Origin of the sequence: Mobilicoccus sp., from assembly GCF_032060985.1 — a bacterium.
Taxonomy (GTDB): Bacteria; Actinomycetota; Actinomycetes; order Actinomycetales; family Dermatophilaceae; genus Mobilicoccus.
Window position 1 is genome coordinate 25,125 of record NZ_DAMBGD010000013.1, and the last position, 89,842, is coordinate 114,966.

Sequence of the window (89,842 nt, forward strand, 5' to 3'; positions counted from 1 at the left end):
GGGTCATGGTCGAGGTGAGCAAGGACCTCGCGACGATCGAGGTCCGCACCGGCGGTCCCGACGGACGCGGCGGTCACGGCCACGGGCCGGGGATGCGGCACCGGCACACCGAGGTGACCGGTGAGGAGTTGAGCAAGGTGGAGGAGGCGGTGTCGAAGAAGGACTCGGCCGTGACGATCGAGAGGGTGATGAAGGACCCGGACGGGTCCTACGACGTCATGGGCACGAAGTCCGGTGCGCGGGTCATGGTCGAGGTGAGCAAGGACCTCGCGACGATCGAGGTCCGCACCGGCGGCCCCGGCGGCCCCGGCATGGGCGACCGGCGCGGGCCGGACGCGTCGCAGGGGACGCCGCAGCAGGGTTCGCCGCAGCAGGGAACGCCTGGGCAGGGCACAGCCACGCCGGACGACGGGACCCCCACCACGGTCCCCTCCACGGGCACGAGCCCGACCGACATCCCGACCACCGACACCACCCGGGCCGCCTGACCCGTCTCGCCGCCCCGGAGCGACCGGCGGCCGGTCCCCTCGAGGGACCGGCCGTCGTGTCCGCTCGCCGCCGTGCCGTCGTGGCCTCTCCCGTGGCGATGCGACCTCACGGGCCTCCTCGGGGCCGTCGTCCTCCTGCGTGCCACCGACTCATCGGAGTGCCAGGGCGATTCGTCCGGTCGGTCAGGCCGGCACTTGGTCTTGCGTCTCAGTCACCCGACTAGATGATGCATCACTGGCATAATCGGTCCATGACCGATTCGCCGTGGTTGGACGATCGTCGCCAGAGCGTATGGCGCAGCTGGCTCGCCGTGACCGGCGCGCTGCCCGGAACGATGGGCGCGCAGTTGCAGGAGGACTCCCGGCTGTCGATCGCGGACTTCGCCGTCCTCGTGCAGCTCAGCGAGGCCGAGGGGGAGCGGGATCGCATCGCCGAACTCGCCGACGCCCTGCAGTGGGAACGCAGTCGCCTCTCCCACCAACTCACCCGCATGGAGCATCGTGGCCTCGTGCGCCGCGAGGAGTGCCCCGAGGACGGTCGCGGCGCATTCGCCGTGCTCACCGACGAGGGCCGCGAGCGGCTCGTCCAGGCGGCGCCGGGACACTCCCGGCTCGTCAAGGGGATCTTCTTCGACGACTTGCCCGACGAGGACCTCGAGGCCCTCGAACGCATCCTTGGCAGGCTCGGGGATCGGATCGAGGCCGCAGGACGCACTCGCCGCTGAGGTGCCGGCCCGTCGCGTCGACGCGCACGATCCCACGGGTGCCCGTCGTCCCGCGGAGGCTGCGGCGAACCCCGGCCGGTGGAGCTCGGGCGCGTAGGGGCGAGAGAGGCCCTCACCGACCGGGACCCTCCCCACCGCACCCCGTGCCCGGAGGCTCGGCGTCGCGAATCTGATCGCCGGCGGTGCCCGTGGGGCCGCTCGCGATTCCCGGGTGCCGACGTCGACGCCGGGTCGGGTGCCGATCATCCCTTTCGCCGAGCGGGCCAGACCGGCCCTGCGGTTCCGGGTCTCGCGGTGTCGAGGTGGGCGGTGATGAGACCGTCCGCCGTCGATCTCCGGGCGGGCAAGGGCAGCTCGACGGGTTGTCGGTGCCGGGATCTACGCTTCGGGACGACCCCACGACGCAGCGGGCCGAAGGCCGAACTCGCGTGCGACGGTGGGAGGGTCGGGGCTCCGCCCGGGCCCGGTTCGCGCACGAGGAGGGCGAGATGGCACTGCACCTGCACCGCGGTACCGACACCGCGGCGCTCGCGGCCGGCCTCGCGCGCCTGCTCGCCGACCCGTTGCCCGACCCCCTTGTGCAGGAGGTCGTCGTCGTCCCGGCCAAGGGCATCGAACGGTGGCTCACCCAGCAGCTCTCCCACCGGCTCGGCACCACGGGCGCCACGGTCTTCGGCGCCGACGGGGTGTGCGCGGGAGTCCGGTTCGTCTCCCCGGCCTCGCTCGTCGGCATGCTCACCGGTCGCCGCTCGACGTTCTCGGGCAGCGGTGCCGACGACCCCTGGTCCCTCGACCGCCTCACGTGGGCGGTGCTCGACGTCCTCGACGCGCACCTCGAGGAGCCGTGGCTGCGCACCGTGGCCCGTCATCTCGGGCACGGTCTCGATGGTCTCGAGGCCGAGGTGAGGCTCGGTCGTCGGTACGCCGTCGCCCGCCACCTCGCCGCGCTGTTCGCGGACTACGCCCTCCAGCGGCCCGCGTTGCTCACCGCCTGGAGGCGCGGCGAGGACGACACCGAGACGATCGGTGATCTCTCGTGGCAGGCGACGTTGTGGCGGCGCGTCGTCGACCACATCGCCGGCCCACAGGGGGCTCTCGAGGTCGGCCCCGAGGTGCTGGGGGGTGAGCTCGATCCGCGGCTGCCGCCCGACCTGCGGCAGGCAGCGGTCGTCGGCGCGTTGCGGTCGGGGTCGGTCGACCCCGACCTCCCCCCGCGGCTGTCGATGTTCGGCCACACCCGCCTCGCCGGCACCGAGGTCGAACTGCTCGCCGCCCTTGCCGCGCACCGTGAGGTGCACCTGTGGTTGCCGCAGGCCTCGCCGGTCGCGTGGGAACGTCTGGCCGACGTCGTGGCGCACGGGCCGGTGCGGCGGGCGCAGGACACGTCCGTCCGCCTCGTCCGGCACCCTCTCCTCGCCTCCCTCGGGCGGGATGCCCGGGAACTGCAGCGCAGCCTGGCCGGCGTCGGGGCGATCGACGAGGGACCGGTGTCCGGCGACCCGGACGACCTCGGTGACCAGCGCGGACCCGGTGCACTCGTCCGGCCGGGCTCGTCGCCGGGGGGCACGATGCTCGGGTGGCTGCAGCAGGACCTCGCCGACGACCGTCCGGCCGACGCCGAGCGTCGCCTCGGTCGGGTGTTCGACCCCCGGGACGACTCGATCGGGGTGCACGCCTGTCACGGCCCGGCCCGGCAGGTGGAGGTGCTGCGCGACGTCCTCACCGGGCTCCTCGAGGACGACCCCACGCTGGAGCCCCGCGACATCCTCGTCATGGTCCCCGACATCGAGGACTACGCGCCTCTGTTCGGCGCCGCGTTCGGTCTGGGCGACGAGGCCGGTGAGTTCGCCCACCCCGCCCACGGGCTGCGCGTCCGTCTCGCCGACCGTGCCCTCGTCGCCACCAACCCGTTGTTCGCCGTCACCCTCGCCCTGCTCGACCTCGCCGCGGGCCGGGTCACCGTGTCGCAGATGCTCGACCTCGCCACTCACCCCGCCGTCTCCCGGAGGTTCCGGTTCGACGAGGACGCGCTGGAGAAGATCGAGGCCTGGATCGCCGAGTCCGGCATCCGCTGGGGCCTCGACGCCGCGCACCGCGACACCTACCGGCTCGCCGCGTTCGAGCAGAACACGTGGCGCACCGGGCTCGACCGACTGCTCCTGGGCGTCGCGATGGCCGATGCCGTGTCGAGGTCGGGGTCGGGCGGTGCGGGCGCGGCGGGCGATGGTGTCGCCGGTGACGTCGGCCCGGTCGACCGCAATCACCTCGGCCCCGTGCTGCCCGTCGACGACGTCGGCTCGGGGGACATCGATCTCGTCGGTCGGTTCTCGGAGTTCGCCGACCGGGTCACCGCCGTGCTCGACGCGATCCGCCTCGCCGACGGGGTGGGCGAGTGGATGGGCGCTCTCCGCGCCGGGGTCGCCGCCCTCACCGCGGTCGCCGTCGTCGACGAGTGGCAGCAGGTGCAGCTCGACCACGAACTCGAATCCGTCGCGCACTCCGCCCGCACCGACACCCACATGCGTCTCGCCGACGTGCGGCGTCTCCTCGAACGTCGACTCGGGGGGCGGCCCACGCGCGCGAACTTCCGAACCGGCACCCTCACCGTGTGCACGATGGTGCCGATGCGGTCGGTGCCGCACCGGGTCGTCGCCCTTGTCGCCCTCGACGACGGGGCGTTCCCCCGCTCGGAGACGCTCGACGGTGACGACGTCCTCCTCCGCGACCCCCTCACCGGCGAACGCGACCGGCGCAGCGAGGACCGGCAGCTCCTCCTCGACGCCGTCATGGCGGCGCGGGAGCACCTCGTCCTCACCTACAGCGGAGCGAGCGACGTGGACGGCTCGACCCGTCCGCCCTCGGTGCCGGTCGGCGAACTCCTCGATGCCGTCGCCGGCCTCGCCGAGGGCGCCACCGACGAGAAGGGCACGCCACGCGTCCTGCACACCCACCCGCTGCAGCCGTTCGACCCGTCGCTGCTGCGCGCCGAGGCGCCGGCCACGTTCGATCGGGCCGCCTACGAGGGTGCCCGCGCGCTCGCCGGAGGACGCACTCCGGCGCGCCCCTTCCTCGAGGGCCCCCTCCCCCCTGCGCCGGACGCCGGGGGTGACGTCGCCCTCGACGACCTGCAGGCCTTCTTCGCCAACCCCGTCCGGGCCTTCCTCCGCGGCCGCCTCGACGTGCAGACCCTTCGCGACGAGGAGTCCGAGCTCGACGCGATCCCCGTCGAGCTCGACGGCCTCGGCACCTGGGGCGTGGGCGACCGCATCCTCCGGGACGCGCTCGCCGGGGTGCACCCCGACAACGCCGTCCGCGCCGAGTCCGCCCGCGGGCTCGTCCCACCGGCCCGGTTGGGGGAGCGCACGGTCACCGACGTCGTCGGGGTGGTCCACGCCCTCATGGCGGCCGCCGGGCCCGTGCGGGTCGGCCCGGCCCGATCCGTCGACCTCACGGCCTCCCTCCCCGGTGGACGACGAGTGACGGGCACCGTCACCGGCGTGCACGGCACGGACGTCGTCACCCTCACGTACTCGTCGCTGTCGGCGAGGTCTCGCATGAAGGCCTGGATCGACCTCCTCGCCCTCACCGTCGCCCACCCCGACGAGCCCTGGACGGCACACGTCGTCGCACGTCAGCGGGGGGGAGCGGTGCATCGCGCGTGGGGGCCGCTGCCTCCGCAGGCCGCGGCGCGGTGGCTTGCCGAGCTGGTCGACGTCCGTGACCGGGGCCTGTGCGAGCCCATCCCGCTGCCGCCCAAGTCCTCGCTCGCCTACGCGGAGGCCGCCTCACGACGACGCGACGTCGAGGCCGACGAGCCGGGCGCCGGGCGTGACGTCACCGCACCCGTCGACGCCGCCCGCAGCAGGTGGGAGACCGGCAGAGCGGCGAACGCGTTCCCGGGCGAACACGCCGATCCGGCGTTCACGCACGTTCACGGCGAGAACGCCCCCCTCGAGGTGTTGTTCACGGGTGCCCTGCCCGACGAGACGTGGAACGGCGAACCCACCCGCTTCGGGCGGTACGCCATGCGGGTCTGGGAACCGGAGCTGAGCAACGGGAGGCGGGTGTGATGAGCGATCGCGGCCCCGCGGCGGCGACGGGTGCGGCCGAGACGTTGTCGGAGGCGCCGCCCACGGTGTCCCCGGCGCAACCACGGACGTTCGACATCACGGCACCGCTGCCCACCGGCACCGTGCTCCTCGAGGCGAGCGCCGGCACGGGCAAGACGTGGACGATCGGAGCCCTCGTCACCCGGTACGTCGCCGAGGGCGAGGCCTCGCTGGAGGACATGCTCGTCGTCACGTTCGGCCGAGCGGCGAGTCAGGAGCTGCGAGCCCGGGTGCGTGATCACCTCGTCGAGGCCGTCCGCGCCCTCACCGACCCGCCCCCGCCGCACCGACGCGACCCGCTCGTGCGTCTCCTGCTCGACGCACCCGCCGAGGACATCGCCGTGCGCCGCGCCCGCCTCGTCGACGCCCTCGCCGGGTTCGACTCGGCGACGATCGCGACCACGCACGGGTTCTGTCAGACGGTGCTCCGTTCCCTCGGTGTCGCGGGCGACACCGACCGTGACGCCCGGCTCGTCGAGGACGTGAGCGATCTGCTGCGGGAGGTCGTCGACGACCTCTACCTGCGCGGATTCGCCCACGATGAGGCCTCGCCCACCTTCTCGCTCGCGGAGGCCCGGGACATCGCCGCCGACGTCGTCGGCAAGCCGCAAGCCCGCATCGAACCCGCCGACGCGCCCCCGGCGTCTCCGGCAGGTCGCCGCGTCGGGTTCGCCCGCGCCGTGCGTGAGGAGATGGCGTTGCGGATGCGCCGCGGGGGTCTCCTCGGGTACGACGACCTGCTCAGCCGTCTGGCCGACGAGCTCGTCGACCGTGACGGTGAGCCCTCCGCGGCGGCGCAACGCATGCGAGACCGGTGGAAGGTCGTCCTCGTCGACGAGTTCCAGGACACCGACCCGGTGCAGTGGGCCGTGCTCCGGCGCGCCTTCGCGGGGCACGCGACCCTCGTCCTCATCGGCGACCCCAAACAGGCGATCTACGCCTTCCGAGGCGGCGACATCGTCGCCTATCTCGACGCCGCGGCCGCCGCGGGCGAACAGCGCACCCTCGGGTGCAACCACCGCACCGACGGCACGCTCCTCGCTCCGCTCCAGGTCGTCCTCGAGGGCGCCCAGCTCGGCGAGGAGGGCATCGTCGTCCGCCCGGTCTCCGCGGCGCATCCCGGGCCGCGGCTCGTGGGGGCGCCGTCGGAGGCGCCGTTCCGGCTTCGCGTCCTCGACCGGTCGACGATCGGGTGGCGTGCGGAGCGGCTGCCGTCGGTCGCCACGATGCGGCCCCTGGTGGCCGAGGACGTCGCGGGCGAGATCGGCGCCCTCCTCGCCTCCGGTGCGACGTTCGGCGAGGGGGCGGACCGCCGCCCGGTGCGGGCCGGTGACGTCGCCGTCCTCGCCCACACCTCCCGCCAGCTCCAGGCGGTCCGCGACGCCTTGGCCGCGGCCGGGATCCCCGCTGTCCTCGCCGGGACCGGCAGCGTGCTCGAAACGCCCGCGGCGGCGGACTGGCTCGCGCTGCTCGTGGCGATGGACTCCCCGCACCGCACGGGTCTCGTGCGGGCGGCGGCCCTCACCGATCTGCTCGGGTATTCCGCCGCCGACCTCGACGCCGGAGGCGACCGCCTCACCGATTCCCTCGCCGCGCGGATGCGCCGATACGCCGACCTGTTCGCCACGCGGGGTCTCGCCGCGGTGATGGCGATGCTCGACGCGGAAGGCCTCTCGGCGAGGATCCTCGCGCGCTTCGGTGGCGAGCGCGATCTCACCGATCTGCGCCACCTCGCCGAGATCCTCCACGAGGAGGCGCACCGCGGACGGCTCGGTCTGCCCGCGCTCATCGCCCGTCTCGTCGACCTGCGGGACGACGCGCGACGCGCCGGTGGCTCCACGAGACGTCGCCGCCTCGACAGCGATGCGGCGGCCATCCAGCTCGTCACGATCCACGGCAGCAAGGGGCTGCAGTACGACGTGTGCTTCGTGCCGTACCTGTGGGACCGGTACGTCCCCGAGCCGGCGCGCCCCACCTATCACCTGCCGCCCGACGCCGACGGTCACCGGGCGGGCGCGCTCGACGTCGGAGGTCGCCACCCCGGGCGGCGCGCAGCCCTGTCGGCCCATGCCACCGAGGAGGCGGGCGAGTCCCTCCGGCTCGCCTACGTCGCGCTCACCCGTGCCCGCGCCCAGGTCGTCACGTGGTGGGCCCCCACGGCGAACACCGTCGGTGCGCCGTTGCACCGGCTCCTCCTCGGCCGGGCGCCCGGCGAGGGGCGCGTGCCCGACCAGGTGCCGGTCGGCGGGGACGCCGAGACCGTGGCCACCCTGCGCCGGTGGGAGTCCGTCGGTGGGCCCGTGGTCGAGCAGGCGATCCGGCGGCAGAGCGTCGAACCGTCCATCACCGCACCGTCACACGCCCTCGGGGTGCGCCACTTCACCCGCACGGTCGACCTCGACTGGCGTCGCACGAGCTACAGCGCCCTCACCCGCGACGCCGGCGTGCACGCCCTCGGCGCCGTCGTCACGAGCGAACCGGAGGTCATCGGCCTCGAGGACGAGGCGGCCCTGCCCGTCACGGAACCCCCGCCGTTGCCGGGCGACCTGCCCTCACCGATGGCCGATCTGCCACTCGGTACCCGGTTCGGTTCCCTCGTCCACGCCGTCCTCGAGGAGGCCGACCCCCAGGCCTCCGACCTGCGGACGGAGTTCCTGCATCACATCGGTGAGCAGCAGGTGCGCTGGCCCGTCGAGCTCGACGACGAGAGGCTCGCCGATGCCCTCGTCGCCGTCTGCGACTCCCCGCTCGGCCCCCTCGCGCCCGGTGTCACCCTGCGCGACATCGGGCGGCACGATCGGCTGTGCGAGGTCGATTTCGAGCTGCCGCTCGGCGGTGGTGATGACGCGCGAGGCGTCCCTGGGGCTCGTCGTGGACGGGACGCTCGTGCCGAGGACGGCCGCGGGGGAGGTCCGTCCGAGGCCCACCACGCCGATCTCGCCGACGTCCGGCTGGGACGGATCGCGGCGCTGTTGCGGACCCACCTGCCCGAGGGCGACCCGATCCGGCCGTACGCGGCCGAACTCGGCCGGCCGGAGCTCGGTGGACAGCTCCTGCGCGGCTACCTCACGGGATCGCTCGACGTCGTCATGCGGGTCGACGGGCGTTACCTCGTCGCCGACTACAAGACCAACTGGCTCGGGCCCTTCGAGGCGCCTCTCACCGCGGCGGCCTACGTTCCCGCGCACCTCGACGCGGCGATGGGGCACTCGGACTATCCGCTCCAGGCGTTGCTCTACGCCGTCGTGCTCCACCGGTACCTGCGGTGGCGGCTGCCCGGGTACGACCCGGGGAGGCATCTCGGTGGCGTGCTCTACCTCTACGTTCGCGGCATGTGCGGACCCGACACCCCGATGGTCGAGGGCCGTCCGTGCGGCGTCTTCTCGTGGCAGCCGCCGGCCGCGCTCATCGAAGAGATCTCGGATCTGCTCGACGGAGGAGCCCGATGACCGGCCCCACCCGAAGGACATCCCCCGCACCGCAGCCGTCGGCCGCGTCGACGGGCCTCTCCTCGGCGCCCCCCGGTTCGCCCCCTCCCTCGATGCCGGGTTCGGTCGCGCCCGCCCCCCTCGCGCCATCCGTGGCCGCGTCGCCCGCGGCCCTCTCCCCGGGAGTGCCCACCGTCGCGCCGGGACGGGCGGTCGAAGCGCGGCTCGCGCTGCGGGCGCCTGAGCCGCTCGCGGCGTTCAACGCGGCGGGGTACCTCCGCGCCGCCGACGTCCACGTCGCCACCCGGCTCTCCGCCCTCGCGGGGGAGGGCGACCCCGACGTGTGGCTCGCCCTCGCCCTCCTCGTCCGCGTCGTGCGGGACGGCTCCACCTGCCTTCGCCTCGCGGAGGCGCACACGCTCGCGCCGGAGGTGGTCGACGAGGGCGTCGACGAGGCCGTCGACACGCTCGCGGTCGAAGGATCCATGACCCCCACCCGCACCGTGATCGAGGGCGAGCAGGCTCGCAGTCGCCCCGACCACGCGGCCGGCGCCGACCTGTCGGAGGAACTGGGCGGAGCCGGGCCCGGGGGCGTGGCTCCGCATGTCCTGCCGTGGCCCGACCCGGGGCGGTGGGAGGCGGGGGTGGCCGCGAGTCCGCTGGTCAAGGCCGGGGTGCTGCACCTCGAGGGTGGTCTGCTGTACCTCGACCGCTACTGGGCCGAGGAGCGCAGCGTCTGCACGGACCTCCTCCTGCGGCGCGATGTCGCTGTCCCACGGATCGACGCGGCACGACTCCGTGCACGGCTCGACGACGTGTTCCCCGACCCGGGCTACGCGGAGCAGCGCGAGGCCGCGGCGCGTCTCGTCCACGCCGGTACCGGCGTGCTCACCGGGGGACCGGGCAGCGGCAAGACGACGACGATCGCCGGCTTCCTCGCCGTGCTCGTCGACCAGCTCGAGGACACGACCGACTCCCCGCCGCGCATCGCCCTCACCGCCCCCACCGGCAAGGCCGCGGCCCGCCTGCAGGAGGCGGTCGCCGACGCCGCCGCGGGTTTCCCGCCCCACGCGCGAGCCCGGCTCGACGGGCTCGAGGCGTCGACGCTCCACCGACTCCTCGGCTGGCGCCCCGGCTCCCGCACCCGGTTCCGGCACGACCGCACCAACACGTTGCCGCATGACGTCGTCGTCGTCGACGAGTCCTCGATGCTCTCCCTCACGCTCACCGCGCGGCTGCTCGAGGCGTTGCGCCCGACCACTCGTCTCGTCCTCGTCGGCGACGCCGACCAGCTCGCCTCCGTGGACGCCGGCGCCGTACTCGGTGACCTCGTGGGTGGCCTCGGGGGCGCGCGCGACCTCACGAGCGTCCAGGCGGGACAGGAACCGCCCCCGACGAGTGGGGCTCACGACGACCGAGACGGGCGCGGCGCGGAGGAGCGGGGCGCCCGGGTGGCGACGATCGTCCGGCTCACGGGCTCGCACCGGTACTCCGGTGCGATCGGTGAGCTCGCCCGCGGGGTCCGCGAGGGAGACGTCGAGGCGGTGCTCGCCGTGCTCCGTGACGGGGAGGGGATGCGGCTCGTCGACGCCGAGGACCCGGCTCCGGCGATCAGGCCGCGACTGGTCGAGCACGCGGCGTCGGTCCGTGAGGCCGCCCGGGCCGGGGATGCTGCGCGGGCGCTCGAGGCCCTCGGTCGTCACCGGGTGCTGTGTGCCCACCGGTCGGGGCCCCACGGCGTGCGCACGTGGAACAGGCGTGTCGAGTCGTGGCTCACCGAGGAGACGGCAGACCCGCTCTACGACGTCATGTACGTCGGCCGCCCGCTGCTCGTCACGACGAACGACCACACCCTCGGGTTGTACAACGGCGACACCGGGGTGGTCCTCGCCCCCGAGGAGGTCGGTGCGCCACCGCGGGCGGTCCTCGCCGCGGCGGGCGGACCGATGATCCTCGCGGCCACGCGTCTTTCGGACGTCGACACGATGCACGCGATGACCGTCCACAAGGCCCAGGGCAGCGAGGCCGACGACATCACCGTCATCCTCCCGCCCGGCGACTCACCGCTGCTCACACGGGAGCTGCTCTATACCGCGGTGACGCGTGCCAGGCGGTCCGTGACCCTCGTCGGCGACGAGGACACCATCCGCGCGGCCCTCCACCGCCGAGCGCGGCGGGCGAGCGGCCTCGCGGCCAGGCTCGCCGCCGGGGTCTGACGTCCACCCTGTCCACCCGGTCCACCAAGAACGGTGGCGGTGCGGGGTGCGGGTCGGGGGCCTCTGCACCGGGGTGAGGCCCGGGGCAGGCGTGTGACCGGGGCGGGGTCGTCATCGCCGTCGGACGGCAAGGCCGCGCGCGGTCGCCCGCGAGGGCCCTGCCATCCAGCGGCTCAGACGGCGCGGCCCTTGGGGGAGCGGGCGGCGGTCTGGCCGGGGTCGCGCTGGACGACGTCGCCGAGGGCCTCGTCGATGCGGCGCATGATCTCGTCGTCGAGCCGGACGCCGACGGCCTTGACGTTCTCCTCGAGCTGCTCGGGACGGGAGGCGCCGACGAGTGCCGCGGCGACGTTGTCGTTCTGCAGGACCCAGGCGATCGCGAGGGTCGCCATCGACAGGCCCGCGTCGTCGGCGACGGGCGCGAGCTTCTGGACGGCGGCGAGGACGTCGTCCTTCATGAAGTCGCCCATGGCGCCCCCGGCCTCGGCGTGGGCGGCGCGGGTGCCCTCGGTGGGCTGCTGCCCTGGCGCGTACTTGCCCGAGAGCACGCCCTGCGCCATGGGGCTCCACACGATCTGGGAGATGCCGAGCTCACGGCAGGTGGGCACGACCTCCTCGTCGATGACGCGCCACAGCATCGAGTACTGCGGCTGGCTGCTGATGAGCTGGATCCCGAGGTCCTTCGCCATGGCGTGGCCGGCGCGGATCTGGTCGGCGGTCCACTCGCTCACGCCGATGTAGAGGGCCTTGCCGGCGCGCACGACGTCGGCGAACGCCTGCATCGTCTCCTCGAGCGGGGTCTCCACGTCGTAGCGGTGCGCCTGGTAGAGGTCGACGTAGTCGGTCTGCAGGCGGGTGAGCGATCCGTCGATCGACTCCATGATGTGCTTGCGCGAGAGGCCGGTGTCGTTGTGACCGCGGGGGCCGGTGGGCCAGTAGACCTTCGTGAAGATCTCCAGGGACTCGCGTCGCTCGCCCTGGAGCGCCTCGCCGAGGACGGTCTCGGCGGCGGTGTTCGCGTAGACGTCGGCGGTGTCGAACGTCGAGATGCCCAGGTCGAGGGCCTTGCGGACGCACCGGCGCGCCTGCTCGTTCTCGATCTGGCTGCCGTGGGTGAGCCAGTTGCCGTAGGTGATCTCGCTGATCTTGAGCCCGCTGTCGCCGAGGTATCGGAATTCCATGCTCGTCAGGCTATTCCGCCGCTTCGGGTCGGCCTACGGCGCGGGGGGTGTCGGCTGACCTACGCTGCGGCCATGACGACTGCCTCGGGGGCCCCGACGATCGACGACGCGCGCACGCACCGAACGCCGGACCCGCGCTGCGATGCGGGTGGACGCCGACGGGCGATGACGCCGATCGCCGTCGCCGCCGCACTGCTGCTCGCCGGATGCGGGGGCGCGGACGACGGGCAGGAGGCGAACCTCCCGGAGGGCTCGCACGTCGTCACCCCCGCCGCGGCGGCCTCGGCGCCGTCGACCCCGGGATCACCCGACGGAGCGGCGTCGACCCCGGCGAACCCCGACGCCATCACCCTCGCGTTCGCCGGTGACGTCCACTTCGAACGCCAGGTCGCCGCGCTGCTCCAGGACTCGGACGAGACGTGGGGCGGTCGCCTCCCCGAACTCGCGTCGGCCGACTTCTCCATGGTCAACCTCGAGACGGCGATCACCGAGCGTGGCCAGGCGGCCGCCAAGTCGTACACCTTCCGCGCTCCGGCGAAGGCGCTCGACAAGCTCGCCGCCGGTGGGGTCGATGCGGTGACGATGGCGAACAACCACGCCGCCGACTACGGCCGCCAGGGTGTGGAGGACACCCTGGCGGCCATCCGCACGAGCCCCATCCCGGTCGTCGGGTTCGGGGCGAACGAGAAGGAGGCGTACGAACCCCTCACGGCGATGGTGAAGGGGGTGCGGGTCGGGGTGATCTCCTCGATGGAGGTCCCCGAGGAGACCTACGCCAACTGGTCGGCGGGCCCCGATTCTCCCGGCGTCGCCCAGAACATCCGCCGTGAGCGGTTCACCCAGGCGGCCAAGGAGACGGTGGCGACGCACGACGTCGTCGTGGCGTTCCTGCACTGGGGCACCGAGGGGTCGAACTGCCCCAACGAACGCCAGGTGGAGTCCGCGCGGATCCTCGAGGAGGCCGGGGTCGACGTCATCGTCGGTACCCACGCCCACCGACCGCAGGGCTCGGGCTGGAAGGGCCGGGCCTTCGTCGGGTACGGCACCGGCAACTTCGTCTGGTACAACACGAGCCTCGCGTCGAAGTCCTCGGGTGTGCTCACGGTGACCGTCGATGCGAATCGTGCACGGGAACGAGGCCGCGCGCAGGAGCCGGACCGCTCCTCGGGGCCCTCCCTCGTCACGGCGTACACGTGGTCGCCCAAGCTCATCTCCAATGCGGGGGTGCCGCAGAAGGCCGTCGACTCCCGGCCCCGCCTCGACCGCCTCAACGAGCAGGCGATCCAGTGCTCCGGGCTGTCGCAGAGCCCGAAGTAGGAGGCCGGGCGCGCGTCGATCCGCGAACGCTCGCTCGTCGACTGAAGGGGCCGCCGCCCTGACCGTGCCCGGCCTCGACCCGAGAGCGCGCCGCCGGGGCCCAGGCTCGTCCCGGTGGGGCCCGGGTGCCGTGACGGTCGACCAGCGGAGCGGATGAGGACAACCTCCGGCGATCGCCCAGGTGAGGCACAGGTCGGAAGCGCATCCTCGCGTCCGTCGAACGGAGCGCCATGTTGAGCATCACCAGCAGCGGTTTCGTCATCCTCGTGAGGGTGGCGCTGTTCGTCGCCTTCGTGTGGATCGTCGTGCGGTGGAACGCCGCCGGCCGCAACACCGTCCTCGGCGTCCTTCGTCGCGTCGTCGGGCTGCTCGTCGTCATGGTTCTCGCGGTTCTCAACGTCCTCGTGCCGATCAACGCCCAGTACGGGTGGTACGGGTCGTGGTCGGACGTGTGGAGCGACCTCGTCGGGCAGGAGGTCGTGCCGGCGCAGGCCACTCGGGGAGCCGCGGCGGCGCAGGCCGCGCGGACGCCCACGGGGCCGAGCCCGCTCGCAGCGCTCTCCACGAGTGGCCGAGGCCACCTGCCCCTGCAGCTCACGAAGACGAGTTACGGCGGCTATCAGACGATCTCCGTTCCCGGCCGGTCCAGCGGCGTCACCGGGCAGGTCACCGTGTGGTTCCCCCCGGCCTACGACCAGCAGCCGGCGGCCCAGTTCCCGGTGATCGAGATCTCGCACGGCTACCTGCCGGCGCCGCTCGCGACGTTCACCGTGTTCCACATGGACGCTGTGCTCCACCGCCTCCACGAGCGGGGCAGGATCGCCCTCCCGCTTCTCGTCATCCCGCACTGGGCGCCGGATCGCCTCGACACCGAGTGCGTCGACGGCGGACGTCCCGGCGACCCGGCCATCGAGACCTGGATGACGACCGACGTCCCCGCCTGGGTGTACGAGAACTTCCGCGTCGGCTCGAACCGGGAGTCGTGGGCCTCGATGGGGTACAGCGCCGGGGGTTGGTGCGCCCTGATGTCGACGATGCTGCACCCGCACACCTACAGCGCGGCGATCTCCCTCGGTGGGTACGCCTACCCCGCTCTCGATCCGCCGTACATCCCGTTCACCCCCGACAGCCCGGCCGGTCGCCGGTACGACCTCGTCGCCCTCGCTCGGAGCGCCCCGCCGGCGGTGGCCCTGTGGACGCTGACGTCGACCGTCGACAAGCTCTCCGGACGCACGAGCCAGGCCCTCGCCGCGGCCGCCCGGCCGCCGATGTCCCTCACCCCGACCGTGCTGTCCTCCGGCGCCCACCGGGCCGAGGTCTGGGAGCCCTACATCGCGCCCTCGCTCGAATGGTTGGGGCGCACGAGCCCCGGTTTCGCCGTCTGAGCCTCGTCTAGGGTTCCTCGGGTCGGCGAGACCGGCCCGCGAGCGGTGGGTCGGGCGCCCGAGGATCCAGGAGTCCCGATGTCCCTCACCGCCGCTGCCGCCCTCGCCCCGGTCACCTCCCTCGTCACCGGCGCCGTTGATCCGCTTCTGCCCGACCTGTTCGTCATGGACGTGTCCGTGGCGGAGAAGATCGTGCGCACCGTGCTCGTGTATCTCGGCATCGCCGTCCTCATCCGCGTTGCCGGGAAGCGATTGATGGCGCAGATGAACAACCTCGACCTCGTCGTCGTGCTGTTGCTCTCCAACGTCGTGCAGAACGCGATCATCGGCAACGACGTCACCCTCACCGGCGGTCTCATCGGTGCGACCGTGCTCGTCCTCGTCAACGCCGTGCTGGACCGCTGGGCGGACCGCAGCCCGCGCGTGCGGTGGCTCCTGGAGGGCACGCCGACGTCGTTGGTGAGGGACGGGGCCGTCATCGACGCGGATCTGCGCCGCCTGGGCATCACCCGCACGGAGTTGCGGGAGGCGCTGCGCCAGCAGGGCGCGGAGGACGTCTCGGAGGTCGCGTTCGCCGAGATCGAGCCCGGCGGGTCCATCCACGTCGACCTGCGCCCGGAGGACCGAGGCGTCAGTTGGGCGGAGTTCGAGGCGGCCGTGGAGCGGCTGTCGGCGTTGATCACGGCGGAGCGCCGCTGAGGCGCCGTCCACACCCCTGATCGCGCCGCGCCGGTCGTCCACAGCGCGTCGCCGATGGGTTCACGGCCCGACGTGTCGCGGTGGACTGGTGTCCCGACGACGACACGGGGGGCAGACATGAGCAGCAACGACATCGCGGGCGGGGACGCCGCGTTCGCGGCGGACACCGACGACCTGCGTGCGACCGCACGCACGTTGACCGAGGTCGCGCACGCGGCGGGCGCCACGCGCACCCGTCCACTCCAGGGCGTCGGGGTCGACGCCCGCGCGGTGGAGGACGCCGCGGCCCGGTTCCGGAGTACGTGGGAGACCTCGCTGTCGCGCTGGTCGATGTCGTTGTCGAGCCTCGCGACGTCGGTGAGCGCCGCCTCCGGGGCGATCGAGGGCGCGGACGCCTCCTCGGCGTCGATGTGGAACGGCGTGAGGGGCGTGCGGCCGTGGTGAGGACGGCGACGGCTGGGGTGGGCCGCGAGTCGTCGTCACCGCCGGGCGCACGGCCCGCCCGACGCGAATCCGCCGGCCCGAACGGGGGCCCCGGTGCGGTGTTCCACGTCCCGACCGGTGCCGGCGCGCCGATCAGCACCGTCGCGCCGTTTCCTCGGGAGCGGTTCACGATCGAGGTGCGGCCCGAGGTGATGCGCGCCGCCGCGCGCACCTCTCGCACCCTGGCCGAGCAGGCACGGGAGTGGGACGGCAGGCTCGTGGGTGCCGCCGCGGCGAGTTGGTCGGGCTCGGAGGCCGAGGCCTACCGGCGCTCCCGCACGGCGTACCGCCCGATGCTCGCCTCGGCGCACGAGGCGTTCTCCGGTCTGGAGCGTGAACTCGACCGTTGCGCCACCACGATCGAGTACGCGATGCGCCGCATGGACCTCGTCCGCGCCACCGCCGAGCGGGCGTGGCAGCGGCTGCAGGAGCGCACCGCGCTGGCCGTGTCGGCGGCCGACGAGCTGAATCTGGCCACCCCCACGCCCTGGCCCAGGTATCAAGCCGGCAACGACCCGCAGGTCCAGGCGCTACGCCACGAGTTCGACGTCCTCCTCCAGGAGGCGACCTCGCTGAAGGAGAAGGTCTCGGAGGCCACCGCCGGGGCGGCGACGGCCATCGGACGACTCGCTCCGCCCGGGGCGATCCCTCGGCCGGGCGCCGATGCGTACGGACCGGTCGTGGTCGGTCGGGACGTCTACGGAGCCACGGCCACGGGACAGTTCGAGATCGTCAAGGGCGGTGTGACCTACCGGGTGGAGCAGTCCCAGCTCTCCGACGGACGATGGGCCACGCGTCTCACGGCCACCGGGTCCGCGGGGGTCGTCGTGGAACCCCCGATCGCGGAACTCCAGGTCGGCGCAGGCAAGGACGCCCTGGAGATGCTCCCGAGCGCGTCGGCAGAGCTCGGCGTCGCCGTCGGCTCGGACCTGCTCTGGTACTCAGCGACCAGGGCCGAGGCGGAGCGCACGGCGCTGGCGTTCGGCGTGGCCCTGGCCACCCGAGGTCCGGGTGCGCTGAGAAAGATGAGACCCGACGTGGTCGGCATCACCGGGGAGGCGCGGCTCGCGGCGTCGGCGGTGGCCCACGGCGGGCCTGCGCCGACGGTCAAGACCGGCAACGAGGTCGGCGCCCTGGGGATCGAGGGGAGCGTCCTCGCGCGGACCCGGTCGCAGTGGGGCAGGGATGGGAGCCGGGAGTCGGCGCTCACCCTCGCCGGTCGGTGGGAGGCCGGGCACCCCGCCTTCGACAAGGGCACGGTCCACCAGAAGACCTACGGGTCGGTGGGTGAGGTGGAGGCGCGGGTGCGTCACGCCGCCGACGGCCAGAGTGTCCTCGTGCTCACGAGCCGTTCGACCCCGACCGAGGGGTCGAACCGGTACGAGAAGCGGTGGGCGCGCCTGCTCACACCGGCGGAGGCGCGCCGGTTCGAGATGGGCCTCGCCCAGGCCTCCCGCGGAGCCGGGCTGCTCGACGAGAAATCCCCGGCGCAACGCTCGCTGAATCTCGTCACCGAGACGTGGGGCGCCGGCCCGGACTCAGCCGAGGTCCGGAACGGCACCGTCGACTACGCCGAGTTCACCTACGAGGTCGACGAGGTCGCGCATCCGTCGATCGAGGGGAAACTCGCCGGCGTCGGCATGGGTGGCGAGATCGAGGTCACCCGCGAACGACTGGTCGAGGAACGACGCCGTGGATGACGGACACCTGACCCGCGAGCAGCGCACGGCGCGGTTGCAGCCCCGGCCCCGAACTCCTGCGGCCCCGCCCGGGATCTGACCCCGGTGATGTCGAGGCGCAGGTGGCGGTGCGTCTGACAGGATGGCGCGCATGGCGCGCATGGACGAGTTCGGGCAGCCCGTCGGGCGGCCCGTGTCGTGGTCACCCCCCACGGCGCTCACCCCCCTCACGACGACGGGCCGTGACGTCGCCGTCGCACCGCTGCTGCCCGAGCACGCTGCCGGCTTGTGGGAGGCCCTCGGCCCCGACCGGGCCCAGTGGACCTACCTCGGCCCCGAGCCGCCGACCTCCGTCGACAACATGCGCGCGATCGTCGAGGGCTACCTCTCGTCCCCCGGTTGGTCGCCCCACGTCATCACGGACCCGGAGGGCGTCGTCCTGGGCATGGCGAGCTATCTGCGCGTTCGACCGGCGCTCGGATCGGTCGAGATCGGCGCGATCAGCTACGGCACCCGGCTGCGGCGCAGCCCCGCAGCCACCGAGGCCATGACCCTGTTCACCCGGCACGTCTTCGCCTCCGGGTTCCGGCGGTACGAGTGGAAGTGCGACGACCTCAACGCCCCGTCGCGGTCGGCGGCCCTGCGCCTCGGATTCCGGTACGAGGGCACCTGGCGCAACGCCCTCGTCTACAAGGGTCGCAACCGCGACACCGCCTGGTACGCGATGACCGACGACGACTGGCGCCGCCTCGAACCGATCCACACGGCCTGGCTCGCAGGCACCGGCGACGGACGTCAGGCGTTCGCCCTCTCCGAGGCGACGGCCGCACTGTGGAACGACGAGGAACGGCGATGAGTCCCACGCCGATGCAGGAGTCACCGATGAATCAGAGCCCGGAGACCCTCCGCGCGCAGATGGCCGCCGGCGTGGGTGCGCCCTCCGCCGACGTGTCCACCGCGGACGGCGGTGCGGACCCCACGACTGCGCTCGCCGCGGGGTCCGCCGTCGAATCCGTGGCGGGGCTCGCCGCCTCCGAGGCCACACCCCTGGCCGGGGTGCGGGTCGTCACCGTCGCGCTGAACGTCCCCGGGCCGGTGGCCGCCCGGCGTCTGCAGGAACTCGGGGCGCACGTCACGACCGTCTTGCCGCCGTCCGGCGACCCCCTGGCGCAGTACTCCGACACGTGGTTCGAGGCGCTGCACGAAGGCCAGGACCTGTGCACCCTCGACCTCAAACAGGACGAGCCGCGGGACCGTCTCGGCGCCTTGCTCGCCGAGACCGACGTGCTGCTCACCTCCTCCCGCCCCTCCGCCCTGCGACGACTCGGCATCGACTTCGACACCCTCCACGCCCGGTACCCGCGTCTCGTCCAGGTCGACATCGTCGGACACCCCGGCGCCGACGCCGAGATCGCCGGGCACGACCTCACCTACGAAGCGGTCGAGGGTCTCCTCCGTCCGCCCGCCCTTCCCGCCACGCTCATCGCCGACCTCGGCGGCGCCGAACGTGCCGTCTCCGAGGCGCTCGTCGCGCTCCGGCTCCGGGATGCGACGGGGACCGGATGCCGCCGTGAGGTCGCCCTCTCCGACGCCGCTCACGACTTCGCCGCGGCCTCCCGCCATGGCCTCACCGCCCCCGGCGGGTTCCTCGGCGGCGGCTACCCCGCGTACGCCGTCTACGCCGCCGCCGACGGCTTCGTCGCGCTCGCCGCCCTCGAACCCCACTTCCTCCGGCGCACCCTCGCCGCGCTCGACGTCGACGGCTCCGCGGAGGACTTCACGGCCGCGTTCGCCACCCGTCCGGCCGCCGAGTGGGAGCGCTGGGCCACCGAGCACGACATCCCGCTCGTCGCCGTGCCGTCGAGCCCTCCGCCGGTGGGGGGCTGATCGGCCCGATGCCGCTGCGGGCTCACCTCGCCGACACCCGCCCCCTGAAGAACCCGTACTTCCGGCGGTTGTGGACGGCCAACATCGCCACGGTCATCGGGGCCCAACTGACGATCGTCGCGGTGCCCGCACAGATCTACGTCATCACCGGCTCGTCCGCGTACGTCGGACTCACCGGCCTCTTCGGGCTCGTCCCGCTCGTCGTGTTCGGGCTGTACGGCGGCGCACTCGCCGACGCGATGGACCGCCGCCGCCTGCTCACCGTCACGACATGGGGTCTCATCCTCACGACCGCCGCGTTCTTCGCCCAGGCGATCGCCGGCAACCGCAACGTGTGGCTGCTGTTGTCGCTGTTCGCCGTCCAGCAGGCGTTCTTCGCCGTCAACCAGCCCACCCGCAGCGCCGTCCTGCCCAAGATCCTCGACGCCGACCTGCTGCCGGCGGCGAACTCCCTCTCGATGACGCTGTTCGGCGCCGGCGCCATCGTCGGGCCCCTCCTCGGGGGTGTCCTCATCCCCGTCATCGGGTTGTCCTGGCTCTACCTCATCGACACGATCACGTTGTTCGCGACCCTGTGGGCCGTCACGTCGCTGCCGCCGCTCCCGGTCGAGGGGGCGGTCGGACGGCCGGGCCTGCAGTCGGTCGTCGACGGGTTCCGCTACCTCAGCGGCCATCCCGTCCTGCGGATGTCGTTCGTCGTGGACCTCATCGCGATGTTCTTCGGGATGCCGCGGGCCCTCTTCCCCGAGGTGGCCCACGTCTCCTTCGGCGGCCCACCCGGTGGCGGCCTCGCCTACGCCGTGCTCTTCGCCGCGATGCCCGTCGGCGTCGTCCTCGGCGGGGTCGTCTCGGGCTGGGTGTCACGGGTGCGGCGGCAGGGCCTCGCGGTCGTCGTCTCGATCGTCGTCTGGGGTGGGGCCGTGACCCTGCTGGGGGTCGCCGTCCTCCTCGCCGACGGCCCCTCCGCCGGTCTGCTCGCCCTCGCCGCGGTCGGGCTCGCGATCGGCGGCGCCGCGGACATGGCCTCGGCGGCGTTCCGGCAGAGCATGCTCCAGGCCTCGGCCTCCGACGCGGTCCGGGGCCGCCTCCAGGGCGTGTTCATCGTCGTCGTCGCCGGCGGACCGCGGCTCGCTGACGTGGCACACGGCGCCGCGGCCCCCGTGATCGGGGCGGGCTGGACGATCGTCGGCGGCGGGATCCTCACCGTCGTCGGGGTCGTCCTCGCGGCGGCCCTCGCCCCGGCGTTCGTGCGCTACCGCACCTGAGGCCCCGCCACCGCACCCGGCTCTCGCACGTGGGACCTCCGGCGCTCCCGATCACCGGGCCCCGGGAGAGCAGGCCTCCGCACCGCACCCACCTGCCTACCCGCAGACGACGAAACCGGGCGCCCCGTCGAGGGGGTCGCCCGGCTCTGTCGGAAATGCGGGAGTCCGCGTGCTCAGCGCTCTTCGCGCGGCACCCAGTGCTGGTCGGTGGGGCCGACGTAGACCTGGCGCGGACGGTAGATCCGACCCTTGGGGTCGTCGTGGATCTCCTTCCAGTTCGCGATCCAGCCCGGCATACGACCGATGGCGAACATCACCGTGAACATGTTGAGCGGGACGCCCATGGCGCGCAGGATCATGCCCGAGTAGAAGTCGACGTTCGGGTAGAGCTTGCGCTCGATGAAGTAGTCGTCCGAGAGCGCCGCGTCGGCGAGCTCGCGCGCGATGTCGAGCAGCGGGTCGTGGATGTCGAGCTCATCGAACATCTCGTCCGCCGCCGTGCGGAGGATCTTGGAGCGCGGGTCGAAGTTGCGGTAGACGCGATGACCGAAGCCCATGAGCTTGATCCCGTCTTCCTTGTTCTTGACCTTCTTCACGTACTCCTTGACGTCCATGTCGGAGGCGCGGATCTGCTCGAGCATCTCGATGACGGCCTGGTTGGCGCCACCGTGACGCGGACCCCAGAGGGCGTTGACGCCCGCGGAACACGACGCGTAGATGTTCGCCTGGCTGGAGGCGACCATGCGCACCGTGGAGGTGGAGCAGTTCTGCTCGTGGTCGGCGTGCAGGAGGAGGAACAGGTTGAGCGCGTGCGACACGGCCGGAGTCGGCTCGTACGGCAGGTACGGCTTCGTGAACATCATGTGCAGGAAGTTCTCGGCGTACCGCAGGTCGTAACGGGGGTACACGATCGGTTCGCCGATGGAGGCCTTGTAGGCCGCGGCGGCGATGGTGCGCACCTTGCTCATGAGCTTGGCGGCGGCCTGCTCGAACTCCTCCTCGGAGTTGATGATCGTGTCCTCGGGCTCGTAACCGCTGACGAGGTTGACCATCGCCGAGGTGATCGCCATGGGGTGGGTCTGCTGCGGGAACGCGTCGAAGTGCTTCTTCATGCTCTCGTCGATCATCGCGTTCTCCGTGAGGAGGCCCGCGAAGCGGTCACGCTCCTCGATGGTGGGCAGGTGCCCGAAGATGACGAGGTAGGCGGACTCGATGAAGGTGCTCTTCTCGGCGAGTTGCTCGATCGGGATACCGCGGTAATGCAGGATGCCCTGGTCGCCGTCGATGTAGGTGATCGCGGACTTGCAGGATCCGGTGTTCCCGTATCCGTCGTCGAGGGTGATGTACCCGGTGTCGGCCCGGAGCTTGCTGATGTCGATGGCCAGTTCGTGCTCGGTGCCCTCGACCACAGGGTATTCGTACGACGTGCCATCGAGTTCGATGCGGGCCGTGCGGCTCATGTTGCCTCCTGATGTCGTGGTGTCGCTGTCACTCTAAGTCCGCGGTGGGACTTCGGTCCCATCGGGGCGGGGCCTCCCGGCGTGCGGTGGGCCACGACGGCGGACGGTGCGCGGGGGTCGGCGGACGGTCGGTGGACGGTCGATGAGCAGTCAGCACGTGATCCGGGTGGAGGTGACCTCCTCCACCGCGTCGAGGTCGACGTCCGCGCCGCTCCCGGGGCCGGTCGGAGGCACGAGGCAGGAGTCGACGAGCTCGAAGGACTGGGTGATGTCCTGCGCGAAGTAGCGCGACGTCGCCGAGATGTCGCCGGGGAGCGTGAAGTTCGGAAGTCCCGCCAGAGCGAGGTTCATCGCCCGCCCGACGCCGGTCTCGAGCATCCCGCCGCAGAAGCAGGGGATGCCGTGCGCGGCGGCGAGGTCATGGATCGACCGGGCGGTGAGGTAGCCGCCGACCCGAGCGGGCTTGATGTTGATCGCGTCGGTGGCGCGAAGGGCGATGGCCGCCGCCGCCGACCCGAGTGAGGTGATCGATTCGTCGAGGCAGACGGGGGTGCGCAGGTCGGCGGCCAGCCGGGCGTGGGCGAGCAGGTCGTCCGCGGGGAACGGCTGCTCGATGAGCAGCAGGCCGAACCTCTCGAACGTGAGCAGGTGGGGGATGTCGCTCGTCCGGTAGGCCTGGTTGGCGTCGACCTGCAGGGGCAGGGCGTCGCCGAACGCCTCGCGCACCGCGCGGACGGGCTCGACGTCCCACCCGGGTCTCACCTTGAGTTTGACGCGGTGGTAGCCGTCCTCGAGGTACCCGCCGACCCAGTCGAGGAGGTCGTCGATCGAATCGGCGATGCCGACGGAGACGCCGACGGGGATCCGGTCGCGGTGTCCGCCGAGATAGGTCGACAGGGGCATGCCGGCGGCGCGGAGTTCGGCGTCGAGGGCGGCGCTCTCTAGCGCGGCCTTGGCGAGCGGCATGCCGGGGACGTCGTCGAGGGCCGTGCGCAGCCGGGGCAGGAACGGGCCGTCCGCGGCGGCGACCTCCCTCGCCATCGGGACGAGGACGTCGACGAGTGCCCGGGTCACCGTGTCGATGTACTCGGGGTAGTACGTCGGTTCAGGGTCGGCGCCGCATTCGGCCCAGCCGCTCACCGGGCCGTGCGGGCCCTCGGTCCGCCACTGCAGCAGGAGGACGTGCTTGTCGGTCTCCGCCCCGCGCGAGGTTCGGAACGGACGGACGAGCCTCAGGGCGGCGCGGCGGAGTTCGACCTCGAACGGGCGCATCTCAGCGGGGTCCTTCCTGTCCGGTGGCGTGCGGGGCGGCGTCGGGGGTGGTGGGGACCTGGGCGGTCCCGACGGATTCGGGGGCGTGGGCAGCAGGGGCGGCGACGTCCCGGACGTCCGGTGCGGCGAGGGCGAGCACGTAGGCCCCGGAGCGCGTGAAGCCGACGACGCGACGCCCCTGCGCGCACGCGTCGAGGAAGACCTCCCGCATCGCGAACCGCCAGTCGAGGGAGGCGGCACGGTCGGCGGAGCGGAGGGACTCGACGTCTCTCGGCGTGCCCACCAGCCACAATCCCTGCCCGGGAGCGCCGTGGCGCAGCGGTCCTCCGTCGTCACCCTCCTCGAGCACGAGCGTCGCCCCGCCGGCGAGGAGGTCGTCCGCCTCCGCGGGGGTGCGGGGCGCGGCGTCGCGCACGTCCCATCGGGCGAGGAGGCGGTCGGTGGGATCGCCGTCGTTGATGCCGTCGGGGATCGGCGGGTAGTGCTCGACGTGGTAGCTCGTGATGTCGGCACCGAGCCGCACGAGGTTGAAATGGGCGTTGCGCCGGACGAGGGGGTCGTAGGTCCACTCGATCGCGGTGACGCCTCGCGCGGCCGCCCACTCGCGTTGTGCCGTCTTGAGCGCGCGGCCGACGCCGAGACCCTTGGCGTGCGGCAGGACCCCGGCGATGAGCGAGGCGAGCGTCGCGGAGTTCGGCGCCGCGGCGATCCCCACGGTCGCGCCGACGAGCTCGCCGTCGACGTACGCGCCGAGCAGGCATCCGCCCCAGGTGGCGACCGAGGCGACGACGTCACCGGGGATCGGCGCCGACTCGTAGGGCGTTCCCCAGACCGCCGCGAGGAGGTGGGTCACGGCCTCCGCGGCCTCCCGCCCGGCGAGTTCCCGCACCTCGATCTCGGGCGGGCCACCCCGGGGCACCTCGCCGACGCCGGTACCGACGCCGCGCGCCTCGTCGTCCCTGGGGTCCATGCGGTCCAGCATGCCGGGCGCCCGGGAGCCTCGGTGCGGGTACCGACAGGTGGGATCAATCGTTCGATGGAGGCCGGACCCATCCGGCGGGCGATGTGGCGGGGGAGGTCCCCGCACGAGGCTGGAGGCATGTTGTCATCAGCCATCGTCCTCATCACCCTCGCGCTCGTCTTCTACACGGTCGGGGTGTGGGCCGAGCGCCGCCACGGCACCCTCACCTGGCTGCACGCGGTGTTCTTCGCCCTCGGCCTCACCTTCGACGTCGCGGGCACGACGATCATGAGCCGCATCGCCGCGGCGGGCGGGCTCGACACCACCGGCACGGCGGGCATGCTCAACCAGATCATGGCGGTCACCGGGGCCGCCGCGCTGCTCATCATGGCCGTCCACCTCGTCTGGGCCGTCGTCGTCCTCGTGCGTGACCGGGAGAACGAGCGCGACGCGTTCCACAAGTTCTCCGTCGGGGTGTGGGCGTTCTGGCTCATCCCGTACTTCACCGGGATGATCGGCTCGATGGCCTCCTGAGCCTCGAGCCCGATCGAGTGCTCGCCGTCGCCGCCTGAGGCGACGGCGGCGACGGCACCGACGCGGCGCGTACCGTGACCGGGTGAGTTCCTCCCCGGTGCGGCTCGTGGTCCGCGGCCTCAGCAAGTCCTACGCCGGCCGGCGCATCCTCCACGACGTGGAACTGGAGGCGCGGGCCGGCGAGATCGTCGCCCTCGTCGGGGGGAACGGCGCGGGCAAGACGACTCTCCTGCGGTGCCTCGTCGGTACCGAGACCCCCGACGACGGCGAGGTCCTCCTCGACGGGAGGCCCTACGACGAACGCGATCCCGCGGTCCGCCGCCGGGTCGCGACCGTGCTGGACGACCTCGCCTGGTTCCCCGACCTCACCGCCTGGGAGCACCTCGACCTCCTCGCCCGCGCGCACGGCGACGACACGAACGACACGATCGTCGACGACGCCCTCACCGCGCTCCGCCTCGACCACGTCGGCGACCAGGTCCCCGGCACCCTCAGCTCCGGGCAACGCCGCCGCCTCGGCCTCGCGACCACGCTCGTGCGTCCGTTCGACCTCGTGGTCCTCGACGAACCCGAGCAACGCCTCGACGAGGCCGGTCGCGCGTGGCTCGCCGGCTACCTCGCCGAGGCCGCCGCCCGCGGCGCCACCGTCGTCATGGCGAGTCACGACGCGACGCTCGTGCAGGCATGCGGCGGACGCATCGTGCCGATCGAGGCGCCCGACGAGAACGCACCCCGCGATGACGCCGCGGGTGGTGCGGCCGGTGGCGACCGTCTGGGCCGACCGGACGCGGCGGCCGGCGAGGGCGTTCCGGGCCGCTCGGGCGCAGGATCGTGAGCCCCGCCGACGGCGCCGCGCCACCGCCCTCCCCCTCGCCCGCGTCGCCCACCACGCCGTCCGACGACCTGACTGAGCTCCCCGACCTGCGGGAACGCCGGGCGTGGACCCTCGACGCCCTCGATGCCCTCGCCGAGGCCCGGGGCAGCCACGCACGGGCGAGGGGCGACTCCCGCTTCGGCACGATCTACAGCATCGTCATCGGCGTCGTCATCGTGCTCGCGATGAGCGGCTCGCTCGTCGCGAAGGTGTTCGCCGTGGGGTGCCACGGGCCGGGCTGTGCGCAGACGCCGCAGGGTGCCGCGGCGGTCGTCGTCGCGTCGGCCGTCGCCCTCGCGGCCGGCGGCGGGCTCGCGCTCGCCGCCCGCGCGGTCGGCCCGATGGGCCTCTCCGGGGCGCGACGGTCGTGGTTCGGCGCCGCCCCCGGCGATCGGGCGCTCGCCGTCCGGGGTCCCCTCGCGGCGGTCACCGGCGTGAGCGCCTTCGTCGGCGGCCTCGCCGGTGCCCTGTCGATGGCCGCCCTCGGCTCGGGGCGGCCCGCCCCGCTCCTCCTGCTCGCCGGCACCCTCGCGGGACTCACGCTCGGGGCCGCGATCGTCGTCCTCGCCGCGCTCGCCCAGACCCCCCGAGTCGACGGGGGCAGGTCCGTGCGGCGCGCGGTGGTGGTCGGTCGGTGCGGGCTGTCTGATCACCCTCGGGGTCGCGGCCCTCGTCGCCGTCCTCGGGCCGTGGTCCGCGGTCCTCCTCGCCGCCCTGCCCGGCGTGGCGGGTGCGGGTACCGGCAGGCACGGCGACACCGTCGCGGGGACCCTCCTCGGCGTCGCCGCCGGCGCGGCCCTGCTCACCGTCGTCGGGTGGCTCGGAGTCCCCGCCCGGGCGCGACGACTGTCGATGACGGAACTGCAGCGCGGCGGGGACGCCGCCCAGGCGCTCACCTCCAGCCTGCTCATGCTCGAGGGCGGGGCGATCGCGGAGCTCGGAGCCGTGCGCACCCTCGCCAGGCGCGGACGCTTCGGTTCCCGGCGCCTGCGAGGCCACGGGCTCCGACCCGTCGTCGCCGCCGATCTGCGGCGCCTGCGACGGGCCCGCACCCCGGTGCTCGCGGCGGTCGCCGCCGTGCCGGTGCCGGTCGTCACCGGTGCGCTGTTCGGCCGGACCGCCGCACTGATCGTCACCGCGGTCCTCGCCGTCGTCCTCGCCGGCGGCGCGGCGAGCGGGCTGCGATGGTGGACACGTTCGAGCGCGCTGCACCGACTGCTCCCGGCCCGCGACCCCCTCGTCCGGGCCGCCTACCTCGTGGCCCCGGCGTTGGTGGCGAGCACATGGCTCGCGGTCGTCGGCGCCCTCCTCGGGCTGTCGGTGGCGACGACGGCGGCGCTCGTCATCGGCACGTGCGCCGGCGTGCTGCGCAGCGCCCCGCAGGGTTCCGCCGGACTGGCTGCCGGTGAGGTGGCGATGACGCCGATGGGGGCGATCCCGGTCGGACTCGTCCGGGTCCTGCTTCGCGGCCCCGACGTCACGCTCGCCGTCGTGTTCCTCGCCGTCGTCGGCGTCCCGGAATCGGCGCTCGCACTCGCGGTCGCCCTGCTGTTCGCCTTCCTCACCCGATCCGGCGACTCCCGCCCCTGAGGTCCGCACCGCCTCCCGGCCGCACTGGGCCGCGGTCCGCCGGGCGCGGCCGCGTCTGGCGCGTCGGGCCGTCGCCCGCACCCGGTCCGACCCGACGCGGGGGCCCGACGCGAGGGACCCGACCCCAGGTGGCCGGCTGACACGATGCGGGAGCCCCCGCTCGCGTCGGCTCACGCCCCCGCCGCCGACGGCGCAGATCGCGCGCCCGCGGCCGCGGTGACAACGGGCCGGTGCGGCCGGTGACCCTCCCGCTTCGTGCCGGTGGCCGGTGACGAGGCGTCCCGGCCGCCCCACCCGCTCCTCGGCGTCGGCGTTGCGTCCCCGGCCCGGGCCGGGGAGGATCGTGACGTGGGTAACGAACGAGGGGTCAGGACGCCATCTGCGACGGCTCGGCGTGTGGTCACGCGGGCGAGCGCCGTGGCGGGGCTGGGAGTCGCGCTCGCAGTCGGGGGGTTCGCCGGGGGTGCCTGGGCCGAGCCGCCCTCCGCGGTGCGGGGACCGATCGCCGACACCGCAGGGGTGCTGGGCGGCGACACCGGCAAGGTGCAACAGAGCATCGACGAGTTGAAGAGCGAGGACGGTCTCGATCTCCACGTCGTGTTCGTCAAGTCCTTCGACGGGCTCAGCCCCGACGCCTGGGCGAAGCAGGCCTTCGAGAAGTCCGGCTTCGGCGGCAACGACGTGTTGTATGCGATCGCCACGGAGGATCGTCTCTACAGTCCGTGGACGACGGAGGCCTCCGGCCTCACCCGGCGTGATCTCGACCGGGTCAACCGCGAGGACGTGGAACCCGCCCTGAGCCGGGCCGCGAACGGCCAGGGGTCGTGGGCCGACGCGGTGATCGCCGCGGCCGATGGGCTCGGGTCGGCCAAGGGTGGGGGCGGCAGCGGTGGCGGGGGCGGAGTGGGCACGACCGTCGCCGTCGGCGGTGGTGCGCTCGCGGTCGCCCTCGGTGGGGCGGCGCTGTTGGGGTCTCGACGCCGTCGCAAGCATGCGCAGGAGAACCAGGGGCAGGAGGGGCTGGCGGGCACCCCGCAGGATCGGAGGATCGGGCCGGTCATCGGCGGCCCGGGGGGACCGGCCGGCTCGGCGAGCCCGGCCGAGCTCGCCCAGCGGTCGGCGGCGGCACTCGTCGCGCTCGATGACGAGATCCGCTCCTCCGGTGAGGAGCTCGCGTTCGCCGAGGCCCAGTTCGGCACCCAGGCCACCGTGAGGTTCCGGGAGGCGCTCGAGAAGGCCAAGGCCGGATCGGTCGAGGCGTTCCGCATCCAGCACCAGATCGACGACGGTGAGATCGCCGAGCCGCAGCGCCCGGGCGCCTGGCAGCGCATCATCGACCTCGCGACCGAGGCCGACGAAGCCCTCGAGGAGCACGCCGAGGAGTTCCGGCAGATGCGCAATCTGCAGTCCAAGGTGCCGCAGATGCTCGGCGACCTCGAGACCCGCATCGGCGAGGTGACCTCACGAATCCCGGCCGCCACCCAGCAGCTCCAGGCTCTACGGGCGACGTACTCCGAGCAGGCCCTGCGTACCGTGCGCGCCAACGTCGACCACGCCGGCGCCCTCGTCAAGGCGGCGCGGGGCCTCATCTCCTCGGGGCGTGAGCACCTCTCCGACAACGACCGGCCCGCCGCGGTGGTGTCCGCCCGCGGGGCCGAGGACGCGCTGGGGCAGGCCACCTCCCTTCTCGACGCGGTGGACCGTGCCCACCTCGAGTTGCCGCGCGCGGCCGAGGAGCTCGACCGTCGGCTCGCCTCGATCAGCTCCGACGTCGCCGACGCGGAACGCCTCGGCGCCGACGACCAGTTCACCCGCGACGCGCTCGCCGCCGCGTCCACGGCCATCGAGCAGGGCCGCGCGGCGCGTTCCGGCGGCGACCCCCTCGGCGCGCTCGCCGCGCTCGACGCCGCGGAGAACGACCTCGACAACGCCCTCCAGCGCTACCGCGACGCCGAGGTGGCGGGCCGGCGCACCAGGGCCGACCTCGAGGAACGGTTCGACCGCGCCCGCGCCCGACTCATGTCCATCGACGAGACGATCCGCGTGCACCGCGGCGCGGTCGGCACCGACGCCCGCACGCGGATCTCCGAGGCCCTGCGGGTCTACAACGAGGCCACCGGTCTCGCCGCGAGCGACCCCGAGCGGGCGCTCTCGCTCCTCGCCCGGGCGCAGCAGCTGGGTGAGGAGGCTCTCCGGCTCGCCGACGAGGACCAGAACGGCTGGGGCGGTGGCGGCGGAGGTTCCTGGGGAGGGGGCCCCTGGGGCGGCGGCTATCGCGGACGGGGCCGCAGTGGCGGTATCGACCTCGGCTCCCTCGTCCTCGGCGGGATCCTCGCCGGCGGACTCGGCGGCGGTGGCCACGACAGCGGCTGGGGCGGTGGCGGCGGCTTCGGCGGCGGAGGTGGGGGCTTCGGCGGTGGAGGCGGTTTCGGCGGCGGTGGCGGCTTCGGTGGCGGGGGTGGTTTCGGCGGCGGCGGAGGATTCTGACCACCGCTGTTCCGCTGCAGCACCAGCACACCGTCGCGACCAGCCCGATGATCGCCACCGGCGCGACGAACACGACCGACACGACACGACCGACACGACGCCGACGACCGGGACGGCACGCACGACCAGACAGATCGACACGAACCACTCGACGCATGACGAAGGGACCCACCGTGGCTCAGAAGCAGACCATCCTCGGCCGAGTCGCCCAGCTCGCGAAGGCCAACATCAACTCGCTCCTCGACCGTGCCGAGGACCCCGAGAAGATGCTCGACCAGCTCGTGCGCGACTACACGAACTCCATCGCGGAGGCCGAGGAGGCCGTGGCGCAGACCATCGCCCAGGTCCGCATGATCGAGGCCGATCACCGCGAGGACGTCGACGCCGCCGCGGAGTGGGGCCGCAAGGCCGCCGCCGCGTCGCAGAAGGCCGAGCAGCTGCGCGGCTCCGGTGACACCGCGGGCGCGGACAAGTTCGACAACCTCGCCAAGATCGCGATCGGTCGGCAGATCCAGCACGAGAAGGAGGCCCGGGAGGCCGAGCCGGTCATCGCGCAGCAGAACGCGACCGTGGACCAGCTCAAGTCCGGTCTCACGCAGATGAAGACCAAGTTGGAGGACCTCAAGGGTCGCCGCTCCGCGCTCGTCGCCCGCTCTCGCACGGTCGAGGCGCAGAACAAGGTGCAGCAGGCGATGGGGTCGATCAACGTCCTCGACCCCACGAGTGAGCTCTCCCGCTTCGAGGACCGGATCAAGCAGCAGGAGGCCCTCGTCGCCGGTCGGCAGGAGGCGGCGGCGACCTCGATCGAGGATCAGTTCGCCGAGCTCGAGGACTACGGGCAGGATGCCGAGATCGAGGCCCGTCTCGCCTCCCTCAAGGTCCAGGATCGCCCCGCCCTCGGGAACTGAGTCCGCTCGCACGCACGGCGCCGACCCTGCCGAGTCCGGTGGGGTCGGCGCCGTCGTCCTCCGGGGACCCGGGACGCGATGTGACGCGTCTCGGCGGTGCGACTTCGCGTTTCGGGCGTTCTTCCCTACCCTCGCGTATCGTGAGACGCCCCGTGCCCGATTCGTGCTGCGACCTGGGCATGTCGGTTCCGGCGAATGGAGGAGACACGAGATGACCGAGGCGAATCGCCTCGCGGTCGAGTTCGCGGAACTCGCCGAGCGGCTGCAGGCGTCGGACTTCGACATGACCCTCGCGGAGGTACTCCGCGCAGCGATCGCCGCTGTCGACGCCGACCTCGGCGGCATCATGCTCGTGCGCAAGGGCCGGGTCGAGTCGGCCGCGGTGAGCTCCGAGACCGTCGTCCGCGCCGACGAACTCCAGCTCGAGGCGGGCGACGGCCCGTGCCTCGAGGCCATCGCCGAACGCGACCGGTTCATCATCGACGACACCGAGGTCGAGGACCGATGGCCGGTGTGGTGCGGGCGGGTCAAGGATCTCGGGGTCCGCAGCGTTCTCTCGGTCCGGTTGCAGACGGCCGCGGGCACCCTCGGTGCCCTCAATCTCTACGCGACGACGACCGAACGGTTCAGCGAGAACGACGCCGTCGTCGGCACGATCCTCGCCACCCACGCCTCCGTCGCCCTCGCGGCCGACAAGGAACGCGAGGAACTGCGTGGCGCGATCGACAGCCGCCACATGATCGGCATGGCACAGGGCATCCTCATGGAGCGCTTCAAGCTCGACCGCGATCAGGCCTTCTCGGTGTTGCGCCGATACTCCCAGGACCGCAACGTCAAGCTCCGCGAGGTCGCGGCGCAGCTCGTCGATTCGCGCGCGTTGCCGGAGTGAGCCGCCCGGTGTTCACGCCGACGGCCCGGTCGTGCGGGTGACGGGGTCGCCCTCACCCCACCACGGCAGCACCGCCACGTCGGCGATGAGCTCGCCCCACTGCCGGTAACCTCGCGCGGAGGGGTGGAAGCCGTCGTCGGCGAGGTCGGCACGGTCCTCCATCGCAGGGGTGCGGACGTGGACGATGTCGACGTGTTCATCCGCGAGGTGGGCGAGGACGTCGTCGAGGACGCGTCCGTGCAGCCCCATGACGGTGCGCAGGGGTTGGGGGAGGGCCGGGAAGTGCGCGAGCTGCGGCACCCCGGCGAGGACGACGAGGCCGCCGTCCCGCAGCCCGCCGCGAAGTGTGCGCACCAGCGACTCGACCTCGCGCCGCCAGCGCCGGGCGGACGTGAGTCCGAGGGTGTCGTTGACGCCGAGCACGACGACGGCGCAGTCGAATTCGCCGGAAGCGGCGGGGAGTCGGCGCTGCGGGGTCGCACGGAGTCGCGCCCCGTTGCGGCCGATGACCGACCACCGCACGCACTCCCCGGTCGTCTCGTGCCACCGCCGCGCGACGGCCGCGGCCAGCCCCTCCTCGTGGGTGTCGACCCCGACGCCCACGGCGGTCGACTCCCCGATGACGAGGAGGTCGAGCGCCCCGCCGACGTCGTCGCCGACGACCCCGTGCCGGGGCCCGCCCGCCTCGGGCAGTCGGGGTACGCGGGCGAGGGTGCGCGCACCCTGGACGGCGAGGATCGGCCCGAGCGAGAACGCGGCACCGCGGGGGAGCTCGGTGACGGCGGCGCCGGCGAGGCGTCGCACCCCCGCGCCTCGACCCCTCGGGTCGCCGATCGAGAGGATCATCGGTCGGACATGCATACCGCGAGCATGCCGTGTGCGTGAGGCACGCGCATCCGACCTCCGTAGGCTGCTCGCGTGACCGATGTCGACAGCGCCGCCCTCCCCTCCGACCAGACCGTCCTCATGCCGGCCGACCTGCGCCGCCTGGCCCACGAGGCGCGGGGGTTCATGCCGGTCGACGAGGGCGATCTGCTCTACGCCGAGGCCGTCGCCGCCGCCGACGCGGGGCCGCTGCTCGAGGTCGGCACGTGGTGCGGCAAGTCCGCCGTGTACCTCGGCGCGGCGGTGCGCCGCACCTGGGAGCTCGGTGCGCCCGACGCCGTCGCCTTCACAGTCGACCACCACCGCGGCAGTGAGGAGAACCAGCCGGGGTGGGAGTACCACGACCCGAGCCTCGTCGACGCGCACGCCGGCCGCATCGACACGCTCCCGTTCTTCCGGCGCACGATGGTCGACGCGGGGTTGGAGGACGAGGTCGTCGCCGTGATCGGCCGGGCTTTGCTCGTCGCGAGGTACTGGCGCACGCCGCTCGCGTTGCTGTTCATCGACGGCGGACACACCGACGAGCACGTGACGAACGACTACCTCGGTTTCGGCCGGTGGGTCGCCGCAGGCGGCACGCTCGTGTTCCACGACGTCTTCGAACACCCGGAGGACGGTGGTCAGGCGCCGTGGCGCTGCTACCGCCGCGCGGTCGAGTCCGGTCACTGGGAGGAGACCCGGCACCTGGGGTCGATGCGTGTGCTGCGCCGGGTCGTCGGTGGGGCCGGTGACCGGCTCGACACACCCGACTGACCCCGGCGCCGGACCGGCGGCGCCGGGTCGAATCCTGAAGCGGGACGGCGCCAACGCCCCGCGCCGAACCCCTCCTGGGTCACGATGGGCTCCGACGTCACCGCCGACGCCACTCGCCCACGGGAAACGGAGTCGACGTGATCGCGCTGCACACGACGATCGCCATCGTCGCGATCGTCCTCCTCATCGTCCGGGGCAGGGTCGACCCGATCATCGCCCTCGTCCTCGGCTGTCTCTACCTCGGCCTCGCGAGCGGGATCGGGTTCGAGAAGACCGTTGAGGCGATCACGAGCGGCTTCGGCGACATCATGGCGAAGATCGGTCTCCTCATCGGTTTCGGCGTGCTCATCGGCTCGTTGCTGCACGTCACAGGCACGTTCTCCCGGCTCGTCGGCCGGCTGCTCGACCTGGTGGGCACGAGACGGATCCCGTATGCGCTCGCCGTGGCGCTCTCGACGATCTTCCCCTCCATCTACGTCGATGTGCAGGTCGTGCTCGGTGCACCGGTCGCGCGATCCTCCGCCAGGCACATGGAGGGACACGGGCTCGCGCTCATGGCGGGGGCACTCGGGACCGGCATCTTCTGCGGCTACGTGTTCGTCGTTCCGGGTCTCTCCGCGGTGTCGATCGCCGGGCTCCTCAAGGTGCCGCTCGGGGAGTATCTCCTCTACGGCATCGTGCTCGGCCCGCTCACGGCGGTGGCGACGACGTGGGTCTTCTCCCGCATGCTGCGCATGGGCTGGTGGCGCCCCGAGACCGACGAGGAGACGAGCGAGTCCCTCCTCGACACCGACGAGAACGAGCCGGGAGGCGCCGAAGGCCTGCCCGAGGGGCACCACGTGCCGATGCTCGGCGTCGCGCTCCTGCCCATCTTCGTGCCCCTCGTCCTCATCGCGACGGGGGCGTTCGCGAACCTTGCCGGGATGGAGAACGAGGTCGTCTCGTTCCTCGGCGACGCGAACGTCGCGATGTTCCTCGGTCTTCTCATCGCGTACGTCCTCGCCCGCCGCGCCGGGGGTCTGGACCGTACGGGTGAGGCCTTCTCCGACGGCCTCCACACCGCGGGTGAGATCCTGCTCGTCACCGGTATCGGTGGGTCGCTCGGTGCCGTCATCAAGGCGACGGGTCTGGCCGACGTGCTCGCGGGCCTCTTCGGCGCCGATGCGGGGGCGCCCGTGCTCCTCAGCGTCCTGCTCGCCTGGTTCATCGCGGCCGTCCTTCACCTCGCGATCGGGTCGGTGTCGGTCGCGGCGATCACCGCGGCCGGGATCATCGCGCCGATCCTCGGCTCCGTCGACGTCGCCCCCATCGTCATGGGCCTCGCCATCGCCTCAGGGTCCCTGTTCGCGCTGCAGGTCAACAGCAACTTCTTCTGGATGTTCAAGGCCCTCCTCGGCCTCACGACCCAGGGCAGCCTCAAGACGATGACGACGGTGACCTCGATCGCGTCACTCGTCTCGCTGCCGATCGTGCTCGTCCTCGCGCTCGTGGTCTGACGCACCCGCGCTCCGACGCGCACCGCCCGTCAGCAGGGACACGACGAGGCCCCCCGCTCCCGTGGGAGCAAGGGCCTCGGGTGGGGTGCCCCGGACTTCGTGAGCTCAGAGGCGCGCGTGCTCCCGGGTCGTGCGTGCGGCAGTGGTGGACACGTCGGTGTCGTCGGTCTGCGTGACGGGGGTGGGGGTGCGGTCCTCGTCGAGGCTGACGGGCGGCGCGGCGAGGACGTCGCGGTCGAGCAGGCCCTCACGCGCTGCGACGAGCGTCGTCATCGCGGACTGACCGGCGACGTTGGTGGCGGTGCGCATCATGTCGACGATCGGGTCGATCGCGAGCAGCAGACCGGCGCCGGCGAGCGGGAGGCCCAGGGTGCTGAGGGTGAGGGTGAGCATGACGATCGCTCCGGTGAGACCGGCGGTCGCGGCCGAACCGACGACCGAGACGAACGCGATGAGCGCGTAGTCGAGGAACGACAGGTCGATGCCGAAGATCTGGGCGACGAAGATCGCGGCGAGCGCCGGATAGACCGCGGCACAGCCGTCCATCTTCGAGGTCGCCCCGAACGGGATGGCGAACGAGGCGTACTCAGGAGCGACGCCGATGCGTTCGGTCGTCACGCGCTGGGTGAGGGGCATCGTGCCCACGGAGCTGCGGGAGACGAACCCGAGCTGGATCGCGGGCCAGGCCCCGGCGTAGAAGCGGCGCGGGCTGACCTTGCCGAACACCGCGAGGAGCAGCGGGTAGACGACGAGCAGGACGATGGCGCAGCCGACGTAGACGTCGACCGTGAACGTCGCGAGCGGGCGCAGGAGGTCCCAGCCGTACCCGTCCACGGCGTGACCGATGAGGCCGAGCGTGCCGAGCGGCGCGAGACGGATGACCCACCACAGGGCCTTCTGGGTGACCTCGAGGACGGCCTCCGAGAGACGTACGACCGGCTCGGCCTTGGCGCCGACCTTGACGGCGGCGACGCCGACGACGAGCGCGAGGAAGACGATCTGGAGGACGTTGCCCTCGACGAACGCGCCGACCGGGTTGGTGGGGACGATGCCGGTGAGGAAGTCGGTCCAGGACCCCGTGCGTTCGGGGGCCTGCGCCGCTCCGAGGTCGAGGGTGACGCCGCGGCCCGGGTTCGTGGCGAGCCCGAGACCGATGCCGACGAGCACGGCGAGGAACCCGCTGACGGCGAACCACAGGAGGGTCTGCCCGACGAGGCGGGCGGCGTTCTCGACGTGGCGGAGGTTGGCGACGCTCACGACGATCGCGGTGAACACCAGCGGCGGCACCGCGAGTTTGAGCAACTGGACGAAGAGCGACCCGACGCCCTCGAGGGTGGCCGACAGCCACCCCACCTGGAACTCTCGCGCCGCCCAGCCGAGGGCGAGCCCGAGAACGAGGGCCAGGAGGATCTGCATCCCGAAGGACGGGCGAAGACCCCGGTGCCGGCGGCGCGTCGTGGACGCCCCCGCTTCCGTGGTCGATGAGGGCGAGGACATGGGAACTCCCTGCGGCGAGACGGTGGTTCGGGTCCGGGATCGCCGGACCACCGCCACAACCTACGCGTGGAGTTATGTATTCCCAAACATGCGGGCATGGTTCGAGGCTCCCACGAGCACGGCCCGATCCGCCAGCACCTGGGTGGCGAGGATGACGGCCGCCGCCGTCCACGTCGAGCGCTCGATGGGCCAGCGGGCGTCGTCGGGATACACGTACCCGGTCCAGTACGAGCCGTCCTCATCGCGCAGGTGCTGCATGTCGGCGACGAGGCGGGCCGCCTCCTCGCGGCGGTCGAGGGCGGTGAGGGCGAGGGCGAGTTCGCAGGTCTCGGCGCCGGTGACCCACGGGTGGTCGTCGACGCAGTGGATGCCGAGGCCGGGGACGACGAACTCCTCCCAGCGTGCCTCGATGCGGTCGTGGGCGGCCGGGCCGCGCAAGGCGCCGCCGAGCACGGGGTAGTACCACTCCATCGAGTACCGCGGCTTGGGGTCGAAGACCCTCGGGTCGTCCGGGCGTACGGCCACGACGGCGGCGATGCGGCCGGCCGCCCGGCGCCAGTCGGGGCGGGGGTCCCCGACGACGTCGCCGAGCACGGCGCCGCACCGGAGCGCGAGGTGCAGGCACGAGGTGCCCGCGAGCAGGCCGTGGGCGGCGGGGCCGTACTCCCCGGTGGCCCAGGCGACCGCCCCGCTCGGCAGCTGGAGCGCGACGACGGCGTCGAGCGCCGCCCGCACCATCGGCCACCACGCCTTGACGGCGTGCACCTCGCCGCGGGTGCGCCAGTGGTGCCAGATCCCCACGGCGACGTACCCGGTGAGGTTCGTGTCGAAGCCGGCGTCGACGACCCACGGGGTGCCGTCCTCGCCGAGGCGCCATTCGACCGGCCACGAGCCGTCGGCGCGTTGGGTGCGCGCGAGGAAGTCGTAGGCGGCGGCGGCCTCGTCGTCGAACCCCGTCGCGAGCAGCCCCATCGCGGCCTCGACGTGGTCCCAGGGGTCGACCTTGCCGGCGGTGTCGCCGGCGACGTCCCAGGGGATCGCCCCGCACGCGGCCTGGGTCGCGGCGATCGTCGCGCCCGTACGCCGGAGCTCGGACTCGCTCGGCAGGCGACTCATGCAGGTTTGCGGGCGTAGAGCACGACCGACTTGCCGAGGACCGGGTTGAGCAGGTGCTCCGCGGTCCGGGTGAGGGCGGGCTTCTTCATGAGGTCCCACACGAGCAGGCGGTGGTAGCCCTTGACCATCGGGTTCGCGTCGTCGTCGACGCCGACGGCGCACTTGAGCCACCAGTACGGCGCGTGCAACGCGTGCGCGTGGTCGCGCCCGGTGACCTCGAGCCCGGCCTGGGTGAGCTGACCGGCGAGCCCGTCGGCGCGGTAGATCCGCACGTGCCCACCCTCGACCTCGTGATAGGCGTCCGACAGGGCCCAGCAGAGGCGCTCGGGCCAGTACCGGGGCACGGTGACGGCGATCGTGCCGCCGGGCCGCAGGACACGCACGAGCTCGGTGATGGCGCGGGTGTCGTTCGGGATGTGCTCGAGCACCTCGGCGGCGACGACGCGGTCGAACGAGGCATCTGCGAACGGCAGGTGGAGGGCGTCGCCCTCGACGGCACGGGCCCCGTCGGCCGCGCCCTGACCCTCCTGCGCCATCGCACCGAACATCTCGGCGACGCCCGCGAGCTCGTCGGCGTCCTGGTCGAACGCGGTGACGTCGGCGCCCCGACGGTACATCTCGAAGGCGTGCCGGCCGGCGCCGCAGCCGAGGTCGAGCACGCGGTCGCCGGGGTGGAGGCCGAGGCGGTCGAAGTCAACGGTGAGCACGAGGGGCTCCTTGGGGTCGGGTGAGGCGCAGGGCCAGGGGGGTCGCGAGGGTCGCCACCGCGCCGAGGAGACCGACCCGGCGAGGCCCGGCCAGGGCGCCGGACGTCTCCACGGCGGGGGTCTGCCTGTCCGGCGTCTCCGAGGACGACGGGGTACGGGGTGGGCCCGCGTCGGGACGGGCGGACCGGAACGCGCCGATCGCCTCGTCGTAGACGGCGGCGGTGCGGGCGGCGACGGTGGGCCAGGAGTACTCGGTGAGCGCGCGCAGCCGACCGCCGCGCCCGAGGCGCGCGGCCAACTCCGGATCGTCAAGGACCCGGTCGAGAGCCGCGGCGAGGGCGTCCACGTCGCCCGGCGGCACGACGAGCGCGCCCGGCGCGGAACCCTCGACGTGGCCGACGACCTCTCCGATCGCCCCGGCGTCGCTGACGACGAGGGGGGTGCCGCAGGCCATGGCCTCGACCGTGGGCAGCGAGAAGCCCTCGTACCGGGAGGGGACGCAGGCGACCTCGGCGGAGGCGACGAGCGCGGCGAGTTCGGCGTCGGTGAGGCCGTTGCGGACGGTGACGACGTCGGCGAGCCCGAGTCGCTGCACGAGCTTCTCGGTGCGGCCGCCGGGGGTCGGACGGCTCACGAGGACGAGTTCGAGCGGCGCGTCGGGATGGGCGGCCCGGCGGCGTGCGAGGGCGCGCAGGAGCACGTCGACGCCCTTGAGCGGGACGTCGGCGCTCGCCATCGTCACGACCCGTCCCGGCACCCGCGGGCCGGCGTGGGCCTCGGGGGAGAACACGTCGGTCTCCACGCCGAGCGGGACGACGTCGATGCGCGCGGGGTCCACGCCGAAGTCCTCGGCGATGTCGCGGGCCGAGGAGGAGGACACCGTGAGGATGCGCCGTTGCGCGCGGGCCACGCGCTTCTGCATCGTGAGGAACGAGTACCAGCGGCGCAGCGTGAGCCGCCGCCACCCGGTCGCGCTCTCGAGGTCGGTGACCCGGTCGCGGGTGATCGGGTGGTGGGTCGTCGTGACGAGTGGGGTGTGCCGGGCGATGTCGAGCAGCCCGTACCCGAGGCACTGGTTGTCGTGGACGACGTCGAACCGCCCGGCGCGGCGGCGCATCTCGCGCGCGGCGCGGAGGGAGAACGTGAGCGGCTCCGGGAACGCCGCGGTGAGCATGCCCCCGACCTCCAGCACGTCGACGAGGTCACGGAACTCGCGCGGCCGCGGCATCCGGAACGGGTCGGGTTCGCGGTAGAGGTCGAGGCTCGGCACCTTCACCAACCCCACGCCCTCGTCGAGGTCGGGGTAGGGCTGACCGGAGAACACGGTCACCTCGTGCCCGGCCTGTGCCAGCGCCCGCGTGAGGTGCCGCACGTACACGCCCTGACCCCCGACGTGCGGCTTGCTGCGGTAGGAGAGCACTGCGACGCGCATCCGCCCTCCCCTCCAGACCTCGTCGTGTGTACCCGCCGGTAGGCGGCACGGCCAAGAGTACTGGTCAGCTCGGTGCACGTCCCAGGGAGAACGTCGTCGCCACCCGTGAGCGGCGATCCCCGACCCCCGGGCCATGGCGTTCTCGGCGCTGGTCACGCGTGTGGTGAGGCCACGGTGCACCGCCGAGGGGGCCGGACACCGCGTCTCCCGTCCTTGCACCACCCGCCGGAGGTGCCGCGCCGGAACTCGCGGTGCCTCCGACGTCTTCGCGGTGCGGCCCCGACCCCCGGGACGCCCCACCGGCACACCCACCCTCGACGGCGGGTGTCCGCTCGTCGCCGGGGAATCACCACTGGGCGACGGGGGGCGCGGCACCTCCCGTCGTGGGGCTGGGAGGCGTGCCAGGGTGTCGCCATCATGGAACCGGAACTCGCCGAGGTCAGAGACTTCTTCGCCGCCCACGAGCCGTTCTCCCAACTGCCGGCGGCGGTGCTCGACGCCCTGCCCGCGCGGTGCACCATGCGATATCACCGGCGCGGCACCACCGTCCTCGACCCCGACGGCGCCGTCGAGGCGCTCTACGTCGTCCGCTCGGGCGCGGTCGACGTGTACGACCGCGTCGGCGGTCTCGTCGAACGGGTCGACGTGGGCGGCAGTGTCGGCGTCACCGGCTTGCTCGAGGCCCCGCCGTACGGATTCCTCGTCACCGCGGTCGAGGACACCCTCATGCTCGCGGTGCCGCGGGCCGCGTTCGAGGAGCTCCTCGATCACGGCCCGGTGGCCTCGTACTTCCTTCTCCAGCAGGCTCACCGCCTCCGCGCCGCCGTCGAGACGGTGAGCGTGGCCGACCACGGCGGCGCCGTGCTCCGCACCAAGGTCTCCGACATGGTGAGCGGGCGGATCATCACCGTCGACCCCCGCCGCACGGTGCAGGAGGCCGCCGCCCTCATGCGCGAGGAGAACATCTCCTCCCTCCTCGTCCTCGACGACGAGGGTCATCTCGCCGGCATCCTCACCGACTCCGACCTGCGCGCCCGCGTCGTCGCGACGGCGCTGCCGGTCACGAGCACCGTCGCCGAGGTGATGACCCCCGAGCCCCTCACGCTGCCCTCCGACGCCCTCGCGTTCGAGGCGTTGCTCGAGATGCTCGGGCGGGACATCCACCACCTGCCCGTCATCGACCCCGACGGCCGCCCCCTCGGCCTCGTGACGAACACCGATCTCGTGCGCCTCGAACGCTCCTCGCCGCTGTACCTCGTGCAGGACGTCGGCCGTCAGCGCACGACCGCGGGACTCGCGAACGTCGCGGCGCGGATCCCGTCCATCGTCGACCTTCTCGTCACCCAGGACGCCTCCGCGGGGGACATCTCCCGGGTGATCTCGGCGCTCGCCGATGCGATCCACCGCCGCCTCATCGCCCTCGCGGAGGCGCAGTTCGGTCCGGCGCCCGCCCCCTACTGCTGGGTGGTGCTCGGCTCGCAGGCCCGGTACGAGTCCGGGCTGGGCGGCGACCAGGACACGGCGATCATCCTCGAGGACTCGGTGACGCCCGAGCAGGCCGACTGGTTCGCGGACTTCGCCGGGTTCGTCACCGACGGCCTCGTCGAGTGCGGGTTCCCGCGCTGTCCTGGCGATGTCATGGCGACGAATCCCCGGTGGCGGCAGACGGAGTCGGCGTGGCGTGGCATCTTCGCCGAATGGCTGGACCGGCCGACGCCGGACGCCCTCATCGGGGCCGCGATCTTCTTCGACATGCGTCCGCTCACGGGTGATCCGGAGTTGTGCGAACGCCTGCGCCGCTACGTCCTCTCCCGCACCCCCGAGGCGCGGCCGTTCCTCGCCCATCTCACCAAGCAGGCGGTCGCCCACCAGCCGCCCATCGGGCTGTTCCGGGGGCTCGTCGTCGAGAAGTCCGGACCCGAGAAGAGCACCCTGGACATCAAGCACCGCGGCGTCGGGCCCGTCTGCGAGATCGCCCGGGTCCTGGCCCTGTCGATCGGGAGTCCCGCGGTGGACACCCGCAGCCGACTGCAGGCCGCGAGCGCCGCCGGTGCGATGGGGTCGTCGGCCGCCGAGGACCTCCTCGACGCGTTCGAGTTCATCTCCTACGTGCGCCTGCGGCACCAGGCGCAGCGCGTCCGCGAGGGGGCGCCCCCGGACAACAACGTCGCCCCCGACACCCTCGGTCACTTCGAGAAGCGGACGCTCAAGGATGCGTTCGGCGTCGTCCGCTCCGCGCAGGGCGTCCTCGGGGGTCGACAGCCCCTCGGGTACATGTCATGAGGAATCCGTCGTGAGGAACCCGCCGTGATCCTCGGGAGGGAGCGACGCCGGCGGGAGCGGGCGCGCAGGGCGGCGGGGGAGGACACCCCGCTCGTCCGGTTCCTCGACGTGCCCGCACCGCGACGCTCCACCCGGCTCGCGGACGTGCCCTTCCTCGCGATCGACCTCGAGACGACCGGGCTGGACCCCAGGACCGACCGCATCCTCTCGGTGGGATTCGTCCCTGTCGACGGCGATGTGATCCGCCTCGGCGGCGCCCGTCAGCTCATCGTCCGCGCCGACGGGGAGGTCGGCCAGAGCGCGACGGTGCACGGCCTCACCGACGACGTCCTCGCCGCGGGTCTCGATCTCGAGGACGTCCTCACGCAGGTGCTCGACGCCCTCGCCGGCCGCGTGCTGCTCGCGCACTACGCCGTCATCGAGGAGGAGTTCCTCTCGGCCGCGTGTCGGCGCGTCTTCTCCGCGCCGCTGCCGGTCCGGATCGTCGACACCCTCGACCTCCAGCGCCGCCTCGCGGCCGGACCCTACGACCACCCCCGAGCCGGCACCCTTCGGCTTGGGCAGGCGCGCCGGTACCACGGCCTGCCGACCTATCGCGCGCACGCGGCGCTCACCGACGCCCTCGCGTGCGCCGAGCTGTACCTCGCCCAACGGGTGGCCTTCTCGGATCGTGGGACGACCACGCTCAAGGGGGTCCTCAGGTAGGACCCTGTCCGATACGGATTTCCTGTCGGGGGCAGGTATTCGCACCGGGGTGCTCGGCTGGGCGCAACCGCTGCCGATTGTGCTTCCAGTCCTGCCACGACGACGTGGGCCACCCTGACCCGCCTCGTCACTCGCCCGAAAGCCGTGTCCGCCATGTGCCGTCTGCTCGCGTTCGCCTCCACGTCAGCCTCGACCTTCTCCGATGTCCTCGGGATCGAGGAGGCCGCCGCCTTCCAGCACCTCGCCCGCGTGCACGACGACGGTTGGGGCGCGATGTGGACGACGCAGGACGGTGGGCTGGAGCGGCGACGCCGCACCGGTGGTGGGATGCGCGACGCGGCGCTGACGAACACGCTCAAGGGGGTCCGTTCCCGCGCGGCCGTCGCCCACCTCCGCCTCGCCACCGGCGGGCTGCCGGTGAGGTCGGTGAACACCCACCCCTTTCGGGCGATGACGCGCCTCGGCCCGGTCGGCCTCGCCCACAACGGATCGATCATGCCGATCGCCGATCTCCGCGCCCTCGTCTCGCCGGCGTTCCTCCGCGACTGTGCGGGCACCACCGACAGCGAGCTCTACTTCGCCCTCGTCCGCGAACGCATCGCGGAGGGTGCGGGACTCGCGGAAGCGGTCGCCGACACGATCACGACGATCCGCGCGCACTTCCCCGTGGCCGGGCTCAACGCGATGGTCCTCGGTGTCGACCAACTCGTCGTCGTGCGCGCGAGCACCCACGCCGCCGTGCCCACCGCCCACTTCGCCGAACGCGGACTCGACGACGCGAGCCTGCCGCCCGCCCACGACGAGGCGTACTACGACCTGCGCGTGCGGCGTACTCCCGACGGAGGTCTCGCGTTCGCCTCGAGTGGCCTCGACACCACGGGGTGGGAGGACGTCCCGCTGGACTCGCTCACCGTCGTCGACCTCGTGTCCATGCGGATGAGCACCCACGCCCTGGCCACGGCGGACGCGCCCGCCCGCGTCTGAGACGGTCGGGCGGACCGCCTCCCGCGGCGCGGACGGCGCGGACGGCCCGGACGGCCTCCGGTGGTCCGAGCGACGCGATCACTCGGCGGGCTTGGTCCCGTGTTCCTCGATGAACGGTCCGACCCGGTCGAACGGGCGCCCGATGATCGCGACGTCCTCGGCGATGAGGACGGGCCGTTGCATGAGCCGGGGGTTGTCGGCGAGGACCGCCGCGACCTTCTCCGGGGAGTCGACGTCGCTCTCGGCGAGGTCGAGCTGTTCGAACGTCGCGTCACGGCGCACGAGGTCGCCGGGTGAGTCCTCGAGGATCTCGAGGAGGTCGAGCACCGCGCGCTCGCTCAGCGGTGAGTCGAGATAGCGGACGACGTCGACCTCGGCCCCGGCCGCCTCGATCGCCTCGAGGGCCTTGCGGGAGGTCGAACAGCGGGGGTTGTGCAGGATCGCGAGGGTCATGCCCACTCCCTACCGGCCGGGCGCGGGCGGGTCAACACCTTTCGCCCTCCGGGGGGCGCCTCCGGTGGAGGGGGAAGAGCGGGTGCGGTTGACTGGGGGCACGTCCAGACGACCTAGAAGGAATGATCGCCATGACGATTCGTCGCCGCCACCTCGCCGCCGTTCTCGCCGCCGGACTGCTCCTCACCGGGTGCGGCCAGGGGGGAGAGGGCACGACCGCCGACCCGGCCGCGACGACCCCGGCCGCCTCGCCCGCGACGACGGCTGCCGTCACCACGTCCCCGGAGCCCACGACCCCCGCCACGGAGTCCCCCACGGTCACGGCGCCCCCGACCTCCGCCGGCCCCGAGCACGACCAGCAGGACGTGTCGTTCGCGTCGATGATGGTGCCGCATCACCAGCAGGCCGTCGAGATGTCCGACATCGTGCTCGGCAAGCAGGGCGTCGACCCGCAGGTGACGCAACTCGCCCAGCAGATCCGCAGCGCGCAGGCCCCCGAGATCGACGCGATGAACTCATGGCTGCAGGGGTGGGGTGTCACCCCGCCGCCCATGGACCACTCGGGTCACATGGACGGGATGCTCGACGAGAAGCAGATGGATGCGCTGCGACAGGCCGACGGGCCCGAGGCCGGTCGCCTGTTCCTCGAGGGCATGATCGAGCACCACCAGGGCGCGGTCGACATGGCGCGTGCCGAGCTCGAGAAGGGTCAGAACCCGCAGGCCAAGGCGCTGGCGGAGCAGATCATCGCCTCCCAGGAGGCCGAGATCGCTCAGATGCGTTCGATGCTCGGGCAGTGACCGGCGCTCGCCACCGCCGCGCACACGCGTGAGAAGGCGCCGGACCGGCCGCCTCGGGGGAGTCCTGAGGCGACCGGTTCGGCCGCGGAGATGCCGTGCGACCTCGCGCCGGCCGCGGGCTGTGGAGCCCCGCGGCTCGTGCGCGGGCTCGCGCTCAGAGCAGCCGGAGCTTGCCCGCCTCCTCGGTGAGCTGGTCGCGGAAGTCGGGGTGGGCGATGCCGATGAGCGCCTTCGCGCGGGCGTGGGCGCTCTTGCCGCGCAGCCGGGCGACGCCGAACTCCGTGACGACGTAGTCGATGTCGTTCTTGCTCGTCGAGACGTGGGTGCCCGGCGTGAGCGTCGGCACGATGCGGGTGATCGTGTCTCCCTTGGCCGTCGAGGGCAGGACGATGAACGCCTTGCCGTCTCGGGAACGGTTGGAGGCGCGCACGAAGTCGCTCTGCCCGCCCGTGCCCGAATACGGCTTCGTGCCGAGGGATTCGGAGCCGCACTGGCCGATGAGGTCGATCTGCATCGTGCCGTTGATCGAGTGGAGTCGATCGACGAGACCGGCCCGACAGGGGTCGTTCGTCACGTCGACGGGGTGCATCTCCAGGGCCGGGTTGCGGTCCATGAAGTCGTAGAGGCGCCGAGAGCCCAACGCGAACGTCGCGAGCATCCGCCCCCGGTCGACGTTCTTCTCGAGGTTGGTCACGGCTCCCGCCTCGACGAGGGAGAGGATGCCGTCGCCGATCATCTCGGTGTGGATGCCGAGGTCGCGCTTCTCGAGGAGCTGCATGACGACGGCGTCGGGGATGCCGCCGTACCCGATCTGAAGGGTCGCCCCGTTCGGGATGAGGTCGGCGACGTGCCCGGCGATCGCCTTCTGCACCGGCCCGATCTCGGGCAGCCCGACCTCGAGGAGGGGCCGTTCGTCCTCGACGATCGCGTCGACCCGGTCGATGTGGATGTGGCAGTGGCCGAAGGCGTACGGGACGTTCGGGTTGACCTCGAGGATCACCGTGCGCGCCTTCTCGAGGGCCGCCATCGTGTAGTCCGGGGCGAGACCGAGGGAGAAGTAGCCGTGGGCGTCCATCGGTGAGGCCATGGCGACGACGACGTCGGCGGGCAGCAGCCCCTCACGGAACAGCGCCGGCATCTCGCTGAAGTAGGAGGGGTAGAAGTCGACCCACCCCGCCTGGGCGCCGGCGCGGGTGGGGCCGCCGACGAAGTAGGCACAGTGGCGCACGTGCTCGACGGTCTCGGGGTCGAGGTACCCGTAGGGGCGCAGCGGGAGGATCTGGCTCACCGTCACGCCACGGAACTCGGTGCGGCGCTCGGAGAGGGCCTCGAGGATCGTCGGCGGCTCGCCCACCCCGGTCGGGACGACGACGTGTGAGCCGTCCTCGATGAGCCCGACGGCCTCACCGGCCTCGCGGCGTTTGGCGGCGTACTGATCCTGCGCGGTCATCCTCTGCCTCCTGGAACGACGTCGTTCTCGTCGGCTCCGACCCTAGACGCCGGGCGACCCTGCAGCGGGGACATGCGCGTGGGCGTGAGCAACGCCGCGTCGTCCGTCGTCGCCGGTGGACGCGGCCCGGCATCCCGTTGCGGGTGGCGGTGCGCACAGCCCTCGCCACGGGGCGTCGTGAGCGGGTGCCCGACCCGAGGGGGAGGCCGAGATGGTGACGGTCTCCTCCCTCCTGACTAGCGTGGTCCTCATGACCTCCCCGACCCCCATCGACGCCGGACCCACGTGCGTCTCCCGACAGATCGTCGTCGACGCCACCCCCGAGGAGGTCTTCGACCTCCTCGCCAACCCGCACCGGCATCACGAGATCGACGGGAGCGGAACCGTCAAGCCGCAGGTCATCGGGCCTCGGCGGCTGGAGTACGGCGACCGGTTCCGGGTGTCGATGGCGATGAAGGGCATCCCGTACGCGATCACGAGCACGGTCACCCGCATCGAGCCCGGCCGCATCGTCGAGTGGCGCCACCCCGGGGGCCACCGGTGGCGCTGGGAGTTCGAGCCCGCCGAGGACGGTCGCACCCGCGTCACCGAGACCTTCGACTTCGGCGACTCCCCGAGCCTGCTCATGAAGCTCGTCAAGGCCCCCGAGCGCAACGCCGAGGGCATCGAGGCGTCCCTGCGGAAACTCCAGCGGTACTTCGCCGGGAGCTGACGCCGGCCCGTCGCGTCGTCGGCGCCGGCACCGCCCACACGGGCCCGGCGCCGTGCGTCGCCCACGCGTTCCTCGCACCCACGTGCGCGGCGGTGGGGGCAGGGCGCAGGATGGGCCCATGTCCGACACGCACCTGCCCCCGCCCCCCATCGCGCTCACCATCGCCGGCTCCGAGGCGACCGGTGGTGCGGGCGCCCAGGCCGACCTCAAGACGTTCCAGGCCAGAGGCGTCTTCGGCATCGCCGCGCTCACATGCATCGTCGCGTTCGACCCCAAGAGCGACTGGGGCCACCGGTTCACCCCGGTCGACCCGCAGGTCATCGCCGACCAGCTCGAGGCGGAGTTCGCCTGTTACGACCTGCAGACGGTGAAGATCGGCATGCTCGGCACGCCCGCGACGATCGACGTCGTCGCGCAGGCCCTCACCGAGTACCGGCCGGAGCGGCTGCTGCTCGACCCCGTGCTCATCTGCAAGGGGCAGGAGCCCGGCGCCGCGCTCGACACCGACACCGCGCTCACGGAGAAGATCCTGCCGCTCGCGACGTACGTGACGCCCAACCATTTCGAGGCGATGTCCCTCGCAGGCATGGACGCGATCGACACCGTCGAGGACCTCGAGACCGCCGCCCGCCGCATCCACGAGGCCTGCGGAGCCGCCGTGCTCGCGAAGGGCGGCGTGCGCCTGGCCGGTGAGGACGCCGTCGACGTCTACCACGATGGCACGACGACGGAGATCCTCTCCGCGCCCAAGATCGGCGAGGTCGCGGTGAGCGGGGCGGGATGCTCCCTCGCGGCCGCGATCACCGCCGAACTCGCCAAGGGTCTCGATCCGCTCGCCGCCGCGCGAGCCGCGAAGGCGTTCGTCACCGAGGGCATCAAGGCCCGCGTCGCCTCGAACGCGCCGTTCGACGCGGTGTGGCAGGGGGCGTGAGCGGCGCGTTCGGCGCGATCTCGCGACCGACGCGGCGGGAGTGCCCGTGCGGCGGGTATCCGAGTGCCGGCGCGACGTACGGCGACTGCTGCGGCCGCCTCCACGAGGGGGTGGCCGCAGCGAGCGCCGAGGCCCTCATGCGCTCGCGGTACGCGGCGTTCGCCCTCGGCGACGTCGCCTACCTGCTGCGGTCGTGGCATGCGCGCACCCGGCCGGCATCACTGACTCTCGACGCCGACGACACGTGGACGGGCCTCGAGGTCCTCGACACGACCGCAGGGGGCCCGGCCGACGACGAGGGCACCGTCACCTACCGTGCCTGCCGCCAGGACGCCTCCGGAGCAACCCACACGATGCGCGAGACGGCCCGCTTCATCCGCCGCGCCGGCCGCTGGGTCTACCTCGACGGAGACGTGGGCTGAGCCGTTCGGGAACGAGGCCCACCGCGGCGGCCGCTCGTCGTGCGTGTCGAGCCGCTCGCCGCAGAAGGGCTGCCGCTCAACGAGGTTCGACGCCATCTCGTGTTGTCCGAGTCACATCGCCGTGAGCGGATGGGGCCTTCCGACGAGACGAACGGAGTGGCGACGTGACTCACGAACTCCACCCAGATCCTCACGATTCCCACGGCCGTCCGCACGCGCCCCACGGCGACCGGCAGGCTCGCCGGGCGTTGGGTCGGCGCGGATTCCTGCTCGGGACGGCCGGTGCCGTGGGTGCCACGGCCCTGGCGGCGCCCACCCTCGCCCGGGCGGGTGTCGTGCCGGCGACCGCCGCGGCGGCAGGCGAGGCCCCTGCCGCGCGAGCTGCCATCCCGACGGCGGATCTCGACTCCCTCGACCTGTTGACACGGATGCTCGCGTTCGACACCCAGAACCACGGCAAGGGCGGACGTACCCGCGAACACGCGGACATGCTCAAGGCAGTGTGGGATCGTGCCGGTGTCACGACGGAGATCATCCCCACGCCGGTCCCCGACAACGTCCACCTCATCGCGCGGATCAGGGGCACGAACCCTGCGAACAAGCCGATCCTCGTCCTCGGTCACAGCGATGTGGTGCCGGTCGAGAGGAAGAACTGGTCCGTCGACCCGTTCGCGGGCACCGTCAAGGGCGGCGAGATCTACGGGCGCGGTGCGCTCGACATGAAGGGGGCGAACGCGGCGTTCATCTCCGCGCTGTTGCGTCATCTCTCCGAGGGTCACACCTTCGACCGCGACATCATCGTGCTCACCGACGCCGACGAGGAGGCCGGCGACTACGGGTCCTCCTGGCTCGCCGAGAACCACTGGGACAAGATCGACGCCGGCGCGGTCCTCACCGAGGGAGGCTGGTTCCTCGCCCAGCGTGACGGGACGACGCCGATGCTCGTCACCGTCACGCGTCAGGACAAGGTGTACTTCAACCTGGACCTGACCTCGACCGGAACGGCGACGCACTCCTCCAAGCCGATGCCCGACTCGGCCATCGTGGCGCTCTCACGGGCGGTCTCGGAGCTCGGCTCCTACCAGGCCCCGGTCCGGCTGACTCCGGTGACGCGGGCGTACTACTCGGCGCTCGCCAAGGCCACCGACGACCGCCGGTTCGCCCGCGCGATCGGCATGCTGCTCGACGCGTCGGACCAGCGCACCCGCGAGCGGGCGGCACGACTCGTCATCGCGCGGTCCACCTACCCCTACCTGCACTCGGCCCTGCTGCGGACCACCGCCGCGTACGTCATCGAGGAGGCGGGATACAAGGAGAACGTCATCCCCTCGGAGGCCACGTGCCGGGTCAACTGCCGCGCCGTGCCGGGTGGGCAGAAGCCGCGTGAGTTCCTCGCGACGGTGCGCACGATCCTGCGGGACAGGGACGTCGAGGTCACGCTCGTCACCCCGCCCGGGGTGAGCGAGGAGGAACAGCTCGCGACCCTCGACGCGACATGGGCCACACCGGCCGCGGGTATCGACAACCCGCTCTTCGGGGCCATCAGCGCCTCGGCGCGCGCCACCTACCCCGGCGCGGTGTTCACCCCGGCGTTGTTCGAGGCGGGCACCTCGCTCAAGCCGTGGCGCGCGAAGGGGATCCCCGGCTACGGGGTCTACCCCTACGTCATCACCAACGATCAGCTCATCGGCATGCACGGCAACGACGAACGAATCTGGGTCGACGCACTCGCCACCGGTACGGAGTTCATGTACCGGGTGTTCGACCGGTTCCGATCCCGCTGAGCCCCCGGGGAGAGCCCGGCCGATGTCGACCGGGTGGGACGACGCTGTTGGACGGGCGTCCTAGACTGCGCGCGTCGGCGATCTGGGGGAGGACGGATGAGCGCGGAACAGGCGGGGCACCAGCGGGGGGCGGCGATGGCCGAGCGGATCCGGGACGCCCTCGAGGACGCCTTCGAGAAGGAGGTGCGTGACGGCCTCAGGGACGGACGAACCCTGCCCGGCGACCGGCTGCACGACTACCTCACGGGCGTCGCGGACCGCCACGAGCCACGCGTGCGGCTGCTCTTCGAGTTGCTCGCGGACGGGACGTTCGATCACGCCGCCTTCACCGAGGTTCCGGCGACGTGCTTCTTCCTCGCCGATTGCGCCCGATACGAGGTGGCGCTCGCCGACTGGGTGCCCGTGCTCGGGCCCTCCCGCCCGTACCTGGCGACGGTGGCGGGCGGTGACGCCGCGGGCCCGGGGGGCGGCGGCTCGGCGCTCGAGCTGTGGAGCGCGGGCGACCTGCTCTGGCGGGCGGACCGCGCCCAGGCCGAGGCCTCCCGGGACTATCTGGCGCTCCTGCTCGACCGGGCGGTCGGGCTGTGGCGCGCCCGCCTCGACCCCCGCGACCTCCTCGTGCTCGCCGTCGACGAGCGGCGGGGACGGGGAGCGCATCGGGTCGCGGTCGAGTCCGGTCGTCTCGCCGCGGAGCAGGTGCTCGACGGTGACCCCGTCCCGCTCCACCGCCCCCTCGTCCCCCGCCCGAGGATCGGCGCCGGGGGGTGAGGTGAACGGTGAGCGGCACGTCCGGGTGGACGTCGACCCGATCGCCGGGCCGGGGGGCGGCCTGAGCCGGGCGGGGAGCCGTGAGCCGTGAGCCGTGAGCCGTGAGCCGTGAGCCGTGAGCCGTGAGGCGAACGGCGTGGAGCCGGGCGGGTGGCTCGTCGAGGTGAGGGTCGGAGGAGCCGAGTCTCCGTCCAGTCGCGTCACATGCCCTCGGGCCTCGTCCACACCACGGTGAGTCCGGTCGACTCGTCCACAGGTGACCGCGCGGCAGCCACGGGCGTGGGCGGTCGGCGACACAGTGGCGGAACCGGTGCCCATCCGGGGCGCCCCGCTCCGAGGAGCCCCGCCGTGCTCGTGCGTCTCTCGACCCCTGACCCGCCCACGGCGGGCCCACGCACTCCACCCCGCCGCGCCCGCGCCTCGCGCCGGGTGTCGGTCGGCACCGCCGATGCGGAGGTCAGGCCGCCTCGTGCCGGCCCCACCGGTGGTCCGTCGGCCGGGCCCGAGTTCATGGAGACGGTGGTCGGGCCGGACGGGATCCGCAGACCGGCCTGGGCGAGCCGTGGCGACCTCGTGCGCACGTACTTCGACACGGAATGGGGCAGGCCCGTGCGCACCGAATCGGGTCTGCTCGAACTCGTCGTCCTCCTCACGTTCGCGGGTGGGCTCACCTGGGCCGGAGTCCTCCGTCGCCGTGAGGGGCTGCGGGAGGCCTTCGCCGGGTACGACGCCGACGTCGTGGCCGCCTACGACGACACGGTCGTCCAGTCCCTGTGTCACGACGCCCGTCTCATTCGCAATGGACACAAGATCCGCGCGGCGGTCGACAACGCGCGAGCCACGCGTGACCTTCGCGCCTCCGGGGGTCTGCCCGGTCTCGTGTGGGCGACGGTCGAGGGCGAACCGCCCGTGCCGGCAATGAGACTCACGGCGATCCCGAGATTCGACGCACGGTCGACGACGCTGGCCGCCGCCCTGCGCGAGGCCGGTTTCGTCCGGATCGGTCCGGTCAGCGCGCAGGCGTTGCTCCTCGCGAGCGGAGCCCTGCCGGTGCGTCGGAACGAGGCCGGCTGAGGTCGACCCCCGAATCGTCGATAGGAAGGGGGACAGGAGGAAGGCACGACGGCAAGGACGGTAGCGGATGCGCTGGTCGACGTGAGAGAATCGGTCGAGTGTCCGGCTCGATCCGGACGGGTCTCGGGGGAGACGATCCGCAGCCGAACGCGTCGATGGCCCACGCATCCCGCCTCAGGGGCGCGAGGGACGACGCCGAAGGCTGCCGCAAGGTGAGACGTGAGGCCACAGTGAAGACTGCTGGGGGTGGGCGAGGACTGATCGCCGCCATCATCGGTGTCGTCGGAGTGAGCGTTCCCGCGGTCGCGTCGGCCGCGCCGGCCGCCCCGGAGGTGACCACCGCGACCACCGCGACCACCGTGACGGCCGCGCCGTCGGCGAGCGTCGCCGTCACCGACACCCGGGTACTCGTGCGCGGGTCGGCCTCCGGCGGAGCACGCGAGGTCCGCCTCGAGCGCCTCGTCGGCCGCACCTGGCGCACGATCGACACCGCCGTCGCCTCCGCGGACGGCTCGTTCGCGCTGACCCTGCCCACCGGCACGCCCGGTGTGAGTCGCTACCGGGTCCACGCGCCCGCGAGCGGCACCGACGGGGCCGGCACGAGTCGTGCCTTCACCGTCGGCGTCGGTGACGGCGATCCCCGCGCCGTCTCCTACCTCACCACCCCCGCGGTCCGGTGGGATCCGTGCACGCCGATCGGCTACCGCGTCAACCTCTCCGGTGCCCCCGACGGCGCACTCGACGACGTGCGTCGCGCCGTGTCGCAGGTCTCCGTCGCCACCGGCGTGAATTTCCGCTACCTCGGGACGACGACGGTCGTCCCCGGCTCCACCTCCACCGACGTGCCCGACGCCTACCCCGCCGACACACGACTCGTCGTCGCCTACACGACGCCCGCGAAATCGAAGTACTTCGGGCGGGGGACGGACCTTCTCGGCGTCGGCGGCGTCTTCTACGACCTCACGCCGGTCAAGGTCGGCCGCAGTTCGTGGCACCGCGCCCTCCAGGGGTACGTCGTCCTCGACTCGGGACGCGACCTGCCCGGGGGGTTCGGCGCGGGCTCTCCCGAGGGACTGCTCGGCACCTGGGGTCAGGTGCTCCTGCACGAACTCGGCCACTCCGTCGGCCTCGACCACCCGCCGACCGCCGACAAGGCCCAGATCATGTACCCCGAGACGACGTACAAGCAGGCCCGGTGGGGCGCCGGAGACCTCGTCGGTCTTCGTCGTCTCGGCGCCGCCTCCGGGTGTTTCCCCGCGGCCAAGGACGCCCAGGGCTCCGCCGCCCGCAACCGGGTGGACCCGTCCCTGGCGCTCCCCGCTCACCCCAGCGGTACCGTCGCCCGCACCCGCGTCACCGAGAAGCCACGCGGTCGCTGACCGTCGTCTCTCCCGGAATCCGCCCCCGCCGCGCGCACGACGTGTCGGATGGCGTGCGGTTCGCCGAGTCATGACGACGCGGCCCTGCCACCTCGAGCGGATGCCGTCGATCGATCTCAGGACGTCGGCGGCAGTGCCCCCTGGGCAGCGGGCTCGGCCTGGTCGTCACGCAGCAGCGAGAGGGCCCCGGCGAGGCTGAGGACGAGGCCGAGGACGACGGCCCACCACATGCCCCGGCGAGGGAACTCGTGCATGAGTAGCAGGCCGAAGGCGGCCGGCACGATCGTGCTCGTCACGTAGTTCGCACCCAGGACGCCGACGGCGTGCGAGGCCGCGAGCCCGCGGGTGAGGTGCACCTGGCCGAGCACCAGGCCGCCGACGAGGAGGAACCCGGCGGCCCACAACGTCCACGGCCACTCCCAGAACCGCCAGATGTCCGGACCGACCTGCGCGACGACGAGCCGTGCGGAGATCGCGCTGATCGCGAACCCCAGGCCGGAGAGCACCCCGCAGACCCCCGGGTGCAGGCGCACCCCGACGGCGAGGAGGCAGACCAGGACCCCCGCGCCGAGCGCGGTGACGTGGATCGGGGCGATGGGGTCGGCCGGACCGGGCACCGTCGTCGCCGCGAGCAGCGCGATCCCGGCGACGACGACGCCGATCGCGAGAGCGTCCCTGCCCTTGAGGGCCCGGGTTCCGGCGAGGTGGTGGATGATCGCGGTGATCGCGAGCCCCCCGACGACCGCGGCCTGGACGATGAGCAGCGGCAGGTGGCTGCGGGCGAGGAACGTGAAGACGAATCCGGCGCCCTGCAGCGCCGTTCCCATCCACCACGCCGGTGACTTCAGCGGGTGTCCCTCGCTCTGGGCGCCGTCGGAGAGGCGCGCCCCTCCCCAGCCGTAGGCGAGGACCCCGAGGACGAGGGCGACGACGCTGAGGATCATGCGTGCGGGTGAAGGGGTGACGGGCGCACGGGGGCTCCTCGGGTGACGCGGCGGACGGGTCGTGCGGGGCTCAACCTACCGCCACCGCGCCGGACACCCCTCACCGCCGACGGGTCCACGGGGTCGACGGGGGACAGGGTGGCCGAGGGCTGCGGGCGAACCCGTGCACCGGCCGCGGCGACGACCGTCGACGTGTCAGTCCTCCCGCACCGAGATCGTCGCGGTCATCGTGTGGGACTCCCCGGCGTCGAGCGACACGCGGCCGGCGAGGGCGTTCGCGGTCTCGACACAGAGCATCGTGCGCCATTCCTCGTCGCCGAGGTCCTCGAGTTCGGCCGCCTTGCGCTCCCACGGGTTCCACACGACGGTGCTGTTCGAACCCGCCTTGGCGACGACGAGGCGGCGGTCGCCGTCGACGACCGTGACGGTCTCGCTCGAGGCGTAGACCCGGTCGGTCTCGCGGAGCAGGGTGACGTCACCCGACTGCGCGTTGACGGCCCTCCCGCCGGGGGCCCGGTCGGCGTAGCGCGCGCCGTCGAGGCCCTCGAGGCGGACGGTCGTCACGTCGGAGACCCGCAGGTAGGTGTGCAACGCCTCCTCGAGCTCGAACGGCTCCGAGGGCGAGGTGATCGTCAGCGCCATGCGCAGCTGCGCGCCCATCGTCACGGTGTACGTCGCGGTGAGGTCGGCGGGCACGCCGGTGACTCCGGGCACGTCGGCGATCCGGGTCAACGGCGGCAGCTCAAGGACGACGGTGACGTCGTCGTCGTCGCGCCTGGCCTCGGTGAGGGACCAGCGGACGGTGCGGAAGAACCCGTGCCGGGGACTACGGTCCTTCGTCCGGCCGGTCGCGAACCACGGCGCACACAGCGGCACGCCGCCACGGATGGCCACCCCCTCCCCGTAGCGCGACCGGTCGCTGAGGAACAGGACCTCGTCGGCACCGGCGGGTGCCCACCGGGTCACGCAGGCGCCGTCGAGATGGATCTCCCCGCGCCCGGCGGGGGTGTCGACGACGAGGCTCGGGGCGTCCCCGTCGTGCCGGGTGAGGCCGTCGGGCAGGGCGGAGTCGCGGGTGCTCATGTCTCCATCGTCCATGTCGGGCAGGCTCCCGTCACTCTTCGTGGGATCGAAACGCCGTGCAGGTCAGGCGTTCCCGTGATGGTCGCTGGGTGCGACAGCGTCGGACGCGTCCGCGGCCGCGGGCGTCCCGGAGTCGGCGCTGAGGAACATGTCGCTCACCTCGTACCCGGCGATGAGGTCGAGCCATCCGAGCCGGGGTCCCTCCGCGAGGGCGACGGGAAGGGCGAGCAGGCGGGTGAGGAGGGTGTCGGTCTCGGCGATGGCGAGGGAGTTGCCGGGGCAGCGGTGGGCACCGTCTCCGAACGACATGCCCTCCGGACGCACACCGGCCCCCGGCTCGCGCCCCGGACAGAGCCCGAGGGGGTCGTCGCCGACGTGCTCGGGGTCGGTGTTGGCGCTGCTGATCGACAGGTCGAGCACCGCCCCCACGGGCACGATGTGCGTCGTCTCGCCGTCGACGAGGGTGAGGGGCGCGACGGCGCGACGGTAGAGGTGGCCGACGACGGGCTCGAGTCGGAGGACCTCGTGGAGCAGCGCGTACCGTTCCTCGACATCACCAGCGAGGTAGCGACGGCGCAGGTCGGCGTCGCCGAGGAGGTGCCACGCGACGACGCACAGGTACTCCCTCGTCGTCACCATGCCGGCGGCGCCGTAGGTGACGCACTCGGTCGTGATCTCGGCGTTGCTGTACCCCTGCTCGACGAGGTGGGAGATGACGTCCTCCTGCGGATTCGCCCGGCGGGCCCGGATGGCCGGTCGGACGTCCCGCGCGTAGAACAGCCCGACCGCGCCCGCCGACCGCAGCGACATGGCCGCCCCGACGAGGGCGGCGAACCGACCCACGAGACCGCCACGCGGCCGCTCCTCGGCGTCGTCGGAGGTACCGGCCATGTCGGACCCGGTCGCGTCATCGCCGTCCACGCGTGATCGGGGCGGCTGCCACGGGATGCCGAAGAGCCGTTCGAGGCGCCGCGCCATCCCGTCGGTGTCGGACTCGGTGAGCCCGATGACCGCGGCGGCGACGGCGACCGAGTACTCCAGCGCGATCGCCGAGAGCTCGACACGGCGTCCGGCCTCGAGCTCGCGTCGCACGTGGGCGATGATCGCGTCGGCTCGCTCGGTCATGAGATCCCCGTATCGGCGGTTGACGGTGGCCGGAGCGAAGTACCGGGCGATCATGCTCCGCTGCCGCCGGTGCTCGGGGCCGTCCATGAAGAGGATGGGGTCGCGCATCGCGCGTCGTCCCCCTCGCGGGTTGCCCGCGCCGTCACGCACGAGGTCGACGTTGAACCCGGCCTGCACGGTCGTCGTCGTCGACCGCAGGACCTCCTTGACCAGGGGGAGCGAGCGGACGTGCCAGACCCCTTCGATCACCTCGACCGCCGGTGCGTCGGGAAGGCCGACCTCACCGGGTCGTGCCGTCTTGCGTCGGGAGTGCCCCTGGTGTGGGCAGGACGTGGGCATGGGGGTCCTCTCGTGCATGTGCGGGTCGGCCGGTGGGTCGGTCCCGAGGAACGTCCGCTCCCGAACGGTCGCAGGGGCGACGCGTGGTTCGCGTCGCCCCTGCGATGGACCTGGGCCTGTGACCGCTCCGGGTGCCTGGACGGTGGGTGGTGGAGCCCCCGCCACCACTCCCTTCGGCAGGTCACTCGCCCGTCCGAGTCATTCGGGACGATCGCCCGTCATTGTTTGGGCATCGATCGGGTCAAGGGCTGGTCAAGTCACCACGAGATGCCGGGAGGGGCCGATGCGGACGCCCGTCGTGGTCGTGCCAGGCTTGACCCATGGTCGGCAGACGCGTGCTCATGCGCCCGCCGGAGCCCGGTCTGGGAGAGGCCGTCGTCTCGCTCATCGACCGGGAGCCGGTCGTGCTGGACCGCGCCGTCGCCCAGTGGGAGAGCCTGCGGGCGATCCTCGAGCGGGCCGGGTGGGAGGTCGTCGTCGTGCCCCCCGGTGACGCCGACCAGCCTTGTCCCGATGGGGCGTTCGTCGGCGACGCCGTGCGTTCGGTCCGGGGACGGGTGTTCCTCGCACGCTCCTCGGTGGAGTCCCGACGCCCTGAGCGGGTGGCGCTTCGGCGCACCCTCGCCTCCCAGCACGTCCGAGCCGTTTCCATCCGGCGCCCGGGCACCCTCGAGGGCGGTGACCTCGTCCTCGTCGAGGACACCCTGTACGTCGGCGTCGGGTCCAGGACCAACCGCGCCGGGTACGCGCAGGTGGTGCGGCGCCTCGCAGGGTCGGGTCTGCGGATCGTGCCGGTACCGCTGCACAAGTCGGTCCAGCTGGACTCCGGCGTGAGCGCCCTGCCGTGCGGCACGGTGCTCGGTCATCCACCGCTCGTCGACGACCCCTCGGTGTTCGCCGAGTTCGTCCCCGTGCCGGACCGCACCGGCGCGCAGGTGTTCGCGCTCGGCGACGGACGCGTGCTCGTCTCGGCGTCGGCACCCGGCTCGGCCGAGACCATCGCGTCGCTCGGCTACGAACCCGTCCCCGTCGACATCGGGGAGTTCGAGAAGCGTGAGGGCACGATCCCCTGCCTCCTCGCACCGTTCTGAGTTCGGCGCGGATCCCGGCGCCGGGTGACGGGGTTCGGCGAGACCTCGACGGGGGAGGGCGTCACCCGCGGTAGAGGTGGGCGACCTCCGGGGCGATGCGGTCCCAGGCCTCCTGCGAGGAGGCGGCGAGCAGGCCGATGCGTCCGCGGTCGGCACCGACGTCGTAGGGGGTGCCGTCGAGATGGGCGACGACCCCGCCGAGTTCGCGGACCATGAGCGAACCGGGGCAGTGGTCCCACGGCAGCCCTCGCGTGTAGAGCAGACCGTGGACGCGCCCTTCGAGGAGCCAGGGGTAGTCGATGCCGCAGCTCCACGCCGTGGGGCCGAGATCGAGGGAGCCGTGGGTGCCCTCGAGGCGCGGACTGGAGGTGACGACCGTGAGGTGGTGCGGCGTCGTCGTCGGCGGGAGGGCTCGCCCGTCGCGCTCGACACCCGCGCCTCGCTCCGCGATGTAGAACGCCTCGTGCGCGGGGTGCAGGATCCATGCCCGCACGACCTCGCCGTGGTGCAGCTCGGAGAGCATGACCGCGAAGTCGGGAGACCCGTGGACGAAGTTCTTGGTGCCGTCGACGGGGTCGACCGTGAACGCCCGCTCCGCGTGCGGGAGCCGACCGGGGAGGCCGGCGTCGAGGGCGGTGGCCTCCTCGCCGACGACGAGCAGCTCCGGGTCGTCCTTCAACAGCGCCGCGGTGATGAGCCTCTCGGCCTCCTGGTCGGCCACGGTGACGAGGTCCCCGGGGTTCTTCTCCATCACCTGGTCGGCGTCGAGTGACCGGAACCGGGGGGTGATGACGTGATCGGCGACCTCGCGCATGAGGTCGGCTACGGCGTCCGTGTTCACGGCTCCACCGTCTCACACCCCTGCGGGGCGTCCGCCGCCCGGACGTCGTCCACGGCCCCGGGCCGGGGACCGGCCGCTACGTGCGGTCCTGCCACTTGGGGGTGGTCGCGGGAACGTAGTGCTCCATCGCGTCGAGGAGTGCGTGGGGATCGGAGTCCATCGCGTACAGCCCCAGGTGCGGGGCTCGGACGAACTCCTGGGAGACGCAGTGCCCGAAGAACGCGCCGAGTCGCTGGTAGTAACCGAGGGTGTCGAGGAACCCGATCGGTTTGGTGATGAGCCCGAGCTGGTTCCACGTGAGGATCTCGACGACCTCCTCGAGGGTTCCGAAGCCCCCCGGCATCGCGACGAACCCGTCGGAGATCTCGGCCATCGCCGCCTTGCGGCCGTGCATCGAGGGGGTGACGCGGAGATCGGTGAGCCCGTCGTGCGCGACCTCGGCCGCCACGAGGTGTTCGGGGATGATGCCGATGACCTCGCCGCCCTCGCCGAGGGCCGCGTCGGCGACGGCGCCCATGAGGCCGACCGAGGCGCCGCCGTACACGAGCGTCATGCCGCGGCGGGCGATCTCGGCCCCGAGGGTCGACGCCGCCTCCAGGTAGCGGGCGTCACTGCCCGAACTGGACCCGCAGAACACACAGACACTGCGCATGTCAGCCAGGGTAGTGCCACCGACCACGGCCGTCGGGTCCCGGTGGTCCCTGAACCGCGGCGACCGTCGGCCGCACGGTCTCGGAAACCACCGGCGGTCGACACGTGCGCCCGCTACCTTGACGAGCATGGAGACGAACCTGACCCGTGCGGAGTGCCGGCGCCGGAGCGATGACGTCACGCTGTCGTCCTACCGGGTCGAGATCGACGTGTCCGAGTGCACGGATCCAGGCGTCGCCACGTTCCCGACGACCTCCCACATCGACCTCGCGAGCAGGTCGGGCCAGGTCACCCTCGACTTCATCGGCGAGGTCACCGGTGTCGAGGTCGACGGCGAGAGGCGCGAGGTCGACGCCGACGGGGCGCGGGTCCGGGTCGAGGTCCCGGCGGGGAGGTCCTGCACGCTCACGGTGCGGGGGAACGCGTCGTACAGCCGCTCGGGCGAGGGGATGCACCGCTTCGTCGACCCGGCCGACCAGCGCGTCTACCTGTACACGCAGTACGAGCCGTCGGACTCTCGGCGGGTGTTCCCATGCTTCGAACAGCCCGACCTCAAGGCCGAGTTCACGTTCGCCGTCACCGGCCCCGACGACTGGGAGATCCGCAGCAACGGGGCCGAGGTCTCCCGCGACGCCACGGGTGACAACGCGGCCGGGATGGCGTGCAGCACCCGCACCTTCGCCACGACTCCGCCGCAGTCGACCTACCTCACGTGCGTGATCGCCGGGCCGTACCGCCGCTGGGACGATTCGTGGAGCCGCACGATCGACGGCGCCGCCCTCGAGATCCCGCTCGCGCTCCTGTGCCGGGAGTCCCTCGCCTCCGCCTTCGACCCCGAGACCCTCTTCGCCCTCACCAAGGAGGGGCTCGAGCACTTCCACGACCGATTCGCCCACCCCTACCCGTGGGGCAAGTACGACCAGATCTTCGTGCCCGAGTACAACCTCGGCGCGATGGAGAACCCCGGTCTCGTCACCTTCGCCGACGAGTCGTACGTGTACGAGTCGGCCGCCACCCGCAGCCAGCTCGAAGGCCGTTCGAACACCCTCATGCACGAGATGTCGCACATGTGGTTCGGCGATCTCGTCACGCCGGTGTGGTGGGACGAGCTGTGGCTCAAGGAGTCCTTCGCCGACTACATGGGCACGGCGGCCAACGCCCTCGCCACCGAGTACACCGACGCCTGGACCCCGTTCTGCGCCCGCCGCAAGGCCTGGGCCTACGAGCAGGACCAGCTGCCCACGACGCACCCCATCGTCGCGGACATCCCCGACATCGAGGCCGCCCGGCAGAACTTCGACGGCATCACCTACGCCAAGGGCGCGAGCGTCCTCAAGCAACTCGTCGCCTACGTCGGCACGGAGGAGTTCTACGCCGGAGCGCGCCGGTACTTCCGCGAGCACGCGTTCTCCTCGACGACACTGCCCGACCTCCTCGCGCCCCTGGAAGAGGCCTCCGGCCGCGACCTGGGGCCGTGGGTCGAGCAATGGCTGCACACGACGGGCGTCTCCGAACTCACCCCCCGCGTCACCCTCGCCGAGGACGGCACGATCGCCGAGCTCGCGATCGACCAGGCCGGCTCGGGCGAGAACGGAGACGTCTGGCGGGATCACCGGCTGGTCGTCGGCCTCTACGAGCGTGCCGAGGACGACACCCTCCACCGCACGTCCCGTCTCGAACTCGACGTCTCGGGCGAGGTCACGGTCGTGGCGGAGGCGACGGGTCTGCCCGCGCCGGCGCTCGTCGTCGTCAACGACGACGACCTCACCTACGCCAAGGTGCGCCTCGATCCGCAGAGCCACGCGACCCTGCGCGAGACCTTCGCCGTCGAGTCCTCGCTCACGCGGGCCTGCCTGTGGTCCTCGCTCTGGCAGTCGTGCCGCGACGCCCGCCTGCCTGCGGCGGAGTACGTCGATCTCGTCTGTCGGCATGCGCCCGGGGAGGGGCATGTCGCCCTCCTCGCCGGGGCACTCGCCAACGCCGTCGTCGCAGCCCGCGACTACGCCCCGCCGGCCGTGCGCGCCGAGCTGGAACGACGCCTGCTCGACTTCTGCGCCGGCCGGATGCGCGCCGCCGAGCCCGGCTCGGGCGTGCAGCTCGTGTTCGCGAGGGAGTTCGCCGACGTCGCACTCTCCTGCGACGCCCGCGCCGAGGAGATCCGCGCGATCCTCGACGGGGAGGAGCAGATCGAGGGCCTCCCGCTCGACTCGATGATGCGGTGGTCGCTGTGGCGTGCCCTCGCCGCCACGGGGCACGCGACGATCGACGACCTCGACGCCGAGCGCGCACGCGACACGAGTTCACCGGCGCGCATCCGTCACCTCACCGCCGTGGCCTCGAGGCCCGACGCGGCGACCAAGGCGGCGGACTTCGCCGAGGTCGTCGACGACTCCGCGCTGTCGAACGAGGAGGTCAGCGCCCGCACCGTCGGCTTCTCGACCCCCGGCCACGGCACCCTCACCCAGCGCTACCTCGAGCCCTACCTCGAGGCTCTCCTGCCCGTGTGGCGCTCCCGCAGTCAGGAGCTCGCGACGCGGATGGTCAAGGGGTTCTTCCCTGCCGCCGATCTCACGCCCGGCGGCAGGGTCGAGGAGCACCCGGTCGTCGTCGCCATCCGCGGTTGGCTCGCCGCCGACGAGGACGCCCCCGCGGCCCTGCGGCGTCTGCTCGTCGAACGGCTCGCCCTACTCGAACGGGCGCTGCGCGCGCAGGCCGCCGCCTGACCCCGCCTACGCGCCGCCGTGGTACCCGCGCCGTGGTACCGGCGCGGTGCGTCACGGCGCCCGTGCGTGCGACCGGCCGATGTGCCTAGGGTGGCGCACATGGACAAGCCGCAGATCACCATTCCCGAGGGCGACCCGCCCACCGAACTCCAGACCGAGGATCTCACCGTCGGCGACGGCACCGAGGCCACCTCCGGCACCTCGATCGCCGCGCACTACGCCGGCGTCGCCTGGTCGACCGGCACCGAGTTCGACAACAGCTACGACCGCGGCGCCCCCATCGAGTTCCCCCTCGGCGGCGGCATGGTCATCAGGGGCTGGGACGAGGGCATCGTCGGCATGTTGGTCGGCGGTCGTCGCCGCATCACGATCCCCCCGCACCTCGGCTACGGCGACCGCGGCGCCGGCGGCGTCATCAAGCCGGGCGAGACCCTCGTGTTCGTCGTCGACCTCGTGGACGTGCGCTGACGTCTGCGTCGTGACCCCCGCCGGCGTGAGTTCTCACGGTGAGTTCTCCACGGTGAGTTCTCCACGGTCGGTTCGCCCTGACGCTGGCACCTCATGCCACCCCCCACCGAGCCCACCCCTGCCGATCCGGCGGGGGTGGGCTCGGTCGTGTCGCCGTCGTCGGCCTCAGGCCGCAGTCGCCTCGGCGTTCTCGGGGTTCTGGGCCCACAGGTCGGGGCCGAAGACCTCGTAGCGGATGTTCGCGGGGGAGACGCCCTTGCCGATGAGCGTGCGGCGCGCGTCGCGCATGAAGGGCAGCGGACCGCACATGAACACGTGCGCGTCCGTCGGCACGTCGAGGTCGCTGAGGTCCATGAGCCCGGCGTGGGCGCCCCGGTCGTCGGCGTCCTGCGCGACCTCCTCGTACCAGAGGTGCGTCGTCGCCTGGTCGAGGGCGGAGGCCGTGGCCGTCGTCGTCTCGTAGAGGGCGTGCGTGGCGGCCGAGCGGTCGGCGTGGGCGAGGATCACCGGTCGGGCGGGGCGGCGCTCGGCGAGGTCGTCGAGGATCGCCGCCATCGGGGTGATGCCGACGCCGGCGCTCACGAGGACGAGCGGGGCGTCGCCGTCGTCGAGGACGACGTCGCCGCACGGCACGGAGACCTCGAGGACGGTCCCCACCGGGCAGGAGTCGAGGAGGTGGGTGGAGACGACCCCTGCGGGCGCGTCGGCGGTCGCCCGGACCCGACGGACCGTGATCTGCAGGGTGTCGGGCCTCGGGCCGGAGGACACGGTGTACTGCCGCGGCTGCGTCGACCCGTCCGCGAGGTGGGCGTTCACGCTGACGTACTGCCCGGCCCGGTGCGCCGGCACGGGCTCGCCGTCCACGGGGGTGAGGACGAACGTGACGATCTCGTCCTGCACCTCGTCGCGCCGCTCGGTGATCGTCATCTGCCGCCACGGGTGCTCGGGGTCGACGCCCTTCTCGGTGTAGAGGGCGGCCTCCTTGGCCACCAGCTGCAGCGCGAACAACCAGTAGACCTCGTCCCAGGCCATCGCGACCTCGGGGGTGACGGCATCGCCGAGCACCTCGCCGATCGCCTGCATGAGGTGGTGGCCGACGATCGTGTACTGCGGGGCGGTGATGCCGAGCGAGACGTGCTTGTGGGCGATGCGCTCGAGGACGGGGTCGAAGCTCGGCGCGTCGGGGTCGATGAGGTGCACGGCGTAGGCGACGACGGAGGCCGCCAGCGCCTGCGGCTGCTCGCCGAGGGCCTGGTCGGCCCGGTTGAACACGTCGAGGAGCTCGGGGTGGGCGGCGAACATCCGCGGGTAGAAGCGGGAGGTGATCGTCACCGCGTTCTCGGCGACGACGCCGGCGGTGGCCTTGACCACCTCGGCGGACTGGGGGGACAGCATGACGGAGTGCTCCTCGGGTCGGTGAACTCGGGCGTCGAACTCTGGCGTTCTCGCCAGCCCGATGTTACGACGGATTCACCCGTTGAAATTGCGCGGACGTCTGCACGTCCCGTCGAACGCTCGGCGGCCACGACGACCGATGCGACCGATACGCTGCGCCCACCCCCTACCCCCACCACCGCCACCCGGGAGAGCCATGAATCCGATCGTCTACCAGGCCATCACGATGGCCGTCTACCTGCTCCTCATGCTGGGCATCGGGTTCTACTCCTACCGCCGCACCCACAACCTCGACGGGTACATGCTCGGTGAGAGAGACCTGTCACCCTCGGTCGCCGCCCTCTCGGCCGGGGCCGCGGACATGTCCGGCTGGCTCCTCATGGGCCTGCCGGGCGCGATCTACGCCGCCGGTCTCGTCGAGGGTTGGATCGCCGTGGGCCTCACCGTCGGTGCCTGGCTCAACTGGAAGTTCGTCGCCCCCCGGCTGCGCGCCTACACCGAGGTCGCCTCGAACTCCATCACGATCCCGAGTTATCTCGAGAACCGGCTCCACGACTCCTCACGGTCCCTGCGCATCGCCTCCGGGCTCATCATCCTCGTGTTCTTCACGTTCTACGTGAGCTCGGGCATGGTCGCCTCGGGCGTGTTCTACGAGAGCACCTTCGGGCGCGGTTATCACGAGGGTCTCTTGCTCATCGGTGCCGTCACCGTCGCCTACACGCTGTTCGGCGGGTTCCTCGCGGTGAGCTACACCGACTTCGTCCAGGGCCTCATGATGGTCTCCGCGCTCGTCGCGCTTCCCATCGTCGGTCTCACGCGGGTCGGTGGGGTGCAGGGTGTCGTCGACGCGGCCCACGCGGCCAGTCCGCACCACCTCTCGATGATCGCGGGTGCCAGCGCCATCGGCACGATCTCCGCGCTCGCCTGGGGGCTGGGCTACGTCGGCCAGCCGCACATCATCGTCCGGTTCATGGCGCTGCGGAACGCCCACGACGCCATCGCGGGACGTCGCATCGGGATCGCCTGGATGATCTTCTCCGTCGTCGGCGCGGGCGCGACCGCCCTCGTCGGGCTCGCCTACTTCCACCAGCTGGGCACGCCGCTCACCGGCAAGGCCGTCGAGACGGTCTACATCCGCCTGGGCCAGGCGCTGTTCCACCCGATCATCGCCGGGTTCATGCTCGCCGCCGTGCTCGCCGCCATCATGAGCACGATCTCCAGCCAGCTCCTCGTCACCTCCTCCGCGCTCGTCGAGGACCTCTACAAGACCCGCGACCTGCGCACGGGGCACCTTCGTCCGGACGGTCACTACGTCCTGCTCGGCCGCCTCGCCGTCCTCACGGTGGCCCTCGTCGCGATGGCGCTCGCCTGGGAACAGAACGCCACCATCCTCAGGCTCGTCGCGTTCGCCTGGGCCGGGTTCGGGGCGGCTTTCGGGCCGACGGTCCTGCTCTCGCTCTACTGGCGCAAGCTCACGAGGCAGGGGGCGCTCGCGGGCATGATCACCGGCGCCCTCACCGTCGCGCTGTGGGGTCCGTCGACGACATGGGGAGGCAGCCGGAAGGAGGCCCTCTTCGGCCTCTACGAGATCATTCCGGGCTTCGCTCTGCACCTGCTCGTCGCGGTCCTCGTCAGCCTCCTCACCTACCGGCACTCGGCCCGGGTGGATGAGGAGTTCGACCAGATGAAGGCCCTCAGCGTCGCGATGGCCGACCCGGATGCCGCCTCCGAGAGGACTGCCGGGGAGGGCGCGACCCACTGACCCCGCCCGGTCGGCGCCGGCGTTCAGGCGTGCGCCGACCGGCCGAGGTGCCGGGGCCCGCGGTCGACGCCGTAGGCCTCCGCGAGGCGCAGGAAGCGTGCCGTCGGGTCCTCGGCGGAGTGGCTGCGCGGCACGAAGCGGCCGTGGGCGCGTCGCGTGCCACGGGCGTCCACGTAGGCGTCGATGTGGGCCGCGACGTAGGTCTGACCGGTCGTGAAGGGTGCCGGGCCCGCGGAGGCGAACGTCGCCTGGGTGGCGACGGGGCGGGCGGCGAGCCGCTCGTCGCTCGCACCGGTCGTGCGGGAGGACGAGCCCGCGCCGGTCGCCGACGTGGCCCGGAGGGCGGGCACGGTGCGCAGGTGATCCCGACCGGAGACGCCGACCCCGGCGGCGGGAGCGGTCTCGCGCGTGGCGGAGGCGACCGAGACGAGGTACCAGACGAATCCCGCGGCCGTGAGCGCCACCATCGCCACCTGGTACCAGCGCGGCGCAGTCGGGAGCAGGCAGGCGGCGTTGCCGAGGACGAGCGCCCCGCCGACGATGCCGCCCATGAGCGGCAGGTCCGCACCGCGACGAGCGAGGTTCTGCTGCCCGGCCACGACGGCCGCGACGAGACCCGCTGAGCACGCGAGCAGCACGATGTGCAGTGCGGTCATGATTCCCCCTGATGGCTCCGCTGCGATCCCCCGATCGCGTCCACGACCCCCCGGCCATGGTCTGGGTCGATCATCTTGATCGCCCGTCCAGGTAGACCGTACTGGACCATCGTCCAGCAGCACCAGCGTCGACGTGCTGCGTTGTATGCGAGCGACCCCCGCGCACCCCTGGACGGGCCCGTCGAGATCTTCGCGCTCCCGGGGGACCCCCGGGCTGCGATTCCCCCTGGACGACGACCCTCGGGACGCTCCCTGGAGACGCCGCGACACCGCCCTCGCGAGGAGGACGGGGTCGCGGTGCAGGGTGCGTCAGGCGCGGCCGGCGCCCGTGGATCCGCTCGGGACGTCGTTCGAGGAGTCGGGCGCCGAGTGCGGCCGGCGGACTCGAACGGAGTCGTCGTGGGGGCGGGCCTTGCGGGCCCCGCGCGGGACCCCGTCGGCGCCGGACCGACCGACTCCCGCGGGCACGGGCTCCATGACGCTCGTGTCGTCGTGGGCGAGGCGGTCCTCGTGCTCGATGCGGTCGTCGGAGACGGGACGGTCCTCGATGCGGCCGTAGGACTCACGGCGCGTCCAGAAGAGGAGTGCGAGGCCGACGGCGAGCAGGAGCGCGCCCAGGCCGATGCCGATCGTGCGCAGGTCGTTCTGGATGAAGGAGAGCTGCCGCCCCTTGGGGCCGTACTCCGCCGCGAGAGCGGCCTGCGTCTCCGGCGTGTAGCCGATGACGCCGCGGGCGATGGTCACGGTGCCCGCCTCGGAGACGGCTCGCTGGTCGATGTCCTCCTGGGCCCGGATGATGATGCCGGTGTTGGGCTCGACCCAGAAGGTGCGGATGTTGGCGTACTCCTGGTGCGCGGTCACGTTGCCCGTGCCGGTGCCGAACATCGCCCGGGGCACCTGCTGCTCACCGGGGAGGCGGGTGTTGGGGATGTTCTGCTCGTAGACGTAGGTGTTGATGCCCTGGAGCTGCTCCTCGCGGATGAAGCGAGCGTCCTCGGTGCCCTTGAGCTTCTGGTCCCAGAACGGGTAGTTCTGCTTCTGGGCGTCGAAGGGGAACTTGAAGAACAGGCCCTCGTGGCGGATGTCCTCGGTCGCCGAGGGGTTCTCGATGGTGCCGGTGGAGACGGTGTCGCCGCAGCAATTGGTGCTCATGCCGGTGTGGCGGTCGATCGAGACACCGTCGACGCTCATGATGACGGGCGCGACGTCGACGATCTCTGTCTTGAGGCCGAGCTGCCAGAAGGCGTTCTGGTCACGCTGGTCCTCGGGCACCTTGCCCGGGATGCCGCGGACGACGCGGGTGTTGCGCACGCGCTGGTCGTTGAGTTCGTCGAACTTGACGGCGCCGCCGTCCCGCCAGACGCGGAGGATCGAGACCCCCGTGCCCTCGGAGACGGCGGTGGTCTTCTGGTCGAGGGGCACGACTGCGACCCGGTCGTAGATGCGGCCGGCGCCGAGGCCCAGCACGAGTGCGAGGACGCCGAGAAGGATGGCGGTACCGCCGATGAGACGACGCATGGACGGATTCTCCTGCTGAGTGAAGGGGAGCTCGGACGAGCAAGGCTGGCGATCTGCTGGTCGGCGTCGCCTGTACGGGGCCCCGGCGTGTGAGCTGGGTTACCCACCGGTCATGTGAGTCGTTGGACGGTAGCAAGGACGTGACCCACGTCCCTATACCCACAAGTAAGTCCGGGATGAGCGGTCGGTTCGAGAGGGTGATCGGTCGTCTTGTGCGTCAAGCGGTCGAGCGGGGGTGGGTCTCCTCGGCGATCCCGACCATTCCGACACGACCTCGCGGCGAACGGGGCGTGTGGGCGGGCGCGGCGCATAGCATCCGGGGATGCAACAGCGCGCACACCGGTTCGCCTCCCTCGACGGGCTCCGCATCGTGGGGGCGCTCATGGTCGTCACCACCCACGTCGGGTACGCCGGCGGCAGCGCGGTCACCGGTCCCTACGCCGGTCTCCTCGCCCGCATGGACGCGGGCGTCGCGCTCTTCTTCGTCGTCTCCGGGTTCCTGCTCTACCGCCCGCACGCCCGGGTGCTGCTCGACCGGGCCGACGAGAGAGAACGTGCCCGCATCCACGACACCCGCACCTACGCGCGACACCGGTTCGCCCGCATCGCCCCCGCCGCCTGGGTCGCCGTCCTCGCGTCGGCGCTGCTGTTGCCGCACACCGACGACATCACGCCGTGGCACTACGTGCAGATCGCCTCGATGGTCCAGATCTACGTCCCGCACCCCTCGGTCGCCGGTCTCACCCAGATGTGGAGCCTCTCGACCGAGGTCGCCTTCTACGTCCTGCTGCCGGTCTTCGCGTGGCTGCTCGCACGGGTGGGACGGCGCGCGGGCGGAGCCGTCGGCGCCCGACGGGTCCTCGTGCTGCTCGCCGCCACGCCGCTGGTCTCGATCGCGTGGATCCTCCTCACCCACGGCGCCCTCGAAGGGGTGACGAACCTGTGGCTGCCCGGATTCCTCGGCTGGTTCGGCGGGGGCGCCGCGCTGGCCCTGTGGCACGAGGGGCGCCTCGCCGGCGTCTTCGGGCACACGTGGATCGATGAGCTCGTCGACTCCCCGGGCACGCTGTGGTCGCTCGCCGCGGCCCTGTACCTGTTGCTGTCGACGCGCGTCTCCGGCCCGTTCGGGCTCACCCCGGCCACGGAGTTCGAGAGCGTGGTCAAGAACGTCGGTTACACCCTGTTCGCCGTCCTCGCCGTGCTCCCGTGCGTCCACGCGACCGAGTCCCGCTCGCGCATCGTCGCCGCGCTGGGCTCCCACCCCGCACGTGAGTTGGGGGCGATCTCCTACGGCGTGTTCTGCTACCACCTCATCGTGCTGCGCATCGCCGAGCTGTCCATCGACCACGAGCCCTTCAGTGGACGCACCGGTCTCCTGTGGATCCTCACCGTCGCGGGCACGTTGCCGCTGGCGTGGGTGAGCCACCGCTACCTCGAGGCCCCCCTCATGCGGCGGGCACGTCGGGGTGACGGGCGCATCGTCTCGGCGGGGGTGGACACCCGCACGGTCGCGCAGGCCCAGGCGAGCAGCACGGCCGCCTGAACCGGCAGGGACGTGAGCGCGGCTCCGCCGTGACCCCACGGGTGCAGGGCCACGATGGTCACCGCCGTCGTCCCCGCGACGAGCACGAGCCCCACCTGCAGGGCGGCGGTGAGTCGAGGCCGGCGCAGGAGGGCGCCGACGCCCCCCACGACCGAGGCCGTGATCGCGGCGGCGAGTCCCACGACCCCGGCGGTGAGGCCGAGGAGGACGACCATGCTGCCCACCAGGCCTCCACTCTCGCCGATCGGGCGTAGCGGACCCTTGCCCTCCCCGGTGCCCTCGAGGGCCTCCGGTGCGCGGCGTGCGCGGCGCAGGTCGGCCGCCGCCGCGAGCACGATGAGCGCGAACAACGCGAACCCCAGGGCGAGCGCGAGGCGGTAGGCCCCGTCCGGGGCGAAGCGTTCGCGCACCGTGGTCGCGGGGCCTGCGGGCATGAGATAGCCCTGACGGCGGCCGTCGAGCCGGATCGGGGTGAGGGGGGCGCCGGCGCCGTCGAAGGCCTGCCAGGCGGCGTTGGCGTTGTGCGGAAGCACGAGGACGGAGGCCTCCTGCCGCGCGGGGACGTCGAGGACGCCGCCGGTGCCGGTGGACACGTCGTGCCACGGCCGCGCCGACGTGGCGGCCTTCTCGTCGGTGCGCCGGAGCCACATGGACTCGGGGACGAACAGGTCGTTGCCGGGGGCGTCGACGACGTGTTCACCGCTGCCGAGGACGACCGCGGGCGCGGCGCGGCCGCGGGTGTTCGTGCACGGAGTCCACGGCAGGGCCCGGTCGTCGAGGATGTCACCGACGGTCGCCGCGACGCGGGTGGGGATCTCCTCGTCACCGATGCGGACGGTGGGTCCCTGACCGCATCGGCCCGCCACCTGCGCGTCGCGCGGCGGCGGTCCGACGAGGTCACGCGCACCGAGGATCTCGACCTCCGACACGCCCACGGGCACGTTCTGGACGTACCGGCTCGCGGCGTCGATGGACTTGAGCTCGCCCCACCAGCGGAACGCGATCGCGACCGAGGAGGTGCGCGCCTTGAACGCGACCGTGCCGTCGGGTGCCACCGGCAGATCCCGCGCCTTGCCGTCGGAGGTGGTGATCTGCACGACGCTGGGCCGGGAGGCGGCCAGGTTGGCGTCCACCTTGAGGCGCACACCGCGGATGGTCCTCGGACGCTCGTCGGGGAACGTGATCGTGAGGGTGGGGAGGTAGTCGTAGGCGTCGGCGACCCACCCGGTGCCGAGGTCGCCGTCGACGGCCGCCCCGGCGCGACCCGCCAACGAGGGGACGCGGGTCGACGTCGCCCTCGCCGTGGCCCGGCCGGGGGCGTCGAGCAGGCGCTCCGCCTCGCGCGTGTCGCGCACACGGGCGGTCCCGGTCCAGGCGTACGACGCGTCCTTCTCGGTGGTCTTGAAGGCTCGGAACAGGCCGCCCGCCTCCTCCGGGCTGGAGACGAGGTCGAGCGCGCACAGCGGTCGGCCACCCTGACGAAGGCAGCCGTCGCGGCCCGTCTCCTGGCGTCGCAGGCCGACGGCGTCGGGCGTGCCGGAGGCCGACGGGGGCATGACGAGCCGGGAGACGGGCTCGACGCCGGGGAGGCCCACCTCGGCGATCGCGAAGCCGTTCACGGGACCGGGGCCGAGTTCGCGCAGCGTGATGCGCAGCGTCGTCGTCGGGCCGGGAGGCAGATCGAGGCGCAGGCCGCGGCCCCGGCCGATGAGGGTCTGTTCGTCGGGGACGAAGTCCATCGTGCGGGTGCCGGTGTCGGTCGTGACATCGAGCTTCAGGGGAAGCGCCGAGCCGGGTTCGGTCGACACGATGTGCAGGCGGGCGCCGGTGAGGTCGGTCGGGACGTTCAACCGCACCTGCCACCATTCGCCGACGGCCTCGGGGTAGCGCCCCGAGACCCAGCGCGTGCGCATGTCACCGTCGAGGGCTGCGCCGGGGTCGTCCCCACTGGAGGTGTGGACGAGCGAGTTCGCATCCGATCGGGAACTCGAGGCGGTGACGTCGCGGATGCCCTCCCAGCGTCTCACCGTCCGGGGAGCGGCCGGGTCGACGAGATAGTCGGGGACGCGGCGATCGAGGCGGCCGGGGTCGTCGTCGGTGAGGACGCCGGAGCGGTTGTTCGAGGCGCGGCCGTAGTTGACCTCACGGCGCGTGCCGCTGTCGGTGAGGACGTCGGGGACGGTGGCGGACTCGGGCAAGGGCTGGGCGTCGGAGGGGTCGACGACGACCCCCGACGGTGAGAGCGCCGGGTGGGCGGGCAGGTCGTCGGGCCCGCCGGTGAGCACCCGCAGGGACGTCAGGGGCACCAGGCCGGCGTCGGCGACGGGGCCGACGTCGTAGATCTCGACGCTCGGGAACGGCAGGAGCGTCCGTTCGTTGACGCTGAAACCGGGTGACTCGTACGCGCTGCCCGTCGGCGGCCCGAAGGCCGCGACGCGGGGGATCTGGGCGCGGTCGAGGGCCTGGTGCACCGCGAGCGGCGGCGCGGTGCGGGCACTCGCCTTGAGGTCGCCACGCACGACGAGGTAACGGATCCCCGAGCGAGCGAGCGCCGCACGCAGGGCCGGGCCGGCGTGACCGGTGCGGAGCTGGCGTTCGACCTCGTCGAGGAACCGGGTGGACCCGGCGTTGCCGAGGGGCACGGCGTCGCGCACCGCGAACGGCCGTCGCATGAGGGCCTGCAGGGGTTCGTCGCGCGTGGATCCCCAGGTGAAGTCGGCGAAGGGTGCGGCCGGGACGATGAGCACGGACCCGGGCCCGGGCTGGGTATCGAGCCACGTCGCGGTCTCGCGCCAATAGTCGGGGAGCTGTTCGTAGCCGCCGGCACGGGGAAGGCTGGCCGCGACGGTCGGGGCGGCGATCGCGACGACGAGCATGCCGGTGACGACGGCGAGGACGTGCCGGGCCAGGCCGACCCGGTATCGCTCGGCGATCGCCTCCAGGACGCCGGCACCGCGGTGCGCGGCCTCGACGAACCCGATGAGCAGGGGGATCCGAACGACGAGCTCGAACTTGTGGATGTTGCGGAACGCCGCCAGCGGGCCGTCGAGGAGGTCCCGCAGGGGCGCGGCGAGTGGGCCGCTCGCCGGGCCGGGGAACCCCATCGTGAGCAGCGCGAGGCCGACGACGACGCCGACGCGCCAGAACACGTGGTGCGGCAGGCGTCGCGACACGAGACCTGCGAGGCCGATGACGGCGGGCACGGTGGTCGCGACGATGAGGACCGGCTGGGAGACGAGCACCCACCCTGCGGGCCAGGTGGGTCCCTCGGCGACGCGGAGGTGCGCGAGCCAGGGCGTCGTGCCCTGGAGGGCGCTGAACGCGCTCGCCGTGCCCGTGGTCGTCGCGGCACTCTCGATCCAGTCGAGGAACGGGGGGCTGTACCGCCCGAGGAGGAACAGGGGCCCGATCCACCACGCGGCGGCGGCGACGCAGGCGCCCAGCCACACCACTCCGTCGCGTGCGGCCCGCCATCGGTCGGCCCGGGTGAGCCACCACAGGGTCGGCAGGACGAGCGCGGCACCGGTCGCGATCGCGTTGACGCCGCCGATGCAGCCGAAGGCGACGGCCGACCGCAGGATCCGGCTCCGGGTGCGCAGTGGCCGCGGATCGAGCAGCGGCGTCAGCACCCACGGGGCCACTGCGAGGGGCCAGACCTCGATCGAGGTGACGGCGATCTCGGAGACGAACCGCGGTGACAGGGCGAACAGGAACGCGCCGAGGTAGCGGCTCCACGGCCCACCGACACGGGCCGCCGTCGCGAGCCTCCAGAACCCGAGGAAGGCCGTGCACAGGATGAGGGACCACCAGAGGCGTTGGGTCACCCACTCGGGCACCCCCGCCGTGTGAAACAGGAGGTGGAACGGACCCATCGGGAACAGGTAGCCGTAGGCCTGGTTCTGCAGCTGGCCCAGGTGACCCGCCGGATCCCACACCGACAGGGCCCGGGCGAGGAACGCCCCGGGGTCGACGGTGAGGTCGAGCTTGGTGTCGGGGACGACGCGACCGCCGCCCTGGTGGAAGGCGGCGGTCGAGAGGAGCAGACAGGCGGCGATGAGCCGGGCCCGCCACACCGTCGACGTGGGTCCCGGTGGCCGGCGCGGTGGTTCGTCGTCGCCGGCGCCCTCGTTGTTGCCGCCACCGTCGCTGGGACGTGGGGCTTGAGGCGAGGTGCCCGGCGCCCCGGTCCCGGTGGGTCCGTCGAGTCCGGTGGGTCCGTCGAGTTCGGCGAGGCCGGTGGGTCCGTCGGATCCGACGACCGCCGTGCTCCTCGAGGACTCCCCGCTCATCGGGCGCGCAGGACGAACACGGCGTTCCACGAGACGACCTCGCGCAGGCCGGGGACGCGCACCACGGGCTTCGCCCACGCCGGGTGGTACCGGGGGAGGATCTCGACGCGCTCGACCCGGCCGGCTTTCTCGGCGGCGGTGAGCCAGCGCATCATCCGACCCACCGAGCAGGCGTACAGGGAGTGTCCGTAGTCGTTCTTGGGGCGGTGGCCGTGCCGGGCGGCGTACCGGTCGGCGGCGCGTCGTCCGCCGAGGTAGTGCCAGGGCGCGGTCTCGTGGCCGCCCCAGGGCGAGAGCCACGGGGTCCACGAGATGACGACGGTGCCGCCGGGGCGGGTGATGCGGACCATCTCGTCGGCCATGCCCTCGGGGTCGGGCACGTGCTCGAGGACGTTGCTCGAGTACGCGAGGTCGACGGACGCGTCGGCCAGGGGGAGCGCGAGGCCCGAGGCGCGGAGGGTGTTGGTGCCGACGTCACCGCGGCGGTTGAGTTCGCCGACGTCGGGGTCGATCCCGCAGTAGCGCGCCCCGGCGGCGGTGAACGCGTCCGCGAAGTACCCCGGCCCCCCGCCCACGTCGACCATGATCGCGTCGTCGAGCCGGCACCACCGCCGGGCCTCCCGCACGGAGTCCTCGGCGAGGAGTCCGTAGAAGTAGGCCGGGTCGGTCTGCTCCACGGTGAACGCGGAGAACAGTTGGAGCGAACGCCGGAGCGATCCCTCCTTGGCGAGCGGGGGCAACGGCCGCGTCGTCGGGTCGTGTGGGGCGGGGGCGGGGGCGGTCATGCGTGGACGTGCTCCTGGGTCGGGCGCGACGAGCGGTGCGAACGGCGGTGGCCGACATGCCGGTGTGGTGCCCGGTGCGCGCCGACCGGGGTGGCGCCGCCGCGGCGGAGGTCACGGTCGATCTCGGCGAGGGGTGCGCCGCCGCCGGCGACGTACGCGAGGAGGTGCTCCCACCGGTCGATGGTCTCCTCCCAGCTGAACCGCGCCGCGTGCAGGAGCGAGGCCTCGCCCATCTCGTCGCGGAGGTCGTCGTCGACGAGCAGGCGGTGGGTGTGGGCGACGAATTGATCCATGTCGTGGGCGAGGAGGCCGGTGACGCCGTCCTGCACGGACTCCGAGAGCCCGCCCGCACCGTGGAAGGCGACGGTGGGGACGCCGTGGGCCGCGGCCTCGACGACGTTGAGTCCCCAGCCCTCCTTGAGGCTCGGGGCGAGCGAGACCCAGGCCGCGGCGAGCTCACGGTGCTTGGTGGCCTCGTCGACGTACCCGAGGAGGTCGACGATGTCGGCGGCACCGACGGCCTCGGCGTGTGCGGCGATCTCGTCGTGCCAGTAGCCCGCACCGATGACCCGCAGGCGCAGCCCGGGGACGCGGTGGCGGAGCGCATGGACGGCGTCGACGGCGGCCTCGACCCGCTTGTGGGGGACCAGGCGTCCGAGCACGACGACGGTGGGGTCGGCCGACCGCGGTCCGCTCGACCTGGTGGGCAGGTCGGTGCCGTTGTGGATGACGGAGATCGCGCCGCCGTCGATGCCGAGACCGACCATCTCGTCGCGGCTGCGGCAGGAGACCGTCACGTACTGCCGTCCCCGGTACAGGCGGGGGGCGACGCGGGACTCGAGGAACCAACCGGTGCGCGCGATCGCCGGGTTGAACACGACCGGCCACTGTTCGCGGTGGACGTGGTGGCTGAGGACGATCACCGGGGTGCGGGTGGCGAGGGGAGAGGCGAACGGGAGGCCGTTCTGGACGTCCACCACGGCGTCGAACGGTCCGTCGGCGCGTTCGAGCGCCCGGAGCCGTCGGAAGGCCTGCGGGTAGACGGACGTGCGCGATCCTGCGCGCAGGATGCGGTAGCCGTCGAGGATCTCGTCGGCGGGCGCGTCCTGATGAGCGGCGCAGAGGAACGTCACGTCGTGGCCGCCGGCGGCGAGGCCGGCGCAGACGGTCTGGGCGTAACGCTCGGCCCCGCCCCCTTCGGGGTGGGTGAGGTCACGCCAACTGAGGAAGGCGATACGCACGGCGTCGGGCGTCTCGACGAGGGTCGTCAGCCGCCGTAGGACAGCAGCTCGGAGCTGGAGACCTGGGAAGCCGGGCCGGTGGTGGCGGCGCGGGCGTCGTCGGGCGCGGCGGAGCCGAGGGCGCTGACGGCGACCATCCCGGCGCCGAGGCCGAGGAGGCAGGCGAGGGCGGTGACGACCAGCGAGGAGCGGTGACGGTTGAACATGAGGGTCCTTTCGGGGGCGGTCTGGCTCGAGGCCGGTGACCCCTACCGGGGGGTAACCGAATGACGGGACCATATGGTGTTCCGCTCGCGTTGTCACGTGATGTGGGTCACTCAATTTTCCGTGGCGCGCCGGAAACGGGGCGCCACGGCGCCCTCACCTGCGCAGGAACCACACACGAAGGGGGTCGTGAATCTCTGGGGAACCGGCGGCCGCCGGTGCCGGGGAGGTGCCGGGGGTGTCGTCCCACGCGACCACGGCCTCGATGCCGGCCCGGCGGAGCGCCGCGAGGTCGCCACGGGCCCAGGCGTGGAGGAGAGCATCGTCGTCCTGGCCGACGACGTACGTCTCTCCGCCGCGTTGCACCGTGAGGGTGGTCGCGGTGATCGCCCGCCCGTGGAGGGCGAGGGGGAGCGGGTCGAGGAACGGCTGCGGTCCCGCCCAGCCCTGCCGCCGGAACGGCTGCCAGGGCAGGACGAGCGTCGTGCGGTCGCCGAGGGCGTCGACGGCCTGCTGCCATCCGGCGGGGAACGTCACCGGGCGGTAGGCGGCGCGGGTGCGCGCGGGGGCCTCGGGGGCACCGAGGACCGCGAGGCTGCAGGCGATGACGGTGAGCGCGGCTCCGGTCAGGGCGACCCGGGATCGAGGGGCGCGGATCGACCGGGTGAGGGCGCCGACCCCCGCCCCGACGAGCAGGGCGACGGCCAGGGCCGACGGTCCGAGGAGACGGTGGGTGTCGCGCAGCAGGCCGACGCCGGGGACGTTCTGGGCCCATGCCCACGCGTCGAGGCCGACGGGGGTCGCGAGAGCCAGGACGCCCAGGGGTGGGAGCAGCACCGCGGCGAGGAGAAGCCGGCGGTGGCGGCGGGCGAGGACCACGACCTCACGTGGGTGGTGTTCGGGCCGCTCGTTCTGCCCCTGGCGTTCGTTCGGCCCCGGCCGGTCGGGGTGGTCCGAGCGCGTGGTGGGATCGGCGCGGCGCATCGGGGGCGCGGGGCGGAGGGCGACGAGGACGGCGACGGCGAGCAGGACGAGGGAGGGGAGCACGGCCGCGCCCTCGGTCCGGGAGGCGAGTCCGGCGGCGGGGGCCCACACCCCGCCGCCGCCGAGGACGTCGAGGACCGCGAGGGGCCCGTCGTGGCGGACGGCGAAAGCCGCCGCACCGCTGCGCTGGCCGGCGTCGTGGGTGCCGAGGACGCCGACGACGATCCAGGGCAGACACCACGCGATCGCCAGCGCTGCGAACGCGATCCCCTCACGGCCTCGACCGAGGTCCGTCCGGCGCGAGGGCGCCGCCGGGGCGGCCGGGCCGGTGCTCGACGTGGTCGTCGACGGGGTGGTCGCCCCGGCGGTCGACGTGGCGGGCCGCTGCGCGGGCGGTAGGGCGAACGCCCAGGTGAGGAGCACGATCAGGGCGGCGAGGAGGCCGCCGAACGGGGTGAGGGCCGCGGGCGCGGCGGCGAGGGCCGTGGCGAGGAGGCGTCGGCGCGTGCTTCCCGGCAGGCGGACGGCGAGGACGAGCCACGGGATCATCGCCCAGCCGAGCAAGGTGGGCGGCTGTCCGAGGAGGAGGCGCTCGGCCGTGTAGGGGTTCCACGTGGCGAGGACCGCCCCGGTGACGGCGGCCGCGAGGCCGTGACGACGGAGGAGCATCGCCGTGCCGCACCCGGCGAGGGCGAGGGATCCGAGGAGGAGGAGCTGCTGCTGGACGCCGCTGCTCACGAGCGGATGCAGCACGGCGGTCACGGCGTCGAGGGGCACGGCGCGGGGGGCGCGCCCGTCGATGCCGAGGGCCGCCGGGGAGAGCACGGGCCGGGGCACCTGGACGAAGTCGCGGTAGAGGAGGACCCCGCGTCCGAGTGCGGGCGAGAGCCACAGGGCGGTGACGAGGCAGGCGGCGAGGCATCCGGCGAGGGCGGCGATCGTCGACCGGCGGGACGCGTCCGACGTCGCCGCCGTGATCGAGGAGTGAGACGGACGCGACGCCCGCGAGCCGTCGGCGACGACGCACGGGCTCGTCGCCCCTGTGGGCAGCTCCGGGGGTCGTAGGGTCGGCCCTTGACCTCGCCGCTCGTGCCGTCGCATATCGGCACTGTGGCACGACCGACGGGTTCCGTCCCCGACCGACGAATGGAATGCCTGCCGTGAGCGTGCGCCGACGCGACCTCCTGCCGGGTCTCGCCCTCTTCACCGGGACCGTGCTCGGTGCCCTCCTCGGGTACGCGTTCTTCGCGGTGTTGGGGCGGTCGCTCCCCAAGGGCGACCTCGGCGCGGTCGGGGCCCTGGTCAACCTCGCGACGATCCTCACCGTGCCGGGGATCGGTCTCCAGCTCGTCACCGCGCGGAGGGTGGCGGCGGGGCGCACCGGGGGTGTCGGGGTGCCGGACGTCGTCGCGGCGGTCGTCGTCGGGGGGATTCCGGCGGTCCTGCTCGCCGTGTTCTCACCGCTGGTGGTGCAGTTGTTGCATCTGTCGGGCCCGGGGCCGGTGCTCGTCATCGCCGCCTCGGCGGTGCCGATGACCCTCGTGTTCACGGGCATGGGCGCGGTGCAGGGGTCGGAGCGGTTCGCGCTCCTCTCGCTCGTGCAGTTCGGCACGGGCGCAGTGAAGTTCGCGGCAGCTCTCGTCTCGGCCTTCCTGGGTCTGGGGGTGCTCGGAGTCGTCTCGTGGTGGGCCGTGGGGTGGGTCGTGCTCACCGTCGCCGTGCTGTGGCCGGCGATGGGCCGCCGCTCCACCACCCGTGCCTCCGGGGCGCCCCGGGCGGACCACCAGGGTGCGCCCGCCGCCTCCGGAGGCACGCTCCTCGCGACCCGCAGCGAGGTACGACGCGACAGCTGGACCATCGCCCGTGCCGGGGTGGTGGGCAGCGTGCCGATGGCGGGGCTGTTCGTGCTGTCGGGGCTCGATCTGCTCCTCGCCCGCCACTACCTGCCCGGTGACCCCTCGGGGGTCTACACCGTGGGGTCGCTCTTCGCCAAGGTCGCCTTCTGGGGGCCGCAGTTCCTCGCGACGTTCTTCTACCCGCGGATGGCGCGGCCCGATCAGCGCCGGTCGGCGGTGGTCGCCGCGCTGGGGTCGACGGCGCTCGTGGGGGCGGTCGGCATCGGCCTCGCGGCGGTCGCGGGCGGGCCGCTGGTGCGCCTCGTCGGTGGTCCCGCCTTCGTCGAGCCGCTCGGATCCCTGGCCTGGGTGTTCACGGCCCTCGGGGTGGGCCTCGCGCTGGTCCAGGTGTGCGTCTATGCCGACCTGGCCCGGTCCGGGCGTGCCGTCGGCGCGGCGGTGTGGGTCGCGGTGCTCGCGGTCGTCGTTGTCGTCGCCCTCGCGCACGCGACCCCGGCGGCCATCGTCGCGGGGGTCGCCTCCTGCGTCGGGGGCCTCGTCGTCGTCGCCGTGGCGATCGTCAGGGCGACGACCTGAGGGTTGCGACCCGGAGGCGGTCGGGCGCACCGGTTCGGCTCGCCGCCGTCGTTCCGGCTCCGGGACGTCGACCCGTTCGATGCCTGGCGCGTCAGCTCGCGGCGGCAGGCGCGTCAGCTCGTCGCCGTCAGCGCGTCAGGCCGTGCGACGGCGTGGTCTTCTCAGCTCAGCGCCGCCGTCGAGCCGCCGGTCGACCCGTCACAACGACCGCGACCGGTCTCGGGGTCGTCGGACCGCTGCTCACGATCCTCGGCGGCCTGGGACTGCAGCCGGATGGCGCGGCCGTTGGCGATGACCTTCTCGCGCCTGGCGGCGTTCTTCTCGCTGACCGTCGTGTCGCGGGGCGGAAGTTGGAGGGTCTCCTCGGCCTCGATGCCCGCCTGGAGCTGGCGCGCGCGTTCGAGCTCCGCGTCGATCTCGGCGCCGAAGAGCAGGGCCATGTTCGTGATCCACAGCCACAGCAGGAACACGATGACGCCACCGAGGGAGCCGTACGTCTTGTTGTAGTTGCCGAAGTTGCCGACGTAGAAGCCGAACCCGACGGAGACGAGGATCCACAGGAGGATGGCGACGGTCGCGCCCACGCTCATCCACCGGAACTTCGGTTGCTGCACGTTGGGGGTGACGTAGTAGAGCAGGGCGACGATGAGGATGACGATCGCGACGATGATCGGCCACCGGACGACGTTCCACACCATGACCGCGGTGTCGCCGAGGCCGACGGCGTCGCCGACCGCGCGCGCGACCGGGCCGCTCAGGGTGAGGCCGAGGCCGATGAGGGCGATGAGCACGAGGACCACGAGGGTGAGCACGAGGAAGACGGGGCGTGCCTTCCAGATCGGTCGGCCCTCGTCGACCTCGTAGACGCGGTTCATCGCGCGGGAGAAGGCGTTGACGTAGTTCGACGCCGACCACAGCGCGACGACGAGACCGGTGGCGAGCGCGAATCCGGCGGCCTGCGTCTTCACCATCGAGTCGATGACCGGCTGGACCACCGAGAGGATGTCGGCGGGCATCACGCGTCCGGCCAGCTCCATGAGCGAGTCGACGGTGCGCTGACCCTGCCCGAACACGCCGAGGAGCGAGACCATCGCGAGCAGCGCGGGGAAGATCGAGAGCACCGAGAAGAACGTGAGGGCCGCGGCCGCGTCGGGGCATCCGTCGCGGAGGAACTCCATGAAGGACTTGCGTGCGGTGAGACGCCACGACGGCTTGCGGATCTCGGTGATGTTCGAGGGCTTGCCCGGGTCCTCGGGATCGGGCGCCGTCTGGGCCTTGGCGGCACTGGTGCCCTCGGGTTCGTTCATGGTCACGGTCCTCGGGAGGGGGTGGACGTCTTCGACCTCGCCGAGGCTACCCGCGTGCCGGGCCGACCACACGTCCTCGAGACCGTGGGTGTGGCGGCACCCGACACGTCCGCGCAGCGGCGCGGCGTGGTCGCGGGACAGTCCCGTGCGTCGGGGCCTGTCACCTCGGGGTCGACGGTCGTCGTGAGCGCCCACCGTGGCGGCGAGCGGGGTGAGGCCGCACCGGTAGGTGCGCTTGGGCGGGAGTTGCCGGCGGAGGGCGAGGCCCCGCCGCGCTCCCGGCGCGTGCGTCTGGCCGTCGTGTCCGTTCCAGTCGTCCATCTCGTCGTTCACAGCTCGCCCTCCATGGCGTCGTGGACACCGGAGGGTCGCGGCCCCCGGACCGCGATCCCGTGCGGTAGATCCCCCATCGGCGGGACCGCCGCCGTGCTGAGCGTTTCCAGGACGCCGGTCGAACGTCCGACCAGTACCCCCGTCCCGGAACACCTGCCGGCGGTCCACGGTGCCTGGTCCCGGGTCGGAGCCGGTGGGGCTCCTCGCGAGGGCCGTGTGACCCCGCACATCCACTACCGTCGAGACATGTCACGACCGCACGCCGCGTCGATCGTCGAGGACGCGTGGAACTCCCGGATGAACTCCGTGCTCGCCTCGCGGGGTTGGACCCCTCGGGCGGTGGGACACACCGGGTACGGCTCGACCGACTTCGTCCGGGTGTTGGGTCGCGTGCTGCTGTCCCGTCACCCGGAGGAGGTGACGATCGACGCCAAGCGCCTCCCCGACAGCGGCGAGGACGTCGGGCAGGAGCTCGGTCCGGAGCCCAGGGTGCGCGGCTGGCGCGCGTTCCTCACCGCGCAACTCATGAACGCCGAGGTCGACGTCCGGATCGGTGACGTGGTCCATCGCACGAGCAGCGACCGCAGCGGGTACATCGACCTCACGGTCACCGGGCACGACCTCACACCCGGCTGGCACGAGGTGACGATCACGCCCGTCGGCGGCATCTCGGCGCAGGCGCCGGTGCAGATCGTCGGGCCGTCCGTGCGGTTCGGGCTCGTGAGCGACATCGACGACACGATCATCACGACCGCGCTGCCGCGTCCCCTCATCGCCGCCTACAACACGTTCGTCCTCACCGAGCAGGCCCGCAACATCGTCCCCGGCATGGCGCCGATGTACCGGGAGCTGCTCGGTGACCACCCGGGCGCACCGATCTTCTACCTCTCCACCGGGGCGTGGAACACCGAGGACACCCTCAACCGGTTCATCCACCGGCACGGGTACCCGGCGGGAGCGCTGCTCATGACCGACTGGGGCCCGACGAACACCGGCTGGTTCCGCTCCGGTCAGCAGCACAAACGCGTCACGCTGCATCGGCTGGCCAAGGAGTTCCCGCAGATCCAGTGGGTGCTCGTCGGCGACGACGGCCAGCACGACCCCAAGATCTACGGCGACTTCGCCCGGGACAGGCCCGACGTCGTCCGGGCGATCGGCATCCGGGAGCTCACGACGACCGAGCAGGTGCTGAGCCACGGTCTGCCGGTGTCGAACGAGGGGTTCGCGCCGCGGGTGCGACGTCCGGTGCCGGTGGTCCGGGCCCCCGACGGCTACGGCCTCCTGCGTCAGCTGCGGGCCGTACTCGCGCAGGGATGAGTCGTGCCCGAGCTGCCCGAGGTCCAGGCCCTCGTCGACTTCCTCTCCTCCCGTCTGCTCGGTGAGGAACCGCGCGTCGTCACCGGCGTCGAGCTCGCCTCGATCGCCGTGCTCAAGACGTACGCGCCGCCGCCGGACGCGCTCGTGGGGCTGCCCGTGACCTCCGTGTCGCGGCACGGCAAGTTCCTCGACCTCGAGTGCGAGGGCGTCCACCTCGTCTTCCACCTCGCGCGGGCGGGGTGGTTGCGGTGGTCGGAGGCATTGCCGGAGAAGCCGATCCGCCCGGGCCGCTCGCCGATCGCCCTGCGGGTGCGTTTCGACGACTCCTCCGGGTTCGACCTCACCGAGGCGGGCACGAAGAAGTCGCTGGCGGTCTACGTCGTCGAGGATCCCCAGGCGGTGCCGCGCGTGGCCTCCCTCGGCCCCGACCCGCTCGCCGACGAGTTCACCCTCGAGGTGTTCACCGCCCTCCTGCGACGCAAGCGGGCCCAGATCAAGGGCGTGCTGCGCGACCAGGGCGTCATCGCCGGCATCGGCAACGCCTACTCCGACGAGATCCTCCACGTCGCGAGGCTCTCCCCGTTCGCGCTCACGACGTCCCTCGACGACGCGACGATCGCCCGCCTCTACGACGCGATGCGCGAGACGCTGTCCGGCGCCGTCGCGGCGGCGAGCGGTAGACCGGCCGCCGAACTCAAGGACGCCAAACGGGCCGGGATGCGCGTTCACGGCCGTACCGGAGAGAGCTGCCCGGTGTGCGGTGACGTCGTGCGGGAGGTCTCGTTCGCCGACTCCTCGTTGCAGTACTGCGCCACCTGCCAGACCGGTGGCCACCCCCTCGCCGACCGACGGATGTCACGCCTGCTCAAGTGACCCCGCGCCGCTCGCGCGCCGGTGGCGGAGTCCTCGGGGCGTGCCCGGGGGATGTCCCCGCCCTGCCGTTCTCGGTGTGGGCATCGACATCGTCGCAGGTCATCGACACACTGCGGGGGTGCCTCGGCACGGGGACGAGCATCGGGGGTCGGCAGATGGTGGCGCAGTGGGTGCGGGCGGAGGCGCCGTGCCCGACCCCGCTCGCCGTCGGCCTCGACGCCGCCCTCCGCCACCTCGTGCACGCCTGTCGCGCCGGGCGCCGGCCGCTGCCCGGGTTGCCCGTCGCCGTCGTGCGGGAGGACCTCGGTGAGAGCGGGACGCGGGGCCTGCGTGCTGCGGGGCGAGTGCCGTTCGCCGGTGTGGGGCGAGTGCCGTCCGCCGGTGTGGAGCGATCCGCCCGCCTGGTGCCGCCCGCAGACGCCTCGTTCGCAGACGTCTCGCTCGCAGACGTTTCCCTCGCAGATGTCTCGTCCGAGGGCACCTCGGCCGCGCGTGCCTCGGCCGCGGGTGGACTGGCTGCGTCCGGCGATGTCGTCGTCGAACTCACGCTCTCCGCGCCGGCGGGAGAACCGCCGCCGCCGTGGGAGGCCTGCGGAGGGCGGTGGCGGTGCCGCGTCGAGGCCCTCGGCGACGTGCCCGCGGCGCCCCCGGCCTATCCGGCGCTCGTACCGGTCGGACGGTCCCTTCACGACGCCGGGGTCGTGTGGGTCGATCTCGGGTCCGCGCCCGGTCTCGTGACGATCGAGGGCGCGCCGGACGAGATCCGGGCCGTGCTCGTCGACATCCGCGAGTCGCTCGGTCGGATGCCCTGGTCACGGCAGGTGCGCGTGTGGGAGATCGACGATCTCGCAGACGTGCGTCGGCGCGACGACCGGCTCGCGGAGGCGTTCACCCCGCTGCCGGTCCTCGGTGGGGTGGACGGGCGATGGGGGCCGCCACCGCGGGGAAGCCACGACGTCGTCCTCCTCTCGAGCCCGGCGACGCCGAGCCTCCGGGCGACCGTGCGCGCGACGTCGCGGCGTCGGAACGCCCCGACGGTCCTCGCGCCCGTGCGCCCGGGTGAGGCGGCCGCGCGTGGGGTGTGGAACTGGCGTCTCGAGGGCGGGAGGGTGACGTGGTGAGCGACGGCGTGCGCGGTCTCGTCACGGGTCCGGACGGTGAGGATCTGCTGGTGAGGGCCTCCGTGTGGGATCTGCCCGTGGGGCCCGGCGGGGTGCTCGTGGCGGGGTCTGACCTCACCGCCCCGCCGTTCGGGGTGGTCGAGCTCGTCGTCGAGCGTGGGCTCGGCGCGGGGTCGGTCCACCGGCTCGACGTCGGCACGTATCGCTGCGGCCCCGATCCCCTCGACGACGTGCCCCTGCCGAGTCGGGAGTCGTGGCTCCTCGACGTGGGCGGCGGCGGCGTGGTCGATCTCGAGGTCGCCGGGCGGCGCCTGCCCTGGCCGCTGGACGAGGCCCGCCACGTCGCTGGCCTGGACCTGCGGGTGCGGTGGTGCCGGGGTCCGGAGGCGTCGCAGGCCCCGAGGGGCCCGGCGCGGATCCGCTCGCTCGCGGACCTCCTGCTCGATCGTGTGGGGGGCCTCGACGACCCCGATCACCACGACGTCTGCGACCCCGCCGGCGACCCCGACGCCACGGGTGAGGAGCCGACGTGGGCACTCGGGCGTCCCGCGTCCGACCCCGGGGGATGGGTGGCCGTGCCGGTCGCCGATGAGCCCGTCCTCGTCGTCGGTGGATCGTTCGCCCGCGCCTACGCCCGCGGTGTGCTCGCTCGGCTTCTCGCGGACGACCCCCGGCTGCGACTCACGCTGCTCGCCCCGGGCCTCGACCCCGAGTTGCGCGAGGGGTGGGCCTGGCTGCGCTGGCTGCCACAGGCGCGGGCGTGCGACCACGCCTTCGTGCGGGTCGGGTTCGACGACGAGTCGTGCGCGCGGTGGAGCGAGCAGCTCTCGCGGGGAGCTGGGTCGCCGACGGTCGAGGTTCCGGCGGGGGTGCCGTCGGCCGATGCGACGTCGGCCGGCGGCGCACCGACCCGGGCCGAGGCGCCCCTGCTCGACGTGGTCGTCGTGGACGGCCGGGTCGGTGATCTCGCGGCGCTCGCACGGCCAGGTGTCGCCGCGATCGTCGTCGACGACGTCGCGGCCCGCGCCGCGTTCTCCGACCCCGCCCGCACCGACGCCCTCGTGCTCGACGTCCCGGGCCCGCGTGCGCAGCTCCTCGGACTGGGTGGAGCCCGGTTCGACCTCGAGGTCGACCTGCCCGAGCGCCGTTGGGCCGACCGATTGGCGCGCACGTTCGCCCGCACCGACGCCCCCTCACCCGCGCCGGGGCGGCTCCTCGACCTCCTCGGCGTCGACCCGGCGGACGAGGAGGACGTCGCGGCGTGGTGGCAGGCCCCACCGACGACCTGTGTCGTCGTCGGCTCCGGGGACGACGGGGAGCTCGTCACCGTCGACCTCGCCGCGGACGGGCCGCACGCCCTCGTCGGCGGCACGACGGGCGCAGGCAAGTCCGAGCTCCTTCAGACGCTCGTCGCGAGCCTCGCGCTCGCGAACCCGCCCGAGGCGATGTCCTTCCTGCTCGTCGACTACAAGGGCGGCGCGGCGTTCGCGGGGTGCGCCGGGCTGCCGCACACGGTCGGCGTGGTCACCGACCTCGACGCCGGGCTCACCCGCCGGGCGCTCGCGAGCCTCGCCGCGGAGGTGCGCCGACGCGAACTCTTGCTCGCCGACGCAGGCGTCGCCGACCTCACGGCCTATCTCGGCGGGGGTCACGGTCCGCTCGCCCGCCTCGTCATTGTGGTCGATGAATTCGCCACACTGGCAACGGAACTGCCCGACTTCGTCGACGGACTGGTCGACATCGCCCGCCGAGGTCGGTCCCTGGGATTGCACCTCGTCCTCGCGACCCAGCGACCCGCCGGGGCGGTGAGCGCCGACATCCGGGCGAACACGACCCTGCGCATCGCGCTGCGTGTCGCCGAGGCGGCGGATTCCGTCGACGTCATCGGCGTCCCGGACGCCGTGGAACTGCCCGAGGACCGGCCCGGTCACGCGCTCGTCCGGGTCGGTCGGCACCGTCCCGTGCCCGTGCAGGCGGCGAGGGTCACGACGCTCGGGCCGTCGAGCGAGGTCATGCTCACCCCGTACGCCTTCGGACGTCCCCTCCCCGTTCCCGTCACCGAGGATGGGCGGCCCGCCTCCGATCTCACGATCCTCGCCGCGACGATGACCGCGCTCGTCGCCCGCACCGGGCGCCCGCTCCCGACGCGGCCGTGGCTGCCGCCGCTGCCGACCTCGGTCGATCTGGCGGCGTGCGAGGTGCAGGCGGCGGCCGACGGCGCCGTCGGCAGGCGACTGCTGCCGTACGGGCTCGAAGACCACCCCGACCGGCAACGACGGGCGGCGGCGGTGCTCGACCTCGACGCCGGGGTCTCCCTCGCCGTCGTCGGCGGGACGCGGTCGGGGCGCAGCGGGGTGCTCGCGACCCTCGCCGTGTCGGTCGCGGCGACGTCCGACCCCGCCGACGTCCACGTGTACGGGATCGACGCGGGCGCGCACGGGCTCGCCGGACTCGAGGGGTTGCCCCATGTGGGCGTCGTCGTCGGCCGAGGCGATCCGGGGCGGATCGAGCGGCTCCTCGCCCGGCTCGTCGACGAACTCGACCGGCGGTCACTGCGCCGCGTGGCGCCGCGCCCGGGTGCGCCTCTGACCCTCGACGCCACGGCGGACGACGGGGAGTCATGGCCGAGCGTGCTGCTGCTCGTCGACCGGTGGGACCTGCTCACCGAGGCCGGCGAGGCCGCGGACGACCGCGCGCTCATCGCCTCGATGGAGCGTCTCGCCACCGAGGGCGGGCGGGTCGGGATCAGCGTCGTCGCGAGCGGTGATCGCGCGATGCTCACCGGGCGTCTCACCTCCGTGTTCGGCGACCGGCTCGTGCTGCGCCTCGGTGACGCCCACGACTACCTCGCCGCCGGTCTGCCCGGACCTGCCGGGCACGGTGAGCCGGGTCGTGGGTGGCGGTGTCCGGAGGCCGTCGAGACCCAGGTCGCCGACACGACCGAGCTGCGGCGACTCCTCGGGGCACTGCCCGCCGGGCTTGGGGAGGCCGTGACCGGTGGGCCGTTCCGGATCGAGCCGCTGCCGACGTTCGTCACGCGCGACGAGGTCGTCCTTGGCGTCGAGCCTCCGGGCGCGAGCCGTGACGACGGGGTCCATCGCTCGGAGACCGGCGAGGACTCGGGCGATCGCGATCGCCGTGGGGTCGCGGGGGACGGCACCTCCCGCCCCCTGCGTCTCGTTCCGACACCGGAGGCCGAGAGGAGGCACGGTCCTCGACCCGGGGTCGGTGCGTATGGGGAGGCGGCCGATCGGCGCGTCGTGCCCCTGCGTCGTCCCACCGAGGGTTCGGACGCGCAGGTGGGGGCCACGTCCTCGCGCGAGGCATGGTCGGTGGCTGACGGGGCGACCCCGTCGCCGCGCTCGGGGGCGTTGCTCGTCGCCGTCGGTGGTGATGACGCCGGGCCGGTCTATCTCGATGCGGACGAGTACGGTCCGTGTGCCCTCGTGACGGGGCGCCGGCGGTCGGGGCGTTCCGGGGTGCTTCTCACGCTCGTGGAGTCGGCGCTCGCCGAGGACTGGAAGGTCGTCGTCGTCACCGGGCGGCGGTCCCCGCTCGTCGACGTCGCCGCCCGCAGCGGAGGCCGGGTGCACGGGCCGGTGCGTCGGGACGAGGACGCCGAGCCGATGCTCGCCGCCGTCCACGAGGGGCTGGCGGCGGGACGTCGGGTGCTCGTCGTCGCCGACGACGTGGACCTCGTGCCCGACGGTGAGCTCCTCGATGCGCTCGCGGAACTGCCTGCGCTGCTGCGGGATACGGGATCGTGGTTCGTCGGGTCGGGGGAGGCGGAGGAGATTCTCGGGGCCTACCGGGGGCCCGCGCCGATGCTGCGGCGGTCGAGGTGTGGGGTGATGCTCGCGCCGCAGGGTGCGGAGGACGGTGAGGCGTTCGGCGTCCGTCTGCGGCGGTCGCAGTACGGGCGCCCCCTCGCCGTCGGGGCCGGGTATCTCGTCCTCGACGGGTTGATCGAGCGGGTGCAGGTGATCCGGTCGTCGTTGTTCCCGGGGGCCTGAGGATCTCGGCTCTTCTGCGTGTCTCTCGCGCCCGCGCTAGAGAGTCGAATAGCGTCCTCGCGTGGACCCGATCATCAACCCGTACGCGCCCGGTGCCGGGCAGCGCCCGCCGGAGCTCGCCGGACGCGACGAGCAGTTGCGCACGTTCGACGTCGTGCTCGAACGGATCGCGCGTGGGCGCCCCGAGCGGTCGATCGTCCTCACCGGTCTGCGTGGTGTCGGAAAGACGGTGTTGCTCAACGCCCTTCGCAGTTCGGCGGTACGGGCTGGGTGGGGCAGCGGCAAGTTCGAGGCGCGTCCGGACCAGGGGGTGCGGCGGCCGATCAGTGCGGCGTTGCACGTCGCCGTCCGGGAGCTCGGGCATCCGCAGCAGGACGACGTCGATCAGGTGCTCGGCGTCATCAAGGCGTTCGCGCTGCGCGACGCTCCGGCGAACGCGAAGTTGCGGGACAAGTGGCAGCCGGGCATCGACGCCCCCGCGCGCAGCGGGCGGGCCGACTCCGGCGACATCGAGATCGACCTCGTCGAACTCCTCACCGACGTCGGTGGTCTCGCGGCGGACGTCGGCAAGGGCGTGGCGATCTTCATCGACGAGATGCAGGACCTCGGCCCCGACGACGTGTCGGCGTTGTGCGCGGCGTGCCACGAGATCAGCCAGAACGGGCTGCCGGTCATCGTCGTCGGTGCGGGGCTGCCGCACCTGCCGGCGGTGTTGTCGGCGTCGAAGAGCTACAGCGAGAGGCTGTTCCGCTACAACCGCATCGACCGCCTCGACCGTAGCGCGGCCGAACACGCCCTCCAGGCCCCGGCGCAGGACGAGGGGGCCGAGTGGTCTCCCGAGGCACTCGAGGTGATGTATGCGGCGACGGGCGGCTACCCGTACTTCATCCAGGCGTACGGCAAGGTGACGTGGGACGCCGCCCCGGCCTCCCCGATCACGGCGCACGACGTCGAGGTCGCCGGGCCGGAGGCCGAAGAGGAACTCGGGGTCGGCTTCTTCGGCTCCCGCTTCGAACGCGCCACCCCCGGCGAACGCGAATACCTCCGCGCCATGGCCGACGTCGCCGCCGAGATGCAGGAATCGGGGCAAGAGCTCGACGAGAGCGAATCCGTCCCCACCGCCGACGTCGCGAAGTACCTGGGCCGCAAACCGCAGTCGCTCTCTCCCGCTCGCGATGGGCTTCTCAAGAAGGGCCTCATCTACTCCGGCGAACGCGGCCGCATCGCCTTCACCGTCCCCCACTTCGGCCGGTATCTGCGGGGTATTGCGTGAGTATTGCGTGAGCCCTGATCCACCGTCCTGATTCTGTGGCGTTGTGGCGGTGAATTCTGTTGA

67 protein-coding genes and 1 pseudogene are annotated in these 89,842 nt (G+C 72.8%); 43 read left to right on the forward strand and 25 right to left on the reverse strand.

Annotated features, from left to right (window positions below; genetic code table 11):
* The 5 genes and pseudogenes from RT054_RS10955 to recD form a co-directional block, all read left to right on the forward strand.
* Positions 1-488 (forward strand): annotated as a pseudogene (locus RT054_RS10955) (hypothetical protein); the annotation flags it as partial.
* A gap of 251 nt (positions 489-739) precedes the next feature.
* A complete protein-coding gene (locus tag RT054_RS10960; protein WP_313023599.1) occupies positions 740-1,213 on the forward strand; it encodes a MarR family winged helix-turn-helix transcriptional regulator in 474 nt (157 codons plus the stop codon).
* Positions 1,214-1,701: 488 nt separating this feature from the next.
* On the forward strand, positions 1,702-5,283 hold the full coding sequence (recC, locus tag RT054_RS10965; protein WP_313023600.1) for an exodeoxyribonuclease V subunit gamma: 3,582 nt from the start codon (positions 1,702-1,704) through the stop codon (positions 5,281-5,283).
* Complete coding sequence (locus RT054_RS10970; RefSeq protein WP_313023601.1) at positions 5,283-8,771, forward strand: UvrD-helicase domain-containing protein; 3,489 nt, start codon at positions 5,283-5,285, stop codon at positions 8,769-8,771. The genes recC and RT054_RS10970 overlap by 1 nt, the downstream gene beginning before the upstream one ends.
* Before the next feature lie 131 nt (positions 8,772-8,902).
* Positions 8,903-10,966, forward strand: a complete 2,064-nt coding sequence (gene recD, locus RT054_RS10975) for an exodeoxyribonuclease V subunit alpha (RefSeq protein ID WP_313023602.1) — start codon at positions 8,903-8,905, stop codon at positions 10,964-10,966.
* A 173-nt stretch (positions 10,967-11,139) separates the two neighbouring features.
* On the opposite strand, the gene RT054_RS10980 is transcribed toward recD, so the two are convergent.
* Positions 11,140-12,147 carry an aldo/keto reductase family protein gene (locus tag RT054_RS10980; RefSeq protein WP_312721076.1) on the reverse strand — a complete coding sequence of 336 codons (1,008 nt, stop codon included), beginning with the start codon at positions 12,145-12,147 and terminating at the stop codon, positions 11,140-11,142.
* A gap of 72 nt (positions 12,148-12,219) precedes the next feature.
* On the opposite strand from RT054_RS10980, the gene RT054_RS10985 reads away from it, so the two are divergent.
* The 8 genes from RT054_RS10985 (at position 12,220) to RT054_RS11020 (ending at position 20,862) form a co-directional block, all read left to right on the forward strand.
* On the forward strand, positions 12,220-13,464 hold the full coding sequence (locus RT054_RS10985) for a CapA family protein (protein WP_313023603.1): 1,245 nt from the start codon (positions 12,220-12,222) through the stop codon (positions 13,462-13,464).
* 230 nt (positions 13,465-13,694) lie between these two features.
* Positions 13,695-14,849 (forward strand): alpha/beta hydrolase-fold protein, encoded by a 1,155-nt coding sequence (locus RT054_RS10990; RefSeq protein WP_313023604.1) that lies wholly within the window; start codon positions 13,695-13,697, stop codon positions 14,847-14,849.
* Positions 14,850-14,927: 78 nt separating this feature from the next.
* Entirely contained in the window at positions 14,928-15,548 is a 621-nt protein-coding gene (locus RT054_RS10995; RefSeq protein ID WP_313023606.1) for a YetF domain-containing protein, read from the forward strand.
* Between the two features lie 117 nt (positions 15,549-15,665).
* Positions 15,666-15,992 carry a hypothetical protein gene (locus RT054_RS11000; protein ID WP_312721915.1) on the forward strand — a complete coding sequence of 109 codons (327 nt, stop codon included), beginning with the start codon at positions 15,666-15,668 and terminating at the stop codon, positions 15,990-15,992.
* Positions 15,993-16,090: 98 nt separating this feature from the next.
* The gene (locus tag RT054_RS11005) at positions 16,091-17,731 is read left to right on the forward strand and encodes a hypothetical protein (protein WP_313023607.1); all 1,641 of its coding nucleotides are present in this window, start codon (positions 16,091-16,093) and stop codon (positions 17,729-17,731) included.
* Between the two features lie 130 nt (positions 17,732-17,861).
* The gene (locus tag RT054_RS11010) at positions 17,862-18,566 is read left to right on the forward strand and encodes a GNAT family protein (protein ID WP_313023608.1); all 705 of its coding nucleotides are present in this window, start codon (positions 17,862-17,864) and stop codon (positions 18,564-18,566) included.
* Positions 18,567-18,592: 26 nt separating this feature from the next.
* Complete coding sequence (locus RT054_RS11015; protein ID WP_313023609.1) at positions 18,593-19,597, forward strand: CoA transferase; 1,005 nt, start codon at positions 18,593-18,595, stop codon at positions 19,595-19,597.
* Positions 19,598-19,605: 8 nt separating this feature from the next.
* The gene (locus tag RT054_RS11020) at positions 19,606-20,862 is read left to right on the forward strand and encodes an MFS transporter (RefSeq protein ID WP_313023611.1); all 1,257 of its coding nucleotides are present in this window, start codon (positions 19,606-19,608) and stop codon (positions 20,860-20,862) included.
* 173 nt (positions 20,863-21,035) lie between these two features.
* Here RT054_RS11020 and RT054_RS11025 read toward each other — a convergent pair whose 3' ends face one another.
* The 3 genes from RT054_RS11025 to RT054_RS11035 all read right to left on the reverse strand — a co-directional run bounded on the left by RT054_RS11025 (position 21,036) and on the right by RT054_RS11035 (position 24,564).
* Positions 21,036-22,322: a citrate synthase gene (locus RT054_RS11025; protein ID WP_313023612.1), complete on the reverse strand. Its 1,287-nt coding sequence runs from the start codon at positions 22,320-22,322 to the stop codon at positions 21,036-21,038.
* Between the two features lie 150 nt (positions 22,323-22,472).
* Positions 22,473-23,594 (reverse strand): o-succinylbenzoate synthase, encoded by a 1,122-nt coding sequence (gene menC, locus RT054_RS11030; RefSeq protein ID WP_313023613.1) that lies wholly within the window; start codon positions 23,592-23,594, stop codon positions 22,473-22,475.
* A gap of 1 nt (position 23,595) precedes the next feature.
* Positions 23,596-24,564, reverse strand: coding sequence for a GNAT family N-acetyltransferase (locus RT054_RS11035; RefSeq protein ID WP_312721894.1), 969 nt, complete (start codon positions 24,562-24,564; stop codon positions 23,596-23,598).
* A gap of 129 nt (positions 24,565-24,693) precedes the next feature.
* Here RT054_RS11035 and RT054_RS11040 point away from each other — a divergent pair, with 129 nt between their 5' ends.
* The 6 genes from RT054_RS11040 (at position 24,694) to RT054_RS11065 (ending at position 31,837) form a co-directional block, all read left to right on the forward strand.
* Positions 24,694-25,089, forward strand: a complete 396-nt coding sequence (locus RT054_RS11040) for an HsmA family protein (protein WP_312721891.1) — start codon at positions 24,694-24,696, stop codon at positions 25,087-25,089.
* Between the two features lie 82 nt (positions 25,090-25,171).
* Positions 25,172-25,924: an ABC transporter ATP-binding protein gene (locus tag RT054_RS11045; protein WP_312721888.1), complete on the forward strand. Its 753-nt coding sequence runs from the start codon at positions 25,172-25,174 to the stop codon at positions 25,922-25,924.
* A gap of 501 nt (positions 25,925-26,425) precedes the next feature.
* A complete protein-coding gene (locus RT054_RS11050) occupies positions 26,426-27,553 on the forward strand; it encodes a DUF6297 family protein (RefSeq protein ID WP_313023615.1) in 1,128 nt (375 codons plus the stop codon).
* Between the two features lie 348 nt (positions 27,554-27,901).
* Positions 27,902-30,040 (forward strand): TPM domain-containing protein, encoded by a 2,139-nt coding sequence (locus RT054_RS11055; RefSeq protein ID WP_313023616.1) that lies wholly within the window; start codon positions 27,902-27,904, stop codon positions 30,038-30,040.
* Positions 30,041-30,195: 155 nt separating this feature from the next.
* Positions 30,196-30,948, forward strand: coding sequence for a PspA/IM30 family protein (locus RT054_RS11060; RefSeq protein WP_312722705.1), 753 nt, complete (start codon positions 30,196-30,198; stop codon positions 30,946-30,948).
* Between the two features lie 211 nt (positions 30,949-31,159).
* Positions 31,160-31,837 carry a GAF and ANTAR domain-containing protein gene (locus RT054_RS11065; protein ID WP_312722707.1) on the forward strand — a complete coding sequence of 226 codons (678 nt, stop codon included), beginning with the start codon at positions 31,160-31,162 and terminating at the stop codon, positions 31,835-31,837.
* A 12-nt stretch (positions 31,838-31,849) separates the two neighbouring features.
* On the opposite strand, the gene RT054_RS11070 is transcribed toward RT054_RS11065, so the two are convergent.
* On the reverse strand, positions 31,850-32,683 hold the full coding sequence (locus RT054_RS11070; RefSeq protein WP_313023617.1) for an SGNH/GDSL hydrolase family protein: 834 nt from the start codon (positions 32,681-32,683) through the stop codon (positions 31,850-31,852).
* A 72-nt stretch (positions 32,684-32,755) separates the two neighbouring features.
* Here RT054_RS11070 and RT054_RS11075 point away from each other — a divergent pair, with 72 nt between their 5' ends.
* Both RT054_RS11075 and RT054_RS11080 read left to right on the forward strand, forming a co-directional pair.
* A complete protein-coding gene (locus RT054_RS11075; protein WP_313023619.1) occupies positions 32,756-33,475 on the forward strand; it encodes a class I SAM-dependent methyltransferase in 720 nt (239 codons plus the stop codon).
* A 137-nt stretch (positions 33,476-33,612) separates the two neighbouring features.
* On the forward strand, positions 33,613-34,971 hold the full coding sequence (locus RT054_RS11080) for an SLC13 family permease (protein WP_313023620.1): 1,359 nt from the start codon (positions 33,613-33,615) through the stop codon (positions 34,969-34,971).
* Between the two features lie 105 nt (positions 34,972-35,076).
* Here the strand turns inward: RT054_RS11080 and RT054_RS11085 are convergent, their stop codons facing one another.
* The 4 genes from RT054_RS11085 to RT054_RS11100 all read right to left on the reverse strand — a co-directional run bounded on the left by RT054_RS11085 (position 35,077) and on the right by RT054_RS11100 (position 39,723).
* On the reverse strand, positions 35,077-36,468 hold the full coding sequence (locus RT054_RS11085) for a dicarboxylate/amino acid:cation symporter (protein WP_313023622.1): 1,392 nt from the start codon (positions 36,466-36,468) through the stop codon (positions 35,077-35,079).
* Positions 36,469-36,540: 72 nt separating this feature from the next.
* On the reverse strand, positions 36,541-37,584 hold the full coding sequence (locus RT054_RS11090; RefSeq protein WP_313023623.1) for a prenyltransferase: 1,044 nt from the start codon (positions 37,582-37,584) through the stop codon (positions 36,541-36,543).
* Positions 37,581-38,291, reverse strand: coding sequence for a class I SAM-dependent methyltransferase (locus RT054_RS11095; RefSeq protein ID WP_313023624.1), 711 nt, complete (start codon positions 38,289-38,291; stop codon positions 37,581-37,583). Before RT054_RS11095 ends, RT054_RS11090 begins: the two co-directional genes overlap by 4 nt.
* The gene (locus RT054_RS11100; protein ID WP_313023625.1) at positions 38,278-39,723 is read right to left on the reverse strand and encodes a glycosyltransferase family 4 protein; all 1,446 of its coding nucleotides are present in this window, start codon (positions 39,721-39,723) and stop codon (positions 38,278-38,280) included. Before RT054_RS11100 ends, RT054_RS11095 begins: the two co-directional genes overlap by 14 nt.
* Before the next feature lie 417 nt (positions 39,724-40,140).
* Here RT054_RS11100 and RT054_RS11105 point away from each other — a divergent pair, with 417 nt between their 5' ends.
* The 3 genes from RT054_RS11105 to RT054_RS11115 all read left to right on the forward strand — a co-directional run bounded on the left by RT054_RS11105 (position 40,141) and on the right by RT054_RS11115 (position 43,695).
* Positions 40,141-42,006 (forward strand): DUF294 nucleotidyltransferase-like domain-containing protein, encoded by a 1,866-nt coding sequence (locus RT054_RS11105; protein ID WP_313023626.1) that lies wholly within the window; start codon positions 40,141-40,143, stop codon positions 42,004-42,006.
* Between the two features lie 24 nt (positions 42,007-42,030).
* Complete coding sequence (locus RT054_RS11110) at positions 42,031-42,711, forward strand: exonuclease domain-containing protein (protein ID WP_313023628.1); 681 nt, start codon at positions 42,031-42,033, stop codon at positions 42,709-42,711.
* 153 nt (positions 42,712-42,864) lie between these two features.
* Complete coding sequence (locus RT054_RS11115) at positions 42,865-43,695, forward strand: class II glutamine amidotransferase (protein WP_313023653.1); 831 nt, start codon at positions 42,865-42,867, stop codon at positions 43,693-43,695.
* Between the two features lie 78 nt (positions 43,696-43,773).
* On the opposite strand, the gene RT054_RS11120 is transcribed toward RT054_RS11115, so the two are convergent.
* On the reverse strand, positions 43,774-44,148 hold the full coding sequence (locus tag RT054_RS11120) for an ArsC/Spx/MgsR family protein (protein ID WP_313023630.1): 375 nt from the start codon (positions 44,146-44,148) through the stop codon (positions 43,774-43,776).
* A 131-nt stretch (positions 44,149-44,279) separates the two neighbouring features.
* On the opposite strand from RT054_RS11120, the gene RT054_RS11125 reads away from it, so the two are divergent.
* Entirely contained in the window at positions 44,280-44,948 is a 669-nt protein-coding gene (locus RT054_RS11125; protein ID WP_313023631.1) for a DUF305 domain-containing protein, read from the forward strand.
* 154 nt (positions 44,949-45,102) lie between these two features.
* On the opposite strand, the gene RT054_RS11130 is transcribed toward RT054_RS11125, so the two are convergent.
* Complete coding sequence (locus tag RT054_RS11130; protein ID WP_313023632.1) at positions 45,103-46,398, reverse strand: acetyl-CoA hydrolase/transferase C-terminal domain-containing protein; 1,296 nt, start codon at positions 46,396-46,398, stop codon at positions 45,103-45,105.
* 250 nt (positions 46,399-46,648) lie between these two features.
* Here RT054_RS11130 and RT054_RS11135 point away from each other — a divergent pair, with 250 nt between their 5' ends.
* From RT054_RS11135 to RT054_RS11165, 7 genes are all read left to right on the forward strand, one after another.
* On the forward strand, positions 46,649-47,110 hold the full coding sequence (locus tag RT054_RS11135; RefSeq protein WP_312720874.1) for an SRPBCC family protein: 462 nt from the start codon (positions 46,649-46,651) through the stop codon (positions 47,108-47,110).
* A gap of 118 nt (positions 47,111-47,228) precedes the next feature.
* Positions 47,229-48,041, forward strand: a complete 813-nt coding sequence (gene thiD / locus RT054_RS11140) for a bifunctional hydroxymethylpyrimidine kinase/phosphomethylpyrimidine kinase (protein WP_312720872.1) — start codon at positions 47,229-47,231, stop codon at positions 48,039-48,041.
* Positions 48,038-48,463, forward strand: a complete 426-nt coding sequence (locus RT054_RS11145; RefSeq protein ID WP_312720870.1) for a YchJ family metal-binding protein — start codon at positions 48,038-48,040, stop codon at positions 48,461-48,463. Before thiD ends, RT054_RS11145 begins: the two co-directional genes overlap by 4 nt.
* A 164-nt stretch (positions 48,464-48,627) precedes the next feature.
* Positions 48,628-50,247, forward strand: a complete 1,620-nt coding sequence (locus RT054_RS11150; protein ID WP_313023634.1) for a M20/M25/M40 family metallo-hydrolase — start codon at positions 48,628-48,630, stop codon at positions 50,245-50,247.
* A 96-nt stretch (positions 50,248-50,343) separates the two neighbouring features.
* Entirely contained in the window at positions 50,344-51,015 is a 672-nt protein-coding gene (locus RT054_RS11155; RefSeq protein WP_312720867.1) for a hypothetical protein, read from the forward strand.
* Between the two features lie 348 nt (positions 51,016-51,363).
* Positions 51,364-52,089: a DNA-3-methyladenine glycosylase I gene (locus RT054_RS11160; protein ID WP_312720866.1), complete on the forward strand. Its 726-nt coding sequence runs from the start codon at positions 51,364-51,366 to the stop codon at positions 52,087-52,089.
* A gap of 287 nt (positions 52,090-52,376) precedes the next feature.
* Positions 52,377-53,468, forward strand: coding sequence for a hypothetical protein (locus RT054_RS11165; RefSeq protein ID WP_312720865.1), 1,092 nt, complete (start codon positions 52,377-52,379; stop codon positions 53,466-53,468).
* Positions 53,469-53,584: 116 nt separating this feature from the next.
* On the opposite strand, the gene RT054_RS11170 is transcribed toward RT054_RS11165, so the two are convergent.
* From RT054_RS11170 to RT054_RS11180, 3 genes are all read right to left on the reverse strand, one after another.
* Positions 53,585-54,412 carry a hypothetical protein gene (locus tag RT054_RS11170; protein ID WP_312720864.1) on the reverse strand — a complete coding sequence of 276 codons (828 nt, stop codon included), beginning with the start codon at positions 54,410-54,412 and terminating at the stop codon, positions 53,585-53,587.
* A gap of 195 nt (positions 54,413-54,607) precedes the next feature.
* Entirely contained in the window at positions 54,608-55,510 is a 903-nt protein-coding gene (locus tag RT054_RS11175; protein ID WP_312720862.1) for a D-hexose-6-phosphate mutarotase, read from the reverse strand.
* A gap of 48 nt (positions 55,511-55,558) precedes the next feature.
* The gene (locus RT054_RS11180; RefSeq protein WP_312720860.1) at positions 55,559-56,959 is read right to left on the reverse strand and encodes a cytochrome P450; all 1,401 of its coding nucleotides are present in this window, start codon (positions 56,957-56,959) and stop codon (positions 55,559-55,561) included.
* A 320-nt stretch (positions 56,960-57,279) separates the two neighbouring features.
* Here RT054_RS11180 and RT054_RS11185 point away from each other — a divergent pair, with 320 nt between their 5' ends.
* Positions 57,280-58,050 (forward strand): arginine deiminase family protein, encoded by a 771-nt coding sequence (locus RT054_RS11185; RefSeq protein ID WP_312720858.1) that lies wholly within the window; start codon positions 57,280-57,282, stop codon positions 58,048-58,050.
* A 61-nt stretch (positions 58,051-58,111) separates the two neighbouring features.
* Here the strand turns inward: RT054_RS11185 and RT054_RS11190 are convergent, their stop codons facing one another.
* On the reverse strand, positions 58,112-58,891 hold the full coding sequence (locus RT054_RS11190) for an inositol monophosphatase family protein (protein ID WP_312720857.1): 780 nt from the start codon (positions 58,889-58,891) through the stop codon (positions 58,112-58,114).
* Positions 58,892-58,967: 76 nt separating this feature from the next.
* Positions 58,968-59,543 (reverse strand): TIGR00730 family Rossman fold protein, encoded by a 576-nt coding sequence (locus RT054_RS11195; RefSeq protein ID WP_312720855.1) that lies wholly within the window; start codon positions 59,541-59,543, stop codon positions 58,968-58,970.
* A 127-nt stretch (positions 59,544-59,670) separates the two neighbouring features.
* Between RT054_RS11195 and pepN the strand changes: the two genes are divergently transcribed.
* Together pepN and RT054_RS11205 are read left to right on the forward strand one after the other, a co-directional pair.
* Positions 59,671-62,265: an aminopeptidase N gene (gene pepN / locus RT054_RS11200; protein WP_313023637.1), complete on the forward strand. Its 2,595-nt coding sequence runs from the start codon at positions 59,671-59,673 to the stop codon at positions 62,263-62,265.
* A 99-nt stretch (positions 62,266-62,364) separates the two neighbouring features.
* Positions 62,365-62,733: an FKBP-type peptidyl-prolyl cis-trans isomerase gene (locus tag RT054_RS11205; protein ID WP_313023638.1), complete on the forward strand. Its 369-nt coding sequence runs from the start codon at positions 62,365-62,367 to the stop codon at positions 62,731-62,733.
* A gap of 165 nt (positions 62,734-62,898) precedes the next feature.
* Here the strand turns inward: RT054_RS11205 and RT054_RS11210 are convergent, their stop codons facing one another.
* Positions 62,899-64,128 (reverse strand): globin domain-containing protein, encoded by a 1,230-nt coding sequence (locus tag RT054_RS11210; RefSeq protein WP_312720849.1) that lies wholly within the window; start codon positions 64,126-64,128, stop codon positions 62,899-62,901.
* Positions 64,129-64,324: 196 nt separating this feature from the next.
* Between RT054_RS11210 and putP the strand changes: the two genes are divergently transcribed.
* Positions 64,325-65,890 (forward strand): sodium/proline symporter PutP, encoded by a 1,566-nt coding sequence (gene putP / locus RT054_RS11215; RefSeq protein WP_313023639.1) that lies wholly within the window; start codon positions 64,325-64,327, stop codon positions 65,888-65,890.
* Between the two features lie 23 nt (positions 65,891-65,913).
* Here putP and RT054_RS11220 read toward each other — a convergent pair whose 3' ends face one another.
* Both RT054_RS11220 and RT054_RS11225 read right to left on the reverse strand, forming a co-directional pair.
* Positions 65,914-66,546, reverse strand: coding sequence for a hypothetical protein (locus RT054_RS11220; protein WP_313023640.1), 633 nt, complete (start codon positions 66,544-66,546; stop codon positions 65,914-65,916).
* Between the two features lie 309 nt (positions 66,547-66,855).
* Complete coding sequence (locus tag RT054_RS11225; RefSeq protein WP_313023641.1) at positions 66,856-68,064, reverse strand: DUF3068 domain-containing protein; 1,209 nt, start codon at positions 68,062-68,064, stop codon at positions 66,856-66,858.
* Positions 68,065-68,386: 322 nt separating this feature from the next.
* Between RT054_RS11225 and RT054_RS11230 the strand changes: the two genes are divergently transcribed.
* On the forward strand, positions 68,387-69,607 hold the full coding sequence (locus RT054_RS11230) for an acyltransferase (protein WP_312720842.1): 1,221 nt from the start codon (positions 68,387-68,389) through the stop codon (positions 69,605-69,607).
* Here RT054_RS11230 and RT054_RS11235 read toward each other — a convergent pair.
* The 5 genes from RT054_RS11235 to RT054_RS11255 form a co-directional block, all read right to left on the reverse strand.
* Complete coding sequence (locus RT054_RS11235) at positions 69,493-73,926, reverse strand: alpha-(1->3)-arabinofuranosyltransferase family protein (protein ID WP_313023642.1); 4,434 nt, start codon at positions 73,924-73,926, stop codon at positions 69,493-69,495. The genes RT054_RS11230 and RT054_RS11235 overlap by 115 nt on opposite strands.
* Entirely contained in the window at positions 73,893-74,681 is a 789-nt protein-coding gene (locus tag RT054_RS11240; protein WP_312720838.1) for a class I SAM-dependent methyltransferase, read from the reverse strand. The genes RT054_RS11235 and RT054_RS11240 overlap by 34 nt, the downstream gene beginning before the upstream one ends.
* The gene (locus RT054_RS11245) at positions 74,678-75,922 is read right to left on the reverse strand and encodes a glycosyltransferase family 4 protein (RefSeq protein WP_313023644.1); all 1,245 of its coding nucleotides are present in this window, start codon (positions 75,920-75,922) and stop codon (positions 74,678-74,680) included. The genes RT054_RS11240 and RT054_RS11245 overlap by 4 nt, the downstream gene beginning before the upstream one ends.
* Before the next feature lie 26 nt (positions 75,923-75,948).
* A complete protein-coding gene (locus tag RT054_RS11250) occupies positions 75,949-76,128 on the reverse strand; it encodes a hypothetical protein (RefSeq protein WP_312720834.1) in 180 nt (59 codons plus the stop codon).
* A gap of 154 nt (positions 76,129-76,282) precedes the next feature.
* Positions 76,283-78,211 (reverse strand): hypothetical protein, encoded by a 1,929-nt coding sequence (locus tag RT054_RS11255; RefSeq protein WP_313023645.1) that lies wholly within the window; start codon positions 78,209-78,211, stop codon positions 76,283-76,285.
* Between the two features lie 59 nt (positions 78,212-78,270).
* On the opposite strand from RT054_RS11255, the gene RT054_RS11260 reads away from it, so the two are divergent.
* The gene (locus RT054_RS11260) at positions 78,271-79,542 is read left to right on the forward strand and encodes a hypothetical protein (RefSeq protein WP_312720831.1); all 1,272 of its coding nucleotides are present in this window, start codon (positions 78,271-78,273) and stop codon (positions 79,540-79,542) included.
* 161 nt (positions 79,543-79,703) lie between these two features.
* Here RT054_RS11260 and RT054_RS11265 read toward each other — a convergent pair whose 3' ends face one another.
* Positions 79,704-81,182 carry a YihY/virulence factor BrkB family protein gene (locus tag RT054_RS11265; RefSeq protein ID WP_313023647.1) on the reverse strand — a complete coding sequence of 493 codons (1,479 nt, stop codon included), beginning with the start codon at positions 81,180-81,182 and terminating at the stop codon, positions 79,704-79,706.
* 246 nt (positions 81,183-81,428) lie between these two features.
* On the opposite strand from RT054_RS11265, the gene RT054_RS11270 reads away from it, so the two are divergent.
* The 5 genes from RT054_RS11270 to RT054_RS11290 all read left to right on the forward strand — a co-directional run bounded on the left by RT054_RS11270 (position 81,429) and on the right by RT054_RS11290 (position 89,779).
* Complete coding sequence (locus tag RT054_RS11270; RefSeq protein WP_313023648.1) at positions 81,429-82,499, forward strand: phosphatase domain-containing protein; 1,071 nt, start codon at positions 81,429-81,431, stop codon at positions 82,497-82,499.
* 3 nt (positions 82,500-82,502) lie between these two features.
* Entirely contained in the window at positions 82,503-83,372 is an 870-nt protein-coding gene (locus RT054_RS11275) for a DNA-formamidopyrimidine glycosylase family protein (RefSeq protein WP_313023649.1), read from the forward strand.
* Positions 83,369-84,493, forward strand: coding sequence for a hypothetical protein (locus tag RT054_RS11280; RefSeq protein WP_313023650.1), 1,125 nt, complete (start codon positions 83,369-83,371; stop codon positions 84,491-84,493). The genes RT054_RS11275 and RT054_RS11280 overlap by 4 nt, the downstream gene beginning before the upstream one ends.
* Positions 84,490-88,506, forward strand: coding sequence for an FtsK/SpoIIIE domain-containing protein (locus RT054_RS11285; RefSeq protein ID WP_313023652.1), 4,017 nt, complete (start codon positions 84,490-84,492; stop codon positions 88,504-88,506). Before RT054_RS11280 ends, RT054_RS11285 begins: the two co-directional genes overlap by 4 nt.
* Before the next feature lie 61 nt (positions 88,507-88,567).
* Complete coding sequence (locus RT054_RS11290) at positions 88,568-89,779, forward strand: ATP-binding protein (protein ID WP_312720823.1); 1,212 nt, start codon at positions 88,568-88,570, stop codon at positions 89,777-89,779.
* Positions 89,780-89,842: the final 63 nt, after the last annotated feature.

Excerpts from the sequence above, each read along its gene's own strand:
- RT054_RS10995 (WP_313023606.1), top strand. The coding sequence starts at position 14,928 with ATGTCCCTCACCGCCGCTGCCGCCCTCGCCCCGGTCACCTCCCTCGTC.
- RT054_RS10960 (WP_313023599.1), top strand. The coding sequence starts at position 740 with ATGACCGATTCGCCGTGGTTGGACGATCGTCGCCAGAGCGTATGGCGC.
- RT054_RS11195 (WP_312720855.1), bottom strand. The coding sequence starts at position 59,543 with ATGCGCAGTGTCTGTGTGTTCTGCGGGTCCAGTTCGGGCAGTGACGCC.
- thiD (WP_312720872.1), top strand. The coding sequence starts at position 47,229 with ATGTCCGACACGCACCTGCCCCCGCCCCCCATCGCGCTCACCATCGCC.
- RT054_RS11015 (WP_313023609.1), top strand. The coding sequence starts at position 18,593 with ATGAATCAGAGCCCGGAGACCCTCCGCGCGCAGATGGCCGCCGGCGTG.
- RT054_RS11065 (WP_312722707.1), top strand. The coding sequence starts at position 31,160 with ATGACCGAGGCGAATCGCCTCGCGGTCGAGTTCGCGGAACTCGCCGAG.
- RT054_RS11210 (WP_312720849.1), bottom strand. The coding sequence starts at position 64,128 with ATGCTGTCCCCCCAGTCCGCCGAGGTGGTCAAGGCCACCGCCGGCGTC.
- RT054_RS11020 (WP_313023611.1), top strand. The coding sequence starts at position 19,606 with ATGCCGCTGCGGGCTCACCTCGCCGACACCCGCCCCCTGAAGAACCCG.
- RT054_RS11115 (WP_313023653.1), top strand. The coding sequence starts at position 42,865 with ATGTGCCGTCTGCTCGCGTTCGCCTCCACGTCAGCCTCGACCTTCTCC.
- RT054_RS11105 (WP_313023626.1), top strand. The coding sequence starts at position 40,141 with ATGGAACCGGAACTCGCCGAGGTCAGAGACTTCTTCGCCGCCCACGAG.
- RT054_RS11040 (WP_312721891.1), top strand. The coding sequence starts at position 24,694 with ATGTTGTCATCAGCCATCGTCCTCATCACCCTCGCGCTCGTCTTCTAC.
- RT054_RS10990 (WP_313023604.1), top strand. The coding sequence starts at position 13,695 with ATGTTGAGCATCACCAGCAGCGGTTTCGTCATCCTCGTGAGGGTGGCG.
- RT054_RS11185 (WP_312720858.1), top strand. The coding sequence starts at position 57,280 with ATGGTCGGCAGACGCGTGCTCATGCGCCCGCCGGAGCCCGGTCTGGGA.
- RT054_RS11170 (WP_312720864.1), bottom strand. The coding sequence starts at position 54,412 with ATGATCCTCAGCGTCGTCGCCCTCGTCCTCGGGGTCCTCGCCTACGGC.
- RT054_RS11010 (WP_313023608.1), top strand. The coding sequence starts at position 17,862 with ATGGCGCGCATGGACGAGTTCGGGCAGCCCGTCGGGCGGCCCGTGTCG.
- menC (WP_313023613.1), bottom strand. The coding sequence starts at position 23,594 with ATGCGCCCGTTCGAGGTCGAACTCCGCCGCGCCGCCCTGAGGCTCGTC.
- RT054_RS11120 (WP_313023630.1), bottom strand. The coding sequence starts at position 44,148 with ATGACCCTCGCGATCCTGCACAACCCCCGCTGTTCGACCTCCCGCAAG.
- RT054_RS11090 (WP_313023623.1), bottom strand. The coding sequence starts at position 37,584 with ATGAGTCGCCTGCCGAGCGAGTCCGAGCTCCGGCGTACGGGCGCGACG.
- RT054_RS11240 (WP_312720838.1), bottom strand. The coding sequence starts at position 74,681 with ATGACCGCCCCCGCCCCCGCCCCACACGACCCGACGACGCGGCCGTTG.
- RT054_RS11060 (WP_312722705.1), top strand. The coding sequence starts at position 30,196 with ATGACGAAGGGACCCACCGTGGCTCAGAAGCAGACCATCCTCGGCCGA.
- RT054_RS11175 (WP_312720862.1), bottom strand. The coding sequence starts at position 55,510 with ATGGACGATGGAGACATGAGCACCCGCGACTCCGCCCTGCCCGACGGC.
- RT054_RS10980 (WP_312721076.1), bottom strand. The coding sequence starts at position 12,147 with ATGGAATTCCGATACCTCGGCGACAGCGGGCTCAAGATCAGCGAGATC.
- recC (WP_313023600.1), top strand. The coding sequence starts at position 1,702 with ATGGCACTGCACCTGCACCGCGGTACCGACACCGCGGCGCTCGCGGCC.
- RT054_RS10985 (WP_313023603.1), top strand. The coding sequence starts at position 12,220 with ATGACGACTGCCTCGGGGGCCCCGACGATCGACGACGCGCGCACGCAC.
- RT054_RS11180 (WP_312720860.1), bottom strand. The coding sequence starts at position 56,959 with ATGCCCACGTCCTGCCCACACCAGGGGCACTCCCGACGCAAGACGGCA.
- RT054_RS11205 (WP_313023638.1), top strand. The coding sequence starts at position 62,365 with ATGGACAAGCCGCAGATCACCATTCCCGAGGGCGACCCGCCCACCGAA.
- RT054_RS10970 (WP_313023601.1), top strand. The coding sequence starts at position 5,283 with ATGAGCGATCGCGGCCCCGCGGCGGCGACGGGTGCGGCCGAGACGTTG.
- RT054_RS11220 (WP_313023640.1), bottom strand. The coding sequence starts at position 66,546 with ATGACCGCACTGCACATCGTGCTGCTCGCGTGCTCAGCGGGTCTCGTC.
- RT054_RS11230 (WP_312720842.1), top strand. The coding sequence starts at position 68,387 with ATGCAACAGCGCGCACACCGGTTCGCCTCCCTCGACGGGCTCCGCATC.
- RT054_RS11000 (WP_312721915.1), top strand. The coding sequence starts at position 15,666 with ATGAGCAGCAACGACATCGCGGGCGGGGACGCCGCGTTCGCGGCGGAC.
- RT054_RS11135 (WP_312720874.1), top strand. The coding sequence starts at position 46,649 with ATGACCTCCCCGACCCCCATCGACGCCGGACCCACGTGCGTCTCCCGA.
- RT054_RS11225 (WP_313023641.1), bottom strand. The coding sequence starts at position 68,064 with ATGCGTCGTCTCATCGGCGGTACCGCCATCCTTCTCGGCGTCCTCGCA.
- RT054_RS11255 (WP_313023645.1), bottom strand. The coding sequence starts at position 78,211 with ATGCGACGGCACGAGCGGCGAGGTCAAGGGCCGACCCTACGACCCCCG.
- RT054_RS11130 (WP_313023632.1), bottom strand. The coding sequence starts at position 46,398 with ATGACCGCGCAGGATCAGTACGCCGCCAAACGCCGCGAGGCCGGTGAG.
- pepN (WP_313023637.1), top strand. The coding sequence starts at position 59,671 with ATGGAGACGAACCTGACCCGTGCGGAGTGCCGGCGCCGGAGCGATGAC.
- RT054_RS11025 (WP_313023612.1), bottom strand. The coding sequence starts at position 22,322 with ATGAGCCGCACGGCCCGCATCGAACTCGATGGCACGTCGTACGAATAC.
- RT054_RS11250 (WP_312720834.1), bottom strand. The coding sequence starts at position 76,128 with ATGTTCAACCGTCACCGCTCCTCGCTGGTCGTCACCGCCCTCGCCTGC.
- RT054_RS11085 (WP_313023622.1), bottom strand. The coding sequence starts at position 36,468 with ATGTCCTCGCCCTCATCGACCACGGAAGCGGGGGCGTCCACGACGCGC.
- RT054_RS11155 (WP_312720867.1), top strand. The coding sequence starts at position 50,344 with ATGAGCGCGGAACAGGCGGGGCACCAGCGGGGGGCGGCGATGGCCGAG.
- RT054_RS11070 (WP_313023617.1), bottom strand. The coding sequence starts at position 32,683 with ATGATCCTCTCGATCGGCGACCCGAGGGGTCGAGGCGCGGGGGTGCGA.
- RT054_RS11100 (WP_313023625.1), bottom strand. The coding sequence starts at position 39,723 with ATGCGCGTCGCAGTGCTCTCCTACCGCAGCAAGCCGCACGTCGGGGGT.
- RT054_RS11125 (WP_313023631.1), top strand. The coding sequence starts at position 44,280 with ATGACGATTCGTCGCCGCCACCTCGCCGCCGTTCTCGCCGCCGGACTG.
- RT054_RS11270 (WP_313023648.1), top strand. The coding sequence starts at position 81,429 with ATGTCACGACCGCACGCCGCGTCGATCGTCGAGGACGCGTGGAACTCC.
- RT054_RS11035 (WP_312721894.1), bottom strand. The coding sequence starts at position 24,564 with ATGGACCCCAGGGACGACGAGGCGCGCGGCGTCGGTACCGGCGTCGGC.
- putP (WP_313023639.1), top strand. The coding sequence starts at position 64,325 with ATGAATCCGATCGTCTACCAGGCCATCACGATGGCCGTCTACCTGCTC.